Below are 115,343 nucleotides of genomic sequence, written 5' to 3' on the forward strand. Positions count from 1 at the left end.
CAAGAGTGGCTATATTGCAACGGTTTTGCGGCTGGTTGGGGGAGTATTCAAGAGTTTCCTGAGAGTTTTCTGAGAAAAATCTTTAAAAACCTTGAAATTGACATTTTTACGAAAAATAACGCATAATACTGTATTTTTTATTCTTGAAAATAGTTTGACTGAAATATTTTTATAAAAATATGAATGTTTTTTGTTAATGAGTTGTGTGTTGGCTCTTGACTTTTTCGAACGGGGGGGGGTATGTTAATAGCAAACGCCGGTCAGTCCTAGTTTGACGGGCGTGTGTGGCTCCGGTTGGAGTTACACAGCAAATTTTTCTTCGTGTACCTAGCACGAAGGAGAAGAAGAAAGGAAAAATATTATGTTGAATAAGAAGGCTATCGCCGCATTCGCTGCTGGCGCCACCCTCCTCTCCGGTTTCGCTTTTGCTGCACCAGCAATGGCTGATAGTGCGAATTTACCTCAAACAGCCATTGAGAATGCTAAGAAGCAGGAAAAGGCTGATGCAGCTGAGTTGGCTAAAAAAGTTGAAGAGAACAAAGCTAAGGAAAATAAGGCAGTTTTAGATAATCTCGATAAGTCCAAGGCTTTTGACAACTTCCTTAACGGTTCCGAAAAGGGAGACATTGTAAATGGTTCTTTGGGCACCTTGAATGGTCGTGGTGCTGCAGAGGTTTCAGCAGCTAGGTCCAAGGCTAATGAAGCTACTGCTGCTTTGAATGCTTTGAAGGCTAAGTGGGCTGATATGTTGGCTCAGGCTGATTATCTTGACGCTGAAGGTGAACATGAAGCTGCTGCTGCTTTGCGTAAGGCTTACTACACTAATGTTCCATTCTTAGATAGTATTTCTGCTGCTACTAAGAATGAGAAGGAAGCCAAGGATGAGCTTGCTAAAGCTGAGAAGGCTTACAAGGAAAGTAAGGAACGCTTTGCTAAGTTCTTGAACAATCTTGGTGGCAAGAAGGCTGATGTTAAGAAGTCTGATAAGAAGTCTGATAAGAAGGCTGCTGCTAAGACCCCAGTTGCTGCTGCTCCATTGGCTAAGACCGGTGCTGCTGTAGCTTTGGCTGCTGTTGCTGCTTCCGTGCTTGCTGGCATGGGTGCTGCTCTTCGCAAGATCCGTCACTAAGCTGTTAGCACATTAAGTGTGTTGATTGTTTAATGATTTGTGAGCGTGCTGTATGTAAGTATGGTGCGCTCACTTGTTAAATCTTTCACTCAACGTGCCGTAAATACTGTTCAGTGTTTTGCGGCGAGTTGCTTGTAGGCTGTTTCATAATTTTACTGTTTTGCCAGATCTCTTTCTTGACAGTGGGATTGTGGTATGGTTTGTGAGTGGGACTGTTGAGTGTAAGGCTGGTTTATTTTTAGGGAGATAGGCCAGTTTATTAAGGGCTTGGGTTTAGTGCTTTTATTTGGTACTTATTCTCCGAGCCCTTTTCTTTGTATTTACGTACTTATTTACTTACCTGCTTACCTACCTATCTACTTAGGCACTTACTCTTTTTGCTTTTCCTATTCTTTCTTATACTTGAATCATTAAAGGAAAATAAATAGTTTTCTTAGTTATTTAGATTATTTTGCTTATGGATAGGTGGTGTTTCATGTTACAGACAGAGCAACTTATAGATAAGCTAAAAGGTAAGGGTGTTACTTTTCAAAAATGTACAATTAAGGATGCTATTTCATTTTTGAATGAGCATAATTATTATGTTAAGGTCACTGCCTATAAAACCAATTTTCATAAGCATAATGGTAAATATGTGGGTCTTGATTTTATGGCTCTAAAAGATTTATCTACTATTGATATGTATTTACGACGTTGGATTATTAGTGCAAGTCTTAGCGTGGAACATTCTTTAAAAGTTAATATATTAAAAAATATACAAGAAAAAAATATTGATGAATTCAGTATAGTAAGTGAATATATCGCAAAGTATCCACGCATTATAACAGAGCTTAATAACAGACGTTCTACTGCGTATGTAAAGACTATATTGGGTAAATATACTCACCCCAAGTATCCTATATATGTTTTTCTGGAAGTGATTCCATTTGGAGAATTTGTTAATTTTTATAAGTATTACTGTTCAAAGTATGAATATAATGAATTTAATTGTACATTGTTGGATAGCATAAGGAATATACGAAATGCTGCCGCTCATAGCAATTGTGTTATTCATGATTTAACAAATAAAGATGGTTTTTACAATAGTTATTTAGCTTCTAGACTTGTTAAATTATTGCCTGATGTAAGAAAAAGGACTATTCAAAACCGATTAAAAAATAACTGTGTGCAAGATTTTATTTCGCTGCTTATTGCGGTGGATGATGTTATAAAAAGTGAGGATTTGAAGAATCATTGTTTACAGGAAATCAAAGAATTGTTTGACGGTAGGATGATTAGTAATAGGGACTTGTATAAGTCATCTACATCAGTGCAACAGATGTATACTTTTTGTAAAGAGATTGTATATAATGTACAGCCATCATAGTAATTTATTAGATACGATTTGAAAACGAAAGTTTTGCGGGCGATGCATTTATGCGTCGCCCGATTTTTTTATTTGCTGGGTTATAGGCCAAGAAGCGGTATTGTTTTTGTATGAACGTAGAGGAACTGCCGCGCGCGTCATGTAAAAGTGGGTTGTTGGCGTGTCGCACAAGAGTGGCTATATTGCAACGGTTTTGCGGCTGGTTGGGGGAGTATTCAAGAGTTTCCTGAGAGTTTTCTGAGAAAAATCTTTAAAAACCTTGAAATTGACATTTTTACGAAAAATAACGCATAATACTGTATTTTTTATTCTTGAAAATAGTTTGACTGAAATATTTTTATAAAAATATGAATGTTTTTTGTTAATGAGTTGTGTGTTGGCTCTTGACTTTTTCGAACGGGGGGGGGGTATGTTAATAGCAAACGCCGGTCAGTCCTAGTTTGACGGGCGTGTGTGGCTCCGGTTGGAGTTACACAGCAAATTTTTCTTCGTGTACCTAGCACGAAGGAGAAGAAGAAAGGAAAAATATTATGTTGAATAAGAAGGCTATCGCCGCATTCGCTGCTGGCGCCACCCTCCTCTCCGGTTTCGCTTTTGCTGCACCAGCAATGGCTGATGTTAACGTTCCAGATTGCCCAGCGAATAAGGCAGATTGGAATCTTAAGAGCAAGAATGAGTCTATCGCTGCTTTAGCTAAGAAGGCTTGGGATGATGCAAAGGCTGAAGTTCCAGCTGTTCCACAAGAGCCACAAGAGCCATCTAAGGCTGAAGTTAAGGCTTTGTATGTGGCTGATGGCAATGATGGCAAGCTTAAGATGGTGACTCCTCTTCCTAATGGCACCAAGCCAGAAGATGCTGCAGCTGCTCAGTCATATGTAAATCAGAAGAACAAGTATGTTGGAGACAAGGCAACCTACGATGCTAAGCTCGCTGCTGCTAATGATGCTCATGCCCAGTATCTCAAGGCTTTGGACAACGTTAATAACTGCTCTAACCCAGATCCAACTGAGGATCAGATTAAGAGGGCTCTTATTAACAAGGTTCGTCTTGCTAAGATGAACTTGGACAATAAGGATGATGAACTTGCTGTTGCTAAGAATAAGTTCAATGATGCTTATAAGGCTTTGGTTGCTGCTCTTGCTGAGTTCAATGCACGCGTGAATGCCTTCAATGATGCTCAGGAAAAGCTCAATGCATTCTTGACTTCTGGTACGAATGATTCTGCTACCGAGACTCGTTTGCGTGATGCTGTGGACCGCGCTAAGGCTCATCTTGTCCGTGCAATGAATGCTCTTGACAAGGCTACTGCCGACTATAATGCTGCTTTGGCTGCTGCCAAGGCTGCTGTAAAGGCTTATAATGAGGCTTTGGCTCTTTACAAGGCTGTTTACAATGAGGCTGTTGCTGCCGGTGTGAACCCATCTTTGTTGCCACCAGTTGTGACTTCTGATCCTTTGGCTCCAACATTCCCAGCTGTTCCTGGTTTGAAGCATGCTTATGCTTCTGCTATGAGCGGTAAGTTTGGTAAGGAAGTTCAGGCTGCTGCTAAGCAGGGTCAGAAGGGTAAGGATACCAAGGCTTCTGCTCAGCAGAACAACAATGCTAACGGTGCTGCCGCTGGTGCTAATGGTGCCGCTGCTGCTGGTTTAGCTAAGACTGGTGCTGCTGTAGCTATGGCTGCTGTTGCTGCTTCTGTGCTTGCTGGCATGGGTGCTGCTCTTCGCAAGATCCGTCACTAAGCTGAAATCTGATTCAGTGATGAATCATTTGGGCTTTAGCTTATTGGTTGATCGTTGAGTCGGTTTTACTGTGAATTACTTAGTCTAGTGTGCTAAAAGGTGCGCTAGACTAAGTGCTTTTATAAAAATTTTGTGCTTGGCACGCTGTGTAGATCTTTTAGTTTTATACAGCAATTACTTGGTTTGCGTTTGCTTGTTGATATGGTTTGCCAAATTTCCTTTTTTACTATTGATTCAGGCTTCGTTAGCCGATTAATGCTGAGCGCTTTGCGTTGTTGCTTTCCGCTAGGGACGGTTGGTAATATCGCAAGTTTCGAGGCTCGGGAGTTTCTTCCGAGCCTTTTGTTATTTTTATGCTTAAAATCAACAAATACTAGCGCAATATACACAAAGCATGACACAATAGTAAGTAGTATGTTTTTTGAAGGGAGCAGATCACGTGAGTGAGCGACAAACCGTGCAGCGCTGGATGATTACAGTTGGTGGTGTCGAGCAGGCACGTGTGGGTGCAGGTCAGTCTGTAGAGATTGGTCGAAAGCCTATACGCCCGTTGCGTGAAGATGGTTTCGCGCGCGTCGACATAGTAGATAACAAACGTTCTATGTCAAAGAGGCATGCGCTGCTAATTGTAGACATGCGAGGCGTGGCAACAATACGAGATTTGCATTCGACCAACGGTACGTATTTAGTCAGCGAAAATGGTGATTTGCTGCGTCTAGAGCCTGATGTTGATTTTCAACTTCCAGATAACTTAATGCGCATGCAATTCGGTGATGTTCCTGTTGATTTTGTGCGTGTAGAAGAAGAATCTGCTGAAGTTGAAAAAGATAACGCAGTGCGTAATCTGTTCTCTTATGCTACAGATGAATCGCATGATGAGCCTGCAGCTTCAGATTTATCGGTAGACCAAATTCTTGATTTGCGCGCTGGTGAGCCAACAGGTGTTTTCCATGCTCAATCAGTTTCGCATCCTGGGTTGTCTTGGAAACAAGGCATGCAAAATCAAACTCAGCTCAATGATGATTCGCAAACAGATGTTGCTCCAATCAATCATGATGTAACTTTGCCTGTTATGCGAGAGCAGCAGGAGGCTCCTGTAGAGCCGCGTAATTTATTTGCAGATGCGCAAGCAATTCAGCAAGAAAGTGCGACTAAAGAAGAACCTTCTCAACAAGATTCTGTGGTTTCTGCAGTTGATTCGGTTTCTGCAGTTGATCAAGCTGATTCGGTTGCTCAGGTTTCTTCGGTTACGCCAGTTAATTCGGAAACAAATGTATTGCAAAACGAAAGTTCTCAAGAATTTCCAGTATCTCCATTAAATTCAACTGAAACTTTTGCTGAAAATATTGTCAATACTTCAGCTTTTAATAGTGCAAATACAGGTTCTAATAATCTCGATATTAACAGTTTTGGCTCTACAAATCTCGGTACTACAAGTCTCGACTCTAATAATCTCGATATTAACAATTCTGATGCGGAGTACACACCTGCATTTGAGCCAGGCTCCGTATTTGAAAAAGTATCAAAAGGCGAATTTGACTCTCAAGAAAATGTAGTGGAAGCCGGCGGATTCACGTCAAAAGAAGCTGAAGAAAGTAGTGATTTTTCAAAGCAATTTGAGATGGCGCAATATTCGCAGTTGCTTCCGTTCTTGGCTGCAAACACTGGGTTATACGATGACTTGTACGCGTGGCTCGCAGCTCAAGGTAATTCTGAAGTAGATGCTGCACTAGCTAGAAACAGCGGTTATAGTGCATATCGCAAAGCTATTGAACAGTAAGCAAGTAGGGTGGGAATATGAGTGATACAAACAACGTGGAGCAGGATTCGTCAGAGCAAGTTTTTACTGATGCAGTAGTTGAAAATACTACGTCAGAGGATGGTTCTTTAGAAAAATCTGGCTCTAATAATACGAACAGCGCTCGTACTAACGCTTTACAACATATAGTTGAGTGGAAGCAGCAATATCAGGCTCAGCTATCTCCTTCTCCACTAGAAGATATAACGCAACTTGCTGCTCAATTAGAGTTGACGCATGCTCATCCTTCCGGAATTGCGCAACTTTTTGCAAGCGGAAAAGTAACATTAAAATCTTTATTCCGGGACGCTGGAATGTTGCGAGCTGCTGGGCGAAGGCTAGATCGAGTTTTTGAAGATAGAGACGCAAAAGCGCACGAAAGTGGTGTTTCCGAGCTTTCTTTAATAGTCGGTGTTGCATCGTGGAATGGCAACCATGTGCCTGTTCTTACGTATCCTGTGAAAGTTGTTCGTGACACTAATCAAGATGAAACCTCCGCCACTATTTATTTCTCTGGAAGTGTTGGGCTGAACAATTCGCTTGTGTCGCGTTTAAGTGAGCGTGGTGTTCAACTTAGGGAAGATGTTTTATTCGACGGATCTCAATATGAAAGTGGAACGCCAGAAACTTCTGTAGTGTTTGATGCTATTTGTAAGCAAGCTCGCTCAGCTTTTCCAGATTTTGATATTGAGCGCGATATTATACTTGGCTGCTTCACAGATGCTGGTTCGCGTTTCGTAGCAGAAAGTGAACAAATTATTAACGCTTTGCAATCTGGCAATGTTGGGAATGCAATGATTGACGCTATGGCTGGCGATGATCGAGCTATTCATAAGCTTCAGTCTGCAAATAAGCCAGAATATAGTCCTTTCGACGCAGATCCTCATAGCGAATGCGAAGTTGGTGAAGTAGATAACGTTGTGCGTTATGCAGCGGAGCTTGTTGCTTCTGGAAAATCTCTGTTCGTGGATATTGATTCGGGATCGGATTCAGCTGCGATTGCTGCTGCGATTGTTTCTCGTTCTGTGATTGCAGGACGTTCTGTGTTGTATGTGCCTAATGTTGTTGAACAGCAGAGGCGTTTCCGTTACACGTTGAATACGCATGAAATTTCCTCATTAGCATTAGACGTTGCGGATGGTCATATTGCTAAGCATGTCGATGCGCAGTTGATTGCAGCAGTTGGCGCTAGACATAGTATTGCGACTTCACGATTTGAGCAGGTTGCAGATGAGTTGGTTGGAGTGCGTTCTCGCCTTACTCGTTATTTAGGTGATCTTCATGGTATCAACGAAACTTGGGGAGTATCTGCATATCAAACAATCCAGAATCTTGCAGCAATTGCAATGTTCCCAACCCATCCGTCTACGCATGTGCGTTTAGATGTTGCCGCAGCGCACGCTATGACCGGTCATATTGAGGAGTGGTCGAAGAAATTCCACCAAGCCGATGAACTTGGAGAGTTTAGGATAAATCCTGAAGATACTCCTTGGTTTGGCGCGTCGATATTTGACGAAAATGAAGCTATATCTGTATATCAGCGTGTTGTAGACGTGCTTCTTAAGCTTCTTCCAGCAACTCGAGAACAAGTTAAAAGCACTGTGCAAAGCTGTGGTTTCCCTGTGCCAACAACAGCTCGTGAGTGGAGTCGTCAAGTTACAGTTCTCAAAAATTTGCGACGTGTACTTGACGTATTCCAGCCTGAAATTTTTGAGCGCGATTTAGATGCAATGATTGAAGCGAGTAAGCCGAAAGCTCAGCGTAAAGCCGAAGGCACAATTATGGGCTTCTGGGAACGTAGACATCATGTTCGTGAAGCGCGCAGCTTGCTAAGAGTTGGAGCTAAAGTCGATGATTTGCATGAAGCATTAAAGATTGTTGCGCAGCAAGCAGCTCAGTGGCGTACTTTCGTGCCTCACGGCGGATGGCCTGTTTTGCCGCCAAAATTGGATGATATTGTAAATACTCAAGAGTTATTAGCAAGGCATTTAGTTGCTCTTGATGCAGTGTTAGCAACAACTCTTAAGGGCGCAGATCTTGAAAATATTGAATTTGCGCAGCTCGAAGCTCGTTTGCAAGATTTACATGACGACAGAGCATCTCTAGATACTCTCCCTGGTCGTTGCAATTTGGAACGCGAGTTCAGCAAAGCGGGCTTATCTGATTTAGTCAGCGATTTGCGTCGTCGCAACGTTACAGGTAATGCAATTGACGGTGAGTTGCAATTAGCTTGGTGGACTACTGTTTTTGAAGATATCGTTAATTCTTCTGCAATTATTTCTCACCAAGATGGCTCAGCAATGCAAGATGCTTCTGATCGATTCGTGCAAGTTGATACAGAACATGTGCGTTCAATCGGTCCAATGGTTCAGCAAGAAGCTATGAGGCATTTGTGTGATTTGTTGTTCTCGCATACGCAAGAAGCTAATCAGTTACATACTATGCTTGCCGGAAACCGTTCTGGAATTACTTTTAATAAATTATTGCGCAATTATGCGGAACTTGTTTTGGCTGCGAAACCAATACTTGTAGCTATGCCATCTACTCTTACTATGATGACTCCATTGAGACCTATTGCAGATACTGTAATAATTGATTCGGCATCTCATATATCAAATATTGAGTTGCTATCTATTTTGTCTCGTGCTCATCAAGTAGTAGTTTTAGCACATAAGCAAACAATAAGTTCTGAAAGCTTGCGTTCGCTTATTTCATTACTCCCATCTGTAACAGTAGTTTCTAGAGCAACAAGGCGCTCGCTTCGTTTAGCGCGATTCTTGGAAGAACATGGTTACGGAAAGTTGCGTCATGACGTTCCTGTTGAGCGTTTGCAAGGTAAAGTTCGTTTGCATCAAATTGAAGCAACTGGAGTTCCAGTAATGTCTTCTGGGCTTATTGAAAGCAGCCAGCGTGAAATTGATGAAGTAGTTGAGCTTATTCGTCAGCGTGCGAATACGTTTACGGTTGTTCCTTCAAGCTATGTGCTTGTTGTAGTTACGTTGACAAACGTGTTCCGCAGTCGTTTGGGAGCTGAGTTGAAGTCTTTGTCTATTAAAGACGAAAACATGGCTAGATTCTTGCGACATGTGAGACTTTTGGGCGTTAATGAAGCTTCTGGAGCAATAGCAACAGATGTAATTATGTCGCTTTGCTATGCAAAAACATCTCATGGCAGACTTCTTCAGCAGTTTGGATTGCTTGAAGAAGAAGGTGGAAGCAGTATGCTTCTTGACGCTTTGGCTCTAGCTCGTCGTCATCTAGATATTGTTAGTGCGTTTACATCTAAAGATATGGAAGATGAGCGTTTGCACCAAGATGGTCCAAAGCTTTTGAAGAGTCTTTTGCAATGGGCTGAGAAGTTAAGTGATAAGCCGCTTCGTCCAGAAGATGCTAACGATGTTGAAGCGCAAATTGCTGCAGAAGCTGCGCAAAGGAATGTGCTATTTACTGATTTAGCTGAGCGTATTCGCTCGCGTGGATTAAAAGTTGCAGTCAACTATGGCTTCGATAATGGCGTTAGAATTCCTCTAGTAGTTGGACTTGCGGATAAGCCATTTGCTGTTGCTGTGCTTACGGATGATGCGCAATTTATGAGCGTGCAATCAACTCGTGAACGTCATCGCATGATTATTCAGGATTTGGAATCCTTGGGCTGGTCAGTTATGACAGTGTGGAGTGTTGGAGCTTTTGTCAATCCTGAAAAAGAGGTTGATCGTGTTGTTTCTCGTCTCGGGGAATTGTATGGTGACAACGAATGAGTAAATACGATCCCAATAGAAGATCTCCCCGCAGGTCGGTTAGGGTTGTTCGTGAAGGCTCAGAGCTTTTTGATGCAGATGGCGTTAAACTCGAGCCTTCTGACGAGCTTACTTTGCAACAGCGCAATCAAGACGACGATAATCGCATTTTAAGCGAATTGCCGCCTCACTGGGCGGTGTTTTCCGAGCGTATGAGTTGAGCTTGAAATACGCGAGAAGTAGCAGAATGATTTATTCTTGTTGCTGCTTGTTGCTGACTGGCTATTATCGCTAATTGCTAATAATTACCGCTGATTTCTACTAATCGTGTACGTATTCCATGACGGCAATCTCATTGTGACAATTTCATGGCAATAATTGCCAAAGAGGGGTTTGCAGACTGAGCTTGTAATAATCGCAACGCATCTGCAGCAGGCATAGCAAGAGTGGTAGTATTCTGCTGATTTTGTGAAGCTTGAGTGTTTTGACTTATTTGCATCACCATAACATTATGAACTACGCTAACATAGCGTTCGTCAATTTCTGCAATATTGTTTTCTTCAATATCGTGGTTTTTGTTTTTATCGTTATTTTCTGCAGTGCTACTTTTAGATTTTTCGCTGTTTCGGCTTTCTGCATTTTGAGAGTTAGAAATTTCTTCATCTTGCACAGGCTTGCTAAAAGCTAAATCGATTTTTTCGCCAGGAAGCAGTGTGTGATCTGCACTAGCTAAATGAATGGTAATAGAAGTGAATCCTTTTGGAATGCGCGGAATTTTACTTAATAGTGTTTGCAAAATTGGCATGCCTTTACGTATTTCACATGTTGCAACAATAGAAGCATTCGCGCTTATATTATTGGATAGCGCTTGATTAAATACTTTATGCTTAGGCACTCGAACGTATGCAATATCGTTTACGCTAACGCGTGAACCTTGCTGAATATTGTGTTTAGCTACTGCTATGACTTGAGTCTCTTGTGAATCAATAATAGTTGACACAACGAGTAAAGCCATCATTCCAGCACATAGCACAATAATGATTTTCCGCACGAAAGCGCGTTGCCTTCGCTGCAATAACGCACTATTTTTTGCGTTATTTTGAGATTTAAATAAAGAAAAATTTATGCTCATACTTGCATTTTGAAATATAAAAAATGCAAGAGCAAGAAAAATTGCGCACTGTGGATAAAACCTATTAGCGCGCAATATTTAAACAATAATTAATATTTATAATTTTACAAAATCATTTATCGGTTCGATAAAAGCCTTTGCCTTTAAAGTTGATTGGAGGAGCGGAGTACACTTTGTGCACTGCATCTTTCCCGCACTGAGGGCAAATGGTAATAGGGTCATCTGAAAATGATTGATGTTCTGAAAAATCGTATCCGCATTGCTTGCAACGATAATGATAAGTAGGCAAAAGTCCCTCCGAAGTTACACGAGCACGTAAGTAGAAACTTACTGTTCCTTCACATATCCTAGTACATACTATGACAGTTATTATAGGTGTTAAATTTGCTTAGTGAATGATTGCGGCACAGCATATTGTGTGATGGCGCGCGCAATAATCCCACATTTTGGCGACACGCCGAAATGTTTATGTTGCTACACATCCTATGACTTCCTTATATTAATAGTTATGGGTTATGAATCGGTGAGTGCGGTACTCGTATTAGTCATCCTCGTAGCCTTATGGTTCGGGTGGTTGCCTAAACGCACGGTTAACGGCATGAAGTCTATGCTTGAACATCGCGAGGATAGGTTTTCACCAACACTTCATCTTGTAGGTGAGTGGAGTACTACGCGTATTTGCGACGGTACTAGTATGTTGGCAAAAGGGGCTTGTATGCAACCGACACAACAAAAACGAACATTAACTCCTGAATATATTGCGCGCATTCGCGCTGCTAGGCGTGCTGCGATACGCCGTCGTTGTGTGTTGGTAGTTGCGCTTGCTGTCTTGACTTTTGTCGTATTCTTAGCAGGATGCTCTGGTATATTTTCTCCAGTTTTTGCTCTTATTCCTGGAGCTATGTTGGCAGTAGTGCTTTATTTTGGAGCTCGTGCTTCTAAGCATGCTCGTGCTTGGGAGGCGCGTATTGCAACAATGCGCGCTGCTTCGAAACGCAAAGCTGAGGATGAATTATGTGAACGCCGCAATAGTGCTGTTATACGTCAGTTGAAAGATTATTCTTCTGCATCTGATTCTGATTTTAATGGAGAAATCAACAGTAGTGATGCGATTTCCCAAAACGACAGTGCTGAGTATTCTGTATCTCAGACTGTAGTGCCTGTTCGAAATGGCGCATCTCGTGACAATACTGAAACTTCGGTTATGGAGCAGAGCGAAATTCGTGTTGCGTTACATCGTGCGGAGCAAGAGCGCAATGCAGCGTTGCGTGAGCGTTCGTATAAAGAAGAATCTGAATCTAAAGAATCTAATATCGTTGAAGCGGAAAATAAAGACGCATACGATTCTTCTAACGCTTCTGTGGCTTCGGGGCAAAACTATCAGTCTAATCAAGATTTAATTTCGTTCTCGCTTGATTCACAAACTAAGTCTGATTCAAGTAATGCTAATTTGGCATCTCGTACTCCAGAAAGTTTGGAAATTAAATCAACTAAGCAAGTAGTTAAAGCTGTACCAGTTGCTAACGCTGATAGTGCTGCTGCCGCTACTAATTTTGTTGCTGCAAACTCTTCTCAGTTCCACGAAAAAGAAAAAGTAAGCGAAGTGGATGCTCCAGAAAGTTCTGAAGACTCACTTGGTGTGGCAAATTTGCATGATGTTCTTGCTCGTCGCAATGCCTGATTTAAGAGTTTTCTAAAAATTTTCTTAAAAGATTAGCACTCGAGTTGTTAGAGTGCTAAATTCGCGCTATTATGAGGCACAGAGCGTAAGTGCGGTTGCGGACGTGATCGTCAGCCTCGTCGGATTGTTTCTTGCGTACGAAATTAATATCTCTTATGAAAGGGGTGGCAACAGTGTCGATTAAGCTCACACCGTTGGAGGATAAGATTATTGTTAAGCAAGCTCAAGCGGAAACTCAGACTGCTTCTGGCTTGTATATTCCAGATAATGCCAAGGAAAAGCCACAGCAGGGTGAAGTTCTTGCCGTAGGTCCTGGTCGTCGTGACGATAAGGGCGAGCGCATTCCTATGGATGTTAAGGTTGGAGACAAGGTTCTTTATTCCAAGTACGGTGGAACTGAAGTGCATTACGAAGGTGAGGACTACTTAATCGTGTCTTCTCGCGATGTGCTTGCGATTCTTGGCTAGTATTTAGCCGGTTGAAACAATAAAACTTACGCTGGAAATGACGGAAACGTTATTCCCAGCGTTTTTTATTGCGGTACGTAAGAATGTGCCGTGAAATATTTGGATAGCCGGCAGAAACTTTACGCGGTTGTAAGGTTTTGGTTGGATTTTGGCTTGGAAACGGCAGAAAGTTTACATGGCTGTAAAGTTTTGGTCGGATTAAGGCGATAAAGCGGCAGTTTCTTTACATGCGTGCGCAATTTTAGTCGGATTTTCGCTATTGCACAGTTAAGGTATGTGTAGAGTATGATGGAGAAGTATGACATACAAACACCGCAATATTGTAGATACAATTCCTAGCTACAAGCAGGGTAAGCCAGCTCCTAAATTGGACGGCATTCGTGCGTATAAGATTTCTAGTAACGAAAATCCTTATGAGCCTTTGCAAAGCGTAAAAGAAGCAATCTCAAATCGCGCGCTTAATGTAATAAACCGTTATCCTAATATGCGTGGCACAGAAGTTGTTGAAGAACTTGCTAAGCGTTTTGGTGTGACTGCAGACGAAGTAGTGCTTGGTTGCGGCTCTACGGAAGTTATTACGCAGCTTGTTGACTTGGTTGCAGGTCCGGGAGATGAGGTCATATATCCTTGGAGAAGCTTTGAAGCTTACCCGATTATTGTAACGGGAGCTGGTGCTACAAGCGTTCAGATTCCTAATCGTGCCGATGGTTCTCACGATGTTGACGCTATGATTGCAGCTATTAACGATCGCACGCGTTTGATTATTTTGAATAATCCTAATAATCCAACTTCTGCTTCACTTAGCGAGAAGGAAGCTCGCAAGGTGTTAGATGCTGTGCCAAGCGACGTTCTTGTACTTATTGACGAAGCTTATGTGCAGTTTAACACAGCAAAAGGCACTGCAAATGGCATAAAGCTGTACCATGAGTATCCAAATGTAGTTGTTGCTCAAACGTTCTCCAAGGCTTATGGATTGGCAGGTTTGCGCATTGGTTATGGTATTGCTCCGGCTGAAGTCGTAGACGGTATGCGTAAAGTTGCTGTGCCATTTGGAGTGTCTCAAATAGCGCAGGTCGCAGCTTTGGCTTCTTTGGAAGATGACGCAAGCAAGGAGATGAGTACTCGTGTTGCATCTCTCGTTGCTGAGCGCGAGCGCATTGTTGAAGCTTTACGCGAGCAAGGCTGGAATATTGAGGATGCGTACGCAAACTTCTTCTGGATGCCATTTGGGGCAGATACTGAGAAAGTAACAGAACATTTTATTGCTGCAGGATTGTCTGTTCGCGCTTTTGCTGGTGAAGGTATTCGCATTAGTATCGGCGAGCGCGAGGCTAATGACAGAGTTTTGACAGTTTGCGAAAATTTAAAAAAAGAGGGTTTTTCGCTAAATAACTAGCTTTTTGCATAAAAGTTTTGCTTTCGGCGTGTCTTAATCTTGCATTAGTCGCGATTTCGTGGCAAAATAACAAAGTTGCCGTTTGAAGTTCACTTCTTACGGAGACTGCTGGCGGGTTTCCCAAGTGGTCAAAGGGAGCTGACTGTAAATCAGCCGCTTCGTGCTTCAGTGGTTCGAATCCACTACCCGCCACGCCTCGATAGCTCAGTGGTAGAGCACTTCCTTGGTAAGGAAGAGGTCGTGAGTCCGATTCTCACTCGAGGCTCTCTGGCGGGGTAGCTCAGCTGGCTAGAGCGTACGACTCATAATCGTAAGGTCAAGAGTTCGAGTCTCTTCCTCGCTACAACGGCCAGTAGGAGACTGGCTGGCCAATAATGAATTGTAGAGGTGAACGAAATGGCAAGCAAGAGCGCCGACATCCGTCCGGGCATTACGATGGCATGCACGGAGTGCAAAGAGCGTAATTACATCACGACGAAGAATCGTCGCAATACGCCTGATCGTCTTGAGTTGAACAAGTTCTGCCCACGCTGCGGCAAGCATACGCTTCATCGCGAGACTCGCTGAATTTTCAGCTTACTGCGCTCACGGTTTTGGCTTGTTTAAGCTTGTTGCTAGTTGCGCAGATTTTATGCTTATTACCCCGCTTAATGCGGGGTTTTTGTTATTTATTGCTGTTAATATTTAAACCATGAGTATGCAAGCATCTTTAGTAAATAATCCATCATTTGCAGATATAACAACTGTTGGCGTAGGTGGCAAAATTGTGCGTTTTATAGAGCCCAAAAGTCGCGTTGCTGTTATTGAAGCGGTAGAAGATGCTGATGAGGCTGGTCTGCCTTTATGTGTTATCGGTGGCGGCTCTAATATGCTTGTTAGCGATGAGGATTTCAACGGCGTTGTTGTGCGAGATGCTAGACGTGATATTCATGTGCTTGATGAAGCAGCACCTTCAGAAGATGGCATTGATTTGCAAAGTGGTGCTCATTTAGTGCATATCAATGCTGAAGCTGGTTGTAATTGGGATGATTTTGTTTCACATACGATTTCTCTTGGCTTAGAGGGTGTAGAAGGTCTTTCTGGCATACCTGGCACTGTTGGGGCTTCTGTTGTACAAAATATTGGCGCTTATGGTCAAGAAGTATCTCAAAGTGTTACTTCCGTAGAAGTTTGGGATCGCGAAACAAAATCAACTATGGAGTTGCAAAAGGATGCTTTAAATTTTGGGTATCGCACTTCATTGCTTAAAAAAAGCATGTACTCTTCAGTAGGAGTCCCTGTGGACTCGTATTTTCCTACTCCTCGTTACGTTGTACTGTCTGTTACTTTTTGTTTGAAGCATAATTCAACCGGCGTTGTTTCTCATTCGCAATTAGCTAATGCTTTGCACGTAGAATTAGGCGAGCGCATGCAAACAGCAGCAATACGTCGTGAAGTTTTGCGCGTTCGTGCTTCTAAAGGCATGCTTGAGGATGCTTCTCGTTACGATAAGCTGTGGATGCGTGGTACAAAGTGTGCTGAAGGTGTTGAATTTGCTTTGCGATTGCAAAGTGAAGACTATGTTACTGGTGAATTTTTAGAGGGCGATAATATTTACAGTGATCGTCATAGTTGCGGTAGTTTCTTTATGAATCCAATACTTAGTACTAGTGAAGCCGATACTTTGCCAGAAGATGCTCCTAAATTTGATGCAATTATGCAAGATGGATCGCATGGTATAAAAACTTCTGCAGCTTGGCTTATTGACCATGCTGGATTCCATAAGGGTTTTAGGCTTATAGAAAATGGGAAACCTTCGCCTGCAGGTCTTTCTTCATTGCATACTTTGGCGCTTACCAATCGTAATAATGCTTCTTGTGACGACATTGCAAATTTGGCAAAAACTATTATCCGTGGTGTGCAAAGTAAGTTTGGTGTAACGCTTATTCCTGAACCTGTTGTAATAAATATTTCTATAAACTGAAAATTTTACGAATATAATATGTTTTATGCAGTAATATATAAGTTTATTGTTTAAATTTTCACAAATAATAAAGGAACACACGGTAAAACTACCGTGTAAGCAATGTTTTGTGTAATATTTACCTACATTATCTATATAAATTTTTTATTTAATTACATTTACAGGAATAAATAAAGAAAATTAAGTAGAAATTTTATATAGGTGAAGTCGCAACTGTTTCGCAAATTTATTAATTCGCTTCTGATTGCGGCATACCTTTATACCTATACCTCAACGAAAGTGCGTTTATTATGCAAATATGGAGAAAGAAGTCTGTTGAACAGACTATCGCTGAGACTATGGATGGTGAACGCCATCTTAAACGTACATTAAATGCTTGGGATTTGGCAGTTATGGGTGTTGCTGTCGCTGTTGGTGCCGGTATTTTCTCTGTCGGTGCTCAGGCTGCAGCATTCCATGCTGGTCCTGCTGTAATTATTAGCTTTATTATTGCAGGCATTGTATGCGGTTCTGCTGCAATGTGCTACGCAGAATTTGCTTCAATGATCCCAGTTGCTGGATCTGCTTATACGTTTACATATACTACAGTTGGTGAGCTTATTGCTTGGATTATTGGCTGGGATATGATCCTAGAAATGCTGATGGCTGGCTCAGTAATTGCAAAGTATTGGGGCGTTTATCTTAACGATTTAATGAAGCTTTTCGGTTTGAATATGACCACCAGTTTTAACGTAGGTGGTTTCACTATTGATGTTGCTCCAATTATAATTGTTGCATTCTTTACAACTATGCTTGTCCTTGGAACTAAGCTTTCTGCACGCTTCGACGGCGCTTTAACAATCTTGAAGATTGGTATCGTTCTGTTCGTGGTTGTTGTGGGCTTCTTCTACATTAAAGCTTCCAACTTTACGCCATTTGTGCCACCTGCAACCGACGCTGCAAGTGTAAAGGGAATAGAAGTTTCTGGCGTTATGAGCCAGCCTCTGTGGCAGTGGATAACAGGCATGCAGCCAGCTGTTTATGGCGTTCCAGGTATTCTTTCCGGCGCGGCCCTCGTGTTCTTCGCGTTTATTGGTTTTGACGTTGTGGCAACCACAGCAGAAGAAACTAAGGATCCACACAAGAACATTCCACGAGGCATTGGTCTTGGATTGTTTATTGTTACTGTTCTTTACATCCTCGTCGCAGTCGTAACAACTGGTATGGTTTCCTATAAGGATTTGGCAAAGCAAGCCGCTCCTTCGCTTTCTACAAGCTTCGAACTTGTGGGTGCTACTTGGGCTGCAAAGATTATTTCCCTCGGTATTGTTATTGGTTTGACAACCGTTGTGATGGTGCTTTTGCTCGGTCTTACGCGCATTATCTTCGCTGTGAGCCGCGATGGCTTGCTTCCACGTAGCTTCTCTAAGGTAAGCAAGCGTGGTATTCCTGCAAGACTTCAGATTGTTGCTGGTATTGTTGTGGCAGTCGTTGCTTCCACTCTCGATATTGGCATTCTTTCCGACATGGTGAACATTGGTACGCTTTCTGCATTCCTGCTTGTTTCTGCTGGCGTGCCGATTATGCGTATGCGCAGACCAGATTTGCACCGTTCATTTAGCGTTCCTGGTAATCCATGGCTTCCGCTGTTTGCAGCACTTTCTACATTCTGGCTCATGCTTAACTTGTCTGTGCTTACGTGGATTCGTTTTGCAGTGTGGCTAGCAATTGGTTTTGCGGTGTACTTCGGTTACTCTTACCGCAATTCTTTGCTTGGCAGGCAGTTGCGTAAAGCTAAGCAGCTCGGTGTTCCGGTTGAAACTTTGTTTGCTCAAGATGCCGCTGCTGCAGCGAAGGTAGCTGAAGGAGAAACAGAGGAGCAGGCTCGTGCAGAAGTTCAAGCTGAGGCGTCTGCTGCGGCCTCGCAAAATAATCAAAATTAATAAATTATTTATTTAGCAAGAAGTCGGCATACGATTATATTCGCATGCCGACTTCTTGTGTTATAGACTTTTCAAAAATGTTCTATAATAGAAAAGTTGCATAAAAGCAGAAAGGAGGGCGTTATGCCATATGTAATCGCAGAGCCTTGCGTTGATGTAAAAGATAAAGCGTGTGTAGATGAATGCCCTGTAGACTGCATTTATGAAGGCGATCGAACGCTTTATATTAACCCGAACGAGTGTGTGGATTGTGGAGCTTGCGAACCGGCTTGCCCAGTAGAAGCTATTTTTTATGAAGATGATTTGCCAGAAGGCTGGGAGTGGTATCGCGATGCTGCGGTTGATTATTTCGACAAGCTCGGAGATTTGGGAGGAGCTACAGATGCTGGAGCTTCCGGATGGGATGAAGCTCGCGTTGCAGCCTTGCCTCCGCGTTCAGATAAAGCAAGTAATTAATCATTTGAAAAAGTATTGTTTAATGTGGCGCGAGTTCATAATCCAATATGAGCTGCGTTGTTGCCGTATTTTTTGCGAACGGCATCTAAAGCGTGTTCTGCGTGACGCAATCTAGTATTTTTATTCATTGCGGACATGCTGTTTTGTGTAGGATTTTTAGATTCGCGAGTATTTTCCTCCAGAATATCGTTTAGAGAAGGCTGAAGTGAAACCTTATTTGTTGGCACAAGATTATTCGCTGTAACACCAGCTAAACGAACTGGGCTTAAAAGCTTTGTATTATTGCCTCCAAGAATGTAATTATGCACAGTTGGATTAGCTTTAGAAAGCAAAACAACGACATGCTCGTAAAACTCGTGTGTTGAATCAGTTGCGTTTTGCAAAGTAGAAGATCTAGTAACATAATGCAAGTCGCCAAAGCGTAGTTTTAACGTTATAGTGCGTGCCATAAGTTTTCTGTTTCGCAACTGTTGAGTTACTTCGCTGCAGCATTGCTGTAGTAATTGTTTAACAGCATTCTCGTCCGTGGTATCTGTATCAAGAGTTCGCTCACTTCCAATGGATTTTTCAGGGGTATGTGCAGTCACAGTGCGCTCGTCTATGCCCCTAACTGATTGATATATCATTCTTGCTAAGATTTGCGAACCTGTTATGCGAGTAAGCGTTGCTTCGTCAACATTTTTAAGCGACGTAACAGTAGATAAGCCCCAATCCTCAAGCTTATGTATTAAAGATGAGCCAATTCCTGGTATTGCGCGCAATGGCATTATTGATACAAAATCTTCATTGCATTTTTGCGGAATAAGAAGCATTCCATTAGGTTTTGCATTAGTGGAAGCCATTTTTGCAATAAGTTTATTGTTAGCAATACCAACTGAACATGTGATATGATACTTTTCAAATACTTCTTTTCGTACCCAAGTTCCAATATTTACAGGCGATTTCCACTGTAATAAAGCCGATTTAACATTCATATAGCATTCGTCAACAGAAACTTTTTCAACTTGATTAGTAATATGCAAAAAAATATTTTCAAAAATACTTTTGGAAACGCTTGAATAATAAGGAATGTCAACTGGCAAGAAAACTCCTTGTGGACAAAGATTTCTAGCTTTAACAACGGGCATGGCGGAATTAACGCCGTAAGCGCGCGCTTCGTAGCTTGCTGCAGAAACAACAGCACGATTGCCTGTGCCAATAATAAGCGGCTTTCCTTTAAGCTCCGGATGTCTTGCAACTTCTAAAGAAGCATAAAATGCATCCATGTCGACGTGAAGTATGTTACAACCTGAGGTGTCGTGCCCCCAATCACGTTTCGCTGCTTGTACTCTCGGTGCTGTACTCATAAGTTTATAATAGAACAAACGTTCGATTTTATGGAAAAAATTTGTGGATTAAACTAATGTTTTTGTAAAAAAGCGTATGTCGGATCAATATTCATGTAGGGTTGTTGCTATGAAGCAATTTGTCGTCAATCTTTTACATCGCATGCCTGTGCTGCTTATTATCGTCATTGAGGCTTCAATGGTGTATACAGCAACTTCTGTTGCAAAAGTAGCTTTTAGCCAATTGGATCCTCTGTATGCAGTGTGGTATCGAGTAGGATTTATGGCATTGTTGCTTTTGGCTTGGAGAAGACCATTTTCTCGCAGCAAACGTAGTCTTTTACCAAAAACGCTACGAGAATGGGGGATTGTTGCAGCTGTTGGCGTGTCGTTAGTTGCTATGAACACTATGTTCTATGTTGCTATTAGTTGCATGGCTGTTGGCGTTGCGGTAACCATAGAATTCATAGGCCCCTTGCTTGTAGCTGTTATTACAGGTCATGAATGGCGAGAGCGTGTGGGAATTGTGATTGCTGTTTGTGGCATTATGCTGTTAGCTAGTGCTTCTATACATAGTTCAGTAAGCCCACATTTTCTAATTGGGTTATTCGCCATTCTTGTTGGCGGTTCAATGTGGGGCCTATATATTGTTTCAGGTCGCATGTTGGCAAAAAGTTCACACGCTATTGATCGTGTAAGTGTTGCAGCTCTTATTGGTTGGCTGCTGCAGTCTGTTGTTCTTGCTGTTCCTGCAGTGCAGCATGTTATTTCGCCTAAACCAGAAGCTACTTGGGCTGCTCGCCCTGGTGGTTCTTTTGCTTTACTTGCGTTAATGTTGGTTATTGCAATATGCGCTTCTTTCTTCCCAACTTTGCTTGATCAGGTTTTATTGAAACGTGTTACTTCTGCAAAATACTCTGTTATGCAAGCGTTGTATCCTGCGATCGCGGTTATTATTGGAATGGGATTTGGTGAAATTCCAACATTGACTGATATTGCAGGAATAATTCTTGTTATGTTTGCTGTAGTCGTAACGTTTTCTGGAGATCATAATCCTGTGTAGCACTGGATATTGTTATATTAATGTTATCTTAAAGTGTGTCGCCAAGCTTGTTTACAGTCCTTAAGAGGTGCTATAGTGTCAATCTGTTGCTGTTATGTACAGTAAACAAGTGGAGTCATGCCTGAGTGGCCGATAGGGGCACCCTGCTAAGGTGTTAGTCGTGTAAGCGGCTCGAGAGTTCGAATCTCTCTGACTCCGCGGGTTACTCCGGATTGCTTTTCGCGGTCCGGAGTTTTTGTTTTTGTTTTATCAATTACGTATAGAAAACGTGCAGTATGCAATTAAAATACGCTTATTTTACACTTTAGAAATAAAAAATAATATATCAAAAGAAGAAATTGTGGATTTGTGAATAGCTCCGTAATTTTACTCAAGCTTTTAACCACAATAGTAAAAAAATATTTACTCATACTTTCTTTAAGCTCATAGTTGACTCATGAATGCTTATTAAAAGTGTTCAAAATAATATTTAAAGGGTTGGGCTAAAGGAGATTTTTATGAAAAAGTATGGAGGGAAGCATAATAGTGCTCGTAGCGATAACAATATGCGCGCTAGTATGAAACGTAAAACTATTCGTAGTCTGTCAGCATTTTTTGCTTCTATTTTTGTAATTCCTGCTATATTCTGCACGCAGTCAGCTTTAGGTTATTATGATGAACCTGGTGTATTTTATAAGGTTTCAGACAAAATAGAATGGCTTAAAGATCATACTCTTCGCACAAAGCTTGGTCCTACACCAAGTTATTGGGGCAAGAAACATATATCTTATTGTATTGAATCAAGTGTAGATTTTGGTCGCTCATCAGGTGATTGGAAGCAAGAACTCGACAAAGATTATCGCATTGCTGCAGAAATGATAAAAACTTCTAGTAATAATGACGATTTGCTTACTCAAACATCTATAGCTTTCGCAATGCACGATCATTTTGATCTTAAAAAAGATGAGTGGAAAAGAGCTGTAGATAATGGTTTTGAAAAAATCTCTACTGAGGATTTGAAAAAAACATCTAAGAAATTGTGGGAAGAAGCCGAAAATAATACTCCTATGAACTTAGAAGTTAATCAAGAGTATACTTCAGGAAAGCATGCTGGAGTTGTGCATGTAAGGGTGAAAAATATCAAGGGCTATGCTCTTAAAGATGTTCCTATTAGGCTTGAATCTGAAGATGCTTTAGTTGAGTTTAATGATGGTAAACAATCTGTTGAATTAAAGTCCAAAGATGAAGTAGTGAATATTCCTTGGAGTTCTAAGAGAAATGGTACTGCCATCGTTAAAATTGGATTTTTAGCTCCTAAAGCTGAAAGATATTATTCACCTGAATATCAAGACGAGATACGTTCCATAAACGATGCTGAATATAGTGAAAAACTTGCTTTCGGAGTAAAAGACAGTTTCCAGCCGACTCTTACTTCAAAAGTTGCAAAACATGAGCTGCATGTGGGCGAGAAGGTTGATAGCACAGTAACCAGTGGAGTGTTGGCAAAAGATAGTTGGTTAAATGGAGTTACTTTGCGTGCCCAAGGATATTATTTCGTTGGATCTGCTAAAGATATTTTGCAAATTAGGCAACGTAACAATGGCGAATCTGCAGTTCAATACCTGAAACGTATTAGAGCTTTGCCAGATTTGCGACAGGTTGCTGCAGCAAAAGCTGACTTTTCTAAAGCTAACGAAAGTGTGAATGCTAAGGCTAAACGCGCAAATGGCGATATTAGTGCATCAGATTTGAAGGAAGCTGAAGATTACAAAGTCGCTGATAATGAAGCTGGTCTTTTTGGCACATGGGTTTGGATTATTTCTCGTGATGCGCAGAAAAAAGAAGATGCAGATAAATTAGATGATGAAGTTGTGAAAGTATTTGGTTCTGCAGATTCTACTTCTGTATACCAAGCAACTATAAGTTCTGATGTTGTTACAAAGCAGAAAATTGTTGGTATTGGCACAGAAATTGTTAGTGAAATCACTGTAAGAGGTCTTCCGGAAACATATGGATCGTTTAAAGGTAATGAAACATATGGTTTTAATGCCGACAAGAAGGCACACATTCGCGTTTGGTGGGCTGGAGAAGGCAGTGAAAAAAGCACTAAAAAAGATAATGAAAAATATATGCCGGGATCTAAAGGTGAAGCAGCCGAGCAAGAGCCAAAAGAAGATGCGCATCATCATTTAATTGATAATTGGGAGGTTCCAGCAGTAAATGGAGTTTATAAGGTTGGTAATGGAAGCATTACAATGCGCCCTATTGCTGGAGTCAATAAATCTTCTTCGGATCCGAAAGTTTTGAAAGATAATGTGCATATTCGCGCTAACAAAAATAGTGAGTCAGGATGGTATGTGTTTGTTTATGATTTTCCTGGTTCTTCGCGCGCTTTAGCTCATAAATCTGCGTATAACGGATTGTGGAGTCGTGCCTTAGTTGAACCGAATGTTTTAACTACTCCTGTATCTGTTACAACTAGAGTAAGCGATGAAAAGGTTAAGGCTGGTGAAAAGTTCCACGATAATGCTCGTATTACTGGCACGTTGCCAAAAGGCAGTTACGTAGTGTTTAGTGCATACGAGTATGAAGATGGTAAGGAAAATAAGAGCGATTGTGACGGAGCTAAATGTAACGATGCTAAGAATGGCGACGCTAAGAATAGTGAAACTAAAAATAGCGGTACAAAAAACAGTAATTCTGAAACTAAGGAAACTAAGGAAGCTAAGGAAACTAAGGAAGCTAAAGAAACTAAAGAAACTAAGGAAACTGCAATATCTGTTGAAATTGAGAAAAAAATGCCTCAATCTCGCGTAAATATTACAGATAAGCAGGCTGAAGAAAGTAAGAAGTCTTCTATTTCTGTAAGTTCTGCAGATATTACATTAGATCATGAAGGAACTATTTATTGGAAAGCTGAAGTTTACGATGCTCAGGGTAATCCTTTAGCAACTCATGTATTGGGTGTAGAAGGAGAGACTGTGCAAGTTTCCGGCGGCGAGGATCGTTCTAAGAATGATAAGAATGATGGAGATGATGAGCATGATGCAAATGATGAGAAAAATGAAGAAACTTTGAGTAATGAAACTGATGAAAAAAATAGTAATGAAAATAAGGAGAATGGTAAAGAAAGCAAAGAAAAAGTAGAAGAAAATCATAGTAAAACTGGTAGTGATGAAACGGTTAACAGTGATGATTTAACTGATTCAAAAAATGATGGGAACGATCATACTTCCAATCAACATGTCGGTACGAATAGCAACGAAAATGCTAGTAAGAATTATGCTAATCAAAGTAATACAATTCCAACATCGCTTGCTGTTACTGGCGCTTCTTCGGTAACTGTGATACTTCTTGCTGTTATTATGTTAACCTTTGCTTCAGGTTTATCGTTAGGTCGTTTTTCAGCTATAGTTCCTAAACATGGGAGAATGTCTACTGGGGCACGGCATAGCGAAATTCCTCCAATGAGGCGTAGATTAGTGCAATAATATGTTTTGATATAGAATATTTGACGCGTTAGTCTATTGAGATCTTTTTGAAGTAGATTAACGCGTCATTTTGCAATAAATAATACGATGATGCATAATATAGATACAACGATTTATTGTATTAATTTGTATATGATGTTATAACCTTTGTGTGGTTATGTAATTGATAAATCGGAGTAACGATGAAAAGTTATGATATTGATAAAGAAAAACTGATAGTACGCATGCATCGAGTACAAGGTCAGCTTGCAGCAGTCAATACTATGATTGAAAACGATGCGAAGTGTCAAGATGTTCTTATGCAGCTTTCCGCTGCAACTGCTGCTTTACATTCTTTAGCAGTGATAGTGGCAAGGGAACATGTCAATAAAGAAATACATGAATCTGTAAAAATTGGTACCGAAGGAGGTGCCGATGCAGCAATGGAAGATATTTCTGGTATCATTGACAGGTTATTGCGTTACGAAAAAGCGTAGTATTGGTAGTATCTAGTGATTAATTCGCATAATATTCTGCACACTGTTCGTCAATTGCAATCGCAGCCTTTCGAGGCTTCTTTCGTAGAGAAAAAATCAGAGTTTATTGGATGTATTTGTCATATTGACAATCTTGACGATGCTGTGGAATTTATGCAATCAGTGCGTTTTAAGAATCCTAAAGCTCGTCATGTTGCTTATGCTGCAATTTGTGGCTCATCGAAAGCTCAATTGCGTGAGCGCATGAGTGACGATGGTGAGCCAACTGGAACAGCAGGAAAACCAATATTAGATGTACTTAGATCGTCAAATTTAACAGATTGTGTAGTAACAGTAACGCGATATTTTGGCGGTATTTTGCTTGGAGCTGGTGGTCTAACCAGAGCTTATGCGCGTGCGGCAAGTATGGCAGTAGAATCTGCGCAAATAGTTGATATTATTACGTGCACTCGTTTTACTTGCAAGTTGCAATATCAACAATTGCGAATGTTGCAGCATATTGTAAGCCAAATGGAAGGCATAATTGACAACGAAATCTATGGTGCTGAAATTTCTCTTAATATTGCTATTCCAACTTTAAAATCACAAGAATTTCTTGATATGGTTCAGAATGCTTTTTCTGGAAGCGTTGTGCCGGAAGCAGATGGTACTCTAAGTAATAAGCTGATAGATACTAAGCGTTAAAGGTGATTTCATGGAAAAGACTAATGAAAAAACAAACACTACTGACGATTCATCTTATGAACCTTTAACTGCTGTATATGAGCATTTACGACATAGCGAAGATTCAGCTGAGCTTCATGAATTTGCTAGGAGAGAATTACCGGATCGATCAGATCAAGCGGCATTTTCTAGAGCCACTTCCTTGCTTGAAGCAGTTGCAGGTAATATCAATACTCCAGAAGAAGACCGTATTTATTTAGCTACAGAAATGCCTTTTCCAAACATATTAGTGAAACTTTCTGAAGATTCTGCTGATAAAGTGCGTTTGGCTGTTGCTGAAAATAAAAATGCTAAAAATTGGTTAGTTGGAAGACTTACTAAAGATTCATGTAATGCAGTTCGAAATGCTGCATTATGCAATCCAAAAGCTTCTTGGAAAATGCGTTTAGAGGGTGCGCAATCGGATGGCATAAGTGCTGAAACATTGAAATATTTGGCCTCCCTTGGTGTTAGTGCAGAAGAAAACGCTCCAACTGTATTAGCTTCCATGGTACGAAGAGCTGTTGCGTTAAATCCTGGTGTTCCACAAAATGTGCTGCAAGAATTATGTAACGATAAATCTGAAGATGTATCATCAGCGGCGCGCAGTCGTTGCTAACGCGAATAATGGAGCGTATGGATAATACAACAGATGAAGAAGTAGCAATGAAGCCATTACACCGTCTTGCTGAATTAATGGGCGTTGGCGTGAGTTTTATTGGTTCAGATAATCAAAAACACGAGATTCAAGATAACGTATTAGTTTCGGTTTTAGGCGCATTAGGCGTGGACGCTTCGACCAATGAGGCAATAGAAAAATCTACAAACGACGTTTTAGCGTATCGACATGGACGCATTATTGCGCCAACTATTTTGCACACTGTTGGCAAATGTGATGAAGTTACAGTTAATACGGGAATATTAGAATACCCAGTTGCAACATTGACATTGGAAAATGGTGAACAATATAAAGGCGATTTAACTATTGTTCCTAACGAAAATGATGTTGCATACCCTGTAAATGGAAAATTTGTTGCAACATCTCTTATAAAAATTCCTGAAGATGTGCCAATGGGTTATCACACATTGCGTGTGACGGTTGGTGAGCGTCAAGAAGAGGCAACACTTATTAGTGCTCCAGAAAGCATTGATACGCTTAATTCCTTGGAACCAAATGGAGAACAGCTTTGGGGATGGATGGCGCAACTTTACTCAATCCGTTCTTCAAAGTCTTGGGGCGTTGGTGATTTTGCTGATTTGGCGACTCTTCTTACTGAAGCTAAGCAAAAAACTGGTGCTGACTTTGTGCTAATAAACCCAATGCATGCAGGTGAGCCTATAACTCCGCTTACTCCATCTCCATACCTGCCGGTTGCTCGAGGAATGGTAAATGTAACGTATATTCGCCCAGAAAGTATTCCTGAGTACGAAACGTTAAACGATAAAACTCGCAAAGAAATTGAAAAGCTTCATGGACAGGTTGAGCCGCTTAACAATGACGCGCAAATAATAGACCGTGATTCCATGTGGCGTGTAAAAATGCGTGCATTGTGGCTGATTTTCAAGGCTGGTATGTCTGAAACTCGCGCTCGCGTTTTTAATGAGTTTAAGCAGGAGATGGATGACAGGCTTGAATCTTATGCTACTTGGTGCTTGTGCTATGACAAGTGGGGTGCTCCAAAGGGTGACGATTGCTGGGAGAGGACTCTTACTAAGGATTCTGATCAAGTTCGCGAATTAGCTAATCGTTTCCCAGATACTCTTGAGTTTTATCGTTGGCTTGAGTGGGTTGCTTTTACGCAATTGCATGATGCTCAAGTTGCTGCTCGTAACGCTGGTATGAAAATCGGCATTATGTCTGATATGGCTGTTGGCGTGCATCCTGCAGGATCTGAAGTTTGGTGGAATCCAGAGCGATTTGCTAACGGAGCTACTGTTGGTGCTCCGCCTGATTACTTCAATCAGCAAGGTCAAGATTGGTCTCAGCCACCTTTGCATCCATTTGAGCTTGAGCGTACTGGTTTTAAAACATACCGAGATATGGTTCATGGAATGTTTGCTTCAGCAGGCGCTGTTCGCATCGACCATATTCTTGGACTTTTCCGCTTATGGTGGATTCCAGAAGGTTCAGCTCCAAGTGGCGGTGCTTATGTTTACTACGATGCTGATATTATGCTTGGCATTTTGGCAATTGAAGCCGCTCGCGCTCACGGTGTAGTTGTTGGCGAAGATTTGGGTGTTTTGCCTGCAAATGCTTTGGAAGTGTTGCGCAAGAAGGCTGTGCTTGGTTGCACGGTTGAATGGTTCGAAGAGCGTGACGGCGAATTCCGCACTCCAGACAAGTGGCGCGAAATGACGCTTGCATCTGTAAATACGCATGATTTGCCTCCTGCTGCCGGCTATTTGCGCTATGAACAGGTTAATATTCGTGAGCGTTTGCACTTGCTTACTGGTTCTGTTGAAGAATTCCGCGCTGGCGCTGAGGCAGAGCATCGCGCTATGATGCGAATGTTGGTCAAAGGTGGTTATTTGGATGCTCAGTTGCTTGAAGATGAGGATGCTCATACTCAGGAGATTATTGAGGCATTGTATCGCGCTTTGAAGGATGCTCCTTCGCGTTTGCTTGCTGCTTCTTTGGTTGATGCAGTTGGAGAGTATCGTACGCAAAATCAGCCTGGAACGAATGACGAGTATCCAAATTGGCGTATTCCGTTAGCTGATGGTGAAGGCAATCCTGTGTCTTTGGACAATATGTTTGATTTGCCTAGAGTGCGGTCGCTTTCAGCAATTATGAACGCGTGACGTTTTGCGATTCGTTTTGCGATTCGTTTTGTAATTCGTTTTGTAATTCGTCGCAGCCTTATATAAAATATACATTTGCAAGTAGTCGCCACTTGGCGATATACTTGCAGATTGTTGTGTTTCCCTAAGGGGTCCTTCAAAGCGCTTTTCCCACTCGCCATCGAGGACTTTCAGGGAGCCCACGGATTATGAGTAAAATATTTTCTATAAACCAAGAAAATATACGCTCGAAACACAATAGAGAAAAGGTACGATTGTGAAGACTTTCACACCGAAACCAGCAGATTTAACTCATGACTGGTACATCATCGATGCCACTGACGTGGTACTTGGTCGTTTGGCCTCTCAGGTAGCAATCTTGCTGCGTGGTAAGAATAAGCCAACGTTTGCTCCTCATGCTGATTCTGGCAATCACGTTATTATTATTAACGCTGAAAAGATTGCTTTGACTGGCAATAAGTTGAGCAAGGAACTGTATTCCCACTCTGGTCGTCCAGGCGGCCTTCGTCGTGATAGCTATGCAGAGCTTTTGGAGAGGAATCCAAAGCGTATTATCATGACTGCCGTTAAGGGCATGCTTCCAAAGAATCGTCTTGCTAAGGTGCAGCTTGACCGTCTTCGTGTGTTCACCGGCGCTGAGCATCCGCACACTTCGCAGAAGCCACAGGTCTTCGAGATCGCTCAGGTCTCTCAGCAGGCTAAGTGAGATCAAGGAGAATAGATATGGCAGAAAATAACAACTCCGCGGTTCTTGAGAACGAAGAAGAACTGACTAGCTACACCACTGAAACCAATGCTGGTGCAGGCACTGGTACTTCCGCCATCGAGCCAGGCTATGGCACTGGTCGTCGTAAGGAAGCTGTTGCTCGCGTGCGCTTGGTTCCTGGCTCCGGCAAGTGGACTATCAATGGTCGCACTTTGGAGGAGTACTTCCCATCTCGTTTGTTGCAGCGCGAAGTGAATTCACCAATCGTGTTGCTCAAGCTTGAAGGCAAGTTTGATGTTGTAGTCCTCGTTGACGGTGGTGGTACCACTGGTCAAGCTGGTGCTATTCGTTTGGGTGTTGCTCGTGCATTGAATGCTATCGATCGCGATGCAAACCGTGTTGCTTTGAAGAAGGCTGGCTTCTTGACCCGCGACGCTCGCGTTGTGGAACGCAAGAAGGCTGGTTTGCACAAGGCACGTCGTGCACCTCAGTTCTCGAAGCGTTAAGTTTCGCGAATTTATATTTGCAAATGGCTCCTGGTTTTGCTGGGAGCCATTTTTTGTATTTTTTATTATTTATTAAATTAAATTAAATTTGTTGAGTAAATGTTATAAATAGTGTGCAACTAGCCGTTAAAATTGACATTCTAGAAAATTTATCTATTAATTGAACATAAATTATTACAAATAAGAACAAATAACGAACAATAGAGGATAAAGCTCGCTCATAAATAGCGCAACTCGCTTCAAAGATGCGAAAGTACAGCAAAGAGGCTAAATTGTGACTTGTATCACATATTTAGCGGTGAATACTAAATTAGTCTGCTCATAAGTCTATTGGTACCGCTGGTGGAACTATCGAGGAGGATACTCATGGTTGAGGCACAACACCAAGCCGAGACTGGCAAAACTGCTAGTGCTGATGACGTTGCGTTAGCTGCTCAAAATGAAGTTGATCAACTTGTTGAAAAAGCAACTGTCGCTTTGAATGAGTTTGAAAAGCTTAATCAGCAGCAAATCGATCATATTGTTGCTAAAGCTTCAGTGGCAGCGTTGAATAAACATTTGGTTCTTGCAAAGATGGCTGTCGACGAAACAGGTCGTGGCCTAGTAGAAGACAAAGCTACAAAAAATATCTTTGCATGCGAACATATTACGCATTATCTAGCAGGTCAAAAAACAGTTGGTATTATTCGCGAGGACGATGTTCTCGGAATTGACGAAATAGCTGAACCGGTTGGTATTGTTGCAGGCGTAACTCCAGTTACTAACCCAACTTCTACAGCTATTTTTAAGTCGCTTATTGCACTTAAGACTCGTTGTCCAATTATTTTTGGATTCCATCCTTTTGCGCAAAAGTGCTCTTCTGAAGCAGCTCGAATTGTTCGCGATGCTGCTGTGGCTGCTGGTGCGCCAAAAGATTGCATTCAGTGGATTGAGCATCCTTCAATTGAAGCTACCGGTGCATTGATGAAACATCCAAAGATCGCAACTATTCTTGCAACAGGCGGTCCTGGAATGGTTAAGGCAGCGTATTCTTCAGGAAAACCTGCTCTTGGTGTGGGTGCAGGAAATGCTCCTGCATATGTCGATAGTGACGTTGATATTGTGCGCGCTGCAAACGATTTGATTCTTTCAAAGCATTTTGATTACGGAATGATTTGTGCAACAGAGCAAGCAATTATTGCGCATAAGGATGTGTATGAGCCATTACTTCGCGAATTGAAGCGCAGGAAAGCATATTTTGTTAATGCTGACGAAAAAGCTAAGCTTGAACAATATATGTTTGGATGCACTGCATATTCTGGAAATACACCAAAACTTAATTCCGTTGTTCCTGGTAAGTCTCCGCAATATATTGCGCACGAAGCTGGATTTGAAATTCCAGATGATGCTGTGATTTTGGTTGCAGAGTGCAAAGAAGTTGGCGAAATGGAGCCGCTTACTATGGAAAAGCTCGCTCCTGTACACGCAATGCTTCGTGCAGAAAATAAGGAACAAGGCTTCAAGATGTGCGAGCAGATGCTTGTACATGGAGCTGGTCACACTGCTGTAATTCACACAAATAATCAAGATCTTGTGCGCGAATATGGTGTCCGCATGCATGCTTGCAGAATTGTTTGGAATTCTCCTGGATCTCTTGGTGGTGTTGGAGACATTTACAACGCGATTGCTCCTTCGCTTACTCTTGGATGCGGATCTTATGGTGGAAATTCCGTTTCCGGCAACGTACAAGCTATAAATCTTCTTAATATTAAGCGTATTGCACGAAGGAATAATAATATGCAATGGTTCAAGATTCCGGCTAAAACTTATTTTGAGCCGAATGCTATTCGTTATTTGAGGGATATGTACGGCGTTGAGCGCGCAGTTATTGTGTGCGATAAGGTTATGGAGCAACTTGGCGTAGTCGATAAGATTGTTGATCAGCTTCGTGCTCGAGATAATCGCGTTAGCTTCCGTATTATTGATTACGTTGAGCCTGAGCCAAGCGTTGAAACAGTTGAGCGTGGGGCTGCAATGATGCGTGACGAATTCCAGCCAGACACAATTATTGCTGTTGGTGGTGGTTCGCCAATGGATGCTTCTAAGATTATGTGGCTTATGTATGAGCATCCGGAGATTTCTTTCGCTGATTTGCGAGAAAAGTTCTTCGATATTCGTAAACGCGCATTTAAGATTCCGCCTCTTGGCAGCAAAGCTAAGCTTGTTTGCATTCCAACTTCTTCCGGAACTGGTTCTGAAGTTACGCCTTACGCTGTTATTACAGATCACAAGACTGGATACAAGTATCCTATTACGGACTACGCTTTGACTCCAACGGTCGCAATAGTCGATCCTGTTTTGGCTCGTACGCAGCCGCGTCGATTGGCATGCGATTCTGGTTTTGATGCCTTAACTCATGCTATGGAAGCTTATGTTTCTGTTTACGCAAATGATTTTACGGATGCTATGGCTTTGCATGCTTCGAAACTTATTTGGGAAAATCTCAACGATTCTGTGAATTGCGAAGATTCTCAGCGCAAGGTTGAAGCGCAAGAAAAAATGCATAATGCAGCTACTATGGCTGGAATGGCGTTTGGTTCTGCATTCTTAGGAATGTGCCACGCTATGGCTCATACTATTGGTGCTTTGTGCCACGTTGTACACGGTCATACAAACGCAATTTTGCTGCCTTACGTTATTCGCTATAACGGTCAAATTCCGCAAGAGCCAACTAGCTGGCCAAAGTACAACCGCTATATTGCTCTTGAGAGATATCAGGAGATCGCTAAGAATCTCGGTGTAGATCCTGGTAAAACCCCTGAAGAAGGCGTTGAAAATCTTGCTCGTGCTGTTGAAGAGTATCGAAATGAAAAGCTTGGAATGGACGCTTCGTTTAAGGCTTGTGGCGTAGACGAAGAGTACTACTGGTCGATACTTGACAATATTGGCATGCGTGCTTACGAAGATCAGTGTGCGCCTGCAAATCCTCGTATTCCGCAAATTGAGGATATGAAGGATATTGCTATTGCTGCATATTATGGTGTTTCTCAAGAAGAAGGCCATCGTATGCGTTTGGAGCGTGAAGCGGCGTAATTATTTGCGTATTTAGTTAATAATGGCAGAAGCTCAACTAATTGTAGTTTCTGCCATTTTTTGTTGGAAAATAGCCGACACGCCCGGTTTTTAATAATCGAAGGTTGATGGTTTAATTACTTAGTTGCCTGTTTTAAGGCTCGCATATTGTAATTAAAAAAAGCGAGCGCGGAAGCAAAAACTTTGAATCGAAATCTTTTTGTATGAATAGGTTTTTGATGCCGCGCACTGATGTGGAATTACCCTAGGGGTTTATTCTCGCCGGTGCCCTTGAATTCAGGTTGGTAAACAGTAAACGAATCGCTAGAAAGGGCGGACGGCAATGGCGGGACAGAAAATCCGCATCAGGCTTAAGTCCTATGACCATGAGGTCATCGACCAATCGGCGAAGAAAATCGTCGAGACGGTGACGAACGCGGGCGCCACAGTAGTGGGTCCGGTTCCTCTGCCGACCGAGAAGAACGTGTTTGTTGTTATCCGTTCTCCTCATAAATACAAGGATTCTCGCGAGCATTTCGAGATGCGCACTCATAAGCGCCTCATTGACATCGTAGATCCAACGCCAAAGGCTGTGGATTCTTTGATGCACATTGACCTGCCTGCGGATGTAAACATCGAGATCAAGCTGTAGGAAGGGGGAGAAAGTAATGTCGCAGAATAAGAATCGCACTGCATTGCTCGGCCGCAAGCTGGGTATGTCGCAGGTTTGGGATGAAAACGGCTTCTTCGTCCCCGTAACTCTGGTTGAAGTTGCTACTAACGTAGTTACCGCTGTAAAGACTGTAGAGTCTGACGGTTATTGCGCAGTACAGCTCGGTTATGGCCAGATTGATCCTACCAAGGTGACTAAGCCATTGGCTGGTCATTTTGCAAAGGCTGGTGTAACTCCTCGTCGTCACCTCGCTGAGGTGCGCACCGAGAACGCAGCAGATTATCAGCCAGGTCAGGAATTGACTGCTGAATTGTTCGCTGAGGGTTCTGAAGTAGATGTCACTGGCACTACCAAGGGTAAGGGCTTTGCTGGCACTATCAAGCGTTGGGGCTTCAAGTCCTATCGCCGTACTCACGGCTCGCACAAGAACGAACGTCGCCCAGGTTCTGTGGGCGCTTGCGCAACTCCAAGCCGCATTTTGAAGGGCAAGCGTATGGCTGGTCGCATGGGTCATGTGACTTCCACCGCGCTTAACCTCACAATCGTTTCTTCGGATGTCGAGAACGGCATTCTCGCTATTAAGGGCGCTGTTCCAGGTCCTAAGGGCGCAATCGTTCTCGTCCGTTCGGCAGTGAAGGGAGCCTGATAATTATGGCAAACGTAACTCTGAACGTCACTGATACTAAGGGCAATGCAAGCGGAACCGTTGAAGCTCCTGCTGAAATTTTCGGCATCTCCAACGAAGACGTTTTAGCTCACGGTCCACTGGTTCATCAGGTCGTAATCGCTCAGCTTGCTGCTGCTCGTCAGGGCACCCATGCTGTGAAGAATCGTGCTAATGTTTCCGGCGGCGGTAAGAAGCCATGGAAGCAGAAGGGCACCGGTCGTGCTCGCCAGGGTTCCATTCGTGCTCCTCAGTGGGTACATGGTGGCGTTGTTCACGGTCCAGTTCCTCGTAAGTACGATCAGCGCACCCCGAAGAAGATGAAGGCAGCTGCTCTTCGCTACGTTCTTTCGGATCGTGCAAATGCTGGACGTATTGCTGTAGTTGACTTTGGTATTAAGGATGTTCCATCCACCAAGACAGCTGTTGCAGCACTTACTCCTGTGACCAATAACCAATTCACTACTGTTGTTCTTTCTCGTGAGAACATCAATGAGTGGATGTCTGTACGCAACATTCCAACTGTTCACGTGATCTTCGCTGATCAGCTCAACACTTACGATGTTGTTACAGCTCAGTACGTCGTCTTCTCCAAGGAAGGCTTCGAAGCCTTCGTTGCTGCTAAGACCGAGCCTGTCGTTAAGGAGGCCTGATTTAAATGGTCGCAGTCCATAACCCAGCACATGACGTAATTCTTAAGCCAGTTGTTTCTGAAAAAAGTTACGCAGCTTCTGATCGTGGTCAGTACACTTTCGTAGTGGCTCCAGATGCTAACAAGGTTCAGATCAAGCAGGCTATCGAAGAAATCTTCAAGGTCAAGGTGACAAACGTTAACACTTTGAACCGCGCTGGCAAGTTGAAGCGCTCTCGCACCGGTTTCGGCCGTCGTGTGAACCAGAAGCGTGCTATTGTCACCGTGGCTGAAGGTCAAACGATTGACATCTTTGGTAACTGAAGGCTAGCCGAGAAAAGTAAAGGAATACTATATTATGGCTATCCGCGTTTATAAGCCGACGACTGCAGGCCGTCGTAACGCTTCGGTTTCGGATTTTGCCGAGATCACGCGTTCTACGCCTGAAAAGTCGCTGGTACGCAAACTCAGCAAGACTGGTGGTCGTAACTCTTACGGCCGCATGACTTCTCGCCATCGCGGCGGCGGTCACAAGCGTCAGTATCGTCTCATCGACTTCAAGCGTTGGGACAAGGATGGCGTGCCAGCAAAGGTCGCTCATATTGAGTATGACCCTAATCGTTCCGCTCGCATCGCTTTGTTGCATTACGCAGACGGTGAGAAGCGTTACATTATCGCTCCTGAAGGCGTTGCCCAGGGTGATGTTATTGAGACCGGCGCTCAGGCTGATATTAAGCCAGGCAACAACCTGCCTCTGAAGAATATCCCAACCGGTACCGTGGTTCACGCAATTGAACTTCGTCCACTTGGTGGTGCGAAGATTGCTCGTTCCGCTGGTGCCGCTGTTCAGCTCGTCGCTAAGGATGGTGCTTATGCGCAGTTGCGTATGCCGTCTGGCGAAATTCGTAACGTGGACGCTCGTTGCCGCGCTACTGTTGGCGAAGTAGGTAACTCCGATCACGCCAATATCGAGCTTGGTAAGGCAGGTCGCGCACGTTGGCTTGGTCGTAGACCAATCACCCGAGGCGAATCCATGAACCCTGTGGACCATCCACATGGTGGTCGCACCCGTGGTGGTAAGCCACCAGTTTCTCCATGGGGCAAGGGTGAGGTTCGTACACGTCGTCCAAAGAAGGCTTCGAACAAGATGATTGTTCGTCGTCGCCCGAATGGTAAGAACCGCAAGTAAGGGAGTGTCGAATAGATGACTCGTAGCATCAAGAAGGGCCCTTTCGTCGACGCCCACTTGCAGAAGAAAGTCGACGAGCAAAACGACAAGGGTACGCACAATGTCATTAAGACTTGGTCGCGTCGTTCGATGATCACTCCTGATTTCATTGGACACACCTTTGCCGTACATGATGGCCGCAAGCATGTGCCGGTATTCGTTACCGAAGCCATGGTTGGTCATAAGCTCGGTGAGTTCGCCCCGACCAAGACCTTTAAGGGTCACGTGAAGGACGACAAAAAGGCACGCCGCTAAAGGAGAGTTAGGACACATGGAAGCTAAAGCAATCGCTCGTCACGTCCGCGTGACGCCGCGCAAGGCTCGCCGCATGGTCGACCTCATCCGAGGCAAGCGTGCAAGCGAAGCTATTACCATTTTGAAGTTTGCTCCTCAGGACGCATCATTGCCGGTGCGCAAGGTTCTTGAAAGCGCGATCGCTAACGCTCGCGTTAAGGCTGAAAAAGCCGGTGAACCATTCCGTGAGCAGGACTTGGTCATCAAGGAAACCTATGTGGACGAGGGTGTAACGCTTAAGCGTTTCCGTGCTCGTGCACAGGGTCGCGCTGCGCGCATTAACAAGCGCACAAGCCATATCACTGTTATCGTCTCGCTTAAGGAAGGAGCCCGCTAAAGATGGGTCAGAAGATCAATCCTTTCGGCTATCGCCTGGGCATCACCGAGAATCATCGCTCTAAGTGGTTCTCTGACTCCAACAAAGCTGGCGAGCGTTATCGTGACTTCGTCCTTGAGGATGACAAGATTCGCAAGGAAATGAGCCATGACCTCGAGCGTGCTGGCGTATCTCGTATCGTTATCGAGCGCACTCGTGATCGCGTTCGTGTAGATATTCACACTGCTCGTCCGGGTATTATCATCGGTCGTCGTGGCGCTGAAGCTGAGCGCGTTCGCGCAAAGCTCGAGAAGCTCACAGGCAAGCAAGTACAGCTCAACATCTTCGAAGTGAAGAATGCTGCACTTGACGCTCAGTTGGTTGCTCAGGGAATTGCGGAGCAGTTGACAAACCGTGTTACATTCCGTCGTGCTATGCGTAAGGCACAGCAAGATGCAATGCGTGCAGGTGCCAAGGGTATCCGTATCAAGCTCTCCGGTCGCCTTGGTGGCGCCGAAATGAGCCGCTCTGAGTTCTATCGCGAGGGTCGCGTTCCACTGCAGACTCTTCGTGCCTTGATTGATTACGGCTTCTTTGAAGCTAAGACCACATACGGCCGTATCGGCGTAAAGGTCTGGATCTACAAGGGTGATATGACCGAGCGTGAGTTCGAAGAGCAGCAGGCTCAGCAGGGTAAGCGTGAAGGTCGTCGTGGTGGCGATCGTCGTCCACGTCGTGGCGCACGTCCTGCTAACCAGCAGAAGGCTGCTGAAGCACAGGCTGAAAAGCCAGCTGAAGCTGCAGCTGCTGAAGCTCCTGCCGCAACGGAAACGAAGGAGTGAGCAGATGCTTATCCCAAAGAGGACTAAATATCGTAAGCAGCACCGTCCTACCCGTAGCGGCATGTCTAAGGGTGGCACCGAGATCGCTTTCGGCGATTTTGGTATTCAGGCGCTGGCTCCGGCTTACATCACTAACCGACAGATCGAGGCAGCTCGTATCGCAATGACTCGCTACATTAAGCGTGGCGGTCGTGTGTGGATTACGATCTTCCCAGATCGTCCATTAACCAAGCACCCGCTTGGTGCGCGAATGGGTTCCGGTAAGGGTGCTCCAGAATTCTGGATTGCCAACATCCACCCAGGACGCGTAATGTTCGAGATCGGTGGTGTTTCTGAGGACATCGCTCGCGAGGCCTTGCGCCGCGCTATCGATAAGCTCCCAATGAAATGCCGTGTTATTGCGCGTGAAGGCGGTGACATCTGATGCCAGTCGGAACTGCAGACTACACCATCAAGAATTTGAACGAGAAGACAAATGCTGAGATCGAAGGCTTCTTGAAGAAGTCTAAGGAAGAGCTATTTAACTTGCGCTTCCAGGCAGCAACTGGTCAACTCGAAAACAGCGCTCGCCTCAAGGCGGTCAAGCACGACATTGCCAGGATGTATACTATCCTGCGTGAGCGTGAACTCGGCATCAGCCAAGAGCCTGGCGCCACTGAGGTCAAGGAGAAGTAAGCATGGCTGAGAACCAAGAGCGCAACTTCCGCAAGGTTCGTCGCGGCTACGTCGTGTCCGAGGCCATGGACAAGACAATCGCCGTTGAGCTGGAGCAGCGTTCGACACACCCGCTTTACGGTAAAGTCGTTCGCTCCACCCGCAAGGTCAAAGCCCATGATGAACACAATGAGGCACATATTGGCGACCTCGTGAGTATTATGGAAACTCGGCCACTGAGCAAGACCAAGCGTTGGCGTCTCGACTCGATTATCGAGCGCGCCAAGTAAACAAGTTCGGCAAGGCTCCGCGCTTCACCTGTGTCTGCTACTGTGGTAGACACAGGTGAGTGGGGAGAACCAGCTCGGCTAAGGAGAATCAATGATTCAGCAGGAAACGCGGCTTCATGTCGCCGACAACACGGGTGCTAAGGAGTTACTTGCCATCCGCGTGCTCGGTGGATCGAAGCGACGCTATGCCGGCATCGGCGACATCATCGTCGCCTCCGTCAAGGACGCGATCCCTGGCGGGTCGGTCAAGAAAGGCGACGTAGTTAAGGCTGTCGTCGTCCGTACTGTCAAGGAACATCGCCGTGTCGATGGTTCCTATATTAAGTTCGATGAGAACGCCGCCGTAATTCTCGGCTCCGGTCGTGAACCAAAAGGCACTCGTATCTTCGGACCAGTCGGTCGTGAATTGCGCGATCAGCGCTTCATGAAGATTGTGTCCCTTGCTCCGGAGGTGATCTGATATGGTAGCCAAGATTAAGTCCGGCGACCAGGTGAAGGTCATTCGCGGCAAGGATCGCGGTAAGGAAGGCAAAGTAGTTCGTGTACTAGCCGATGACCGTTTGATCGTAGAAGGCGTTCAGGTCGTTAAGAAGCACGTTCGCGCCACCCAGCAGGGTCAGCAGGCGGGCATTGTTTCGGTTGAGGCTCCAATCCATCGCTCTAATGTGATGGTTATTGATCCAGAGACCAAGCAGCCTACACGCGTTGGCGTGATTGTTAAGCAAGAGGCTCGTGACGGCAAGGTTAAGACCGTGCGCGTGCGTGTCGCCAAGAAGTCCGGAAAGGAGCTGGCATGACCGATACTACAGTTGAGTTGCCGGCAACTCCGCGCTTAAAGCAACAATACAAGGATGAAATCGTACCAGCCTTGGAGAAAGAATTCGGCCACACTAATCCTATGCAGGTGGCTCGCGTGCAGAAGGTTGTCGTCTCTATGGGCGTCGGCGCTGCAGCTCGTGATTCTAAGCTCATCGAAGGTGCGATTAAGGATCTCACTTTGATTGCCGGCCAGAAGCCAAAGGTAACTAAGGCAAAGAAGTCTGTCGCTCAGTTCCATTTGCGCGAAGGTCAGGCTATCGGTGCTTACGTAACTCTTCGTGGCGATCGTATGTGGGAATTCTTGGATCGTTTGCTCACTCTGGCTTTGCCTCGTATCCGCGATTTCCGTGGTATCAATGGCAACCAGTTTGACGGTCAGGGTAATTACAACTTTGGTCTTACGGAACAGTCTATGTTCCATGAGATCGATCCTGACTCGATTGATCATCAGCGTGGTATGGACATCACCGTGGTGACTACCACCAAGGACGATGTGGAGGCCAAGTCTTTGCTTAAGCACCTCGGTTTCCCATTCAAGGAGAACTGAAATGGCAAAAACCGCTCTGAAAAACAAGGCGGCCGCCAAGCCGAAGTTCAAGGTACGCGCTTATACGCGTTGCCAGGTTTGTGGTCGTCCTCACTCCGTGTATCGCAAGTTCGGTCTGTGCCGCATCTGCCTTCGTGAGAAGGCTCATCGCGGTGAGTTGCCGGGTGTTACGAAGTCCAGTTGGTAAATATCGACGCTGAAGGTCCACTGCTTGAAGACAAAGTTCTCATATAGAGGCGGTGGAAACCACGGCGAGAAAGGGCGTTAGCCCACATGACAATGACAGATCCAATCGCAGACATGTTGACACGTCTGCGTAATGCGAGCGCGGCAAAGCACGATACCGTGGAAATGCCGTACTCCAAATTCAAGGCGAATATCGCCGAGATTCTGAAGCACGAAGGCTATATTAAGGACTTCGCTGCTAAGGAAGCTAAGGTTGGACAGACGTTGGAAATTACGTTGAAGTATGGCTCCAATGGCCAGCGTTCTATCCAAGGCATCAAGCGCATTTCTAAGCCAGGCTTGCGTCGTTACGCAAAGTCTGATGCTTTGCCAATGCCTCTTGGTGGCCTCGGTATTGCTATTATCTCGACCAGCTCGGGATTGTTGACTCAGAAGGAATGCCTCGATCGAGGCATTGGCGGCGAAATCGTCGCCTACGTATGGTGAGAAAGGAGAGCTGAAGATGGCATCGCATATTGGTAAGCTCCCCGTCGACATTCCTGCAGGCGTGGAAGTAAAGATTGAAGGTCAGTCCTTCAGCGTCAAAGGCGCTAAGGGTTCTGATTCTTATGAAATTCCAGAGGGAATCACCGCAGCAGTCGCTGACAATCAGATTGTTCTGACTCCAGTTGACGATTTGCGCCCAACTCGTGCAAAGCATGGTTTGGCTCGCGCAATTGTTGCTTCTATGGTGAAGGGTGTGCATGACGGCTACACCAAGACTTTGGATATTGTCGGTACCGGTTATCGTGCAGTGATGAAGGGCAAGGGCATTGAGTTCTCGCTCGGTTATTCTCACACTATTACCGTTCAACCACCGGCAGGTATTGAGTTCGAGTTGCCAAATCCTAACCAGGTAATCGTAAAGGGCACCGATAAGCAGACTGTTGGCCAGGTTGCTGCTAACATTCGTAAGCTTCGTGCTCCAGAACCTTACAAGGGTAAGGGTATTAAGTACACCGATGAACGTATCCTGCGCAAGGCTGGAAAGGCTGGTAAGTGATATGAGCGTTAAGATTTTCGGTAAGGGTACCAAAGTCGCACGTTTGCGTCGTCACGCCCGTCTTCGTAAGCACATTGCCGGCACAGCTGAACGTCCTCGTTTAGTTGTTTCCCGTTCTAACCGTCATATGGTTGCTCAGATTGTGGATGATACCAAGGGAATTACTTTGGTAAGCGCTTCCACTTTGACTGCTGACTTCGCTGGTTTCACTGGCACGAAGACTGAAGCTGCAACCAAGGTTGGCGAATTAGTAGCGGCTAAGGCGAAGGAAGCGGGTATCACCGCTGTAGTCTTCGACCGTGGCGGTAACAAATATCATGGTCGCGTCGCAGCAGTGGCTGAAGGCGCCCGTCAGGGAGGTCTGGCACTGTGAGCGACAACGAAAAGGAAACCCAAGTGGCTGAAGAAACTCAGAACACTCAGGCATCCGCTGAGGAGCGTAACGATGATCGTCGTTCTCGCCGTAACAAGGGCGAGGGTAAACGCGGCGAACGTCGTAATCGTCGTGAAGAAAACCGTGGCGAAGAGCTTCTGGATCGCGTAGTTACTATTAACCGTGTTTCCAAGACCCACAAGGGTGGTCGTACCTTTAGCTTTGCAGCACTTGTTGTTGTTGGCGACGGTAAGGGCACTGTTGGTGTTGGTTACGGCAAGTCTCGCGAAGTTCCAGCTGCTATTGCTAAGGGTCAGCTTGACGCTAAGAAGCATATGTTCACTGTTCCACGCATTCGTGGTACCGTCACTCATCCAGTGCTCGGTCACGATGCTGCTGGTACTGTGTTGCTCCGTCCAGCTGCTCCAGGTACTGGTGTAATTGCTGGTGGTGCTGTGCGCGCTGTTATGGAATGCGCCGGCATTACGGACATCCTCACCAAGTCCATGGGCTCTGCAACTGCTGTAAACGTAGTGCGTGCTACTGTGGACGCTTTGAAGAAGCTCGAAGAGCCAGAAGAGATTTCTGCTCGTCGTGGTCTTTCTCTTGAGGAAGTCGCTCCTGATGCTTTGCTCCGTGAGCGTGCTGCCGGCATTGCCGAAGCTCGCAAGGCTCGCGAAGAAGCTCAGGCCGCCAAGGCATCTGAAGCAAAGGATGGTGAGTGATGTCAAATTTGAAGATCACTCTGGTGCATGGTTTAGTTCATACAACTGAGCGCCAGCGCGCGAATGTTCATACGCTCGGCCTTCATAAGATTGGTCACAGCGTAGTTCGCGAGGACACCCCCGTCAATCGTGGCTTGGTTATGGCCGTTCGCCACTTGGTGAGCGTCGAGGAGGTCGACTGATTATGGCTAACGAAGAACCAATGCTGCATATGCACACGTTGCGTCCAGCTCCAGGAGCTAAGAAGGATCGCATCCGTGTAGGTCGTGGTGAAGGCTCTAAGGGTAAGACCTCAGGTCGTGGTGATAAGGGCACAAAGAAGCGTTATCAGGTTCGTCCTGGCTTCGAAGGTGGCCAGCTCCCACTGTACATGCGCTTGCCTAAGTTGCGTGGCTTCAAGAGTCCTTTCAAGAAGGAATTCCAAGTCGTCAACGTTGCAGATCTTGCTGAACTTTTCCCAAAGGGTGGCGAGGTTACTGTAGCTGACCTTATTACTAAGGGCGCTGTACGTGATGGCTATCCTGTGAAGGTTCTTGGTGATGGTGAATTAACTGTTGCCTTGACTCTTAAGGGTATGAAAGCTTCTGCTTCTGCTAAGGCAAAGGTTGAGGCTGCCGGCGGCTCCATCAGCGAAGAGTAGTTAAAGGCTACTTAAAGCTTGATGCAGTTATAAATCTGTGATAGTCCCTCTAGCATTGTCTAGAGGGACTATTTTTATCACCAAAACTCACCAATAACCTATTTCAGTAGGTACCGTGGGTTAAACTATTGCCTCAGAGTTTGTTTTTTGCACTGTTGCGCCTAGGAGTGCGCGAAAAAAGGGAGGAAGACCCAGGTGAAAACGTTAATCCAGGCCTTCAGGACGAAGGAGTTGAGGAACAAGATCCTCTTCGTCTTCGCTATGATAATTATTTATCGTATTGGTTCATTTATTCCGATTCCGGGTGTGGACTATAAAGTTGTGCATGCTTGCACTGTTAAATTAGCTTCATCGAGCGAGAACTTTATTGGGTTAGTTAACTTGTTCTCAGGTGGCTCGCTGTTGCAGCTTTCTATTTTTGCTTTGGGTGTTATGCCTTACATCACTGCTTCCATTGTGATTCAGCTTTTGCGCGTGGTTATTCCTCGCTTTGAAGCTCTTCATAAGGAAGGTCAGTCTGGAGAAACAAAGCTTACGCAGTACACGCGTTATCTAACTATTGGATTGGCAATTTTGCAATCTACTACGATTTTGGTAACAGCACGTACGGGTGCTTTGTTTAATTATCAGTGCGGAAATAATATTATTCCAGACGGAAGCATGTGGAGCCTTATTGTCATGGTTTTGATCATGACTGGCGGTACTGGTCTTATTATGTGGATGGCAGAACTCATCACCGATAAGGGTATCGGTCAAGGCATGTCTGTCTTAATCTTTATGTCTATTTGCTCTGGCTTCTTGCCAAAGCTTTGGGAAATTGGTTGGGGCACCAACGGTTCTAATGGCGATTGGAATAAGTTCGCTATTGTTGGTGGCGTTTTGATTGTTATCCTCATATTTGTTGACTTTGTTGAGCTTGCTCAACGTCGTATTCCTGTGCAGTATACGCGCCGCATGATTGGCCGAAAAATGTATGGTGGCTCTTCGACTTATTTGCCATTAAAGGTGAATATGAGTGGTGTTATCCCACCAATCTTTGCTTCGTCAATTCTTGCTGTTCCTACTCTTATTGCCCAGTTTGGAGATAAGAGCAAGGCTTGGGTGAATTGGATTGAAGCTAATTTGGCTAATTCCACTTCTGCTTGGTATATTGCGTTTTACACAGTAATGATTGTGTTCTTCTGCTTCTTCTACACAGAGATTACTTTTAATCCTGATGAGACTGCAGATAACATGAAAGAGTATGGTGGCTTCATACCAGGCATTCGCGCTGGTAGTGCTACAAGTCATTATCTTAGCTATGTTATGAACAGGTTGAATACTGTCGGTGCTATTTATTTGCTCTTTGTTGCATTGATTCCTACCGTTTTGATTATGGCTTTGCATTTGAATACAAAATTGCCATTCGGTGGTACAACAATTTTGATTATTGCTGGCGTTGGTTTGGATACGTTGCGTCAAGCAAAGGCTCAGACTGAACAATTCCAGTATGCTGGTTTCTTGTTCAAGCATGATGAGCAAAAGCAAGTATCTAAGTAACTACAGTTAGCGAGCCAAGGAGATGAATATGCGATTACTAATTATGGGTCCACAGGGCGTTGGAAAAGGCACTCAGGCCGCTTTGTTAAGTGAGCATTATGGCATTCCAGCGATTTCTACTGGTGATATTTTCCGCTATAACCTTAAGAATCATACTGAGCTTGGAAAACAGGTTCAGGGATATCTTGACAAGGGCGAGTTGGTTCCAGATGAGCTGACTAACAACATTGTTAAGGATCGTCTTGCTCAAGATGATGCAAAGAGTGGTTGGATTCTCGACGGTTATCCTCGCAACGCTTCTCAGGTTCAAGCTTTAGATCGTATGTTGGAAGAGCTTGGCACTCCTCTTGATCACGTTGTGGCTCTCGAGGCTGAGCGCGATGTTTTGCTCGAACGCATGCAAAAGCGTGCAGTGGAGCAAGGCCGTTCTGACGATACTCCAGAAGTAATTGCTAAGCGTTTGGAAACGTATGAGAAAGAAACAGCTCCATTGCTTGATATTTATGATAGCCGCGGTCAGTTGGTTGAAGTAGATGGCGTTGGAGATATTAAGGAAATCAATAATCGCATTGTTGAATCACTTAATTAAGTAGTGCGTTTTTAAATTTAAAAAGTAAGATGCGTTCTGTTCGACACGCCGAGTGTTGAATGGGACGCATTTACTGTATTATAGAAGATTGGCGTGTCTTCGGATGCGCAAAGTAGTATGCCCAAGGAACGGAACGAGGCTCATGGCAAAAGACGGTGTGATTGAAGTCGAAGGCACGGTAGTAGAAGCACTACCAAATGCGATGTTTCGCGTTCAGCTTGAGAATGAGCACATTGTTTTAGCTACGATCTCTGGTAAGATGCGTAAAAATTATATTCGCATTCTTCCTCAAGATCGTGTAGTGCTAGAGATGAGCCCTTACGATCTGAATCGTGGGCGTATTACGTACCGTTATAAGTAAGGTACAAGCAAAGGAAAACCATGAAGGTCAGCCCTAGCGTGAAGAGGATCTGCGAAAACTGCCGCGTGATCCGCCGTCACGGCCGCGTCATGGTGATCTGCATTAACCCACGTCATAAGCAGCGTCAGGGCTGAGCAGATTTCCATCGCGGAATACAAAGAATAAGGCGCTAAGTCACAGCAGAAGCTGAACCCTGGGTGCGCAGGCCCAGGCCGCATTTAATTTCTATTAATGCGGAAGACTTGGTGCACGACCTGCGTAACAGTAAAGGAATTACAATGGCACGTCTTGCCGGAGTAGATATTCCCAATGAGAAGCGCATTGAGATTGCCCTCACCTACATTTTTGGTGTTGGTCGTACTCGCGCTAAGGAAACGCTTGCCGCGACCGGTGTTAATCCGGACACTCGCGTCAAGGATCTTACGGATGAACAGCTGATCACCTTGCGTGATTATCTTGAGGCCAATTACAAGATTGAAGGCGATTTGCGTCGTGAGATCGACGCTGACATCCGTCGTAAGATTCAGATCAACTGCTATCAAGGCCAGCGTCATCGCAAGGGTCTTCCTGTGCGTGGTCAGCGTACCAAGACTAATGCTCGTACTCGCAAGGGTCCGAAGCGTACTGTCGCCGGGAAGAAGAAGGCCACCCGATAGTAGTCGGTGGTCGGCTCTAGGCCACGGATATATTTCCATCGTCTAGACATACCAACTCATTCGTCATTAGGAAACGAGGGTCAATGGCAGCTGCAAAGCAAGCCTCGCGCAAGCCGCGTCGCCGGGACCGCAAGTCGGTGCCGGTTGGGCAGGCGCATATTAAATCAACATTCAATAACACGATTATCTCCATTACCGATCCATCCGGTGCAGTCCTTTCTTGGGCTTCCGGCGGTGATGTCGGCTTTAAGGGTTCCCGTAAGTCGACTCCTTACGCTGCAGGTATGGCTGCTGAGTCTGCCGCACGCAAGGCAATGGAGCATGGCCTCAAGAAGGTCGACGTGTTTGTTAAGGGTCCAGGTTCCGGTCGTGAAACCGCTATCCGTTCCCTCCAGTCCGCGGGTCTCGAAGTTGGTTCTATTACCGACGTTACCCCGCAAGCGCATAACGGCGTACGCCCACCAAAGCGTCGCCGCGTCTGAGCACTCTTACGAATCCATCCATCCAACCCGCTTATGGGCGGCGAGTGCACCACCGACCAGAAGCTGAAAGGATACCAAAGTGCTTATCGCACAGCGTCCGACACTTACCGAGGAATCACTGAATCCCCAGCGTTCTCGCTTTACTATTGAGCCGCTGGAACCAGGTTTTGGCTACACTCTCGGCAATTCGCTGCGTCGTACCTTGTTAAGCTCTATTCCAGGTGCTGCCGTTACTTCGGTTCGCATCTCTGGAGCTCTGCATGAGTTTACGACTCTGCCAGGTGTTGAAGAAGATGTCACTGAAATTCTGCTGAACATCAAGGGCATCGTGCTCACGAGTGAGTACGACGAGCCTGTAGTGATGTATTTGCGCAAGAATGGTAAAGGTGAAGCCACTGCTGGAGATATTACTCCTCCAGCCGGTGTTACTATTGCTAACCCTGACTTGCATATTGCTACACTCGCAGAAGATGGTGAACTTGAAATTGAGTTTACTGTTGAACGCGGTCGCGGCTACGTGCCAGCTCAGATGAACAAGCAGGAGAACAGCGAAATCGGCCGCATTCCTGTGGATTCGATCTACTCACCAGTTTTGAAGGTGAGCTATAAGGTCGAAGCTACCCGCGTGGAACAGCGCACGGACTTCGATAAGCTCATCCTGGATGTGGAAACCAAGCCAGCTATTACACCGCGTGATGCAGTTGCATCTGCAGGCTCGACTTTAGTTGAGCTTTTCGGTCTTTGCCGTGAGCTTAACGTTGATGCTGAAGGTGTTGAAGTTGGTCCAGCGCCAACTCATGATGAAGCTGATTCTCAGTTGGCTATACCGATTGAAGATATGAATTTTACTCAGCGTAGCTATAATTGCTTGAAGCGTGAGGGTATTCATACAGTCGGCGAACTGGTAGTTCACACTGAGCAGGATTTGCTCGATATTCGTAATTTCGGCATGAAATCCATCGATGAAGTTAAAGAGAAGTTGCAGGCAATGGGTCTGTCTTTGAAGGCTTCACCGATTGGCTTCGACGCCAATAATCTCGAAGGTGGCACTTTCTTCTCGCCTGAAGACGAGTAAGTTCCGCCTGCAATCGTCGTAACGTTCGGATGTTCGGGTTGATGCCCACCTGAGCGATGCGACAATAAGGAGTAATAATGCCTACACCGAAACAAGGCCCTCGTCTGGCTTCTAGCCCGGCTCATGAGCGCCTGATGCTGGCCAATATGGCGACCAGCCTCTTCCAGCACGGTCGTATCGTAACGACGTTGCCAAAGGCAAAGCGTCTTCGTCCGCTTGCTGAGCGTTTGATTTCATTCGCTAAGCGTGGCGATTTACATTCGCGTCGTCGTGTGTTGCGTGTAATTCGCAACAAGTCCGTGGTTCACGTGCTTTTCACTCAGATTGCTGAGCAGATGAAGCAGCGTGAAGGTGGTTACACCCGCATCGTGAAGATTGCTCCACGTCGTGGTGATACCGCTCCTCAGGCAATTATTGAGCTCGTGACTGAGCCAGTAAGCCCAAAGAAGGCTGTTGTGAAGGAAGCTGAAGCAGCTACTAAGGTTGCAGCTAAAGAAGAAGCTGCCGAGTAGTTTATATTCCAGCTTTACGCATCGGTAAAGTGAATCTTAAAGCAAGCGTTTAATCGCTTCTTAAAGAATTGCTAAGACGAGTCGAGGTTAGTTCCTCGGCTCGTTTTTTATTTGTATTATTATTAAGTTATGCCGAATATTATTGATTTGTTGCGCAACGATTTCTCTACCTTCGCTCAGCGCAAGTTTAATGCCGTGGATGCGCTGATTTTGTGCGAGCTATCTTATATAAATATGCCAACTTCCGTGCCAAAATATTGCGATAATCCAAAGAATATTTCGACTGTATCTATTAACGAATTGCTTAGAATAGAAGACTATTCGTCAATGTTTGCTTCTGGGGCTCCTAAAGTAGATAAATTCCGTAGGAAGCTGCTTCTTGCTGTCGCTTCCAGCCCTAGGTATAGGGGAATTCGCGTAGGGGAGTATCTTGAGAGGTTTGATGAATCAAATATTGACGAATCATTAGAACAGCAGTTTGCTGGAGTTACTTTTGATCTTAGCAATTGCGAGGGGATTGATAATCCTCATACTCTTGTTGTTGCGTATCGTGGCACTGATAATACGCTTGTTGGGTGGAAAGAAGATTTCAACATGGCTTTCCGCTGCCCAGTGCCAGCGCAAGAATCTGCTGCTGAATATTTGACTTCTGTAGCGCAAAGATATAGCAAACGTTATTCTAATAAAAACTTCTTTAATAAACTTTTTGCGAACAAACTTTTTGCCCGCTTTTCAAAATCTTCCGTAGACTTGCAAAATAATAATTCAAATATTATTGTTGTCGGTCATTCAAAAGGTGGGAACATGGCTGCTTATGCGGCTATGCGCTTAGATGCTACAAGTCAAAAACTAGGTGACCTTGTATCAAAAATTTATTCTATGGACGGCCCTGGTTTTGCGTCTGATGTAGTGGATACAAGCGTTTTTGCGAATGTTTCAAGTCGTATTGAAAAAGTAGTTCCGCAGTCTGCTTTTATTGGACTGATTATGGATACTGGGGTGCCGTATAAAGTCACGACTGCCGATTCTATTGGCTTAATGCAACATTTTGGCATGTATTGGCAAGTTAAGAATGGCGATTTTGATTACTGCGATTGCGTAACGCTGCGCGCGCTGGCAGTTTCTAAGGCAGCGAACGAGTGGATGATGAATTTGCCGTTTGAAGAGCGCAAGCGCAGGATTGACGCTGTTTATAAGATTTTTAGTAATTTGGGTTACCCAACTTTTGATGAAATGTCTTTGCATTGGTCGGAAGTTGTTCCTAAATTATTGAAGGTTGCGATGCATATGGATTCAAAGACTCATGAGCTGATTCGTAGTGTTATGAGCGCTTTTGCGCTTGTGGGCGGTTCGGATAAGAAAAGCTAGTGTAAAGTCTGTTTGGAAAGGTTTTTAAATGCGACTTCGCTTGGATTTGGCTTATGACGGCGGCGGATTTTATGGTTGGGCTAAGCAGCCTACTTTGCGCACTGTTCAAGGTGATATTGAAGCAGCATTGCATATGGTTTTGCGCGTCCCGGAAAATGATCCTACTGAATCGTTGCGTCTTACTGTTGCTGGTCGTACGGATACTGGCGTTCATGCATCTCATCAAGTGTGTCATTTAGATATTTCAGATGAAACATTGCAGCGTTGCATAGGGCATACTGGTTTAGATGGTGTTAGTGCGCTGGAGTATAGGCTGAGGCATGTGCTTCCGCAGGATATTGTTATACACAAGGTTAGTGTTGCGCCTTATGGCTTTGATGCTAGATTTTCTGCGCTAGAGCGCACATATGTGTATCGTATTGCTGATGGGTATTGCAAAGCTAAATATGATCCTCGTATGCGCGGCTTTGTTTTGCGTTTTGATTCAGAGCTTGATATTGATGCTATGAATCAGGCTGCGCGTCTTATGGTTGGTTTGCATGATTTTGGCTCATTTGCTAAGCCGAATCCTGGCGGAACTACTATTCGCGAAGTTAAGCAGGCTCGATGGCACAGAGTTGGGTCAAAGGATGCGCAGAATAGTACTGGATTTGTTCTTCCTATTGAACAAAGTTTGCTTGAATTTACTATTGTCGCTGATGCTTTTGCGCACAATATGGTGCGTTCTCTTGTGCAAGCTTGTGTGCAAATTGGTTGTGGAAAGCGTTCTCTTGATTGGTTTGAGGAAAAGATTAATGTTCCTCTTCGTGAAGGCTCGACGGGTCCAATTGATCCTCATGGATTGACATTGGAATATGTAGCTTATCCTCCTGATGAGGAGCTTGCTTCTCGCGCTGAAAAAATTCGCGCTCGCCGTGATTCGTCTGAGTTATAACGTTTCAACGCACCATGGATTTTATATTCGCGGCATGGTTTACAATTGAAAAGTTGCGTTTGTGCGCGCTTGCAGTGCGACAAATCGCAAGTGGATGAATGTCCGAGCGGTCTAAGGAGCACGCCTCGAAAGCGTGTGAGGGTAAACTCCTCCGCGAGTTCGAATCTCGCTTCATCCGCGAATTAACCAAGCCTAAAGCTGTAAATTGCTTTAGGCTTTTTTAATTCGCCGAGCTTGCGTCAATAAAGACGCAGGCAGGGCAGACTAGTGTATTTCCGCGCAAGCTCAGCAGCAAGCGCGTAATCCGCGCGAACTTTCTCTCGCGTTTGGAGCGTTTTGTTTTGGAAATTGCTCCAAACGTGCGCAACTTATCTCGCGTTTGAAGTCAAGTCCTGTTTTGTGTGTAAAGGGGAATGCCGTATAGGCTAAAAGCACTAAGTTTAAGTTTTACTTCAAAATAAGTTTTGCATCAGTAGGATACCCAAGCTCATAAGCTCTTAACAGTCTAGATGTGATTAATTGCACAATTGCATTTTTAAGAGTTTGTTGGGCGCGCATTACAGAATCGTTATCATCGCTTTTTGCAGTAACGTTATTCTCGGATGCATTATTATTTTTTGACGTAATCGTTATTATTTGATTAAAAGCAGCTAGTTCTTCTCTAGCGCAATCCATGTAAGCTATAGCGGTAATCGGCAGATCTTTTCCGTTTACTGAATCATGTGTTTTTCCGCTTTCTAACGTCTCTTGAGGAATATCGTAAACTTTTTTGCGCAAGTCTGTTCCTTCTCCTGCAGCTCGCATAAGAGTTTGAGCATTTGTCGACGCCATATCGCTGTATTCCAATGCAATATTTTGCTCTTTTCGCGCTGCTAGTGTCTGTAAAATAAAAGCAAGTTTGTCTTCAGCTTCTGCAGCTTGAGCCAAGGGCTGATGTGTCCATTTGAAGTTTTTGTAATGATTTATTACTTCTATAAGATTCGCGTATGAATCATGCTCCATTTGTTGCGCTGTTGTAGTTTTTGTATTTTCTGAGCTTTCGTTTCCGCTTTTATTGCTTACATTATTTGAATTTTCGTCACTATTTTTCTTTGAAAGCATTTCCCATTGAGCTTGCGTGCTGTATACAATACTTTCGCTTAATCTTCCTGGGCATTGCTGAGCGACAGTTTTCCAATATTTCGCTGCAGTTTCAAAATCCTTAAGGGATGTGTTATTCTGGTTCTTCTTGATTTCGCGCTGCCTTTTTTGCGCAAGCCTGTATGCTTTAGCACATGCATTTTCTGGAGCTGCTGTGTGAACTGTATGCTCGACATGAATGTTTTGCAATGTTCCGCAAGCTGTTAGAAGTGGAGATATTAAAACGCATATAAGAAGCACGAGTGCTCTGGCAATACTGCGTTTTACTTGTTTGTGCATATCATTTAACAAAACATAAAGTGTCTGCATAATCTACTAAAATAGCCACTGACTGTGACCAATATCGATTTATTAATTTGGTATTTGTTCTAAGTCTGTAACAATTAAAGCTAACTGTTGTTAGAAGAAAAAAATAAGTGTGCTCTAATAGTTACAATTAATAATCATAAATTAATGCGTTATAACGAGAGGACGTGCGCGATGGAATTGGATTTGGCGGGAATGCATCAGCTTGCGGCACAGCAGGGGATTAATGCCGAGGAGCTGGACGAGGCGCTCGCCGAGGCCTTGCGTCTTGCGTATATGAAAACCGCTCATCCTGCAAAGCATGTGCGAGTTGAATTGGACGAACGTGCAGGTTCGTTCACTGTGTGGGCTAGGGATGAAATTCCTGGTAAACCTACTGAAGATAACCCGTATCCAGCCCCAACGCTGGGAGAGGAGTATGACGATACTCCGCGTGATTTTGGTCGTTTAGCTGCTGCGACGGCTCGTCAAGTTATTAGTCAAATTTTCCGTAAAGCTGAAGATGACCGCGTATTTGGTGCGTTTTCTGGTCAAAAAGGCAAGCTTATTAACGGCATCATTCAACAAGACGCAAAAGATAACACTAACATCCACGTTGCTGTTGGAGACGTTGAAGCTATTTTGCCGCGTCGCGAGCAGGTTCCAGGTGAACGTTACCGCCATGGCGAGCGTATTCGCGTATATGTTGTAAATGTTGCTCGCGGTCTGCGTGGTCCAGAAATTGTTGTTTCACGTTCACATCCTGAATTAGTTCGTCGTCTTTTTGAGCGAGAAGTGCCGGAACTTGTTTCTGGAGCAGTTTCTATTATGTCGATTGCGCGCGAAGCCGGTGCTCGCACAAAGATTGCTGTTAGAGCTAATACTGAAGGTGTGAATCCAAAGGGTGCTTTAATTGGTCCTGGCGGTTCACGCGTGCGTGCTGTAATGGAAAACTTGGGTCAAGAGAAGATTGATATTGTGGATTGGTCGTCTGATCCAGCAAAGTTTGTTGCTGCTGCTCTTTCGCCTGCTACTGCTACACAAGTGCAAGTAGTGAGTGAAAAGAATCAAACTGCAGTTGCTTTTATTCATGATGCTCAGCTTTCTCTTGCTATTGGTAAAGAAGGTCAGAACGCTCGTTTGGCTGCAAAGTTGACTGGTTGGAAGATTGGTATTGAGTCTGCGGAAGAGCATGCTAAGAAGGTTGCTGCAGCTCAAGCACAAAATGCTCAGCCTGCTTCAGTTGATTTGAATAATAACGCATCTGCTGCTGAATAGATTGTTAATTGAGAAGTGCTAAATATTTTTTAGGTTGATATTTCCGCAATGTTTAGCACTTCTTGATTGTTTATTTTGCTAGTGGTGTGCAAATAAAGTAGTCTCTCGCGTGGCATTTAGCGACACTCGAGCCAATCCAACGTTTCGAGTATGCTAAAAGCTGGAATCTGGGCGAAAGGCAATCGCCATCGTCCGGCGGGAGACGAGGTATAAGATCATGGTCGCACGATGATATATCGCACGATAATAAATAATAAGCTCGCAATAATGTAAAGTGGTCGCGTGTACTAGCGCTGCCACAGACAGAGGAGAACACTGAGTGGTTAAAAAGCGCGTGTATGAACTGGCCAAAGAATTTGGTGTAGACAGTAAAACCGTGTTGGAGCGTTTGAAGAGCATGGGCGAATTTGTTAAGTCTGCTTCTTCAACAGTTGAGGCTCCAGTAGTCCGTCGTTTGCAAACAGCGTTAGCATCTGACGGAAATAAGTCCGAAAAGGCATCTAGTGCAAGTAAGCCTGCTGCGCCAAAAGCTAAGCCTCAAGCTAAGCCGCAGGCTAAACCTCAAGCTAAAGATTCGTCACACAGTGATTCTGTAGCTGGCTCTTCTGCTAACCAGCCTGTGCATAACACAGCTTCTCATTTTGCTCCAAAGCCGGGTGCAAATCATACTCGTTCAAACAATACTTCGCGTTCTAATGCGTCTGCCGGCGAAAATAGAAAAAATGATCGCCGCAATGATAATCGCGGCGAATCGCGACAGCAAGCTCAAGGTCAATCTCACTCAGATCGTTCACAGATGCCTCCTCGCCCTCGTCCGCACCAGAATGCACAAGGTGCAGGCGCATCTGCTCCACGTCCTGGTAATAATCCGTTTAGCCGTAAGCAAGGTATGCGTGCTCCTACACCTGGAGATATTCCACGTCCTCATCCGATGTCTCGTCCTGGCGCTGAAAATGGCCGCGGTGGTCGTCCGGGTCAAGGTGGCTCTGGAGCTCAAGGTTCGCGTGGTGAACGTGCAGAACGCGGTGGTCGCTCACGTGGCGGTCGCTCTGGTCAAGGTGGCGCACGCTCATCGCAGTGGTCGGGTCAGCGTCGCGGTCAAGGTGGCGCAGGTGCAGGCTCTGGTGCATCTTCTCGCCCATCTGCAGAATCTCGTTTTGCGTCTCAAGGAGCTAGCTTCCAGGCTGCTGCAGCGGGCGCACCTAATGGTGGTCCATCGCGTGGTGGCGGTCGCGGTCGTGCAGGAGCTGCAGGTGCATTCGGTCGTCAAGGTGGTAAATCTTCTAAGGCTCGTAAGAATCGCTTGGCGAAACGTCGTGAATACGAAGAGCTTAAAGCACCAGTGATTGGCGGTGTGCGTATTCCTTCTGGTAACGGTGCTACGATTCGCTTGCGTCAAGGCGCAACTCTTTCTGATTTGGCAGAAAAGATCGATGTAAATCCAGCAGCTTTGGTAACTGTTCTCTTCCACTTGGGTGAGATGGCAACAGCTACACAATCTTTGGATGAGTCGACATTCCAAATTTTGGGTGAAGAAATCGGCTGGAATATCAGCATTGTTTCTGCTGAAGAAGAAGATAAAGAGCTTTTGCAGCAGTTTGACATCGATTTGGACGAAGAAGAGCTGCAAGAAGATGACGATTTGCAGTCTCGTCCGCCTGTAGTAACAGTTATGGGTCACGTCGATCACGGTAAAACTCGCTTGCTTGATACCATTCGTAAGTCGAATGTTATCGATCGCGAAGCAGGTGGCATTACTCAGCGCATCGGTGCTTATCAAGTAACTGTAAATCTTGAAGGAAAGCCTCGTAAGATTACGTTCCTCGATACTCCAGGCCACGAAGCGTTTACTGCTATGCGTGCTCGCGGTGCTGAGCTTACAGACGTTGCAATTCTTGTTGTTGCAGCAGACGACGGCGTGATGCCTCAGACTGTTGAAGCTATTAACCACGCTCAAGCTGCTCATGTGCCAATTGTTGTGGCTGTGAACAAGATTGATGTTGAAGGTGCTAACCCAGATAAGGTTCGCGGTCAGCTTACAGAATACGGTTTAGTTGCTGAAGATTACGGTGGAGACACCATGTTCGTGGATATTTCTGCAAAGCAGGGCACGAACGTCGATAAGCTTCTTGAAGCTGTGTTGTTGACTGCTGACGCTGAGCTTGATCCTAAAGCAAATCCAAATATGGATGCTCGCGGTGCAACTATCGAAGCTCGACTCGATAAGGGTCGTGGTGCTGTTGCTACTGTTCTTGTGCAGCAAGGTACTCTTCACGTCGGTGATTCTATTGTTGCTGGCACTTCTTATGGTCGTGTGCGCGCTATGCTCGACGAGAACGGCAAGCATTTGCAGGATGCGGCTCCTTCCACTCCTGTTCAGGTGCTTGGTTTGACTTCTGTTCCAACCGCTGGCGACTTGTTCTTGGTTACTTCGGACGATCGTTCTGCTCGTCAAATTGCTGAAAAGCGCGCAGCTACAGAGCGTGCAGCTCAGCTTGCTAAGCGCCGCAAGGTTGTGTCTCTTGAAAGCCTTAAGGAACAGTTCGCTAAGTCTGAAGTTGACATGCTGAACATCGTTATTAAGGGCGATTCTTCTGGTTCTGTTGAAGCTTTGGAAGATTCCTTGATGAAGATTGAGGTCTCTGAGGAAGTTGGCATCCAGGTTATTCACCGCGGTGTTGGTGCAATTACTCAGAATGATGTGAACTTGGCAACTGTCGATAAGGCTGTGATTATTGGATTCAACGTGCGTCCAAACCGTCAGGTTGCTGATTTGGCTGAGCGCGAAGGCGTGGAAGTTAAGTACTACTCGGTTATTTACAAGGCAATCGAAGATATCGAAGCTGCTTTGAAGGGTATGCTTAAGCCAGAATTTGAAGAGGTTGTCACTTCTCACTCTGAGATTCGCGAAATCTTCCGTTCTTCCAAGTTCGGCAATATTGCTGGTGTTATGGTCCAAGATGGCGAAGTCAAGCGCGGTACGAAGTGCCGTATTTTGCGCGACGGCGTTGCTACAGTCAACGACTTGGAGATTTCCAGCTTGCGTAGGTTTAAGGATGACGTGCAATCCGTTAGCGAAGGTTACGAAGCTGGTATTAATCTCGGCAGCTTTAATGACATTGAGCTTGGCGATATAATCGAAACCTTTGAAATGAAGCAGATTGAGCGCAAGTAATTATGGCAGGAACGAATCCTAGAGCTGCACGTATTGCAGCATTAATTCAGCGCGTAATCGCTTCCAATATGGAATCGCATTTGCATGATAAGCGTTTGGCGAGTGTGACTATTACGGAAGTGCGTGTTACGAACGATTTGCAAATTGCAAAGGTTTACTGGACTCAACTTGGTCACGAAGGCAAAGAGCAGGGCGAGCGTCAGCGTGCAGCACAAGCTTTGCAGCAGGCTCACGGTCGACTGCGCTCTTTGGTCGGTGCAAAAGCTGGATTGCGTTTGACTCCTCAATTGCAATTTATTTATGACGAAGTGCCGTCTGAAGCGCACGAAATTGAGGATATTCTTGTTGCAGCTCGTCATCGTGATGAAGAATTAGCTAAGTTGCGTGAAAATGCTAAGTATGCTGGTGATGTCGATCCGTATAAGAAGCCACGCGAAGTTGAAGAATCTGACGATGATTTCGATGACGACGACGATTTTGACGACGACGATTTTGAAGAGGACGACTTTGAAGACATGTCTGAATCGTCTGACAACAATTAAATCTCAAAGCAAACTCAATGTGAATCGTATAGTAGCTAGATTTAACTTATGTGCATACCAGATTCAGGATTACTGCTTGTAGATAAGCCTCAGGGCGTTACAAGTCACGATATTGTTGCATGCGCTCGTCATTTGTTGCATACAAAACGAGTTGGGCACGCAGGAACGCTTGATCCTATGGCAACAGGATTGCTAATCATAGGTTTTGGCAACGCAACGCGACTTTTAAATTACATGTTGGGGCATGATAAAACCTATGAAGCAGTAATCCGCTTAGGAGAAGCAACTACTACTGATGATGCAGAAGGTGAAATTCTTCCGGATGACGCATTAAATATAGGTCCGGGGGTTCACGTCGCTAATAAAGACATGTCTTTTGAAAAGTCACTGTCTTTTGAGCGAATTAAGCAAGTTGTTAGCGAAAATTTAGTAGGCAAAATTATGCAAGCTCCTACTGCTTTTTCTGCTATTAAAATTAATGGTCAACGCGCTTATGATTTAGCGCGCGAAGGAAAATCAGTAGAGATTGCTCCTAGAGAGATATTTGTTAGTGATTTTTCAGTGAGTAATCCTCGAATTGCTAGGGGAGTGAGTGGGAAACTCGTATGCGATATATCTGCAAAAGTTTCTTGCAGTAGTGGAACATATATTCGCGCTTTAGCTCGTGATTTAGGTCGCTTACTAGGAGTTGGTGGACATCTTACTCAGCTTCGTCGCACTAGCATTGGTGATTTTTCGGTTGCTGATTCGCGAGTTCTTAAACTTCGCGCTCAAATGCGAGAATTTACTGATCGCAATGGAGTATTGCAGCATCGCTCAAAAGCAGTTCCTAGTGACGATTTTGACGCAAATAATATGCTTCCTAAAATTTGCTTAAATATGATGGATGCAGCTTCGCATTCGCTTCCAACTTTAAGCATTGATGAGAATCAAGCTAAAGACTTACGTTTTGGGCGCTGGATTGAGCTTAAATCTGGCATAAATTACGAAAATTATCCTGCAATAGCGTACGTTTCAAACGCAAATACTGAGGAATGTGACGTTGTTGCAGTAGTTGAATTGACAAAAAATATAAAAAGTAATCAAATCAAACCAATTGTGGTATTTCCGGCAAGCGAGAAGACTGGTAAACTAGATAAGTATTTAAAATAACGAATTGCGTATTTTGCGTAGTTTGCTTGAGTAATGCTTGAACGCGGATAGTAAGGATATCATGAAGGTCATCGACATTCGACCAGATGCCAACGGCATGATTAATTGGCCAACGTTAAGTGCAGAGCGTAAAGCGGTTGTTACCATTGGCGTATTCGACGGTATGCACAAAGGTCATCGCGAGGTTATTCGTCGTACTGTGGATCTTGCGCATCGTCATGGAGCGTTTTCAGTAGTGATTATGTTTGATCCGCGTCCAAGCGTAGTGCATGCTAATCCTGATTTATACGATGATTTTGGTGACGTTAATTCTAAACTTCCGGACGATCCGGATGCTCTTACAAGCGTGCGTCAACGTTTGCGCGTGATGTCACAGTTGGATGTTGATCATGTTGTGATTGTGCGCTACAGCCTTGCTTTTGCTGCAAAATCGTACCGTTTCTTCTTAGGTCAGCTCGTTGGAAAGCTTGGTATGCGAGCATTAGTTCTTGGCTCTGATGCTGCGCTTGGTGCTCGTCGTGCTGGTGATATCAAAGCAATTCGTGAGTTGTCTCAAGCAACTGGAGTTTTTGAGCTTATTGAAGTAGAGGATTTGGGTCCAGATGACGTTCGCGTGCCTGATCCTATTGTTCGTGAAGTTCCACAGGAGCCTGGAGATCCTAAAGATCCTTCTGAGGGCATGAATAAAGCTGAATATCGTGCTTGGAGTAAGAGCATGCCAAATAAGAAAGTGCGTGCTTGGAGTTCTACAAATGTGCGCTGGATGTTGGCTACTGGTCGAGTCAAAGAAGCGCGTGAAATTTTGGATCAGCCGCATCGCGTTGAAGGAACAGTAGTTCATGGAGACGAGCGTGGGCGCGAGATTGGATTCCCAACAGTAAATCTTGGCGAAAAAATTGAAGGCTATGTGCCAGTTGATGGCGTGTATGCAGGTTGGGTTGTTGATTTAGATGCTGACAATAAGAACGATGTCAGACCATCGAAAAATGCTGTTCCAGATGTGAGTGTTTTGCGTCGTGATGAGCTTCATTTAGGCGTTCATTCTCCGTGGCGTTGGCCTGCTGCGATTTCTATTGGAACTAAGCCAACATTTAATAAAGATGGCGAAGAAGATGCAGAGCGCACTGTTGAAGCTTACGGATTGTTCGACGATTGGAAAGACTTGTACGGGCACCGCGTTTGCATTGAGTTTGCTAGTTTCTTGCGTCCGCAACAGGCTTTTGATTCAGTTGACGCGCTAAAAGATATGCTCAAAGCTAATGTTGAGCAAGTGCGCGAGATTACAGATGCTGAAGCTGAAGTCTGATTTTGATATTTGCGCTTAGTGGTTTTTAGTTGCGATTATTTTTGCTAGCTGCGTTTAGCTTATAGTCCAAGTGCTTTTAACGCTTCTCGCACTGTGCTAACTTCAATAATTTCTAATCCTGGAATACTAACGCTTTTCCGCATATGGCAAACTATTGCGCGCTTATATCCTATTCGCGCAGCCTCGCGCAATCGCGGCTCTATTCTTGGCACTGGGCGAACTTGACCGGTTAAGCTCATCTCGCCAATTGCGCAAGTTTTAGGAGTTACTGCTTTCCCGGCAGCAGCGCTAGCTAAAGCTGCTACGATTGCCAAGTCGCAAGACGGCTCCTTTGCCAACGCTCCTGCAATAGTAGATACGTACAAATCTTTTGCAAGCAAATTAACGCGTCCGTGACGATACAAAACTGCTGTAAGCATTGCAAGACGGTTAGAATCAACACCAGAAACTGCACGGCGAGGAGTGGGCAGAGCCGATTGTGTTACAAGTGCTTGTATTTCAATCGGCAGGCTTCTGTGTCCTTCAAGTGTAAAAGTGACGCAAGTTCCGTCGTTTGTGCCATCTTGCGCATTTTTACCTTGATTATTGTTTTCTGTAGAAGACAAAAACAGTCCGGAAGGATCCGGCACTTCCTCAATTCCTTCACCGCTCATATCGAAGCAGCCAACTTCGTCTGTAGGTCCAAAGCGATTCTTTACAGCTCTTAGCATGCGTAGCGCTGTTTGTGTATCGCCCTCAAATTGACATACTGTGTCTACTAAATGTTCAAGCGTACGCGGCCCTGCTATTGAACCATCTTTTGTAACGTGCCCAACTAAAAGTATCGGAATATTGTTAGTTTTAGCAACGTCGATAAGTGCGCTCGCAACTTCTCTAACTTGTGTAGAACCGCCTGTAATACCATCTACTTCTTGTGCGGAAATCGTTTGTGCAGAATCGACAATAGCAAGCGTAGGGTGATGTGTTTCAATAAGATCTAGTACAGTGTCAAGATCGCCTGTTGTTGCAAGTAATAAATAATCGTTTACAGCGTTAATTCTAGACGCGCGCAATTTAACTTGTGCTGCTGATTCCTCGCCGGAAATATACAATACAGGGGGAGTGTTGCTTTCTTTTGATTGTTTAGATACGTAAGCTGCAGTTTTTAGAAGTAGTGTTGATTTTCCGATACCTGGCTCTCCTGCTATAAGAGTTACGGAGCCTGGCACAAGTCCTCCGCCTAATACGCGATCGAATTCGCTAAAACCAGTGTGAATGCGCATTGCGTCGTCTGCTTGAATTTCATTAATTGGTTGCGCAGATGTTGCTGAATCGAGAGTTGAATGTGCGATATTGCGATTAGAAGTAGTTATGCCATCCGGTGAATAGGTGCGCGATGCTGTTGTTGCGCGTGATGCACGTGTTGTACGAGATAATCCGCTAACTCGCGCCTCTCTAAACTCGTTCACTGTGCCCCATTCGCCACATTCAGGGCAGCGACCGTACCATTTTGAGCCGCTCCAACCGCATTCGGAGCATAAATAGTGAAGAGTAGATTTACTAGCCATATCTCGACGCTATACGCTTTATTAGACAATCATATTTTGTATTTGTTTTTGATTGTAAAGCGCTTTTGCGTACTAAAAGCGTCATCGCGATGTGACATAATGCAAGTATGTCGAAATCGAATGCTTCAAGTATGAATGCTTCAAAGATGGGTGCGTTGAATATGAATTCCTCAAGTGTCAATAATTCATCACACAGCAAGTTATTAGTTGTGTTGACTTCAGCTGCAGTAATTGTGGTTTTGGCTCTAATTTCAGCATTTATGTGGCCAGGTTGGGCATTGAATCACGAAAATGTTGCGAGCAAAAATCATATGGTAATGCCTAAAACGCCTTCTATACCATCGAAACCTTTGCCAGCATCTTCTACGGCATTGCTTAAGGCTATGCCTGATAGCGTACTTGATTTCGCTCGTGTTGACGCTATACCTAGTGCAACTTGGACTGAATCGTCGCCTTTGGAGGAATATTCTGTTAAGTACTCAACTGGTCAGCCAGATGGGGAAGTGTCTGTAACTGTTGCTCAATGGTCGAATCGCGATTCTGCGAACAAGCAGTATGAAGCGTTAGTTGATGGACTTAAGGGTTCTGATATCGCAAGTGGAAAAATTCAAGTTTCTGGTAAGACTTCCGGTAGCTATGTGTTGCGAAATGATGAAAATGATAAATCACAGGCTAGTGCATTGTGGCAGAACGATACCGCTGTTTTTGAAGTGAACGGCGCAAAGCAAGCAGTAGAGCGTTTTTATCACAGATTCCCAATGTAAATGTTGTAAAAAATGATGTTCTTTGTAATATCACTCCACAAAGTCGTTAAAACGGTGTAACATTAGGCAAGTTGCACACTTTACATAGGAATGGAGGCTTCAGATGGGTTCTGTCATCAAGAAGCGCCGCAAGCGGATGAGCAAGAAGAAGCACCGCAAACTGCTGCGTAAGACTCGTCACCAGCGCAAGTAATTTTCTTACTATGCGTTGATGCGTGTCTGAACGTTTAGGCACGTAAGACTTTTTTGAAGCGTCGGTTTTTCCGGCGCTTTTTATATACAAAAAAGTAGAGCCCGCGTTTGCGGACTCTACTTTTCGATTAGTTTCGCTACTTATTTGGGTTTGTAAGCGTGCGAGGACCGTTTGGATCGCCAACAATCACCGTGTCAACCATATTCAAGAACAAGCCGTGTTCCACAACGCCAACAGTTTCAATCAAATCTTTCGCCAACTCCTGCGGATGCTCAATGCGCTCCATATGCAAATCAACCACGAAGTTGTTCTCGTCGGTGCGCACTTCCTTGCCGTCTGCATCAAGACGCAAAACTGGCTTATATCCGCGCTTTTCGAACTTACGAATCACCTGCGCGGAGCCAAACGGAATCACCTCAACAGGAAGTGGGAACTTGCCAATCGTGTCGACTACTTTGCTTGCGTCAACAATCCACACAATGCGGTCGGAATTAATAGCTACAATCTTTTCCCAAAGAAGAGCTGCGCCGCCGCCTTTAATTCCGTTGAAATTCTTGTCAACTTCGTCAGAACCATCGATTGTAACGTCAATGTGATCCACTTCGTTAATGTCGAGAATCTTAATGCCGTAGCCCTCTGCCTGCTCTTGTGTGCGACGAGAAGTGGTGACTCCTGTGAAGCTCAAGCCTTCTTCCTTAACTCTGCGGCCAAGCTCGTCAACTAAGAAACGCACTGTAGAGCCGGTGCCAAGACCAACCATCATTCCATTCTTTACAATCTTTGCGGCTTCAATGCCTGCTGCTTTTTTAAGCGCATCTTGTTGTGCTTTATCCATTATCCCTGCTTTCTTGTTTTTGTTATTCCCGAGTTCGCCGATGAACTTCCATCGCTATTTGCGGGAGAGGCTTTGTGTTTTTATGCGTGCCTCATTTTCGTACATTTCCATATTAACCTTTGCCAAGATTTTTAGGGCTATGTGCATCTTAGTTGCGTCGTCATTCATTCACGGGATATTCGTGTGGTAGAGATTTGAGATTTTTCGCACTGATTGGATGCTTGCATGTTTATGAAGTTTTGCAGTTGCGCTCTGCCGACGTTGAGTATTTATTGCTTAGAGAACACTAGCGTCATTGTTACTGCATGCGTCACGCCAGGCACTCCTACCACACCACAGAACACTAGCGGTTTTACTAGTAGTGAGGGGTGGGTGTTGCTTGGTCGAGCAATATAAAAGCGGAACGATAGTAATAATCGTGATGATGAATACTATTTTTGCAGAGAAAGTAAGTAAAAAACTAAACTTAACTACGCAACCGCTAAGTCTAAGTAAGGTATAAGAGCGGAGCGCTGCGAGACAAGTAACACCCACTACTCACAGCCACATATAGAAATCCGCCAGCCAAACACCACACTAAACGAATTGCAAAAATAGCTATGAAAGGTAGAAGGCAGTTGGAGATAAATGCAAGGTGCCGTCGGGTTCTACGTAGCCGCTTACGTTGATTGTGCCGGAAATAAAACGCGCCTCGCCGTTAAAGCTTGGGCTTGTGTTTGGTGGTGGAGTAAATTGTAATACGCCAGAAACACTTAATCCTTGAACAGCTTTAGATGTAGTTTGCGTAACATTTTGCTCTGTTTTTGGAACTTCTTGAACAATAGTTATAGCGTCTTGCTGGTGCATATCTTGTTTATTTTCTATTGATAGTGCATCTTTTTCGCTATTTTCTAACGTTTCACGCTTTGTTTCACGCGCTTGTTTACATATTTCTTCTTGCGCTTGTTTAGGCTTTGTTTCACATGCTGCTTCTTGCGTTTGTTCGCGCGCTGATTCATTTGCAGATTCAGTTAGATCACTAGCGTTTTTACTATTTTGTGCAGAAAAATCAGGATTAATATCTTCACCAACTGTGCGTTCAAGATGATATTCTGCATTGGAAATTTTGCCATCTAAAAGCATTTTCGCATCACTTGGCACATTCGTACCTTTTGCATATTCAGAAGCAAGAAGCGACTTCCAGCCTTCTAAAGGCAAGTATCCGTCCTTCAAACCATTTCGGCAATCTTCCGCATATCCGCGCGCTAGTGTATCAACTTTTTCGTTTCCTTCGTTTCCTGCGTGACCCTTAACCCACACGAATTTTACGGCGCCTTCGCGCTTAGTAATTTCCGCGTCGATTGCTCGAATCAGCTCGGCATTTTTAACAGGTTCATTTTTAGAGTTTTTCCAACCGTTCTTTTTCCATCCGTGAATCCACGTAGTTGCGCAGTTTATAGCGTATTGTGAATCACTTTCGATTGTGAGCGGCTCACTTCCAGGATGTGCTCGTAAAGCTTCCAAAACTGCGCATAATTCGCCAATTTGATTTGTGCCATTAGTTGCGCCTCCAGCATCTGCATTGCCTGTGTGATGGTGTTCGTTAGAGCTACCAGACTCGTCAATGTGATCTGCCCACGCCCAACCCATTGAACCGTTTGGGTTTCCGAGCGCGGAACCATCTGTCGAAACAACAATCATGACAAAACCTTTCAAAAATGCGCCGGCTGCAGATTGCAACCAGCGCAATTAGTAGATTCTTTATTTACGCAAGATTATTACGTTACGCTAAAGCCTTGTCGACTACAGCAGTAGCTTCCTCAAGCACCTTGTCAAGTGCTTCTGGAGAAACGAAGGATTCTGCGTAAACCTTGTAAATATTCTCGGTACCAGATGGGCGAGCAGCGAACCAGTTGTTCTTAGTCGTCACCTTCAAGCCACCAATCTTTGCGCCGTTTCCAGGAGCTTCCGTAAGCTTTGCGGTAATATCCTCACCAGCAAGCTTAGTTGCTTCAACGTCGTCGCCGCTCAAAGCTGCAAACTTCTGCTTTTGCTCAAGTGTGGTTGGGGTATCGACGCGCTTATACCAGCTTTCGCCAAAACGAGCTACCTGATCCTGGTGAAGCTGAGCTGGGTTCTTGCCAGTCTTTGCAGTAATTTCCGCAGCGAGCAAATCAGGAATCAAGCCATCCTTATCGGTGGTCCACACGCGACCATCTTTGCGCAAGAAGCTCATGCCGGAGCTTTCCTCGCCGCCGAAAGCAACTTCGCCGCTAAAGAGTGGGTCAACGAACCACTTGAATCCAACTGGAACTTCCACAAGCTTTGCGTTAATAGAAGCAGCCACGCGGTCGATCAAGGAAGAAGACACAAGCGTCTTGCCGATAGCAGTATTCTTTGGCCAATCCGGGCGAGCACCGCCGAACAAGTACTCCACGCACACCGCGATGTAATGGTTCGGGTTCATAACGCCCCAGTTCGGGCACACAATACCGTGGCGGTCAGCATCTGGATCGGTGCCGCCAACCAAATCGTACTTATCCCAAGCGCCAGCGTTAAGCTGATCAACTAAGCCCTTCATTGCGTAAGGAGAGCTTGGATCCATACGAATCTTGCCATCGTGGTCAATAGTCATGAATCGCCAAGTTGGGTCAACTTCTGGACGCACAACGCCAATGTTCAAACCGTACTTTTCGTTCATAAGTGGCCAGTAGTTTACGCTTGCGCCGCCGAGTGGGTCAATTCCCAAACGCACGCCGCTAGAGCGAATCACATCGAAATCGATTACATTAGCCAAATCGCTAACGTAGTGTTCGCGGTAATCGAAGCCTTCAACCAAATCAGACTTGATTGCTTCCTCGAAAGGTACGCGCTTTACGGACTTGTAATTGTCGAGCAATTCGTTTGCGCGAGCTGCAATTGCGTTAGTTACTTCCGCAGGTGCAGGGCCGCCTGTTACAGGATCGTACTTAAAACCACCGTCGGTTGGTGGGTTGTGTGAAGGAGTGACGACAATGCCGTCAGCCAAGCCGTTGCCGCTAAAACGCTGAGTGCCGTCGGCTGCGCGATTATGAGTCAAAATAGCCTGAGAAACAACAGGAGTTGGCACGAAGTCGCCGCGAGAATCCACGCGAACGTGAACTCCGTTAGCAACCAAAACCTCAATAGCGGTTTTTTGAGCAGGCTCAGAAAGAGCGTGCGTATCGCGACCAATATAAAGAGGACCAGTTACGCCAGCTTTCTTGCGATATTCAGCAATAGCTTGCGTAATTGCCACAATATGAGCTTCGTTAAACGAAGTTTTCAAAGCAGAACCACGGTGACCGGACGTGCCGAAAATCACGCGCTGTTCTGGAATGTTGGAATTTGGAACTTCATCATAGTAAGCGCCAACCAAAGCGTCGACGTCGACTAGATCTTCTGGGGTGGCGGGCATTCCCGCATTTTTTGCTACCATAATTTTTTATTTTGCCACAGCGCTTGTATTTTATTTATTTTCTGGCACTCTTACGCACAATGCTTGCTTGTCAACAGTGAAGCGCAAATGTTTCGTATATCCCAAAATGTCGCCGTCTACTTGCACTGGAGCAGATTTTTCTAATTGCACTTCTGCGCTAAAACCTTGCGTTTGGTCAATTCTCGAGCCTGCAGAAAGCGAATCCTGCTGGAGTGCGCGCCCTGTTAGCGTTTGGTGTATTACTCCTCGGAACAAATTAGCCCAACCAATTAAACCGCCAGAAGTGTCAATAATCTCAAAATCAAGCACACCATCGTCGTATGCTGCTTCTGGCATAAGCGAAAACATAGGAATTTGACCGCAATTTCCAGCCATAAGTGTGCGGAAAGTCAATCCTTTTAGCACACTTTCGTCGCCATTTGAACGCTGTAAGGTAACGGTTGCGCGATATTTTGGCATAAACAAATGCTTTACACCAGAGACAAAATAAGCAAGCCAACTAATATTCTTTTTTAAGTTTGGATCAGTGTCGTCAATCATTAACGCGTCAAAACCAATGCCTGCAATAATTAAGAATGCGTGTCCATGATCTTCTTCTGGATTGTCGAGAATCGTTACGCGCCCAACGTCAACCTGCCTAGAACCGTGAGAAGTTGCAACACGCAACGCAGCATCCACGTCGTTTACTGGAATTCCCATATTTCTAGCAAAAAGATTGCCAGTTCCAATAGGAATAATTCCCATCGCATGACCTTTACCGCTTACTGCGCTCGCAACAGTACGAACCGTGCCATCTCCGCCGACTGCTACTACTACATTAGCTCCATTTGAAAGTGCTTCTAAAGCGCATTCGCGTCCATCTTTATCTAACTGTGTATCAATAATTTCGTAGGTTAAATTGCGTTCTTTGCAATAATTTTTAATACTTTCGCGATACGATTCCGCTTGTGGTTTTGAAGGATTAAGTATGAATGCGTAATGCACTGAGTCGCCGTGTCGTTGAGCAAGTTTTTCTGCCAAATGATGACGTTTTAAAGCGCGCGAAACAATCATGATGACGAATGGTGCGAGTACAAGCGCGAATACAATCATCATAAGAGCAATAGTCGCTTGAATAGGCATAGTTGGCATACCTCCTATTCTTGCACATTATTTTTTCTACAATACTAAATTTTGCGGCATATTGCGAATATTTACGTTTTTTACACATTTGTGTAGTATTTATTGTTTTTATAAATATCGTTTATTGCTTGTATTAGATATTTATTAGTTACTCATTAGGTGTCGGCTAGTTGCTAGTTAATTGTGCATTTTGCTGCTTTTGCTTGTTCTTTGCTCGTTTTTTAACGTGTATTATTCGCATTAATTCTGTACTAAATATTTAGCTAGTTATATAGCTAGTTATGTAACCAGTTATGCTCTCATGTTTCGCTAATACTAATTTCGTGCGTCGCTAGTGGTAAACTGTGCAAGCGTGTCTGTCGCATACAATTATTGAGCAGAGGTTTTGAATATGGCTGAATTACAGCAAAATTTTGAGGGAGATGAATCCTTCAATATTACATCTAGTAATATGCCTGATGATGCTAGTGACGATACTGTTGCTTTTATGCAGGTTCCTCAAAGTCATGTAGAAGATCAAATGGCTGATAATTCTGTTAATTATGAGGGAACTCTTGCTGATAATTTAGGCGAAGTCGCCGATGAAGAAGATACTTCTGGAGACATTGTTGACGATATCGTTGAAGATATTGCCGGTAATAAGAAGAATGTGTTTGGCAATAATGCTACATCTTATGGCATGTATGCAAATGCAACTCCTGCCGATTCAACTGCAACCGATTCATTTAGAGTAGTAGAGCCGAAAGCAAAGAAACATCGTGCGAACCGTTCCGCATTGGCGTTGATGTATTCGCTTCTTATTTTTGTTATTTTGTTAGCTGCAGCATTTTTTGCACTTCATTTGTATTTCAACAATCGAGTTGCTCCAGGTGTTGATTTTGGTGATGCTTCTATTACGCGCAATCTCACTGGCTATCAGGAAGATTCTGTAAGCAAGACTGTTCAGAATGCTGTGGATCATAGCGAATTAGTAATTAGTGACGATCAAGGCAATAGTGTTGATGCAGATTTGAGTCAACTTGGTGTCAAGATTGATAAGAACGCAACTGTAAAAGCTATTATGAATGCTAAGCGAGATAATTTATTTACTCGTATTATGCCTTGGGTTCATCAAACCGTGAGCTTGAAAGCTGTACGTGATGATTCTGCTTTGGATTCGTACTTATTGCATAAGTTTATTCGTGAGAAGGATCGCGCTGTACCTTATAGTGCAGTTTTCGACAAGGATTCTGAATCTTACAAGGTAGAGGATGGTATACCTGGTCGCACTATAGAAACTATGTCTGTTCGTGAAGCAGTAAAAAAGTTAATTGCTCACCCTGGTAAAACAGTAAAAGTTTCTGTTACATCTCGACGCACTGACGCTCCTATTAAGCTTGATGCAGCGCAGAAACTTGTAGATGATTTAAATAAACTTCTTGAGAAAAAAATCACGTTTAATAACGGTGACGGTAAAGATTTTACGGTTCCAAAAGAAGCGATTGCGTCTTGGATCAGTATAAAAGCAGATACGACTCGCCGTAAGCTTTCTTACACAATTGATGCAGATAAAGCAGATTATTATTTGTCTCAAGTTCTTCCAAAAGAGCTTAATCAGCAAAAGATTAATCAGGAAGATGCAGTCAATAAAGAAGGCAAGTTTATTTTCACAACACTTAAAGGTTCTAATGGTGTTGAAATTAGCTATTCCGATAGTATTGCGAAAAAGGCTGTAGAATCTTTGCGCAATGGCAATGATTTCAAGATGTCTGTTCCTTCAAAAATCACTAAGTTTACCGTTGAAAAGAAGCTTGTTGAAATGCGCATTGTTGTTGACAAAACAACCCAAACGGCTTCTGTTTATAGGAATGATGAACTTGTAAAAACATTCCCTGTTTGCACAGGTAAGCGCGGTGCCGATGATTCAGCTTCTGGTACATTCTTTATTTACTTGCGTTATGCTTCACAAGATATGCGCGGTAGGAATGGCGATGGCTCTCCTTACTTCTCTCCTGGAGTGCGTTGGGTTAGCTATTACCATGGTGGAGAAGGTTTCCACACTGCTTCTTGGAATTATAAGGGTATTGCAACTGGCGATGCTGCAAATCACGGCTCTCATGGTTGCATAAACATGTATGAGCAGGATGCTCGCTGGATTTTTGAAAATTGCCCACGTGGCACTATTGTGCAAATTGTTGGCACGACTCCGGATGGTCCGGTACGCGAATGAGCGAATCTGTGGGTAACTCACTTAACAAAGATGAACGCGCCGAAGGACTTTCGCTTTCTGCGCGTTCTAATCTTGAGTATGTGCAAAGCCCACAATCTACTCCGCAATTAGTGGCGTCTAGACGGATTAGCAGTGCGCCAATTCCTGTGCATGTTACGGCAACATTGTTTGACGCTCCTTCTAAAGCTGAGCGTATTGACAATAAGCCATTGCTTGTGCGTTTTGGTCGCAGGCTCGTTACATCTATTGTCGGCATGTGGATGCGTCTTGCTGGTCGTGTTGCACGTCGTTTTGGCTGGTTTCCAAGTGTTGAGCCATATATTGGGTATGGAACGCATAGATATGCTCGCTTGATTTGCAGAACTGTGTATGCTCCAAAGCTTGGTCATCATTCTGCTCTAAAACGCGGAATTTATGCGATGCTTGTTGTTCCTGCTGTGCGTGTGCGCGTGGCTTTGTCTATTGACGGTATTCCTGTAGAAACAGCTCAAATTGGCGATTCTGAAATATACGATAAGCCTGAAGGTTCACGCGATGGTAGTGCAGAGTACTGTATTTCTGACCGTGCAGGGTATTTAGATTTAATTACCGAACGCGCTTTAGAGCCTGGTCGTCACGTTGTTTCGTATTCTGTTAGTGACCGTGAGCCTGTAAAAGCGAGTTTATTTGCTATTGATGCAAATGTTCCTGTTGGTGTTATTTCGGACGTTGACGACACTATTATGGTTACTCAAGCGCCTTCGCCAATTCGCGCTGCTTATAATTTGCTTATTATGAATCCTGCTCATCGTTCGCCAGTTGCTGGAATGTCTGAGTTTTTCCAGTCTTTAGAGCGTTTGCGTGACGATATTCCATTTTTCTATCTTTCTACTTCTCCGTGGAATGTTGAGGCTTCAATTCGTCACTTTATTGATCGCGAAAAGTTTCCTGAGGGTCCTCTTCTTCTTCGTGATTTGGATCCGCGTCCTAAAACTTTTATTCCAAACGGACCGCAGCATAAATTAGAATTTGCAACTCAACTTATGGATGATTTTCCTGGCATGCGTTTTGTGCTTATTGGCGATGATGGTCAAAAGGATCCTTTAACGTATGCGAATATTATTCGTAAGCATCCAGGTCGTGTGCTTGCAGTAGGTATTAGGCAATTGCGTAAGCGTGCTACTGTTGAGGATTTTCGTCGTAAATTATCTCGTGATTTTGCTGTTGCTTTAAGTGCATCTAAACGTGCGTATGTTTTTTCGGATGCTCTTGATACTACGTGTGAAGATGCGCAAGAAATTCCTACTATGGCGATCGAAAAATTAAATAATGCTAACGAGTTTTCTGGTGATATTGATGATTTTGATGATGCTCAAATGCGCATAATTGAAGCAGAAGGTGCTGCTGGTACTTTGCAAGGCGTGCCATTTTTTGCAGCTCCTCAAGGCAAAGATTTAGCTAAAGTAATGCTTCCGTTTATAGAGGAAGCGATTGCGAAATAGTATAAAATAATTGCAAAATAATTTTGTAATATTAAAGAATTGCAGAAAATATTTCGTTACTAATATATAAGAGCTGAAGAAAATACTTAATGAAAATTAAAAGAGGTGTAGCTATGAATAATCAAGATTTTGCAAAGCCAAAAGCGGCAGAACGCATACCGTCGGCACGTGAATTCCATGGCGACACTTATATAGACGAATATGCTTGGATGAAAGATCGCAATAATCCTAAGCTTATGGAATACGTCAATAGTCAAAATGCTTATACTGAACAGCGTGTAAAGCACTTAGCAAACTTGCGTTCTACATTATTTGACGAGTTGCGCTCAAGAGTTCAAGAAACAGACATGTCTGTTCCTATGCGCATGAATAATTACTGGTATTACGTGCGTACTGAAAAAGGCAAACAATACGCTGTGCAATGCCGTATGAAAGTCGAAAATAGTGACGATTGGAATCCGCCAACTATCGACAATTCTGCAAAGCCTGGCACAACTGATGGTGAAGAGATTTTATTTGATGCAAACTTTGAATCTGAGCACTCTGGTGGCAAGTTCTTTAGAGTCGGTGGAATGGATTTGAGCACCGACGGTTTGCGAATGCTGTACGGTGTCGACACTCAAGGCGATGAACGCTTTAACTATTTTATTCGTGACTTTTCTACAAAAACATGTTCTTGGTCGCAGTTAGAAGAATCGTGGGAAAATCTTGCTTCTGCTTCACTTTCTCCAGATGGAAAATGGGTGTTTTATGTAAAGCTTGATGATGCTTGGCGTCCTTATCAAGTTTGGAGGCATAAGGTCGGCACTAAAGTTTCCAGCGATGTAAAAGTTTTTGAAGAAACTGACGAGCGATTTTTTGTTGACGTGTATGAAAGTTTTGACGAACGATACATGATGATCAGTAGTAGTTCAAAGACTACATCGCGCGTGCTTATGCTTCCTTTGAGCAATCCTGAGGGCGAATTCCGTATGGTTATTGAGCCGGTTGAGGGAGTGGAATACGATATTTCTTTCGCTTGCTTCGAGAATGCTGGCGAAAATGGTGAAGATATTCCAATTGCGATTGTGTGCCATAACGCTAAAAATCCTAATTTTGAAATTGACATTATTGATATGAGAGGAAATTCCGGCAAGTTTGATGAGCATGTAACGTATAAGCTTTCGGATGGAGTATGTGTTGCTTCGGGTTCTCCTTATGGTTGCGAGCAAGGAGATGCTTGGCAAAAAGGTGCCGGAAGTGAGCCTATTACAAAGCCTTATAATTCGCCTCAAAATCCTGAAATATTGCAAAATGCAGTTGGATTGAGCATAAGCGGATTGTCAATGTACAAAAATTATGTGGCACTAGCTTACCGTTCTCAAGGTTTGCCGCATTTGGCTGTAATGAGCAAGAAGCGCGCTGTTGAAGATTTTTTGCAAGCAAAACCGTGGCGTTTTTGCGAAGTGCGACCGCTTTCTTCCCAGCTTGCGAATCAATTTACGGATCAACTTACGGATCAATTTTCTTCTCAACTTACGGATCAAGCGCAAGCCGAATCACGTGCTGCGCTCGCAAATATTTCACAAGAAGAAATCAACAATAATCGCTTATTTAGTATTTCTATGACTGGAAATCCTTCGTACGAAGCTCCGCATATGCGTTACGCTTTTGGCAGTTACGCAACTTTAGGTCAACTTCGCGAGTTGGATCCTTTAACAGGCGAAGATGTGTTGCTCAAGCAAGGTAAAATTTTAGGCGAATTTAATGAGCACAATTATGCTGAAAAGCGCGTTTGGATTACTGCTCGAGATGGTGAGCGTGTGCCAGTATCGCTTGTGTGGCGTCCGGATAAAATTTCTCAAACTGACTCAATGTTTATTACTGGTTATGGAGCGTATGAAGTTAGTTCAGACCCTACTTTTTCTGTCGGTCGCTTGAGTTTGCTGGATCGCGGCGTGTTATATGCGCAAGTGCATGTGCGAGGCGGTGGCGAAATGGGTCGCGCGTGGTATGAGCAGGGTAGGCGCGTTAATAAAAAGCATACTTTTGAAGATTTTGTTGATGCCACGCGTGCTTTGCAAAATGCTGGTTTTGCTTCTGCTTGCCATACTGTTGCAAACGGTGGTTCAGCAGGAGGCTTGCTTATGGGTGCTATAGCAAATATGGCTCCGGAATGTTATGCAGGAATTGAAGCAGACGTGCCTTTTGTAGATGCCCTTACGTCTATGCTCGACTCTTCTTTGCCGCTTACTGTAACAGAGTGGGATGAGTGGGGCAATCCGCTCGATGATTCTGAAGCTTATGCTTATATGAAATCGTATACTCCTTACGAAAATGTGCCTTGCGCAAAAACGGAAGATGGTCGCAAGAAGTTAGCTGATTTTCCGAAAATCTTAATCACATCGTCTATTCACGACACGCGCGTGCTTGTTACGGAACCTTTGAAATGGCTCGCTAAATTGCAAGCTTCTGGGGTTGATGCAATTGCTCGTATTGAAACTGACGGTGGTCACGGTGGCACTTCTGGCAGGTACAGGCAATGGCAGGAGTTAGCTTATGAAAACGCATGGTGCTTGCATGTTATGGGAGTAAATAGTTAGTCGGAAGCGGCAGAAACTTTACTGCGTTGTAAAGTAAATGTCGTTTGTGTGCTAAAAGGCGGCAGAAACTTTACTGCGTTGTAAAAAAACGGTCGTTTGCATGCTAAAAAGCGGCAGAAACTTTACAACGGCGTAAAGTAAATGTCGTTTCCTCGTCTTTCGTGATATCATAGGTCAGGTGATGTGCGTTTTTCGCTTACGCTTTTCGTTTGCGTTTGCGTTCATCCGCATACAGGTAGTTCAATGGAGATATCTACTTATTGCTTAATGAAGGGGTAGAGCAGCAATGGCAACACTCAGCGTTGACAGCGATGAATTTTCACTGCAACATACCGCATTGTTTAAGCAAGTTCCAGCTGATCAAGTAAAAGAATTGATGCAGTATTTGCAAGAATCGACATTTAAAAAAGGTTCGGCAATTTTTAATGAAGGCGATACTGACCATCGAATGTACTTGCTTGAGCGTGGAAGAGTAAAATTAGTTCGTCATTCAAACGACAATCGTGTGCAATTGTTAAGTATTCACACTCCTGGCGAAATTCTAGGCGAAATTCCCGTTTTTGATCCTAGCGGCGGTCCTCGTACAGCTTCAGCAATATCTATTACCAACAATACTAGAGTTTTATGGCTAGAAAATGACGTGTTATTCCATTGGCTAAACAATCACCCTAGCGTTGCAGTAGATATGCTTCAAGTGCTTGCAGCGCGCATGAGAGCAAATAATGAGCGAATTTCCGACTTAGTTTTTATGGATGTTCCTGCTCGTTTAGCGAAGACTTTGCTGAATTTAGCTTCAAGATTTGGCGAGCCTATGAGCGATGGCTTGCTTGTGCCGCATGATTTAACGCAAGAAGAGCTTGCGCAACTTGTTGGCTCTTCACGCGAAACAGTTAACAAAGCACTTATGGATTTTGCAAACAGAGGCTGGATTATGCGCCAAGGCAGGTCAATTATTATTTATAAGCCTGGCATGCTTATTCGTCGAGCTGAGCGTTAAAGTGCGAATGTTTATGATGCCAGTTTTCAAGTAGAGGCAAACCTTTAGAATAGTACGCATGCCGAAAAAGAATTCACTGACTGTTCGCCGTGTGCTAGCACTGTTCCTTACCTACATCACTTTGTGTGTTGCAGGAGGTGTTGCAGCAAGTATTATGTTTGTTCCTGGCGTAATGAGCGTGAATAGCATAGTGAAAACAGTAGTACCTTCACTTCGCGTTGACGGCATCGATTTTGATGTAACTGCTTTGCCGCAAAAATCGCGACTTTACGCTTCTGATGGCAAAACTATTATTGCAACTTTTTATGCTCAAAACCGCACTGTAGTGCCGCTTCGACGCATATCGCAATATATGCAGCGAGCAATGGTTGCTCGTGAAGACCGTCGATTCTTTGAGCATTCCGGCGTAGATATGCAAGGTGTTATTCGCGCATTCGTGCAAACATTCGTTAAAAAGGGAGATATGCAAGGTGGCTCTTCCTTAACTCAGCAATATGTAAAAAATGTGCTTATGATTAAAGCTCGCGAAAATAACGATCCTTTAGCTGAGTATCACGCTTCTGAAGGCACTATTGCTCGTAAATTGCGCGAAATGCTTATTGCAATTCAAATGGAGAAAAAATACTCCAAACTTGAGATTTTGCAGGGATATTTAAATATTGCGCAGTTTGGTAGCAATAATATTTACGGCGTAGAAACTGCAGCTCATCGATACTTCAATACGAGTGCTGCAAAGCTTAATCTTGTGCAATCGGCAACTATTGCTGCAATTACAAAGAATCCTTCGCGTTACGATCCTTCTATTGAAGCAAATCAACCTGAAGCGCAAAAGCAGCGCAATATTGTACTTGATTTAATGCTTCGTCAAGGTTTTATTACTAAGAGCGAGCATGATTCCGCTGTTGCTATTCCTCTTAAAAGCACTCTTAACATACAGAGGGAAGTTTCTAAGATTGGATGCCAAGCTGCAGGTGATGCAGCATTCTTCTGCGATTATGTAACGAAGAAAATTTTGCATTCTCGCGAGTTTGGTAAAACTGCTGCCATGCGCGAAAAGTTGCTTACTGAGGGTGGTCTTGATATCTACACAACTATGGATTTGCGCGCCAGCAAGGCTGCTATGAAAGCTGCTAGAGATACGATTCCTGTAAACGATAAGAGCGGTTTTGAAGTTTCAATTGCGGCAATTAAGCCTGGAACTGGTGAAGTTTTGGCATTTGGCAGCAATCGTATTTATGATGCTACGGATGCTGCAAAATCAGATCCTACGCATACGGCTTTGAACTATGCTGTAGATGAGCGCGATGGTGGCGGTCTTGGTTGGCAGATTGGTTCTACGTGGAAGCCAATTAATATGGTTGCATGGATGCTTGCTGGAAAGTCGATTAATCAGCCTCTTCGCACTTCTATGCTTTACAACAATGCTGATTTTAATTGCAGCAAATTCCGCGGAGTTGGTAGTTGGTCAGTTCAAAACTCTGGTGGTGGCACAACTAATCCGGAAACTCCTTTGCAAGGTCTTGTGCGCTCGCATAATACCACTCAGGCTTCTATGGCTCAGCAAATTAAGCTGTGTTCAATCGCGGATGCTGCTCGCATACTTGGTTACCATAATTCGCCTCTTGGTCAGGAAAGTGTGTATTCTTCTAACTCGCTTAATCCGCCTATGACGATTGGTTCTGTGCAAGCTTCGCCTTTAACTGTGGCGAATGTGTATGCAACTATTGGTGCTGATGGCGTGGCATGTGATCCTATTGCTATTAAGCGAGTTGTTGACAAAAATGGTAAGCGTTTGAAAGTTCCTAGTGCGCATTGCCATCAAGCAATTCCAAAGGGAATTGCTCAAACTGCTGCTTATGCGCTGAATCAGGGTGTTGTGCAACCTGGCGGCGAGGCTTCAACTACCCAACTTGATGGTGGTCGCAAGACTTTCGCAAAAACTGGTACTAACGAACAGTACTACATGACTACAGCTGGTTTTGTGCCGTATCAAGTTGCTTCGTTTGTGGCAGTTGGTAACGCCGAATCACAAAAAAGCTTTAATGGCATGACTATTAACGGTCGTACAATGGCAGCTTGGTATGGTATGTATATTGCAACGCCAGCGTGGAAACAGTTTATGAATGACTATTTGAAAGCTGCTAACATTCCTGTTGACAACGATTATGGCAAGCCTGATCCAAAGTACACTGCCGGTGGAACTCTGCCTGGCATGCCTAAAAATACTGTTAAAACTGATCAGCAGAAGCGAGATGAAGACGCTAGAAAGCAGGCAGCACAAGAACAGCAGGAAGAAGCTAAGAAACAAAAGAACACGCAAGATCAGTACGGCACTGCTCGTCGCGACGACTATAGTAATTCAGAAACTGATAATTACTAAATGGTATTTGTTAACTCGTAATTGCTAGTTAACTTACTAAATACTAAGTTGTTTTGTGCTGTTCCTTACAAATAGACCCTTACTTATGCTACTTGATTGTGAGCAAAGTAAGGGTCATTTTTAGCGCAAATACGCACTGTACTAGTTCAAATCCGCACCAACTGCGTCTGTAACATGCTCAAAGCCGTCGCGTTTCAAAAGATCCGCAAGTCCGCGTTTCAGCGTTGTGATTTGCTGCGGTCCTCTGTACATAAGTGACGTAATAAACATAACCAAATCAGCGCCTGAGCGAATCTTCTCATATGCTTGCTTTGGCGTAAATACTCCGCCAATGCCTGCAATAGCAAAACGTTTACCAAAAGCTTTGCGCGTGCGTCGAATAAGCTCGTTGCTTGCGCTGTAGGTAGGACCTCCAGAAAGTGCTCCTTGCCAATCTTCCGGAACATCAAGTCCTGCGCGATTCTTTTGCAAGTTCGCAATACTTACTCCGTCAACTTTATGTTCGGCAAGTACGTCAAGCAAAGATTTGAACTGTTCCCAACCACCGTGCAAATTAAGCGGCATCTTAACTAACGTTGGCTGAGGTCGCTTAATAGTGTCAAGATCGGTGAATAATTTGTCAAGTGCTTCCGGCTGACTAAATGGTTCACCCACACGCGTGTTCGGGCATGAAATATTTACTTCAATTATTGAGCTTTTTCCGGCTGCACGTTCCATAGAAATATGGTAGTCTTCAATTCCTTCTTCCAAGTCGCCAACTAAGTCGTCGTTTGTGCGCGCAATAGAAATAGACATATTCATAGACTTTGCATGCGTCCAGGCTTTCTCGGCTCGTGCAACAACGGCTTCGCTGCCATCGTTTGCTAGTCCTGCGTGTACAAGAATAGAGTCATATTCTGGAAGGCGATGATACCAAGGTTTTTGATTTCCTTCGCATGGTCGGCTTGTGGTAGAGCCAACTGTTTCAAAACCAAAGCCGGCGTTGTCTAGTACGGTCGCCATTTGGCAGTTTTTATCCAGTCCTGCACTTAAGCCAAACGGATTTGCAAAATCCACACCCATAACGTTAGTTTCTAGCACTGGGTCTGTGTAGTTAAGCATTTCGCGAAGAAGCCACATTAATCCAGGAGTGCGTTCGCTAAATTTGCAAAAATTAATCATGCGATCATGCGCTTCGTCTGGAGGAATGTTAAAAACAAAATGCGGTTTAATAATGTGTTTGTATGAGAATGTAAAAAGGTCGGTCGTTGCTTTATTGACGACATTGTGCAATGAGTGTTCAGAAACGTAATACATATTTATATAGTAGGGCATTATTGTTATATGCGCTATTACTTAGTGTATTTTGTGCGTTTTTTCTTGCCGTAGTTTGTGCGTTTTCTTCCTTAGTACGCGTTCGTTTTTGTGCGATTTTTCATAAAACTTGCTTTGCTTGACAACAAAATGTGCGTTCTTTTCGTTTTAATGCCCTGAAACGCTCAATTACGTTTGTTTTTTGCGTTTACGTGTGCGATAATGTTCGTATGATTTCTTCACAGCGTCAACATTTGATTTTAAGCCGTCTCCGTACGCGCGGTGCTGTTCGCATTACTGCGCTTTCTAAAGAACTGAACGTTTCTGCTATGACGGTTCGCAGGGATATCGCAGAGCTTTCGGATCGTGGGCTTTTAAAGCGCGTTCACGGCGGCGCAGTGACGACTAATACTCTGCTTTCGGAGCCGCTGTTTTCTGTAAAGTCGCAAATGGATATTGGTTTGAAGGATGCAATTGCGCGTTTGGCTGTGGATTATGTTTCTCCGGGGGATGTGATTGCTATTGGCGGCGGTACCACTGCTTATGTGTTTGCGCAACATTTGCTCGAGTCGCGCAGGGCTTCTGGTATTACGATTTTGACCAATTCGATTCCTGTTGCGGAGCTTGTGCAAGCTTTAGAGTCGAAGGATGTCGAGGTTATTGTTACCGGTGGCGTGATTACGCGTTCCAATTCGCTGGTTGGGCCTATTGCAGATAAAGTTGTTGCTTCTCTTCGTGTGAATACCGTTTTTCTTGGCACGCATTCTGTGTCTCTTCCTCGCGGATTCCTTATGCCAAATTCTTTGGAAGCTGCTACTGATATGGCGTTAATGGATATTGCGGATCGCACGATTATTTTGACGGATCATACTAAATGGAGTTGTACGTCGCTTTCGCTATTTGCTCGTTTTGATCAGGTTGATACTGTTATTACCGACGATGGTTTGGATGCTGATTCTCAGCTTCGTACGCGTGAGCTTGTGAAGGATTTGGTTTTGGCACCTGTTATTGATGAGCGAGATGTTCTTGATGCGTCTAATGCTGACGATTTAGTGAGTTCTGGAGATTCTGACGATTTGCTTGATTAGTATTTTTGCGAATATTTTTGCAAAGTTTAATTTTGCGCGCTGATGATTTTAATGCCCGAGTGAGTTGTTTACTCGGGCATTTTTGGTTTTTCTGTTTGGTTTTGCTTCAAGTGTGTCGATGTTTAAACAAATTTCGCCGATGGTTAAATATTGCGTTTTTCTTTGTTTTATAAGGCTGTTAAAGAAATCGCAAAACTCAAACCTTAAAGAAAGCTGAAAAAACGTTAAAAAAATCCAGTATATGGCGTGTCGCGTAATTTTTATTAAAAAATACAGAAAAATGTCGTAAATATTTCTGCTTTTTAATGAATATAACGAATATTTACTAAGATTTTTGTATTTTTGGCGCTTAGAAATCTGAATTTTAGTGTTGAGTTTTCTGAGAGCTTGCGGTAAGTTTTAACTCAGTTACCGGTTGAATCCCTAGTTCACTGGTACGAGCGGGAAACCGCAAATGGCAAATTTTTCTTCGCATACCCTAGTGCGAAGGAGAAGAAGAAAGGAAAATATTATGTTGAATAAGAAGGCTATCGCCGCATTCGCTGCCGGCGCCACCCTCCTCTCTGGTTTCGCTTTTGCTGCTCCAGCAATGGCTGCATGCCCAGATCCTGCTCCATTCAAGAGCGCTGCTAAGACGTCTGCTGATGCTGCTTACAAAGCTTATACTGATGCTAAGGCTGTTCTTGATGGTATGACAGTTTCTCCAGCTCCTGCAAAGGATTCTGAAGCTGAACATTATACTGTTACAATTTTGGCTACTGGCTTGTTGAAGAATAATGCTGATCCATCTGAAGTCTCACATGATCTGTACGTAAAGGTTCAGAAGTATGTGGATGCTTACAATGCTAACGTTACAGAGACTAGGGCTAAGGAAGCTCAGCAGACTAAGGTAAATGATCTTCTTGCTAAGTATCTCGATGCTAAGAACGTATTGGAGAACTGCGCAGTTCCAGATCCAACTGAGGATCAGGTTAAGAGGGCTCTTATTAACAAGGTTCGTCTTGCTAAGATGAACTTGGACAACAAGGATGATGAACTTGCTGTTGCTAAGAATAAGTTCAATGATGCTTATAAGGCTTTGGTTGCTGCTATTGCTGAGTACAATGCTCGCATGGATGCATTCAGTGCTGCTAATGGAAAGCTCAACGCATTCTTGGCTTCTGGCGTGAATGATTCTGCTACCGAGACTCGTTTGCGTGATGCTGCAGATCGTGCTGAGGCTCACCTTAAGCGTGCAACTCTTGCTCTTGCCAAGGCTAAGGCTGCTTATGATGATGCTCTGGCAAAGGATTTGGCTGCTGTAGCTGCTTATAATAAGGCTTTGCAGACTTACAAGGATGTTTACAATGAGGCTGTTGCTGCTGGTGTGAACCCAGCTTTGTTGCCACCAGTTGTGACTTCTGATCCTTTGGATCCAAAGGTTCCAGCTGTTCCTGGTTTGAAGCATGCTTATGCTTCTGCTATGAGCGGTAAGTTTGGTAAGGAAGCTAAGGCTGCTGAGGCTGCTGCTAAGCAGGGTAAGGATACCAAGGCTTCTGCTCAGCAGAACAACAATGCTAACGGTGCTGCCGCTGGTGCAAACGGTGCCGCTGCTGCTGGTTTAGCTAAGACTGGTGCTGCTGTAGCTATGGCTGCTGTTGCTGCTTCTGTGCTTGCTGGCATGGGTGCTGCTCTTCGCAAGATCCGTCACTAAGCTAAAAGCTGATTCAGCGATGAATCATTTGGGCTTTAGCTTACTGGTTGATCGTTGAGTCGATTTTACTGTGAATTACTTAGTCTAGTGTGCTAAAAGGTGCGCTAGACTAAGTTTTTTTTGACCTATAAACCTTTTTATAACAATTTTGTGCTCTTCGCCTCCTGTCTGCACATCCTGTCTGCGCTTTCTGCTGCACCCTTGTAAACTTTCTGCCGTTTTTTCGCTCTTTCGCGACTTTTCCTTTACGCAGCTGCACAGTTTTTGCCGTTTTATCGCCTTAATCCGACCGTTTCTTTACGCCGCTGTAAAGTTTTTGCCGTTTTATCGCGCGCATCCGACCTTTCCTTTACTCCCATGTAAACTTTCTGCCGCCACCTGCCAATTCCGCACCTTCTTTTCGCACCTTCTTTCCGTACCTTTTATCCACAATGCAAGAAATTTATTTACGCACGAATAAGGCTTTAATAACCTTGCATTATGAATAATTTTTATATAAACGATTTATTTTCGAATAGTGAACAGAATAAGCGTTGCTTCGCCCCGAAAACTAATGCTGAAAGAAAAGCAGTTCAAAGGTCATCGCAACGTGGAGAAGCTGTGCGCGTGTACAAAAATCTTTACATGCGTAAAGAATATTGGAATAGTCTTTACGAAGCTGAAAAAATACGTCATATTGCGTTATCTATTATTGAATCGCACCCCGATTGTAAATTAACAGCTTCGACTGCCTCGGCACTTCTTGGGTATCAAGTTTCGAAAGATTATGACAGCGAAAAAAATTGCTATGATAATGCTTTTCTTAGCAAAAAGAAAAATTGTGTGGACGCAAGAGATACTAAAATTTATATTCGAAGCAACAAGCGAAAATCAAACAAGTATAACAATCAACTAAAAGTTATTCCTTCCGTAGGTTACGAACAGAATGGTATGAGTGATGATGTCCGCATTTTAACGCGTGAGAATAACAGTACTGGACAATTAATAAAGCTTCCGCATGCAAGCGATTGCGTGACTGAAGAAATAAAAAGTCACTTGGTAGATAAAAGCACTATGTTGTTTGACGTTGCTAATAATTACTCATTTAGATTTGCTTTGCCTATTTTCGATTCAGCAGCGCGAGACAATGTGAATTTAAACAGAGTGATCGAAATTTGCAAAAGCCGATACTGCGATTGCAAGAATAACTTGAGTGGCGTCGATTGTAATAGTGAGATTGCAAATAATAAAACGTGTGCGAATAGCAGTTTACACAAAAACCAACGTCATTATACAAGGGATTACGCTTATTTGGATGACTTGCGAAACTATGCAAAAACGAATGGTGGGACTAATTTTTCATTGTCTTTTAAGCAAATTTTTGAGTGTGAACAAAAAAAGTTGGCTAAATTATGTAAGCTTTGCTTCTTTGCAAATGGTCTTAGCGAGAACGCTGGTGAATCCTTAGCTCGGGGAACAATGATTAATTTAGGATTTATGATACCAGAATTACAGCGTGAGTTTGAGATTCCACATGTAAATTTGAAGTATCGTTGCGACTTTTTGTGGAGCCTGAATAATGGGGAGTTGATTGTTGGGGAGTTTGACGGGTATTCGAAATACTACATTGATACAGATGATGCGCAATATAAGAATGTGAATCTTAATTCTTCAGGAGACAATAAAAATTTATTCGAATCGCGAAACCAGAGTGTTATTCATAAGAATATCGACAAACAAGCGGAACGTGAGGTATTGCTTATGAAGGAATGTGGCGTAAATAAAATCGTGCGCTTTAATTACTCGGATATCCTTGATCCTAGGAAGCTTGAGAAGAAACTTGCAGCTGTTGGAGTGCCTAGAATTATTGGGAAATAGCCGATGCGTGCGTGTGCTGCGGAACTTTGCGCTTGATTCCGACCAAAACTTTACTCCTGTGTAAAGTTTTTGCCGTTTTTTAGCACGAAAACGACCTTTTCTTGACAACGCTGTAAAGTTTTTGCCGTTTTTTGGCGCGTAGTTGACCGAAACTTTACGCCGCTGTAAAGTTTCTGCCGCCTGACACCATCGTTTAAGCGCGTAACTCTCGTCGTCACGAGCGTGCTGTAAAATAGCGAAGTTGTGTGCGGTTTTGGTGCTTATCATCAAACAATCGCGCATATTTTGCAAACACACTCCTGCTGTGGAAGGTCCACAGCCGATAGTCCGAAGGAGGTGGGTGATGTCTGCACATAAGTATGAACTGATGTTCATTGCAAATCCTGAGCTGGATGAGCACGGTCTTAAGAAGTTGACCGAGCAGTATCTTGAGCTTGTCACCAACGAGGGCGGTTCCGTTGACGGTACCGATTACTGGGGTCGCCGCAAGTTTGCCTACGAAATTGAAGGCAAAACCGAAGGTAACTACGTTGTGGTGAACTACACTGCCGAGCCATCTGTAAGTGACGAACTTGACCGTGTTTTGAACCTTAACGAATCTGTAATCCGCACGAAGATTCTTCGCAAGGACGCTAAGTAAAAACTAGCAAAACTAAGTAAGCTCTAGTGAATTAAATAAAAACTAGTTAAGCTAAATAAATACGTAAACAACCGCGCATAAGTTGCGCACAAAATTGCCAGTAATTGCTAACTAACATGCGATTACGAGTAAAGCGAGAAAGAAAAGGCACGATATGGCAGGTGAAACAATTATTACCGTCGTGGGAAATCTCACTTCGGATCCTGAATTAAGGGCACTTTCCAACGGTGCTTCTGTTGCGAGCTTTACCATTGCATCCACACCTAGAACGTTTAATCGTAATACGAATCAGTTCGAGGATGGGCCTGCATTATTTATGCGTTGCTCAGCGTGGAGAGACTTGGCAGAACATTGTGCAAACAGCCTTTCTAAAGGCATGCGCGTGATTGCTCAAGGCAGGTTGTCGCAGCGTTCGTATCAAGCGCAAGACGGCTCTAATCGCACAGTTGTTGAACTTACAGTTGACGAAATTGGTCCATCTTTGCGTTATGCAACTGCGCAAGTTAACCGCCAAAGCTCTTCAACAGGTTTTGCTGGTGGCTCGCGTGCAGCAAATGCTGCTGGTGCAGGTTATGCTGGCGGAGCAAATTATGCTGCTAGCCAGGCCGCTTCTCAGCATGCCGCAAGTTCTTCAGCGGCTGATCCGTGGAGTGCTGCTGCGCCAACAAACGATAGTTTTTCAACTTTCGGTGCCAATTCTGATTTTGGTGGCGATTCTGAAGAACCTGAGTTCTAGCGTTTTAGTTGAGCTATAGATAGCGTATTTATTTGTTTATTTATGCACTTATTTACGCGCTTACTTAATCCTTATAAATACATCATCAGTTAAATGTTATGCGAACAAAAAGCATAACGGATTTGAGAGAGGACATCTTATGTCACGCAAAAGGCCGCAACCACCGGTCAAGCCTTTCAAAAAGAAGCCAAATCCTTTGAAGGCTGCCAAGATTACTGAAATTGATTATAAAGACGTTGCTTTGCTGCGCAAGTTCGTTTCTGACCGCGGCAAGATTCGTTCCCGTCGTATCACCGGCGTAACCGTGCAGGAACAGCGCAAGATCGCGAAGGCAGTGAAGAATGCTCGCGAAATGGCTTTGCTTCCTTACGCCACTACCGGTCGCTGATTGAGAGGATAGGAATATGGCTGAAACCAAGGTTATTCTTACCAAGACTGTTGCCAACCTCGGTCACTCTGGTGACGTTGTTGAAGTTAAGGCTGGCTATGCACGCAACTACCTGATTCCTCAGGGTCTTGCTTTTGCATGGAACAAGGGTGCTGCTTCCCAGATTGAAGCAATGCGTCGCGCTCGTCTTGCCAAGGCTGTTGCCACTCGTGAAGAGGCAGTTGCAGCTAAGGCTCAGATTGAAGGCACCGTTGTGGAGCTTTCTGCTAAGGTTTCCGAATCCGGCAAGCTTTTCGGTGGCGTTTCTGCCGATAAGATTGCTGCTGCTTTGGCTTCCAAGGCTCAAGTTGAGGCTCGCGCAATTAAGGTTGCTACTATTAAGACCACTGGTGAGTTCCCAGCAACCGTAACGTTGCATCCGGAAATCACCGCTTCCTTCACTGTTAAGGTTGTGGCTGAGTAAGTAGCTTTGTGAATTTTACAAAACATGTTGCAGCAAGCAGATTCTTGCTTTTAGTGGTTTTCTGCTTGTAATACATGTGGATTGAACTTAAGCATTAACTCTGCGTTTGCGTTGTATTGAGTTTTCTCATTGCGATGCTGCGCAGAGTTTTTTTATTGCTGCGCGCTGGTCGGTTTTACATTTCTATTCCCCGCGCGACCTTTTCTTTACAAGCGTGTAAAGTTTCTGCCGTTTTATTGCCTTAATCCGACCGAAATTTTACACTCGTGTAAGGTTTCTGCCGTTTTTCTGCCATTTTGCGACTTTTTCTTTACAAGCGTGTAAAGTTTCTGCTGTTTTATTGCTTTAATCCGACCGAAACTTTACACTCGTGTAAAGTTTCTGCCGTTTTCCAAATGTGAATGTGTTGTAAGTGTCACGTGCGTAACGTAGTTTTTTAAGTTTTACTCGACTAAATTAGAACAGTTGGAAAATTGCGAAATTATAAAGGAGATGCAAACTGTGCTGGAAAGCAAATATGAACTGGCTGACGAGCTTAGTATGAACGCAAAAGCGCAAGATGCCAACATATCTGCTATTCGCAATGACGAAGAGTATGCTTGTAAAAATTCCGTAAGCGCAAATCTTGAAAACGCAATAAAATACAGCAATCACAAAGGTTATGGCGAAACTTGCGCGAAGGTTATTCTTTTTGGCGAACATTCCGTGGTTTATGGCCATTCTGCAATAGCTTTGCCGCTTAAAAACTTGCGTATGCGCGCTGTTGTAACTAGTTGCAATGAATCTTTAGCACCTGTTTCGTGTGAATCTTTATCTTCTACATCAAGCGAATCTTTAGCATCTACGACGAATCTCGATTCACATATAACTCTTTCATGCCTTGACTTTACTGGCAAACTTTCCGAAATTCCTACGCGCTTTAATAGCATACGAACAGCAATTCGCGCGTCGCTAGAGTTTGCAGGGTGGAGCGGTGAGAATTTGCACATTTTTACCGAGTCTGATTTTCCAGCAGAACGAGGTCTTGGTTCGTCTGCGGCAGCTGCCGGTGCTGTAATTCGTGCGATTCTTGACTATTATGGCGTTGCAGCTAGCAATGATGAGATTTTTAAGTTGACGCAGACTGCTGAGTGTGTGGCTCACGGATGTTCTTCAGGCTTGGATGCCACTGCAACTGCTGCTTCCTGGCCTGTGCGTTTTAGTCGTGGCTGTTTTGATCGCATGGAAATTAACATGCGTGCGTGGCTTGTTTTGGCGGATTCTGGATGCAAAGGAATGACTCGCGAAACAGTTGAAGCTTTACGTTCTCGTTTAGAATCGAATCCTGTTGAAGTTGGAGCGCAGCTCAATAAATTGGGGGAGATTGCGGCTGTTGCAGAAGATGATTTGGCGTTTGGCCGTATTGAAAATATGGGTAAGCAAATGACTTTCGCACACCGTATTTTGGCGGATTTGGGCGTAAGTACTGCAAAACTTGACGCCTTGGTAGATGCTGCTTGTCAGCATGGCGCGTTGGGTGCAAAACTTACCGGTGGAGGTGGTGGAGGATGTGTCATTGCGCTGGCTGATAGTGAGGATGCTGCTAAGCGAGTGAGTGAAGCTTTTAAAAATGCCGGTGCTTGCGATACGTGGGTTGTAAATATAGGTGATTCTGCAATAAATTGAATCTTATTTTTACTTGAAATGTAGCATAAACTTTACAGTTGTTTAAAGAAAAGAAGCTTGTGCGCACTGTTTTGCTAAAATATTGCTTAGCACATTAACAAACGAGAATTACTTATCTGCCGCAAGAGGAACAGCATGCAAAATGTTGAAATTCAGCCAAAAATAACGTTTGACGCTAGTCTTTCACCCAACTCAGCTTTTGCTAAAGCAAACGCGAATATTGCGCTGATTAAGTATTGGGGTAAGCGCGATGAAAAGCTGATTTTGCCTTATACTTCCTCGCTTTCGCTCACCCTTTCGGATTTGTCTACAACTACAAGCGTAAGTTTTGCGAATAATCTTGAACAAGATACTTTTACTTTAGATAATGAAAAGATTTCGCCGTCTGCCAAAACTTTTCGTCGCGTAGTCGCTATGCTCGATTTGGTGCGTGAAATTGCAGGAATTTCAATGAAAGCAAGCGTTATTTCGCATAATATTGTGCCAACTGCTGCTGGTCTTGCGTCGAGTGCGTCTGGTTTTGCAGCTCTTGCGTCTGCTGCCTCGTACGCTGCTGGATTAAACCTAACTCCACGAGAACTTTCTAGACTTGCAAGACGTGGTTCTGGTTCAGCTTGTCGTTCGATTTTTGGAGGACTTTCAATTTGGCATGCAGGTTGCGACGACGAAACGTCTTATGCAGAGCCTATTGAAAACGCACAAGTTGCGCTTAAAAATTTAAACCTTGCTATGATTGTCGTCACTTTGGACGATAGCAAAAAGCCGATTTCTAGCCGAGAAGCGATGCGCAGAACGGTTGAAACTTCGCCAACGTATATGCAATGGGTTGAGCAGTCGAAGGACGACCTTGAAATTGCTAAAAACGCAATTCAGCGAGCAGATATTGAGCAATTGGGTGAGGTTGTTGAACGCAATGCTTTTGGAATGCACGAAACTATGCATAATGCTGTTCCATCGGTGAATTATTTGACTAGTAGCACGCATATTGTGCTTGAAGCGGTTAAAAATATGCGAAAAGATGGTTGGCTGGTGTGGTCTACGATGGATGCTGGTCCGAATGTGAAGGTGCTTACTTCTGGAGATGATGCTTATCGTGCGATGTGTCAGTTGCGCTCGCGAGTTGAAGATGGTTTGCGTAATTCTAGCGTTTTTTGTAATACAGAATATTGCGAGCCGAAATTTGCGATTGCGCTGCCAGGTGACGCTGTGACGGTGAGTACGAGTTTAAAATAGGCGGATAATATGACTCAAGTGCGCTCTAGTGCCCCAGGAAAGCTTTATATTGCGGGCGAGTATGCTGTTGTTGACGGCTGTGCTGCAATTGTTGCTGCTGTTAATCGTTATGTGACGGTTAGTGTAAGTGATGAAACTTTAAACGAAGAGTTACGCGAAAATTTGCAGAAAAATGCGCCTAGTAGCAGAAATTATTGTGGTGTGATTACCTCAGATGGCGAAAAATATAAACCGCTTCTTTGGTCGCGTGCATCCGACGGAAGTATTGAAATACAAAACGACGGAAAATATGCTTATGTGCTCGCTGCAATGTGCGTAGTCGACGCTTATGCTAGTGAGGAATGTGCGCCAAATATTAACCGCAAAAGTTACAATGTGTATATTTCTAGCGAACTTGATGATGTAAAAACTGGTAGAAAATACGGTCTTGGATCTTCTGCTGCGGTAACTGTTGCGGTTATTCGCGCGTTGTGCAAATGGTATGATTTGAATCTTTCGACTCCAGAAATTTGCAAGTTAGCGTTAATTGCGTCGTCGAGTGTTAAAAAATCCGGAAGCGGTGGAGACGTTGCTGCCAGCTCTTATGGCGGTTGGATTATGTATCGCGCGTATAACCGCGAGTGGCTTGAAGCTGAGCTTACGCTAGTAAAATCCGGATGCTCTGATTTCAGTGAGTTGTTGCACAAAAAGTGGCCGCGACTGGAAGTTAAGCGTTTAAATGTAGATAAGTCGCTAAAACTTTTAGTCGGCTGGACTGGTTCTCCTGCGTCTAGCGCAAAGCTAGTAAGTAGCGTAGAAAGTAGCGTTAAAACTAGTACGGAAAGTAGCGTTGAAAGTAACGCTGAAAATAACGTTGAAAGTAACGTCGAAACTAGTGCTTTTGACAAAAAAATTAAATCTTTTACTTACGAAGATTTTTGCAAACAAAGTGAGATTTGCGTGCAAAAACTTGCGCGCGCAATTGAAAAGTTTGAAATAAGCGAAATCTATAGCGGTTTTGCTCAAAATCGTGCGTTGTTGCAAAAATTAAGTGCTCTTACTGGAACTGTTATCGAAACGCGTGAACTTACAAAATTTATTGAAATTGCGACTTGTGCCGGTATTCCTGCAAAAACTAGCGGTGCAGGCGGAGGAGATTGCGCAATTGCGCTGTCGACAATTTATGACAATAATGTAATTGAAACTATGAAATCTACTTGGGAAGCCAATGGAATAAAGCCATTGAATATTGATGTTACGGAAATTTTTGGAACTGGTAAGCCTTCTGAAAATATTGTATTAGACGCGTTTGCTAAGCGTAACGAGCTTAATATGCAATCTGCTCAATCTTGCATAATACAAAACCGAAAAGACGCGCATATTGCGCTTGCGGACAAGCAGTATAAAACTCGTGCAGATTCAGATTTTGACAAAGTGCGTTTTGTGCCGAATGCTTTGCCGCAAGTTGCGCTTGAAGAAATTGACGATAGCGTGAGCGTGCTAGGAAGTGAAGTATGCGATTCTGTGCGTTGGTGCTCGCCGATATATATTAACGCAATGACCGGCGGAAGTGATGCTGCTAAAAAAGTGAATGCAAGTCTTGCTAGAGTTGCTGCAAAAAATTCTGTTGCTATGGCGAGTGGATCTTTGAGTGCTGCTCTTCGAGACGAAACTTTACTCAGCACTTTCAGTGTCATAAGAAGCGAAAATCCACACGGATTTGTGATGGCAAATGTTAGCGCTGGAACTAGCGCGTCTGATGCATTGCGTGCTGTAAACATGATTCATGCGAATGCGTTACAAGTGCATTTAAATGCTGCACAAGAGTTGGTTATGCAAGAAGGAGATCGCGATTTTCGAAATTGGTTGCGCAATATTGAGTCTATTGTCAGTGCGTGCGAAGCTCTAAAAGTGCCTGTGATTGTGAAGGAAACTGGATGCGGAATTTCTGCTAAAGATGTTCAGCGTCTTAAAGATGTTGGAGTGCGCACTGTAGATGTTTCTGGTCGTGGTGGAACTAATTTTGTAACAATAGAGAATGCTCGCAGGAACTTAGGCGACTGTGATTATTTGGTTGATTGGGGTCTTACTACTGTTGAGTCGCTGGTTGACATACGCAAGTGTGATTCGTTAAAAAATATGGAAGTTTTCGCAAGTGGAGGAGTTCGCACGCCTTTGGATGTTGTGCGCGCGTTGGCTTTGGGTGCTTCTGCAGTTGGTGTCGCTGGCGAGTTTTTGCATACGCTTATGCATGAAGGTGAGGACGCGCTTTCTTTGCAAATTGATAACTGGAAGAAGCAAATTAGGGTGATTATGGCGCTTCTTGGATGCAAGACAGTTAAGGATTTACAAGAAAAGACTGAGTTTGTGCGTGCGGATTGTCTTGGTAAGTGATATACTTGTGTAGTTGTGCGTTCAAGCGTGCTTATTTGTTTATGCAATGTGCGTAAGTAATTTGCGTAAGTAGTTCGTGTGTTTGAATGACGCAAGACTTGCAAGTCAAAGAAAATAGGAGTCCATTATGGCAGCTCGTTGCGCAGTATGTGGCAAGGGACCGCAGACCGGTTTCAGCGTTTCACATTCGCACATTCGCAATAAGCGCACCTTCCGCCCGAACCTTCAGCCGGTTCGCACCACCATTGATGGCGAAAACGTTCGCCTTCGTGTGTGCGTAAAATGCATTAAGGCAGGCAAGGTTCAGCGCGTTGAGGCGTGAATCGCGTGTTAAATGTAAGGCCCTGAGCAGTGCTCGGGGCTTTTTTGTATTTGCATATTTTTTCGCGCGCACGTTATATTCCTGATTGCGGATGATTTATAATCGAAATATGCTAAATACGCCCACGAACTCAGCCAAAATGCATACTTCGCTTTCTGCGATAATCAGCAATAAGCGACGCGTTTCTGCATTAAAATCTTTGGGCATAGTCACAGTCGAAGACGCGTTAACTTACTACCCGTTTAGAGTTACAAATCCACTGAGAATTGCGAACTTAAAAGATGTAAAAATTGGCGAAGAAGTGGCTTTCTATGCGCAAGTTCAGTCAATTAACGTTGTGCCTATGAACGCTCGTCGCGGTTTTAGAATCGAAATTAACGTTTTGCAAGATATGCAAGCAGTAGCTCAACTTATTTATTTTTCTAAAAATCGTCAATACGCTCAGTGGCTTTCTGCAAAGATGCATGTTGACGAAATGGTTGTTGTTGGCGGCACGTCTAGCGCTTTTAATGGTAAATTGCAATTTACGCATCCTCAAATTTTAACCGTATCTGCTGTAGAAGAAAGCGATAGCTTACATCAATCTCGCGATACTGTAAGAAGTGTGGAAGATGGTTTGGCGCGTATGAGTGCTCCTATGCCCGTGTATCATGCAAATTCGCGAATCTCTAGTGAGCATATTCACGAAACTATACTTTCTATACTTTCTGCACTTTCTAAAGATTCTGAAGATTTCGCAGCTTCCGCAGATTCTAAAGATTCCGCAACTTGCACTACTGAATCCCTGCAAATCCCAAACATTACGCCTGAATCAGTGCTAAAAAAACGTAACCTCATGACTAGAGCGTCAGCAATATACTCAATTCATAATCCGCAATCAGTTGACGAATTTTACAAAGCTGTTGACTCGTTGCGCTATGAAGAAGCTTTTATTTCCCAAGTAGCTGTATTGCGATCTCGTGAAGATTCTAAAGACAATCAAGCAAAATCCTGTAATAATTCTCTTATAAGAAATGAATTTGTGGAAAGTTTGCCGTTTGAGCTTACTGCAGGTCAAAAAGATGTAATTGATGAGATTGTACGTGACATGCGTGAGCGCCATCCGATGCGTCGCTTGCTTCAAGGTGAAGTTGGTTCCGGAAAAACAGTTGTTGCGCTCGCTGCAATGCTTGAGGCAGTTGGATCAGGATATCAGGCTGTGCTTGTGGCTCCTACTCAAGTTCTGGCGTCTCAACATGCCGAAAATTTGCGCCAAATGATTGCGCGCGCGAATCTAAAAGTGCCTGTAATCGTAGTAACTGGCGGCATGAGACTTGCGGATCGCAGACGTGCGCTAGCGAGTGTTGCAAGTGGGGAGCCTTCGCTTATTGTTGCAACTCATGCAGCGTTCTCGTCGACTTTTAAGCCGACTAATTTAGCTTTGGTAATTATTGATGAGCAACATCGTTTTGGTGTTGAGCAGCGCGATGTTTTGTTACGCAAAATGAGTGTAGATCCGCATGATAGTGCTGAAAAGTCTTTTACACCGCATCTTTTAGTAATGACTGCAACGCCTATTCCGCGCTCTGCTGCTATGACGTGGTTCGGTGATTTGGATGCTTCATATTTAACTGAATTGCCTGGAGGCAGAAAACCTATTCGCACTTTTGTTGTACAAGAATCGGATGCGAATACTATGGCGAGAATGTTTGCGCATATTCGTGCTCGCATTGATGCAGGTGAGCGTGCGTATGTTGTTTGCGCGCATATTGATGATGATTTTAATGAGGATTCTGGTAGGGATTCTGGTAGGGATTCTGGTAGGGATTCTGGTAGGGATTCTGGTAGTGCTTCTGCTAGGGATTTTGATAGCGATGAATCTGAAGGTTTTGAAGATGTTTCGCAATCTGTGCAATCTAATCAATCTGAAGAAAATAGCGCAGATTCTTTGCGTAAACTTCACACAGTTAACGGCATTTTGAAGCGGCTTTCAGCTTTGCCGCAATTTAAAGGCGTTACTTTTGCTAAGCTTACTGGTCGCGACGATGATGCTACAAAACGCGAAACGATGGAACATTTTGCACGCGGAGATGTGCAAGTTCTTGTTGCTACAACGGTTATTGAGGTCGGTGTTGATGTGCCTCAAGCGAGTTGCATTGTGATTTTTGACGCGGATCGTTTTGGCCTTGCACAATTGCATCAGTTGCGTGGACGTGTTGGGCGTGGTGGCACGAATTCTTGGGCATTTTTGGTTGCGCAAACTGAGGATGGAAGTCTTGCTCAAGAACGTTTGCAAGTTGTTGAAAATTCGCTAGATGGTGCCGTAATTGCTAAAAAAGATTTGGAATTGCGCAATGTTGGCGATGTTCTTGGCGATAAGCAGTCGGGTGGTCGCTCGAGTTTGAAGATTTTGCGAGTTGTTAAGGATGCAAAGATTATCGCTATGGCTCGTGAAGATGCGTTGGAGACTTTGCAAAAAGACGCTCATCTTGTTTCGTTGCCGTATCTTGCAGGTGCAGTGCTTGATTTTACGAGAGGCGGAAGTACGCAAATCGTAAGCAATTAAAATTCTAAAGTTCTGAATTTGCTCGCAAAATATCTTATAAAATTAAAATATTGTATGAATAAAATATCCTATAAAGAAAAGTATAAAGAAAAAATTATTGCATATTTATGCACTTAATTTAGTAAAAAATACTGTAAGAAACTATTTTTAATTGATAATTAATATCAACTTTTGTTAGATATAATATAAAAAAACAACAAAATTACATAAATTTACGTGCATATTATGAGAATTGTGAATATCCTAGATAGTAGGCATCATTTGTAATCACAATAGAGATGAGGCGACAATGACTGAACGCGAACAACAAATCTTGACTTGGATTCAACAAAACCCGATGATTAGCCAGCAGGAACTTGCAAATCTCGCAGGAATTACTCGTTCAGGTGTGGCCGCTCATATTTCCAATTTAATTCGCAAAGGCTATTTACGAGGTAAGGGATATATTGTTACTCCTCCAAGTTATGTGACTGTTGTTGGCGGAATTAGCATGGATGTTCTTGGCATTGCTTGCGGAGATTTGATGGATTATACGTCTAATGCCTCCCACGTGCGCTACATGCTAGGCGGTGTTGGAAGGAATATTGCAGTCGCGTTGGAGCGTCTTAATATTCGCACAAGCATGGTTTCTGTGTACGGTGGCGATCACAACGGAGAGCTTTTCCGCATTGATGCTGCTGCAAACGGCTTAGATATCGGTTATGCGAAGCAACTTCCTGAGTCGATGACTGCTTCGTACATGTATGTTGGTGACGCTTCTGGTCAGCGTTTGCTTGCTTTAGACGATATGAGTATTTACGATCACATGACTCCCGATTTTTTGCGTGAGCGCATGTCTATTATTGAAAATGCTGATATTTTGGTGTTGGATACTAATATTCCGCAAAAGTCAATTGAGTGGCTATGTGACCGTTATCGCCGTCCTATTGTTGTTCGTGCAGTTACGGATGCAAAAGCTCCTCGAGTGCTTTCTAGATTGTCTCGTATTGACACTCTTATTTTAGATACTGCTGAATCGCAGGCTCTAACTGGCATTAATGCTGTTGACGAGCGTTCTGCAATTCGCTGTGCGAATGTGCTTTTAAAGCGTGGAGTAAAACGTGTATTTGTAAATGCCGGTCGCGCAGGAGTTGCTTATGGTGTTGCAGATGAGGGAGTGTCGTTCTATCCTGTCCCAGTTAAGCGAGTCCAGAGAATGATGCTAACTCGCGGAAATAGCAATGCTGGTGTTAAAGCAGTTGGCAACGACAACGGTTCTAGCGATGCTGCTACTGCGGCGCTTATTTACGCGCGATATAACGAATTTGATTCTTCAAAAACTGGCAGATTTGCGGTTGCTGCTGCAGCTTTGAATACTGAATCTATGCAGCCTGTACATGAGTCGTTTAATCCAGAACTTATTTCTCAACGCATGACGAATATTCATGAGCATGCTTAATTTTGCGTTCTTATGCGAAGTGCATTCGTCACGATTTGCTTCCAAAATACATGTGCTTATGAAGGAGTTAGTATGACTTCCATCATCCTAGATTGTGACCCTGGTCATGACGATGCGATGGCAATTTTATTAGCTGTTGGCAATCCTAGTATCGATTTGCTCGGCGTAACTACGGTTGGTGGAAATCAAAGCCTAGAAAAAGTAACATACAATGCTCGAGCAACTCTAGAAATAGCTCATGCAACTAATATTCCAGTTCATGCCGGATGCGACCGTCCTATGGTTCGTCCTCTAAAAGTTGCTGCTGCTGTTCATGGAGAAACAGGATTAGACGGAGCAAATATTCCAGTGCCAACTAAACCTTTGGATAAAGGGCATGCTGTTAACTGGATTATTGACACAATTATGAGCCATGAGCCTGGCACAATTACGCTTGTACCAACTGGACCTCTTACGAATATTGCTATGGCTGTGCGAATGGAGCCTAGAATTGTCAGCCGCGTTAAAGAAGTAGTTCTTATGGGTGGCGGCTATCATAGTGGCAATTGTAGTGCTGTTGCTGAGTTTAATATTAAGACGGATCCTGAAGCTGCGCATGTTGTGATTAATGAAAATTGGCGAGTTACGATGGTCGGCTTAGATTTAACTCACCAAGCTTTGTGCACTTTAGAAATACAGAAGAAAATTAATTCTATTGGAACGCCTGTTTCTAAATTTGCTTGCGATCTTATGGATTACTTCCGTAAAGCTTATAAGAATAATCAAGATTTTGTTGATCCTCCAGTGCATGATCCTTGCACAGTCGCTTATTTGATCGATAAAAGTGTTATTAGCACAAGGCGTTGCCCACTTGATGTTGAAATAAACAGTGACTTAACTCTTGGCATGACCGTTGCAGATTTGCGTGGTACTGAACCTTCTGAAGAAGAATGCCATACGCAAGTTGCTACAAAACTTGATTTCGATAAATTCTGGAATTTGATTATAGATGCGATTAAGCGCATTGGATGATTGTTGGTGACTTTTGAATGACGTTTGAATGACTTTACGTAATTAAGCGGAGGTTAGATTATGGCTGAGGTTGAATCTCCAACATTTTCTACGCGTATGCTAGATAAGGGTGGACGTTCCGTTTTGGCGTTAATGGTGGCGTTTCTTGCTGCTATCTTTGCGTTCCAGCTAAACGTTTCTATGCTTTCGCCAGTATTGACGACGATGTCAAAAGAACTTCATACTACAGATACTCAAATCGCTTTAACGCAAACAATATTCTTTACTGCTGCAGCATTATTTTCGCTATTTTTGCCGCGATTGTCTGATCTAATTGGGCGTAAAAAAGTACTTTCCGGAATTCTTATCTCAACTCTTTTTGGAAGCATTATTTCTGCGCTAGCTCAAGACGTTAATATGCTTATGCTTGGGCGTATTTTGCAAGGTGCTTCCGGTCCTGTATTGCCAATGTGCTTAATTATGTTGCGCGTGCGCGTACAGCAAGAAAAAAGTTACGCAAAGTTGATGGCAATATTAAGTTCCGTAAATGGCGGTATTGCTGGATTTGATGCTTTATTAGGTGGTTGGCTTGCCAGTAAATACGGATTCCGTTCTGTTTTCTGGATTATGGCTTCAATCGCAGCTATTGCTGTTATTATGATTATTGTTTTAGCTGATGAATCTCGCTCGGATGCTACTAGCAGAATGGATTGGCTAGGAGTTGTAACGCTCGGAATTGCGTTTCTTGCAATATATCTTTCTATTAATGAACTTAGTAATAAACTAGCTAAATCTAACTGGCTTATGGTGCTTATTCTTGTGCTTGTTGCTGTGCTGTTTTTCGCAATATTCTGGAAAATCGAAGTTTTAAGCGCGGCTCCGCTGGTTTCTACAACATATATGAAGCAGCGTCGTACATGGGGTTTGCTTTTGTGCACTTTATTGACAATGACTGGCGTGTTTGCTTTGATAAATGGCGTTGTGATAAAGCTTGCTAACGATAGTAAGTTTGGTGCAAATATTGGCACAAATATGGTAAGTTTCGTAACTCTTACTCCTTACGCAATTATTGGGCTATTGTTTGGCACTATTTCGGGCGTGCTTGCTGCAAATTACGGGTACAGGCTTGTGTTGCGTATTGGAATTGCGTTTAGCATGATTTGTGTTGCTTTTGGTGTGTATGTTGCTTATATGCCGTCTGCTTGGGCTTTGGTGCTGTTTTCAGTGTGGGTAGGTGTGAGCTATTCTGGCATGGCAAATATTATGCTTAATGGCTTAGGTATTGTGCTTTCTCCAAAAGATAATCCGGGATACTTGCCGGGTATGAATGCTGGAGCTTTTAATTTGGGAGCCGGCTTAAGTTTTGCAATTTTGTATGCTGTGATGACGAATGTTGCGTCTTTGAGTGGCGTAACATGCGGATACGCTGCTGCGATGGTTGCCGGCGTCGTTTTGCTCGCTTTTGCGCTCGCTTGCTCGTTCTTAATTCCGGATCCTAAGGCGGCGGATAAGTAATATTGTAAAGTTTCTGCCGTTTTTTGGCGCGTAGCCGACCGAAACTTTACACGTACGTAAAGTTTCTGCCGCCACGTGCGTGTCTGCAGGTTCCAGCTAAGCTATAAGTATGCACATTATTGCTGGACGTTTTAAATCTTTGCCGCTTACTTCAGCGCAGTCGTGTACAAGACCTACTACAGATCGCACAAAAGAAGCGATATTTTCTAGGCTCGATTCGTGGGATGTTATGCACAATGCGCGCGTACTTGATCTATTTGCTGGCACGGGAGCACTCGGAGTTGAAGCGCTATCTCGTGGCGCGCGTGAGCTTGTTTCTGTTGAAGCAAATTCGCAAGCAGCTGCGCTTATACTTCGTACGTCGAAAGCGTTGCAGAGTTCAAAGGCTTGGGATTCTGCGCTTTCTATGAGGGTTCTTCGAAAGCGCGCGGAGCAGTTCGTTGCGGATTATAGTGGGGAAGCGTTTGACTTGGTTTTTATTGATCCGCCTTATGCTTACGAAACTGCGGATTGCGAAAGTTTATTGGCTTCGATGATTGCGAGCGGAGTTGTGAGCGTTTCTGCAGATACGTTGATTGTGTTGGAGCGTAGCGTGCGAAGTGTTTTGCCGACTATGCCTGAGGGCTGGGAGCTGTTTGATACGCGTAATTACGGAGAAACTTCCGTGTTGTTTATTCAGCCTTCTCGCGACTAATTTATTTTTCGGCTTCGTTACAATCTGTTTTCGCACTCAGGCTGTGGCGCGAGTTTTGGGGGATTTCTCTCCTCGCAGGCGCGACGACCTGCTTTCGCGCAGCATTGTGCGTGCGGCAGCAATACTGTTGCCGGAGTATTTCTGGCTTTTGTTGCTAGAGTAAGTTTTTGCGCGGATGATCGCCAGAAACTTCCCATCCGAGCGACATAAGTGTTTTTCGATCCGCCTTATCTATCTTGTGGCAGTCCAATTTTTCAATCAAATCAGGTCGAATTTCGCTTGTGCGAGATATAGCTTCATCTCGACGAAAACGATCAACTTTGGCGTGATTTCCGGAAGTGAGTATTTCCGGAACGCTTATACCTCGCCAAGTAGTTGGACGCGTGTATTGATGGTGTTCCAAGAGTGCGTCCGATCCTGTGTACGACTCTTCAACAATCGACTCAGGGTTTCCCATAAACCCAGGGATTAAGCGTGTAATTGCCTCAAGCATAACGCTTACTGCAACTTCTCCGCCATTTAGCACGTAATCGCCAATTGAATACTCGCGTACGTCAATTCCTTGCGCGCGGTAATATTCTGGAATCCTAGCGTCGTAGCCTTCGTATCTGCCGCATCCAAACACCAAATGATTTGCGTTGCTTAATTCCGTTGCGTCTTTTTGCGTAAATAGTGGGGCAGAAGGGTTCGGGAATATAAGGATTGGTTTAGTTGAGTCTATTTTATTAGGCGCGATTTTTGCTTCTTCGCAACTATCACACGTATCGCAACTATCGCACGTATCACACGTATTTTTTACTTCAGATTTTGGCAAGTTAAGCAGCTCGTCTAAGCATTCCGCCCAAACTTCAGGCTTCATAACCATGCCAGCGCCACCGCCAACCGGCGTGTCATCAACCGATTGATGCACATCGTGAGTCCATTTGCGTAAATTGTATGCGCGAATTTGCAATAAACCATTATTTTGCGCTTTGCCTAACAAACTTAGGTCTAGCATGCGAAAATATTCTGGGAATACGGAAATAATATCGATGTCCATCATAAGGCACTCTACTACGAAAACTACAAAACTACGAAAACTACAAAAGCCCCGGAATTAAACCGCCAGGAGGATCAATAGTCAAATACCCGTTTGCAACATCAACTTCCGGCACAATAGCTTCAACAAATGGCACGAGCGCTGTTTTATTCTCTTCGTCAATCGGATGATCTAAACGGATTTTCAGTAACGATTGCGCGCCGTCGAGCACATCCACGACTTTTCCAATAACTTTAGGAGTAAGCCCAAGCTGATTTTCTTCGCACAAACGCGCTTGCAAACCGACCAAATCCTTAATATACCAAGCATTTTCAGCAGCAAGCTCTTGCGCATCTTCTGCATGCACATACAATTCAGTGCCATTAAGTGCTTCCGCATCGTTGCGATTTTGTGATTCTTCGAATAGTAAAATCCAACGATTTTTGAACGTTCTTGCGTTCTCAATAACGAACTCGCGCTCGCCGTTTGCAGTGCACAATACATTTCCAGGCTCAAAACGTTCATAAGGCTCATCTGTAAAAATTTGTACAGTGACTTCACCTTTTAAACCTTGGGCTTTACCGATACGACAAACCCTCAGCAGGTCATTACGACTTTGCTGAGGGTTGTCAAAAGATTGTTGGTCTAATGCCACGTTCATCTCACTTACGTACGTCCATAATGTCAACGCGCACATTGTGGTTGCTCAAAGCTTGCACAACAATACGAATTGCATTAGCGGTACGACCATTGCGTCCAATAACGCGACCGATATCTTCAGGATTCACGCGTACTCGAAGCAATTCGCCGCGAGCATTTTCGTGAGAACGTACCGATACGTCATCTGGAAAATCCACGATGTTCTTAATGAGATGTTCAACAGCTTGAGCCAGCATGATTACTCAGCCTTTTCCTCGGCTTCGGCAGCTTCTGCAGCTTCAGCTGGGGTTTCTTCGGCTTCGTTTGCAGCGGCTTCAGCTGCAGCCTTAGCCTTAGCAGCGGCTTCAGACTTAGCGGCCTTCAGCTTCTGAGCTTCAGCTTCAACAGCTTCAACGCGAGCCTGTGCGTCTGGGCCAGCTTCAGAAGTCTTCAACGTGCCTTCGGCGCCGTCGAGACCCTTGAACTTCTGCCAGTCGCCAGTGATCTTCAAGAGCTTCAACACTGGTTCGGTTGGCTGTGCGCCAACGCCAAGCCAGTACTGTGCGCGCTCAGAATCAATCTGAATCATAGATGGCTGCTTGTTTGGATCGTAAACGCCGATCTCTTCGATGGACTGACCGTTGCGCTTGTTGCGTGAATCAGAAATGACTACACGGTAGAAGGCATAGAACTTCTTGCCCAATCGCTTAAGACGAATCTTGGTTGCCAAAATGGCTCTCCTTATAACTAGAGTCGTGGAATTTCGTTCGGGTGTGGGGCACTCCTTGCGAGCTTCCACATGTTCCTCACGTGATCGGGAAGAGGGCGCCGATTCACGCGAATAACTTATCTATTATGCCTGCGCGCTTGGACGTTTTTATCTAGTGATTGTAGGTCGATTGCTGCGATGTAGGCTAGGTGATCAGTGCCGTCAACAACTATATTCTTTTGCCATAGTGCATTAGATTTACAGTTTTTTGCGCAAAATAGCACATGGTCAAGTGTAAGATTTGGCCACTTAAGCCATGTAGGCCATGTGCGTAGACGCTTTCCAATTGAAATTGCAACATCTGTAAATCCGTATTTCAAAAGAGATCGAAAGCTTGGGTGGTCGACTGTTGAATTAAGATCGCCAGTAACAATAGTAAGAGTTGCTAAATCGCAAGTTTTCGAAGTGGATTCGTCAACGCATTTGTTAGTGCATTTGTTAGCGGAATCAGCGGAAGAATCAGTAGCGAAATCGTTAGAACAATAAGTAGCGGAATCAGTAGCAGAATCAGCAGTCGCAAGTGCGCGAATTCCATTACTCCAAGCAGCACACCCACGCATCGGTGACTTTGGATGTGCAGAAGCAAATTTCACTACAACTTTTTCAGTTGCACCAAAATCTAAGCAAGTTGTAACGCGTGGCACGCTTGCAGCTTCAATTTTTACGGAATTATTGCAAGTAGAAATCGCGGAATATTGCGTAAAAATAGCGTTGAATCCGCCGTTATTATGCTCACTTTGCGCACCTACGCACGAAGTTGGAAAAATCTTGTATATTCCAAGTTTTTCAAGATTTTTTACTAAAGACTCGCTTAATTCTTGTAAAAGTAACGTATTTACGTGATATTTTTTCGTTATTTCTATTATTTCGGATGCGCTCGCTTTTCCGTATCTGCAGTTAAGAGTCATCACGCGTATTTCTTGATGCTGTTCCTTGCAGCTTTTGCGCGACGACCTGCTTTCGTGCAACCTACGTAATTTTGCAAACCAGTACGGCGTATGCGACTTAAGCGAAATCAAAAATAGCACAGCGTACGCAATACATAAATATCCGTAAGATTTCGCGTAAGATTGCGCTAAATTAAGCGAGTGCGCTACTTTCTCTGCGCAGCATGTATACAGCAAAAAACCGCCAAAATTACACAAAAACAGTGCTCCCACAACGTAAGTTGCAAGTGGAAGCAGCGCAATAATATACGGAAGTGGGTTATATTTATCCGCACCTGCTGGCAGCCAACGCAGCAGCTGCCACAAAAGAAGCGGCACAAATATAACCCACAAAAACGCCAATACTAAAATCATCGACCGAATAAGCCAGCTAATCCGCCGCCAAAGTTAGGTGGCAGTTGATTATCTTGATTTGCATCTTCGGAATTCATAAGTTCCTTAAGTCCTTCAGGAAGATTCTGAAGATTTGGTTGCTGCGGCTTTGCAAAAGCAGAACCTGCAACATCGTTGCTAGTAGATTCGCCAGAAAGACGCTCACGCAACGCGCGCTCTTCAGCTTCCCTGCGCATTGGATTTCCGGACTTTCCGCCTTTCTTCTTGCCTTTCTTATCTTTGCGCTTCGACTTACTGCCGGCTCCACCGAATCCAGGAATTCCGCCCATGCCAGGCATTCCAGCGCCTCCGCTCATTCGCTTCATCATTTTTGCAGCCTGCTCGAAACGTTGCAAAAGTGCATTAACTTGCGAAACGCTCACACCTGAACCAGCAGCAATTCTCGCGCGGCGAGATCCGTCAATAATCTTTGTATTTCTACGCTCTTGAGGAGTCATAGAGCGAATAATTGCCTCAGTTCGGTCAATTTCCTTATCGTCAAACTGCTCAAGCTCCTGACGGTGAGCTGCCATTCCAGGCATCATGCCCAAAAGCTTCTTCATTGAGCCAAGCTTACGAACTTGCTGAAGCTGCTCCAAAAAATCATCCAAACCAAAGCTGCCTTCAGCTATTTTTGCAGCAGCCTTGCGCGATTCTTCTTCGTCGAACTGCTTCTGTGCGTGCTCAATAAGCGTCAAAATATCGCCCATATCGAGTATGCGTGAAGCCATTCGATCAGGATGGAAGATTTCAAAATCCTTCAAACCTTCACCTGTAGAAGCAAACAAAATCGGCTTTCCAGTAACGCTTGCAACCGAAAGTGCAGCACCGCCTCGAGCGTCGCCATCAAGCTTAGAAAGCACAACGCCAGTAAAGTTCACGCCATCGTTAAAAGCTTGAGCAGTGCGAACAGCATCCTGACCAATCATTGCATCAATAACAAACAGCACTTCTTGCGGTTGCACGGCATCGCGAATATTGCGTGCCTGCTTCATAAGCTCTTCGTCAACACCCAAACGACCTGCGGTATCAATAATCACAGTGTCATACATTTTTTCGCGCGCATAATTAATAGAATCGCGCGCAACTTTAACAGGGTCGCCTTTAGTGAACCATGGCAAAGAAATCGCGCTTCCACCTGTTTGCACACCCTTTTCTGGAGCAAATACAGGAACTCCTGCGCGCTCGCCAACAACTTGCAGCTGTGTGACTGCATTAGGTCGTTGCAAATCTGCTGCTACAAGCAAAGGAGTATGACCTGCATCCTTTAGCCAGTAGCCTAGCTTTCCAGCAAGCGTAGTTTTACCTGCACCTTGCAAACCTGCAAGCATAATTACAGTTGGAGGGTACTTCGCAAAATTAAGCTGCCTATCTACACCTGCGCCCAATACTTGCGTAAGCTCGTCGTTTACAATTTTCACAACTTGCTGAGCTGGATTTAAAGCGTGCGAAACTTCCTCACCAAGAGCGCGCTCGCGAATTCGAGCAGTGAATGAGCGTACTACTTCCAACGCAACGTCTGCATCGAGAAGTGCGCGACGAATCTCGCGAATTGTGCCGTCAATATCGGATTCTGATAGCTTGCCTTTGCTGCGCAAATGCTTAAAAGCATTGGAAAGGCGGTCTGTTAACGAACTAAATGCTGCCATAGTTTTCCATTCTACCTGTTGTTGCTAACGTAACTTTAGTGCAATTGCTAACTAATACTTTTGCGTTACTTTCGTTTATTGCAAATGCCAAGATGATCCTTGCGAAGTATCGACAATTACAATTCCTGCGTTATTTAACGCGTCGCGAATAGCATCTGCAGTAGCAAAATCCTTTGCTTTTCTAGCATCTGCTCTAGCTTTAAGTTGCAAAGTAATTAAAGAGTCCAAAGCTGAGTATTCTTTGCTTTCCTTGCCATTTGAGCCTTCTGCAGACGATTGATTATCGTTCGAAGCCCACGTTTTTGCGTAAGGATCCAAGCCCAAAGTATCTAACATAGCTCGCACTTGCAAAACAGCGAGATATATGAGCTTTTGTACGCTTTCGCTTTGTGCTTGTGAAGAATCTTTTCTGCAGTCGTCAATAAGAGCATTTCCTTGACGAATTGTAGTAAATATTTCTGCGATTGCGCCAGAAACGTTAATGTCATCGTTCATAGCGCGAGTAAAATCTTCTGGAAGCTCGTCTGCGTTAACAGAGTGCACTTCTTCGCAAGTTGGCTTCTTGTCAAGCAATCTGCCAGCTCTCTCAAGGAAGTTCATAATGCGATCGTAAGCCGATTTTGACTCCACCAAAGCTTGGTCGGACCACTCCAGCATTGCACGATATTGCACTGCTCCCAAAGCATAACGCACAACCCAAGCCGAATTATTTGCCAAAACTACTGGTACGGAAAGTCCATTTCCTAAGGATTTGGACATTTTTTCACCTTTTGCGGTAACCCATGCTGAATGCATCCACACATCAGCGCTTTCCCAGCCAGCAGCACGCGTTTGTGCCATTTCGTTTTCGTGGTGAGGGAAACGCAAATCCAGGCCGCCTCCGTGAATATCGAAATCGTCTCCAAGATATCGATGGCTCATAGCAGAGCATTCAATATGCCAACCAGGGCGTCCTTCACCAAAAGGAGTTTTCCAGCGCGCATCCGGCTGATCGAAATCGCAAGGTGCTTTCCAAAGTGCGAAATCCCTAGGATCATGTTTGTCTGGTGAAGCATCTGCAGGATCTGTTGGATTGTAAATATCGTTTTCAGCAGCGTCTACGCTTGGACCCTTTGCGTCTGCAATAGCTGCGGCTTCGTCTGCGCAAGTTTCATTTTGGTTCTGATTTTGGTGTGTTAATTCGCCGTAATGCTCCCAACTTGGCACGTCAAAATAAACATTTCCAGTAGGATTTCCGTCGCTGTCATTAATAACATATGCGTGACCGCGCTCAATCAAACGCTCAATCAGCTCAACCATGTCTGTAATATGACCTGTTGCGCGCGGCTCAACTGTTGGCGCAAGTACCCCTAAAGTATTGTAGGATTTTGTAAATTCGCGCTCGTAAATATATGCTCGTTCCCACCAATTTTGCCCTGATTCATTGGCTTTTTTCATAATTTTGTCGTCAATATCTGTGACGTTTCTAACAAACGTGACTTTGTAGCCTAAACGTAGCATCCAGCGACGGATTATATCGAATGCGATCGCTGCGCGAATATGACCAATATGCGGAGAACTTTGCACTGTGGCGCCGCACACGTACATGCCTACTTGACCAGGCTTTTTAGGTACGAAAGTGTTCGTTGAATGTGAAGCCGTGTTGTATAAGTGCAGGTTTTCTGCGGCTTTAGTAACTTTTGCAGTCTCTTCGTTCAAACTCTTATTAAGCATAATTGCTATTATAAATGCTTCTTTATACTCAGAGTGACTTTGAGAAGTTGCATTTCGTGCGTCGGCTCTTTAGTTAGCGATACAATTATTGCGATTTGGTTTTAGATTTAGCTTTAGTAATCCAATTAGATTCATATCTATTACTTATCTATTACCTAGCTGTTTTTATTTTGTTCGTTACGAAAGGAATATCATGGCTGAGATTTCATCTGCTCTTATGACGGACATGTATGAATACACTATGCTCGACGCTGCTCTTAAAGACGGCACCGCAAATCGCAAGTGCGTTTTTGAAATTTTTACGCGCCACTTGCCTCAAGGCCGTCGTTACGGAGTTGTTGCTGGCATGGGCCGCATTTTGGAAGAGTTGCAAAAATTCCATCTTTCGGAAGATGATTTACGTTTCTTAAGTGATCGCAAAATTGTTAGTACAGAAACCATTGAATGGCTGAAAAATTTCCGATTCCGCGGTAAAATTTCCGGTTATCGCGAGGGTGAGATGTTCTTCCCTAACTCGCCAATTTTGCAAGTAGAAGGCACTTTCGGCGAGTGCACTTTGCTCGAAACTCTTCTGCTTTCCGTTCTCAATTACGATTGTGCTGTGGCGTCTGCTGCAGCTCGCATGGTTTCTGCTTCCGCAGGACGTCCTTGCATGGATATGGGCGGCCGCCGCACGAACGAATATTCTGCAGTTGCCGCATCTCGTGCAGCAGTAATTGGCGGTTTTAAAGGTACTGCAAATCTGTTAGCTGCAAAACTTTACGGTTTAAAGGCAATCGGAACTGCAGCTCACTGCTTCACTCTTGTTCACGACACTGAGCGTGACGCTTTCACTTCTCAAATTGCAGCTCTTGGCAAAGGCACTACGCTTCTTGTTGACACTTATAATATTGAGGAAGCTGTAAAGACAGCCGTGGAAGTTGCAGGTCCAGATCTTGGCGGAATTCGTATTGATTCTGGAGATTTGTGCGCTCTGGCTCGTCGCGTTAGGAATCAGCTCGACGAGTTGGGTGCTAAAAACACAAAGATTACAGTTACGAACGATTTGGACGAGTATGCTCTTGCTTCCTTACAAAATGCGCCTGTGGATTCTTACGGCATCGGCACAATGCTTGTAACCGGCTCCGGCGCTCCAACTTGCGCAATGGTTTATAAGCTTACTGAGCGTGAGGGTGCAGATGGTGTAATGCAGCCTGTTGCTAAGCGTTCTAAGAATAAAGCGACTGTGCCTGGACGTAAATTGGCGTATCGTTCATACGATTACAGCAACGATTCTTGCGGTGTAGCTGATTGCGAACGCGTGATTTCCGGTTCGGAAGTTGCGCTCGCTCAGTTTAAGCCTAAGGATTCGTGGGAGAATCTGCTAGTTGATTACATGGTCGACGGTGAAGCTGACGAACAGTTTATGGGTCACGATGCGATTATGCGTGCCCAGGATTATTGCGCTTCTGCTTTGCGTCGACTGCCTTTGGCTGCGCAAAGTTTGATGCGCGGAGACCCTGCAATACCAACAGAAATTCAAGTACTGTAGAAGTACTGTAAATTGATTTTTTTAAAACTAAACTTTACTAAATAACTAAATAAGATTCGCAAAAGGATCGCAAATAATTTTCGCAAATAATTCATGCGTAAAGATTAGCGTTTCCGACAGCTTTTTGAGTGTTTGTTGCGATAATGCTTTATGCTTGGTTTTGCGAATAAAATTCAATTAAATTTTAGTGCGCTACGAAATTCGTTACACAATGCGTTACGAAAGGATGCGAGATGTTTTCATCTTTAGAAGCAGATAATGCGTTAGATGCTGTTATGGAATCTGGTTCGCAATCCACAGATCCAGACTCTGGTTCCGGCACAAGCACTTCTGTTCTAGAACGTCCAGAAGTTGACGAAGATGCTCGTCTAGATGATGGTGGTAATGCAGATCGTTTTGCGCACTATGTGTCAAAAGACAAAATTGAAGAGTCGCGCTTAACTGGTCGACCAGTAGTAGCTTTGTGCGGTAAAGTGTGGATTCCTCGACACGAAGCAAATGACTACCCAGTTTGCCCTGAATGCAAGCGCATATACGAGGAATTAGGAAAGTTTAATTTTTAAGTAATTATGTTGCGTATTTAAGCAATTTATATTAAATATCAGCGTTACTTCTATCTTTAACGATAAAAGTAACGCTATTTTATTAATATATTTTTGTTCTGAGCGCAATGGGTGATAATCTAAAAGCATGACTATAGCTGTGTGCCCCGGCTCGTATGATCCAGTCACTGCCGGCCATTTAGACGTAATACAACGTTGTACGCATCTATTTGATGAAGTACATGTGCTAGTTGCGGTAAATGCTGCAAAGACTCCGTTATTTCCTGAATCTGAGCGCGTAAAAATTATTCAAGAAGCAATAAATAATTTGCCGCAAGCTCAGAATAGTTTCAATCGCAATTGCAAAATAGTAGTAACTTCAACAGCTGGTTTGATTACTGATTACTGTACAAAAGTTGGTGCTACAGTAATCGTAAAAGGCTTACGTCAAAACGGTGATTATGAGGCAGAACTTGGAATGGCGCTAGTGAACCGCAAATTAGCAGGTATCGAAACGCTTTTTCTGCCTGCTGATCCTGTGCTTGAGCATGTTTCAAGCTCTGTGGTTAAAGATGTTGCTCGTCATGGGGGAAATGTTACTGGCATGGTTCCAGATAACGTAATACCCTTATTAAAAAAGCTTTTTAATGAACAATCATTAGGCGTAGATAATAATTCATCTATGCTGAACAATTGAACAGGAGAGTAGAAGATGACAAATAAAAATGAACTTACTGACGCAACTTCTGGATTATCTAGTGAAGGAGACGACACAATGGAGCGCGAAGTGCAAGTTGATCGCAATCAAAAGCTTCCATTGCATCCGGTTCTTGCAGATGAAGAAGATGCTCAAGACGGCGTTGTAAATACAACGCAATCCGACGTGCGAAGTGCGCGTGAAGGCGACCTATTACTTGATGCAGATGCTGATAATACAGAAACGTCATCTGTTGCGGCAGTTGGAAGTGTTTCTGCTGCGGAAGATGTGCGAGATAATGGCGCTGATAGTGCAAATAAGAACAATAAAAATAGCAAAGCAGCTTCTTCGCCAGCATCATTTTCTCCTTTCCCTCTTCCAGATTTACGAGAAAGAGAAGACGGTGGCGTTATTGACTTTGAAGAAAATGAATCTGAAACTTCAAAAGTAGCTGCAGAAGCAGTAAGCGATGAAGTGCGCTCAAAGAGTCGCGCTGAATTTACAACAGTTTACGACATTATTGATGCAATGGAAGCAGCCCTTTCGGAAGCAAAGAATGTTCTGTTTGCTGCAGGAATGGTAAAAATTGATCGCGATGAGTTCGTTGACCAGTTAGCGCGTTTGAAAGATATGCTTCCTGTGCAATTGGAGCGAGCTTCTGCATTAATGCGAGAAGCAGAGCGACGTTTGCGTACAGCGCAAGCACAAGCAAGCTCTATTGTTTCCTCAGCGCAATCTCAATCTGCAGAAATAATTGAAGAAGCGCAAGAGCGTGCTCAATTCTTAGCAGGTCAAGAAAACGTAACGGCTTTAGCAAAACAGAAAGCTCGCGATATTCTCGCTATTGCGCAAGCAAAATCAGACAAGCTTACGCAAGGTGCGGATCAGTATTGCGCAACTGTTATGGAAGGCTTAAAGCAGCAGCTAGATAAATTAGAGCAAGACGTGCAAGCGGGTCAGCGAGTGTTAGAAGATCGTCGCCGAGCTGCAGCGCACGTACAAAACGACATTAGCTCATCATTGTATGACGATGATGAAGAGGAAAGGAATTAGTAATGGCTTCGCATCCATCCCAATCACCATGGGCTGTTCCAGTAGCGCAAATGGCTGCGCGCGCTGGTAGTAGCATGTCGTTGCATCGCGTATTTCCGGCGCCGGAAGGCATTGGAGATTACGTTATTGGCGTAAAGCCAGGCAGCGATGTTATGGTTGATGGCGATTTTGATGCTGTGGTTGACGGCTTAATGTTTCAGGGCAGTATTACTGCTCCGGTGCATGCAGAATGTACTCGATGCTTGATGCCGCTTCGTCGCGATTGGAAAGTGGATGTGTGTGTATTCTTCCCATATGCTGACTCGCGTTCTAATCGTTCTGATAATCGCAATACTCGTGGCGATGCGGATGAAGCTGAATCGCAAATTTGGGATGAAAATGACGAGTCAGGCAATGTGTATCCGCTAGTTGCGGGTGGCGATTTTGCGGATATTGAGGCTCTTATTCGCGACACGATGGTAAGTGAGTTGCCGTTGCAGCCGTTGTGCGAGCCGGATTGCCGCGGACTTTGCTCTCAGTGTGGCGAAAACTTAAACGAGCATCCAGATCATCATCACGACGTTACGGATATTCGTTTTGCTGCTTTAGAGGATTTGAAAGCTCAGCTTGAGCAGAATGAAGAGCGGCATTAATTTTAGCGAGTTGTAAAGTTTCTGCCGTTTTTGAGCTGATTCCCGACCGAAACTTTACAGTAGTGTAAAGAAAAGGTCGTTTGCGCGCCTTATTTCGACCGAAACTTTACAGTAGTGTAAAGAAAAGGTCGTTTTTGGGCTGAAAAGCGGCATAAACTGCGCACGTTTGTAAAGTTTCTGTCGCACTAAAGAGAAATTAGGTTGCGCAATTTGTACGGCGCTTGCTGTAATATACAGAACGCTTAAGCTCAATCGATTGAACGAAATAGAGGAAAGAATTATGGCACTGCCTAAGTACAAGACCTCGCGTGCTAATACGCATTCGCGTCGCGCTAATTGGAAGGCGTCTGCCGTGCAGACTGTGACTTGCCCGAACTGCGGTTCTCAGGCATTCCCACACATGGCTTGCCCATCTTGCGGAACCTTCCGTGGTCGTGTTTACCGTGAAGCTATTCGCTCCGAGCACACCAAGTAGGTTTTATTAACAGAAACCCTGCCATCGACGGGTGGCAGGGTTTTTCTTTTTCTTGCGTATTGTGGCTGTGAGGGGTGGGTGTTACTTACGCGCGTCGAGTGCGTGCCAAGCGATTTCGGCGGCTGCGAGTTGCGCTTTTCGTTTGCTAGAGCCACTTCCGACTCCCAGCACTTCGTCGCCATCCTTATGCGCCAAAACCGCGCGAGCCTCAAATACTGGTGCGTATTCTGGCCCAGAAACAGCCATTCGATACTCTGGATCTTCCAAACCCATATCGTGAGCTTTGACTGTAAGCGAAGTCTTCCAATCGAGAGCTGGTCCTTCAGTTAGCACTTCCGCCAAAGTGTCGTCAATCAAACGATGCACAACTCTGCGAGCTTCATCAATTCCATGCTCAACAAAAGTTGCGCCAATAAGCGCTTCAACAATATCGCACAAAATTGAATCTTTATTATTTCCGCCCTGCTCCATTTCTCCGCGACCGAGAAGAATATACGCGCCAACATGCAGCTTTTCGCGCGCAACAGCAGAAAGCGCCCATTCAGACACAGCTTTCGCTCGCATCTTTGCAAGCTGACCTTCAGTCATGTCTGGATGTGCAGAAAACAGCGTTTCCGTAGAAACTAACTCAAGCACAGCATCGCCCAAAAACTCAAGTCGCTCATAATTTCGTGTGCCAGGATGCTCGTGCGAGAACGAGCGGTGGGTGAGTGCTTCTACCAAAAGATCCGGCGAAATAGTTGTGCCTAAAGCGTTCAAAAGTTCCTGCGTTGGGTCTCCAGGACGTGTTTCATCGCCATCTAATCTCAAAACTCCATCTTCGTTGTGTTGCGCATGTGAGTTGTTTTGATTATTTTGATTGTGTTTGCTCTGCATATTTTGTTGATTGTTCTGAGTTTTCATAGCACGTATTATTATAGTCCTACTACCAACACAAGCGCTTTTAAGCTTCGTGTTCGCATTTGCGATCGCATTTTTCCATATTCCTTCTATATCCTTTCGTATAAGTGTTCAGCTATATTTGTGGATTATGCCTACGTATGATTTGGGATTAGAACGAGTTTCGCTAGAATTTGCTACAAAAACGATTTTTACAGACGTAACTCAAGGTGTTTTTGAAGGCGACAGAATAGGTATTGTTGGAAAAAATGGTGACGGAAAGTCAACGCTACTTCGGCTACTTGCCGGTACAATGCAGCCTGATTCTGGTCGCGTTACAAAGCGCGGAGGGCTTACTTTTGGCATGTTGGATCAGCGTGATCCATTGGACGATAACGCAACTGTGCGCGAGGCTGCTCTTGAAAATCGCGAAGATTACGAGTGGGCTGCAGATCAGCGTTCACGCGAAATTGTAGAAGCGCTTCTTGGTGGCATAAATTTGGAAGCAAAAGTAGGCACGCTTTCTGGAGGCCAGCGCAGGCGCGCAGATTTAGCAAGATTATTGTTGCACGATTGGGATATTTTGGCTTTGGATGAGCCTACGAATCATTTGGACGTTGTGACGATTCATTGGCTTGCGGAGCATCTTCTTCACCGTTGGCAGGACGGTCAAGGTGCGCTTTTGATTGTGACGCACGACCGTTGGTTCTTGGATGAGGTTTGCACTTCGATGTGGGAAGTGCACGACGGCGTAATTGATCCTTTCGAGGGTGGTTACAGCGCTTATATGATGCAACGCGTGGAGCGTGAACGCCAAGCGGATGTGCGCGAAGAGCGTCGCAGAAATTTGGCAAGAAAAGAGTTAGCTTGGCTTTCTAGGGGTGCTCGTGCGCGTTCTACTAAGCAAAAATTCCACGTAAAGCAAGCGCGTGAGCTTATTGCAGATGTGCCGCCGCTAAGAGACACTCTTGAATTGAAGAAAATGGCAACTTCGCGTCTTGGTAAGCAAGTTGTTGATTTAATTGACGTTACGCAAATTTTCGACAACGCTCAGCAGCTAAAAAATATCGATCCGGATATTGTAGAAAACGCATCTTTAGGTGAAGATAATGCAGAAAAATCAAATAAAGTCGATATCGTAGAATCTGCTTTTGCGCAACCAACTCACGTAGGAAGCGTTACTATTGCTGTTGACGAGAGTCAAGAAAATTCTTTTGAAAATACTGCGGAAAATACTTCTGAAAATACTGCTACGAGCGCAGAAAACATTGCAGAAACTTCAGCTGCATCGCGCAAAACTATTACTGGACGCATGATTTTAGACGATGCAACTTGGCTTATAGGCCCAGGCGATCGTTTTGGAATTGTGGGTGCGAATGGAGCAGGAAAATCAACATTATTAAGCATTATTGACGGGTCTCTAAAGCCTACGCTTGGACACGTAAATATCGGCAAGACTGTAAAATTTGCTGTGCTTTCGCAGCGGCTAGAAGAGCTTGAAAAGCTTGGAAAATATAAAGTAAAAGAAGTTTTAAGTCGCTATAAGCCTAGCTATATTATCGATGGCAAAGAAGTGACTCCAGGTCAGCTTATGGAAAGGCTTGGTTTTAAGCCCGAGCAGCTTATGACACCAATTGCGGATCTTTCGGGCGGTCAAAAGCGCCGTATGCAGTTGCTGCTGATTTTGCTAAACGAGCCAAACGTGCTGATTATGGATGAGCCTGGAAACGATCTTGACACTGACATGCTTGCAGTTATGGAGGATTTGCTCGATACTTGGCCCGGCACTTTGATTGTTGTTTCGCACGATCGCTACTTGCTTGAGCGCGTAACAGACCAGCAATTTGCGCTTATTGACGGCAAAATTCGTCATCTTCCAGGCGGTGTAGATGAGTATTTGCAAATTGTAGAAAAGTTGCAGCGTGATCACGAAAATAGCATTAGTACTGCGAGTACTGTGAATGCTTCAAGTACTGCAAATTCTACAACTAAAGAAAGTTCAGAAAGTACAGTAGCTGAGCCAAAACTTACAGGCAAAGCCTATCACGATGCTGCAAGGCGAGTTTCTGCAATCGAGCGAAAACTTACAAAGCTTGAAGAAGAAAAGTCGCAAATTGAAGCGCAAATGGCTGCGCATAACCCAAGTGACTTTGTTGGACTTCAATCTCTTAACGAAGATCTCCAAAAAAACGAGCAAGAAACCAGTGCTCTTGAGGATGAGTGGATGAAGCTTTCTGAGCAGCTTTAGTACAAAATTGCTGCGCGCTAAGAAGAAGAAATAGAAGATAACAGCCACGTGCTAAATTTGTGAGGTATGACTCAAATCAAGGATATGTTGGAATCTGTAAAACCAATTCGCGTTGACGGTCGTAATGTTGACGAGCTCCGACCTGTGCGCATAACACGTAAATTTACTGATGTTCCTGAAGGTTCTGTGCTTATTGAGTGTGGCAATACGCGCGTAATGTGCACTGCAACTTTTACGGTTGGTGTGCCTCGTTGGCGTAGAGATTCCGGTTTGGGTTGGGTAACTGCCGAATATTCTATGCTTCCTAGAGCAACAGCTGAGCGAACTGATCGCGAATCTGTGCGTGGAAAAATTGGTGGTCGCACTCACGAAATTAGTCGTCTTATTGGTCGCTGCTTGCGCGGTGTAGTCGATATGAAAGCAATGGGTGAGTGCCAGATTCAAATTGATTGCGACGTGTTGCAAGCGGATGGTGGAACTCGTACTGCTTCTGTAACTGGAGCTTATGTAGCTTTGGTAGATGCGCTTAATTGGGCAGAAAAGAATGGTCATATTCGCTCTGCTGCAAGTGTTATTAAGGATTCTATTTCCGCTGTTTCTGTAGGCGTTATTAACGGCACGCCTATGCTTGATTTGCCTTATGTTGAAGACAGTCAAGCTATGACAGATATGAACGTAGCTATGACAGGTTCCGGCACTTTCATTGAAATTCAAGGCACTGCAGAACATCGTCCATTTAATCGCGACGAATTAAATACGTTACTTGATTTGGCAACTAAAGGTAATCGCGAATTGCAAGCTGCTCAAAAAGCCGCTTTAGCAAAATAGAAGAGATTGAAGGAGAACGGGCGTGAAGCTTATTGTGGCAACACATAATGAGGGAAAACTCGTTGAAATTAAGCAAATTTTAGAGGAGCAATTGTCGAAGCTGGCAAACAGTTTCGAGTTAGTAACTGCAGGTTCTCTTGGCTTGCCTGATCCTGTGGAAACTGGCGTGACTTTTGAACAGAATGCTTTGCTCAAAGCGCGTGATGTTGCTGCAAGAACAGGTTATCCTGCTATTGCAGACGATTCGGGTCTTATTGTCGACGTGCTTGGTGCTGCCCCTGGTATTCTTTCTGCCAGGTGGAGTGGTGTGCATGGGGACGATAAAGCTAATAATGAGCTTCTTTTGCGCCAACTTTCTGATATTCCAGATCAATGTCGTACTGCTCGTTTTCGTTGTGCTGCAGCTCTTGCTATTCCGGATGGGTGCAGTGAGGTTCCTGAAGGCAGTGTTATGTCGCATTCTCACGGCTTTGAGACTGTTCGAGTCGGAGAAATGGTTGGTCACTTGTTGCGCGAGGTGCACGGAACTAACGGTTTCGGCTATGATCCGCTATTTGTGCCAGATCTTCAGCCTATTCGCGATGGTGTGCAAATGAAAGATTTGACTAGCGCGGAGCTGACTCAAGAAGAAAAGAATGCTATTTCGCACAGAGGTAATGCTTTGCGCGCGCTTTTGCCGGAGTTGCAGGCATTATTTATTACCGAATAAGCATTTATTACTGAATAAGCGAAAAATTTCGTGCGCGAGATGGGACTTGAACCCACACGTCGTAAGACACAGGAACCTAAATCCTGCGCGTCTACCATTCCGCCACTCGCGCATAGACTCATATAAATAATCGAGCGAATAAAAACAAATCAAAAGTATTAATACACTCGAGCGAGTCAGAGAGCCGCTTGACAGAATCGAACTGTCGACCTTCTCATTACGAGGGAGACGCTCTACCGACTGAGCTAAAGCGGCATGTTGCCCGAGACGCATTCGCGACTCGCGCACAAATCAATTACTATATATCATATTTTTAAATTTGTCCAATGGGCGCGCCGTACAAAATATAATAGTCATTAAGCAAGTATTGCATAGTTTGTATTGCAATTCGTTTAGTGTGGCGCGAGTTTTGTGGGATTTCTTTCCTCGCAGGCGCGACGACCTGCTTTCGCGCAGCACCAGTGTGATTGTGTTCATTTTTGTGTTAAGCTTCGCGTGTTTCTGTCTGCTTTTGTGAGTATCTTGTGAATTGGACTATAGTGACGATTGCTGTCACGTAAGTTGAAGAAATGAAAGGACCTAGAAATGGCCATCAATCCGCCAGTTGACGCCGTAAAAACCCCAGAGTGGGCTGCATTGCAGAAGCATTACGACGAGTTGCAATCAGAAGGTGTTTGCCTGAAGAAGTGGTTTGCTGAGGATGCAAATCGCGTGGATAAGTTGAGCTTCGAAGCTGGAGATCTCCACTTCGATCTTTCTAAGAATTTAATTAAGCCTGAAACTCTTAAGCTTTTCGCAGACCTTGCAAAGGCAGTTAAGCTTGACGAGCGCACTAAGGCAATGTACACTGGCGTGCACATTAATAATACAGAAGATCGTGCAGTTTTGCACACTGCTTTGCGTCGTCCTGCAGAGGATGCTGGCAAGTTCATTGTTGACGGTCAAGATACCGTTGCAG

107 protein-coding genes, 7 tRNA genes and 4 pseudogenes (1 of these 118 running past the window's edge) are annotated in these 115,343 nt (G+C 44.3%); 98 read left to right on the forward strand and 20 right to left on the reverse strand.

Features of this window, described 5'->3' with window-relative positions; translation table 11 throughout:
• Nucleotides 1-361: 361 nt before the first annotated feature.
• The 6 genes from DOD25_RS00005 (at nucleotide 362) to DOD25_RS00030 (ending at nucleotide 9,990) form a co-directional block, all read left to right on the forward strand.
• Complete coding sequence (locus DOD25_RS00005; protein WP_004105574.1) at nucleotides 362-1,129, forward strand: hypothetical protein; 768 nt, start codon at nucleotides 362-364, stop codon at nucleotides 1,127-1,129.
• Between the two features lie 475 nt (nucleotides 1,130-1,604).
• Nucleotides 1,605-2,495: an Abi family protein gene (locus tag DOD25_RS00010; protein ID WP_234025939.1), complete on the forward strand. Its 891-nt coding sequence runs from the start codon at nucleotides 1,605-1,607 to the stop codon at nucleotides 2,493-2,495.
• Between the two features lie 530 nt (nucleotides 2,496-3,025).
• Entirely contained in the window at nucleotides 3,026-4,234 is a 1,209-nt protein-coding gene (locus DOD25_RS00015; protein ID WP_112928487.1) for a hypothetical protein, read from the forward strand.
• A gap of 439 nt (nucleotides 4,235-4,673) precedes the next feature.
• Nucleotides 4,674-6,014 (forward strand): variant leucine-rich repeat-containing protein, encoded by a 1,341-nt coding sequence (locus tag DOD25_RS00020; RefSeq protein WP_004574107.1) that lies wholly within the window; start codon nucleotides 4,674-4,676, stop codon nucleotides 6,012-6,014.
• Between the two features lie 17 nt (nucleotides 6,015-6,031).
• Nucleotides 6,032-9,790, forward strand: a complete 3,759-nt coding sequence (locus DOD25_RS00025) for a helicase (protein WP_112928488.1) — start codon at nucleotides 6,032-6,034, stop codon at nucleotides 9,788-9,790.
• Nucleotides 9,787-9,990 (forward strand): hypothetical protein, encoded by a 204-nt coding sequence (locus DOD25_RS00030; RefSeq protein WP_004105564.1) that lies wholly within the window; start codon nucleotides 9,787-9,789, stop codon nucleotides 9,988-9,990. The genes DOD25_RS00025 and DOD25_RS00030 overlap by 4 nt, the downstream gene beginning before the upstream one ends.
• Before the next feature lie 131 nt (nucleotides 9,991-10,121).
• On the opposite strand, the gene DOD25_RS00035 is transcribed toward DOD25_RS00030, so the two are convergent.
• Nucleotides 10,122-10,901 carry a CpaB family protein gene (locus DOD25_RS00035; RefSeq protein ID WP_004574104.1) on the reverse strand — a complete coding sequence of 260 codons (780 nt, stop codon included), beginning with the start codon at nucleotides 10,899-10,901 and terminating at the stop codon, nucleotides 10,122-10,124.
• Between the two features lie 112 nt (nucleotides 10,902-11,013).
• Entirely contained in the window at nucleotides 11,014-11,190 is a 177-nt protein-coding gene (locus DOD25_RS00040) for an FmdB family zinc ribbon protein (RefSeq protein ID WP_004574103.1), read from the reverse strand.
• Between the two features lie 309 nt (nucleotides 11,191-11,499).
• On the opposite strand from DOD25_RS00040, the gene DOD25_RS00045 reads away from it, so the two are divergent.
• From DOD25_RS00045 to fdxA, 10 genes are all read left to right on the forward strand, one after another.
• Complete coding sequence (locus DOD25_RS00045; protein WP_032835317.1) at nucleotides 11,500-12,582, forward strand: hypothetical protein; 1,083 nt, start codon at nucleotides 11,500-11,502, stop codon at nucleotides 12,580-12,582.
• Between the two features lie 173 nt (nucleotides 12,583-12,755).
• Nucleotides 12,756-13,049 (forward strand): co-chaperone GroES, encoded by a 294-nt coding sequence (gene groES / locus DOD25_RS00050; protein WP_004114319.1) that lies wholly within the window; start codon nucleotides 12,756-12,758, stop codon nucleotides 13,047-13,049.
• Nucleotides 13,050-13,347: 298 nt separating this feature from the next.
• On the forward strand, nucleotides 13,348-14,445 hold the full coding sequence (hisC, locus tag DOD25_RS00055; protein WP_112928489.1) for a histidinol-phosphate transaminase: 1,098 nt from the start codon (nucleotides 13,348-13,350) through the stop codon (nucleotides 14,443-14,445).
• Between the two features lie 110 nt (nucleotides 14,446-14,555).
• Nucleotides 14,556-14,637: transfer RNA gene (locus DOD25_RS00060), tRNA-Tyr, on the forward strand.
• Between the two features lies 1 nt (nucleotide 14,638).
• Nucleotides 14,639-14,710 (forward strand) — tRNA-Thr (locus DOD25_RS00065).
• A 4-nt stretch (nucleotides 14,711-14,714) separates the two neighbouring features.
• A tRNA-Met gene (locus tag DOD25_RS00070) sits at nucleotides 14,715-14,788 on the forward strand.
• Between the two features lie 53 nt (nucleotides 14,789-14,841).
• The gene (rpmG, locus tag DOD25_RS00075) at nucleotides 14,842-15,012 is read left to right on the forward strand and encodes a 50S ribosomal protein L33 (RefSeq protein ID WP_004105548.1); all 171 of its coding nucleotides are present in this window, start codon (nucleotides 14,842-14,844) and stop codon (nucleotides 15,010-15,012) included.
• Between the two features lie 124 nt (nucleotides 15,013-15,136).
• A complete protein-coding gene (locus DOD25_RS00080) occupies nucleotides 15,137-16,408 on the forward strand; it encodes an FAD-binding protein (protein WP_004105545.1) in 1,272 nt (423 codons plus the stop codon).
• Between the two features lie 290 nt (nucleotides 16,409-16,698).
• Nucleotides 16,699-18,330 (forward strand): APC family permease, encoded by a 1,632-nt coding sequence (locus tag DOD25_RS00085; RefSeq protein ID WP_032842343.1) that lies wholly within the window; start codon nucleotides 16,699-16,701, stop codon nucleotides 18,328-18,330.
• 123 nt (nucleotides 18,331-18,453) lie between these two features.
• Entirely contained in the window at nucleotides 18,454-18,786 is a 333-nt protein-coding gene (gene fdxA / locus DOD25_RS00090; RefSeq protein ID WP_004105541.1) for a ferredoxin, read from the forward strand.
• Between the two features lie 35 nt (nucleotides 18,787-18,821).
• Here the strand turns inward: fdxA and dinB are convergent, their stop codons facing one another.
• Entirely contained in the window at nucleotides 18,822-20,132 is a 1,311-nt protein-coding gene (gene dinB, locus DOD25_RS00095) for a DNA polymerase IV (RefSeq protein WP_064340705.1), read from the reverse strand.
• A 109-nt stretch (nucleotides 20,133-20,241) separates the two neighbouring features.
• On the opposite strand from dinB, the gene DOD25_RS00100 reads away from it, so the two are divergent.
• The 42 genes from DOD25_RS00100 to DOD25_RS00315 all read left to right on the forward strand — a co-directional run bounded on the left by DOD25_RS00100 (nucleotide 20,242) and on the right by DOD25_RS00315 (nucleotide 50,505).
• The gene (locus DOD25_RS00100; protein ID WP_112928490.1) at nucleotides 20,242-21,174 is read left to right on the forward strand and encodes an EamA family transporter; all 933 of its coding nucleotides are present in this window, start codon (nucleotides 20,242-20,244) and stop codon (nucleotides 21,172-21,174) included.
• 111 nt (nucleotides 21,175-21,285) lie between these two features.
• A tRNA-Ser gene (locus DOD25_RS00105) sits at nucleotides 21,286-21,372 on the forward strand.
• Between the two features lie 299 nt (nucleotides 21,373-21,671).
• Complete coding sequence (locus DOD25_RS00110; RefSeq protein ID WP_112928491.1) at nucleotides 21,672-24,644, forward strand: peptidase; 2,973 nt, start codon at nucleotides 21,672-21,674, stop codon at nucleotides 24,642-24,644.
• A 182-nt stretch (nucleotides 24,645-24,826) separates the two neighbouring features.
• Nucleotides 24,827-25,120 (forward strand): metal-sensitive transcriptional regulator, encoded by a 294-nt coding sequence (locus DOD25_RS00115; RefSeq protein WP_004574096.1) that lies wholly within the window; start codon nucleotides 24,827-24,829, stop codon nucleotides 25,118-25,120.
• Nucleotides 25,121-25,135: 15 nt separating this feature from the next.
• A complete protein-coding gene (locus DOD25_RS00120; protein WP_004574095.1) occupies nucleotides 25,136-25,804 on the forward strand; it encodes a YigZ family protein in 669 nt (222 codons plus the stop codon).
• Nucleotides 25,805-25,814: 10 nt separating this feature from the next.
• Nucleotides 25,815-26,441: a hypothetical protein gene (locus DOD25_RS00125; protein ID WP_004105530.1), complete on the forward strand. Its 627-nt coding sequence runs from the start codon at nucleotides 25,815-25,817 to the stop codon at nucleotides 26,439-26,441.
• 8 nt (nucleotides 26,442-26,449) lie between these two features.
• Nucleotides 26,450-28,624, forward strand: coding sequence for a 4-alpha-glucanotransferase (malQ, locus tag DOD25_RS00130; RefSeq protein WP_112928492.1), 2,175 nt, complete (start codon nucleotides 26,450-26,452; stop codon nucleotides 28,622-28,624).
• A gap of 256 nt (nucleotides 28,625-28,880) precedes the next feature.
• Nucleotides 28,881-29,330 carry a 50S ribosomal protein L13 gene (gene rplM / locus DOD25_RS00140; protein ID WP_004574093.1) on the forward strand — a complete coding sequence of 150 codons (450 nt, stop codon included), beginning with the start codon at nucleotides 28,881-28,883 and terminating at the stop codon, nucleotides 29,328-29,330.
• Between the two features lie 17 nt (nucleotides 29,331-29,347).
• A complete protein-coding gene (rpsI, locus tag DOD25_RS00145) occupies nucleotides 29,348-29,836 on the forward strand; it encodes a 30S ribosomal protein S9 (RefSeq protein WP_004105525.1) in 489 nt (162 codons plus the stop codon).
• Between the two features lie 366 nt (nucleotides 29,837-30,202).
• Entirely contained in the window at nucleotides 30,203-32,908 is a 2,706-nt protein-coding gene (adhE, locus tag DOD25_RS00155) for a bifunctional acetaldehyde-CoA/alcohol dehydrogenase (RefSeq protein ID WP_004105523.1), read from the forward strand.
• A gap of 322 nt (nucleotides 32,909-33,230) precedes the next feature.
• On the forward strand, nucleotides 33,231-33,539 hold the full coding sequence (gene rpsJ, locus DOD25_RS00160; protein ID WP_003808013.1) for a 30S ribosomal protein S10: 309 nt from the start codon (nucleotides 33,231-33,233) through the stop codon (nucleotides 33,537-33,539).
• 16 nt (nucleotides 33,540-33,555) lie between these two features.
• Nucleotides 33,556-34,206 carry a 50S ribosomal protein L3 gene (gene rplC, locus DOD25_RS00165; protein ID WP_004105519.1) on the forward strand — a complete coding sequence of 217 codons (651 nt, stop codon included), beginning with the start codon at nucleotides 33,556-33,558 and terminating at the stop codon, nucleotides 34,204-34,206.
• 5 nt (nucleotides 34,207-34,211) lie between these two features.
• Nucleotides 34,212-34,877, forward strand: a complete 666-nt coding sequence (gene rplD, locus DOD25_RS00170; protein ID WP_004105517.1) for a 50S ribosomal protein L4 — start codon at nucleotides 34,212-34,214, stop codon at nucleotides 34,875-34,877.
• Nucleotides 34,878-34,882: 5 nt separating this feature from the next.
• Entirely contained in the window at nucleotides 34,883-35,179 is a 297-nt protein-coding gene (gene rplW / locus DOD25_RS00175) for a 50S ribosomal protein L23 (protein ID WP_004105515.1), read from the forward strand.
• Nucleotides 35,180-35,213: 34 nt separating this feature from the next.
• Nucleotides 35,214-36,044: a 50S ribosomal protein L2 gene (rplB, locus tag DOD25_RS00180; protein WP_004574091.1), complete on the forward strand. Its 831-nt coding sequence runs from the start codon at nucleotides 35,214-35,216 to the stop codon at nucleotides 36,042-36,044.
• A 15-nt stretch (nucleotides 36,045-36,059) separates the two neighbouring features.
• Nucleotides 36,060-36,338 (forward strand): 30S ribosomal protein S19, encoded by a 279-nt coding sequence (gene rpsS, locus DOD25_RS00185; RefSeq protein ID WP_004114357.1) that lies wholly within the window; start codon nucleotides 36,060-36,062, stop codon nucleotides 36,336-36,338.
• A gap of 16 nt (nucleotides 36,339-36,354) precedes the next feature.
• Nucleotides 36,355-36,714, forward strand: a complete 360-nt coding sequence (gene rplV, locus DOD25_RS00190) for a 50S ribosomal protein L22 (protein WP_004105510.1) — start codon at nucleotides 36,355-36,357, stop codon at nucleotides 36,712-36,714.
• A 2-nt stretch (nucleotides 36,715-36,716) separates the two neighbouring features.
• Nucleotides 36,717-37,535: a 30S ribosomal protein S3 gene (rpsC, locus tag DOD25_RS00195; RefSeq protein ID WP_004574090.1), complete on the forward strand. Its 819-nt coding sequence runs from the start codon at nucleotides 36,717-36,719 to the stop codon at nucleotides 37,533-37,535.
• A 4-nt stretch (nucleotides 37,536-37,539) separates the two neighbouring features.
• The gene (gene rplP / locus DOD25_RS00200) at nucleotides 37,540-37,959 is read left to right on the forward strand and encodes a 50S ribosomal protein L16 (protein WP_004109684.1); all 420 of its coding nucleotides are present in this window, start codon (nucleotides 37,540-37,542) and stop codon (nucleotides 37,957-37,959) included.
• A complete protein-coding gene (gene rpmC, locus DOD25_RS00205) occupies nucleotides 37,959-38,210 on the forward strand; it encodes a 50S ribosomal protein L29 (protein WP_004105502.1) in 252 nt (83 codons plus the stop codon). The genes rplP and rpmC overlap by 1 nt, the downstream gene beginning before the upstream one ends.
• Before the next feature lie 2 nt (nucleotides 38,211-38,212).
• Nucleotides 38,213-38,479 carry a 30S ribosomal protein S17 gene (rpsQ, locus tag DOD25_RS00210; protein WP_004114365.1) on the forward strand — a complete coding sequence of 89 codons (267 nt, stop codon included), beginning with the start codon at nucleotides 38,213-38,215 and terminating at the stop codon, nucleotides 38,477-38,479.
• Nucleotides 38,480-38,570: 91 nt separating this feature from the next.
• On the forward strand, nucleotides 38,571-38,939 hold the full coding sequence (gene rplN, locus DOD25_RS00215) for a 50S ribosomal protein L14 (RefSeq protein WP_004574089.1): 369 nt from the start codon (nucleotides 38,571-38,573) through the stop codon (nucleotides 38,937-38,939).
• A 1-nt stretch (nucleotide 38,940) separates the two neighbouring features.
• Entirely contained in the window at nucleotides 38,941-39,276 is a 336-nt protein-coding gene (gene rplX, locus DOD25_RS00220; RefSeq protein ID WP_004105501.1) for a 50S ribosomal protein L24, read from the forward strand.
• The gene (gene rplE, locus DOD25_RS00225; RefSeq protein ID WP_004109679.1) at nucleotides 39,273-39,845 is read left to right on the forward strand and encodes a 50S ribosomal protein L5; all 573 of its coding nucleotides are present in this window, start codon (nucleotides 39,273-39,275) and stop codon (nucleotides 39,843-39,845) included. Before rplX ends, rplE begins: the two co-directional genes overlap by 4 nt.
• A gap of 1 nt (nucleotide 39,846) precedes the next feature.
• Nucleotides 39,847-40,032 carry a type Z 30S ribosomal protein S14 gene (locus DOD25_RS00230; protein ID WP_003808046.1) on the forward strand — a complete coding sequence of 62 codons (186 nt, stop codon included), beginning with the start codon at nucleotides 39,847-39,849 and terminating at the stop codon, nucleotides 40,030-40,032.
• Between the two features lie 86 nt (nucleotides 40,033-40,118).
• Entirely contained in the window at nucleotides 40,119-40,517 is a 399-nt protein-coding gene (gene rpsH, locus DOD25_RS00235) for a 30S ribosomal protein S8 (protein ID WP_004105495.1), read from the forward strand.
• A 16-nt stretch (nucleotides 40,518-40,533) separates the two neighbouring features.
• Complete coding sequence (gene rplF / locus DOD25_RS00240) at nucleotides 40,534-41,073, forward strand: 50S ribosomal protein L6 (RefSeq protein ID WP_004105494.1); 540 nt, start codon at nucleotides 40,534-40,536, stop codon at nucleotides 41,071-41,073.
• Between the two features lies 1 nt (nucleotide 41,074).
• Entirely contained in the window at nucleotides 41,075-41,446 is a 372-nt protein-coding gene (gene rplR / locus DOD25_RS00245) for a 50S ribosomal protein L18 (RefSeq protein ID WP_064340476.1), read from the forward strand.
• Nucleotides 41,443-42,171 (forward strand): 30S ribosomal protein S5, encoded by a 729-nt coding sequence (rpsE, locus tag DOD25_RS00250; RefSeq protein WP_004574087.1) that lies wholly within the window; start codon nucleotides 41,443-41,445, stop codon nucleotides 42,169-42,171. Before rplR ends, rpsE begins: the two co-directional genes overlap by 4 nt.
• Nucleotides 42,171-42,353 carry a 50S ribosomal protein L30 gene (rpmD, locus tag DOD25_RS00255; protein ID WP_004105491.1) on the forward strand — a complete coding sequence of 61 codons (183 nt, stop codon included), beginning with the start codon at nucleotides 42,171-42,173 and terminating at the stop codon, nucleotides 42,351-42,353. Before rpsE ends, rpmD begins: the two co-directional genes overlap by 1 nt.
• A gap of 2 nt (nucleotides 42,354-42,355) precedes the next feature.
• Nucleotides 42,356-42,811: a 50S ribosomal protein L15 gene (rplO, locus tag DOD25_RS00260; RefSeq protein ID WP_004105490.1), complete on the forward strand. Its 456-nt coding sequence runs from the start codon at nucleotides 42,356-42,358 to the stop codon at nucleotides 42,809-42,811.
• A 195-nt stretch (nucleotides 42,812-43,006) separates the two neighbouring features.
• Entirely contained in the window at nucleotides 43,007-44,350 is a 1,344-nt protein-coding gene (gene secY, locus DOD25_RS00265; protein ID WP_004574086.1) for a preprotein translocase subunit SecY, read from the forward strand.
• Between the two features lie 28 nt (nucleotides 44,351-44,378).
• Nucleotides 44,379-44,939, forward strand: coding sequence for an adenylate kinase (locus DOD25_RS00270; RefSeq protein ID WP_004574085.1), 561 nt, complete (start codon nucleotides 44,379-44,381; stop codon nucleotides 44,937-44,939).
• 142 nt (nucleotides 44,940-45,081) lie between these two features.
• Nucleotides 45,082-45,300 carry a translation initiation factor IF-1 gene (gene infA / locus DOD25_RS00275; RefSeq protein ID WP_004105485.1) on the forward strand — a complete coding sequence of 73 codons (219 nt, stop codon included), beginning with the start codon at nucleotides 45,082-45,084 and terminating at the stop codon, nucleotides 45,298-45,300.
• Between the two features lie 20 nt (nucleotides 45,301-45,320).
• Nucleotides 45,321-45,434 (forward strand): 50S ribosomal protein L36, encoded by a 114-nt coding sequence (gene rpmJ, locus DOD25_RS00280; RefSeq protein WP_003842636.1) that lies wholly within the window; start codon nucleotides 45,321-45,323, stop codon nucleotides 45,432-45,434.
• 144 nt (nucleotides 45,435-45,578) lie between these two features.
• Nucleotides 45,579-45,956, forward strand: coding sequence for a 30S ribosomal protein S13 (rpsM, locus tag DOD25_RS00285; RefSeq protein ID WP_004105472.1), 378 nt, complete (start codon nucleotides 45,579-45,581; stop codon nucleotides 45,954-45,956).
• A gap of 83 nt (nucleotides 45,957-46,039) precedes the next feature.
• Nucleotides 46,040-46,438, forward strand: a complete 399-nt coding sequence (gene rpsK / locus DOD25_RS00290; protein ID WP_004105468.1) for a 30S ribosomal protein S11 — start codon at nucleotides 46,040-46,042, stop codon at nucleotides 46,436-46,438.
• A gap of 79 nt (nucleotides 46,439-46,517) precedes the next feature.
• The gene (locus tag DOD25_RS00295) at nucleotides 46,518-47,513 is read left to right on the forward strand and encodes a DNA-directed RNA polymerase subunit alpha (protein ID WP_004574084.1); all 996 of its coding nucleotides are present in this window, start codon (nucleotides 46,518-46,520) and stop codon (nucleotides 47,511-47,513) included.
• A 77-nt stretch (nucleotides 47,514-47,590) separates the two neighbouring features.
• On the forward strand, nucleotides 47,591-48,025 hold the full coding sequence (gene rplQ / locus DOD25_RS00300) for a 50S ribosomal protein L17 (RefSeq protein WP_004129014.1): 435 nt from the start codon (nucleotides 47,591-47,593) through the stop codon (nucleotides 48,023-48,025).
• Nucleotides 48,026-48,154: 129 nt separating this feature from the next.
• The gene (locus DOD25_RS00305) at nucleotides 48,155-49,393 is read left to right on the forward strand and encodes an Mbeg1-like protein (RefSeq protein WP_064340475.1); all 1,239 of its coding nucleotides are present in this window, start codon (nucleotides 48,155-48,157) and stop codon (nucleotides 49,391-49,393) included.
• Between the two features lie 28 nt (nucleotides 49,394-49,421).
• A complete protein-coding gene (truA, locus tag DOD25_RS00310) occupies nucleotides 49,422-50,327 on the forward strand; it encodes a tRNA pseudouridine(38-40) synthase TruA (protein ID WP_064340474.1) in 906 nt (301 codons plus the stop codon).
• Between the two features lie 92 nt (nucleotides 50,328-50,419).
• Nucleotides 50,420-50,505: transfer RNA gene (locus tag DOD25_RS00315), tRNA-Ser, on the forward strand.
• Nucleotides 50,506-50,774: 269 nt separating this feature from the next.
• On the opposite strand, the gene DOD25_RS00320 is transcribed toward DOD25_RS00315, so the two are convergent.
• The gene (locus DOD25_RS00320; protein WP_004105452.1) at nucleotides 50,775-51,776 is read right to left on the reverse strand and encodes a hypothetical protein; all 1,002 of its coding nucleotides are present in this window, start codon (nucleotides 51,774-51,776) and stop codon (nucleotides 50,775-50,777) included.
• 171 nt (nucleotides 51,777-51,947) lie between these two features.
• On the opposite strand from DOD25_RS00320, the gene nusA reads away from it, so the two are divergent.
• From nusA to ribF, 6 genes and pseudogenes are all read left to right on the forward strand, one after another.
• Complete coding sequence (gene nusA, locus DOD25_RS00325) at nucleotides 51,948-53,030, forward strand: transcription termination factor NusA (RefSeq protein WP_004105450.1); 1,083 nt, start codon at nucleotides 51,948-51,950, stop codon at nucleotides 53,028-53,030.
• 319 nt (nucleotides 53,031-53,349) lie between these two features.
• Nucleotides 53,350-53,497: pseudogene (locus tag DOD25_RS06525) on the forward strand (translation initiation factor IF-2 N-terminal domain-containing protein); the annotation flags it as partial.
• Between the two features lie 176 nt (nucleotides 53,498-53,673).
• Nucleotides 53,674-56,205, forward strand: a pseudogene (gene infB, locus DOD25_RS00335) (translation initiation factor IF-2); the annotation flags it as partial.
• 2 nt (nucleotides 56,206-56,207) lie between these two features.
• On the forward strand, nucleotides 56,208-56,747 hold the full coding sequence (gene rbfA, locus DOD25_RS00340) for a 30S ribosome-binding factor RbfA (RefSeq protein WP_112928494.1): 540 nt from the start codon (nucleotides 56,208-56,210) through the stop codon (nucleotides 56,745-56,747).
• Nucleotides 56,748-56,795: 48 nt separating this feature from the next.
• The gene (gene truB, locus DOD25_RS00345; protein ID WP_112928495.1) at nucleotides 56,796-57,899 is read left to right on the forward strand and encodes a tRNA pseudouridine(55) synthase TruB; all 1,104 of its coding nucleotides are present in this window, start codon (nucleotides 56,796-56,798) and stop codon (nucleotides 57,897-57,899) included.
• 61 nt (nucleotides 57,900-57,960) lie between these two features.
• A complete protein-coding gene (gene ribF / locus DOD25_RS00350) occupies nucleotides 57,961-59,205 on the forward strand; it encodes a bifunctional riboflavin kinase/FMN adenylyltransferase (RefSeq protein ID WP_004105442.1) in 1,245 nt (414 codons plus the stop codon).
• 59 nt (nucleotides 59,206-59,264) lie between these two features.
• On the opposite strand, the gene radA is transcribed toward ribF, so the two are convergent.
• Nucleotides 59,265-60,752 (reverse strand): DNA repair protein RadA, encoded by a 1,488-nt coding sequence (radA, locus tag DOD25_RS00355; protein ID WP_076002627.1) that lies wholly within the window; start codon nucleotides 60,750-60,752, stop codon nucleotides 59,265-59,267.
• Nucleotides 60,753-60,859: 107 nt separating this feature from the next.
• On the opposite strand from radA, the gene DOD25_RS00360 reads away from it, so the two are divergent.
• Nucleotides 60,860-61,516 carry a hypothetical protein gene (locus DOD25_RS00360; RefSeq protein WP_004109607.1) on the forward strand — a complete coding sequence of 219 codons (657 nt, stop codon included), beginning with the start codon at nucleotides 60,860-60,862 and terminating at the stop codon, nucleotides 61,514-61,516.
• A gap of 103 nt (nucleotides 61,517-61,619) precedes the next feature.
• Nucleotides 61,620-61,709, forward strand: coding sequence for a 30S ribosomal protein bS22 (locus DOD25_RS00365; protein WP_004268639.1), 90 nt, complete (start codon nucleotides 61,620-61,622; stop codon nucleotides 61,707-61,709).
• A 136-nt stretch (nucleotides 61,710-61,845) separates the two neighbouring features.
• Here DOD25_RS00365 and rpiA read toward each other — a convergent pair whose 3' ends face one another.
• The 4 genes from rpiA to DOD25_RS00385 form a co-directional block, all read right to left on the reverse strand.
• Entirely contained in the window at nucleotides 61,846-62,544 is a 699-nt protein-coding gene (gene rpiA, locus DOD25_RS00370; protein ID WP_004105437.1) for a ribose-5-phosphate isomerase RpiA, read from the reverse strand.
• A gap of 597 nt (nucleotides 62,545-63,141) precedes the next feature.
• A complete protein-coding gene (locus DOD25_RS00375; protein ID WP_064340472.1) occupies nucleotides 63,142-64,272 on the reverse strand; it encodes a ribonuclease H family protein in 1,131 nt (376 codons plus the stop codon).
• Nucleotides 64,273-64,306: 34 nt separating this feature from the next.
• Entirely contained in the window at nucleotides 64,307-65,980 is a 1,674-nt protein-coding gene (gene pgm / locus DOD25_RS00380) for a phosphoglucomutase (alpha-D-glucose-1,6-bisphosphate-dependent) (RefSeq protein ID WP_112928496.1), read from the reverse strand.
• Between the two features lie 30 nt (nucleotides 65,981-66,010).
• Entirely contained in the window at nucleotides 66,011-67,111 is a 1,101-nt protein-coding gene (locus tag DOD25_RS00385) for a diacylglycerol/lipid kinase family protein (protein WP_004105433.1), read from the reverse strand.
• Nucleotides 67,112-67,493: 382 nt separating this feature from the next.
• Here DOD25_RS00385 and DOD25_RS00390 point away from each other — a divergent pair, with 382 nt between their 5' ends.
• The 5 genes from DOD25_RS00390 (at nucleotide 67,494) to DOD25_RS00410 (ending at nucleotide 76,751) form a co-directional block, all read left to right on the forward strand.
• Complete coding sequence (locus DOD25_RS00390; protein ID WP_112928497.1) at nucleotides 67,494-69,311, forward strand: L,D-transpeptidase; 1,818 nt, start codon at nucleotides 67,494-67,496, stop codon at nucleotides 69,309-69,311.
• Nucleotides 69,308-70,792: an App1 family protein gene (locus DOD25_RS00395; RefSeq protein WP_004105429.1), complete on the forward strand. Its 1,485-nt coding sequence runs from the start codon at nucleotides 69,308-69,310 to the stop codon at nucleotides 70,790-70,792. The genes DOD25_RS00390 and DOD25_RS00395 overlap by 4 nt, the downstream gene beginning before the upstream one ends.
• 89 nt (nucleotides 70,793-70,881) lie before the next feature.
• Complete coding sequence (locus DOD25_RS00400; protein WP_112928498.1) at nucleotides 70,882-73,374, forward strand: S9 family peptidase; 2,493 nt, start codon at nucleotides 70,882-70,884, stop codon at nucleotides 73,372-73,374.
• A gap of 286 nt (nucleotides 73,375-73,660) precedes the next feature.
• On the forward strand, nucleotides 73,661-74,371 hold the full coding sequence (locus DOD25_RS00405) for a Crp/Fnr family transcriptional regulator (RefSeq protein WP_004105425.1): 711 nt from the start codon (nucleotides 73,661-73,663) through the stop codon (nucleotides 74,369-74,371).
• Nucleotides 74,372-74,429: 58 nt separating this feature from the next.
• Nucleotides 74,430-76,751 (forward strand): transglycosylase domain-containing protein, encoded by a 2,322-nt coding sequence (locus tag DOD25_RS00410; RefSeq protein WP_004574072.1) that lies wholly within the window; start codon nucleotides 74,430-74,432, stop codon nucleotides 76,749-76,751.
• A gap of 141 nt (nucleotides 76,752-76,892) precedes the next feature.
• Here DOD25_RS00410 and DOD25_RS00415 read toward each other — a convergent pair whose 3' ends face one another.
• Nucleotides 76,893-78,047 (reverse strand): quinone-dependent dihydroorotate dehydrogenase, encoded by a 1,155-nt coding sequence (locus DOD25_RS00415; RefSeq protein WP_004105417.1) that lies wholly within the window; start codon nucleotides 78,045-78,047, stop codon nucleotides 76,893-76,895.
• A gap of 227 nt (nucleotides 78,048-78,274) precedes the next feature.
• Between DOD25_RS00415 and DOD25_RS00420 the strand changes: the two genes are divergently transcribed.
• The 16 genes from DOD25_RS00420 (at nucleotide 78,275) to rsmD (ending at nucleotide 97,684) form a co-directional block, all read left to right on the forward strand.
• A complete protein-coding gene (locus DOD25_RS00420) occupies nucleotides 78,275-79,132 on the forward strand; it encodes a DeoR/GlpR family DNA-binding transcription regulator (RefSeq protein ID WP_004105415.1) in 858 nt (285 codons plus the stop codon).
• A gap of 511 nt (nucleotides 79,133-79,643) precedes the next feature.
• Nucleotides 79,644-80,825, forward strand: a complete 1,182-nt coding sequence (locus tag DOD25_RS00425; protein WP_112928499.1) for a hypothetical protein — start codon at nucleotides 79,644-79,646, stop codon at nucleotides 80,823-80,825.
• A gap of 480 nt (nucleotides 80,826-81,305) precedes the next feature.
• Entirely contained in the window at nucleotides 81,306-82,682 is a 1,377-nt protein-coding gene (locus DOD25_RS00430; RefSeq protein ID WP_112928500.1) for an AMP-dependent synthetase, read from the forward strand.
• Between the two features lie 343 nt (nucleotides 82,683-83,025).
• The gene (gene rpsF / locus DOD25_RS00435) at nucleotides 83,026-83,322 is read left to right on the forward strand and encodes a 30S ribosomal protein S6 (protein ID WP_004574062.1); all 297 of its coding nucleotides are present in this window, start codon (nucleotides 83,026-83,028) and stop codon (nucleotides 83,320-83,322) included.
• 154 nt (nucleotides 83,323-83,476) lie between these two features.
• Entirely contained in the window at nucleotides 83,477-84,058 is a 582-nt protein-coding gene (locus DOD25_RS00440) for a single-stranded DNA-binding protein (RefSeq protein ID WP_004105402.1), read from the forward strand.
• A gap of 139 nt (nucleotides 84,059-84,197) precedes the next feature.
• Nucleotides 84,198-84,446, forward strand: a complete 249-nt coding sequence (gene rpsR, locus DOD25_RS00445) for a 30S ribosomal protein S18 (protein ID WP_004105399.1) — start codon at nucleotides 84,198-84,200, stop codon at nucleotides 84,444-84,446.
• 16 nt (nucleotides 84,447-84,462) lie between these two features.
• A complete protein-coding gene (gene rplI, locus DOD25_RS00450) occupies nucleotides 84,463-84,909 on the forward strand; it encodes a 50S ribosomal protein L9 (RefSeq protein ID WP_004105397.1) in 447 nt (148 codons plus the stop codon).
• A 540-nt stretch (nucleotides 84,910-85,449) separates the two neighbouring features.
• Nucleotides 85,450-86,574: a mevalonate kinase gene (mvk, locus tag DOD25_RS00455; protein ID WP_064340625.1), complete on the forward strand. Its 1,125-nt coding sequence runs from the start codon at nucleotides 85,450-85,452 to the stop codon at nucleotides 86,572-86,574.
• Nucleotides 86,575-86,709: 135 nt separating this feature from the next.
• The gene (mvaD, locus tag DOD25_RS00460) at nucleotides 86,710-87,807 is read left to right on the forward strand and encodes a diphosphomevalonate decarboxylase (RefSeq protein ID WP_004574055.1); all 1,098 of its coding nucleotides are present in this window, start codon (nucleotides 86,710-86,712) and stop codon (nucleotides 87,805-87,807) included.
• Nucleotides 87,808-87,816: 9 nt separating this feature from the next.
• Nucleotides 87,817-90,180 (forward strand): type 2 isopentenyl-diphosphate Delta-isomerase, encoded by a 2,364-nt coding sequence (fni, locus tag DOD25_RS00465; protein WP_112928501.1) that lies wholly within the window; start codon nucleotides 87,817-87,819, stop codon nucleotides 90,178-90,180.
• 127 nt (nucleotides 90,181-90,307) lie between these two features.
• Nucleotides 90,308-90,502, forward strand: coding sequence for a 50S ribosomal protein L28 (gene rpmB, locus DOD25_RS00470; protein ID WP_004105392.1), 195 nt, complete (start codon nucleotides 90,308-90,310; stop codon nucleotides 90,500-90,502).
• 91 nt (nucleotides 90,503-90,593) lie between these two features.
• Nucleotides 90,594-93,047 (forward strand): ATP-dependent DNA helicase RecG, encoded by a 2,454-nt coding sequence (locus DOD25_RS00475; RefSeq protein WP_112928502.1) that lies wholly within the window; start codon nucleotides 90,594-90,596, stop codon nucleotides 93,045-93,047.
• A 289-nt stretch (nucleotides 93,048-93,336) separates the two neighbouring features.
• Nucleotides 93,337-94,485, forward strand: coding sequence for a PfkB family carbohydrate kinase (locus DOD25_RS00480; RefSeq protein ID WP_064340538.1), 1,149 nt, complete (start codon nucleotides 93,337-93,339; stop codon nucleotides 94,483-94,485).
• A 72-nt stretch (nucleotides 94,486-94,557) separates the two neighbouring features.
• Nucleotides 94,558-95,496 carry a uridine-preferring nucleoside hydrolase UriH gene (gene uriH, locus DOD25_RS00485; protein ID WP_112928503.1) on the forward strand — a complete coding sequence of 313 codons (939 nt, stop codon included), beginning with the start codon at nucleotides 94,558-94,560 and terminating at the stop codon, nucleotides 95,494-95,496.
• 60 nt (nucleotides 95,497-95,556) lie between these two features.
• Nucleotides 95,557-96,990 (forward strand): uridine transporter UriT, encoded by a 1,434-nt coding sequence (uriT, locus tag DOD25_RS00490; protein ID WP_112928504.1) that lies wholly within the window; start codon nucleotides 95,557-95,559, stop codon nucleotides 96,988-96,990.
• Between the two features lie 109 nt (nucleotides 96,991-97,099).
• Entirely contained in the window at nucleotides 97,100-97,684 is a 585-nt protein-coding gene (rsmD, locus tag DOD25_RS00495; protein WP_101885896.1) for a 16S rRNA (guanine(966)-N(2))-methyltransferase RsmD, read from the forward strand.
• 154 nt (nucleotides 97,685-97,838) lie between these two features.
• Here rsmD and trmD read toward each other — a convergent pair whose 3' ends face one another.
• From trmD to cysS, 7 genes are all read right to left on the reverse strand, one after another.
• Nucleotides 97,839-98,723 carry a tRNA (guanosine(37)-N1)-methyltransferase TrmD gene (gene trmD, locus DOD25_RS00500; protein WP_180946754.1) on the reverse strand — a complete coding sequence of 295 codons (885 nt, stop codon included), beginning with the start codon at nucleotides 98,721-98,723 and terminating at the stop codon, nucleotides 97,839-97,841.
• A gap of 40 nt (nucleotides 98,724-98,763) precedes the next feature.
• A complete protein-coding gene (gene rimM, locus DOD25_RS00505; protein WP_112928505.1) occupies nucleotides 98,764-99,363 on the reverse strand; it encodes a ribosome maturation factor RimM in 600 nt (199 codons plus the stop codon).
• A gap of 1 nt (nucleotide 99,364) precedes the next feature.
• The gene (locus DOD25_RS00510; protein WP_004105376.1) at nucleotides 99,365-99,598 is read right to left on the reverse strand and encodes an RNA-binding protein; all 234 of its coding nucleotides are present in this window, start codon (nucleotides 99,596-99,598) and stop codon (nucleotides 99,365-99,367) included.
• A gap of 2 nt (nucleotides 99,599-99,600) precedes the next feature.
• On the reverse strand, nucleotides 99,601-100,071 hold the full coding sequence (gene rpsP / locus DOD25_RS00515) for a 30S ribosomal protein S16 (protein WP_112928506.1): 471 nt from the start codon (nucleotides 100,069-100,071) through the stop codon (nucleotides 99,601-99,603).
• Between the two features lie 116 nt (nucleotides 100,072-100,187).
• Nucleotides 100,188-101,411, reverse strand: coding sequence for an endonuclease/exonuclease/phosphatase family protein (locus tag DOD25_RS00520; RefSeq protein WP_112928507.1), 1,224 nt, complete (start codon nucleotides 101,409-101,411; stop codon nucleotides 100,188-100,190).
• Nucleotides 101,408-103,078, reverse strand: a complete 1,671-nt coding sequence (gene ffh, locus DOD25_RS00525; protein ID WP_112928508.1) for a signal recognition particle protein — start codon at nucleotides 103,076-103,078, stop codon at nucleotides 101,408-101,410. Before ffh ends, DOD25_RS00520 begins: the two co-directional genes overlap by 4 nt.
• A gap of 75 nt (nucleotides 103,079-103,153) precedes the next feature.
• Complete coding sequence (cysS, locus tag DOD25_RS00530) at nucleotides 103,154-104,791, reverse strand: cysteine--tRNA ligase (RefSeq protein WP_112928509.1); 1,638 nt, start codon at nucleotides 104,789-104,791, stop codon at nucleotides 103,154-103,156.
• Between the two features lie 193 nt (nucleotides 104,792-104,984).
• On the opposite strand from cysS, the gene DOD25_RS00535 reads away from it, so the two are divergent.
• The 6 genes from DOD25_RS00535 to rpmF all read left to right on the forward strand — a co-directional run bounded on the left by DOD25_RS00535 (nucleotide 104,985) and on the right by rpmF (nucleotide 109,721).
• Nucleotides 104,985-106,322 (forward strand): nicotinate phosphoribosyltransferase, encoded by a 1,338-nt coding sequence (locus DOD25_RS00535; RefSeq protein WP_004105363.1) that lies wholly within the window; start codon nucleotides 104,985-104,987, stop codon nucleotides 106,320-106,322.
• Between the two features lie 233 nt (nucleotides 106,323-106,555).
• Nucleotides 106,556-106,885: a DUF3039 domain-containing protein gene (locus DOD25_RS00540; RefSeq protein ID WP_004105359.1), complete on the forward strand. Its 330-nt coding sequence runs from the start codon at nucleotides 106,556-106,558 to the stop codon at nucleotides 106,883-106,885.
• A 127-nt stretch (nucleotides 106,886-107,012) separates the two neighbouring features.
• Nucleotides 107,013-107,561, forward strand: coding sequence for a pantetheine-phosphate adenylyltransferase (gene coaD, locus DOD25_RS00545; RefSeq protein ID WP_032835291.1), 549 nt, complete (start codon nucleotides 107,013-107,015; stop codon nucleotides 107,559-107,561).
• 15 nt (nucleotides 107,562-107,576) lie between these two features.
• A complete protein-coding gene (locus DOD25_RS00550; protein WP_112928510.1) occupies nucleotides 107,577-108,614 on the forward strand; it encodes an ATP synthase subunit B family protein in 1,038 nt (345 codons plus the stop codon).
• A 2-nt stretch (nucleotides 108,615-108,616) separates the two neighbouring features.
• Nucleotides 108,617-109,246 carry a YceD family protein gene (locus DOD25_RS00555; protein WP_004574043.1) on the forward strand — a complete coding sequence of 210 codons (630 nt, stop codon included), beginning with the start codon at nucleotides 108,617-108,619 and terminating at the stop codon, nucleotides 109,244-109,246.
• A 280-nt stretch (nucleotides 109,247-109,526) separates the two neighbouring features.
• A complete protein-coding gene (rpmF, locus tag DOD25_RS00560) occupies nucleotides 109,527-109,721 on the forward strand; it encodes a 50S ribosomal protein L32 (RefSeq protein WP_004574042.1) in 195 nt (64 codons plus the stop codon).
• Nucleotides 109,722-109,802: 81 nt separating this feature from the next.
• Here the strand turns inward: rpmF and rnc are convergent, their stop codons facing one another.
• A complete protein-coding gene (gene rnc, locus DOD25_RS00565) occupies nucleotides 109,803-110,624 on the reverse strand; it encodes a ribonuclease III (protein WP_004105351.1) in 822 nt (273 codons plus the stop codon).
• A gap of 127 nt (nucleotides 110,625-110,751) precedes the next feature.
• On the opposite strand from rnc, the pseudogene DOD25_RS00570 reads away from it, so the two are divergent.
• From DOD25_RS00570 to DOD25_RS00580, 4 genes and pseudogenes are all read left to right on the forward strand, one after another.
• Nucleotides 110,752-112,513, forward strand: a pseudogene (locus tag DOD25_RS00570) (ABC-F family ATP-binding cassette domain-containing protein); the annotation flags it as partial.
• A 104-nt stretch (nucleotides 112,514-112,617) separates the two neighbouring features.
• Nucleotides 112,618-112,848, forward strand: a pseudogene (locus tag DOD25_RS06530) (ABC transporter C-terminal domain-containing protein); the annotation flags it as partial.
• Nucleotides 112,849-112,914: 66 nt separating this feature from the next.
• Nucleotides 112,915-113,676, forward strand: a complete 762-nt coding sequence (gene rph, locus DOD25_RS00575) for a ribonuclease PH (protein ID WP_004105347.1) — start codon at nucleotides 112,915-112,917, stop codon at nucleotides 113,674-113,676.
• A 22-nt stretch (nucleotides 113,677-113,698) separates the two neighbouring features.
• The gene (locus DOD25_RS00580; RefSeq protein ID WP_112928511.1) at nucleotides 113,699-114,385 is read left to right on the forward strand and encodes a non-canonical purine NTP pyrophosphatase; all 687 of its coding nucleotides are present in this window, start codon (nucleotides 113,699-113,701) and stop codon (nucleotides 114,383-114,385) included.
• 31 nt (nucleotides 114,386-114,416) lie between these two features.
• Here DOD25_RS00580 and DOD25_RS00585 read toward each other — a convergent pair.
• Nucleotides 114,417-114,497 (reverse strand) — tRNA-Leu (locus DOD25_RS00585).
• A 70-nt stretch (nucleotides 114,498-114,567) separates the two neighbouring features.
• A tRNA-Thr gene (locus DOD25_RS00590) sits at nucleotides 114,568-114,640 on the reverse strand.
• Nucleotides 114,641-114,970: 330 nt separating this feature from the next.
• On the opposite strand from DOD25_RS00590, the gene pgi reads away from it, so the two are divergent.
• On the forward strand, nucleotides 114,971-115,343 hold the 5' end (the start) of the coding sequence (pgi, locus tag DOD25_RS00595) for a glucose-6-phosphate isomerase (protein ID WP_004105339.1). The gene runs 1,322 nt beyond the window's last position; 373 of the gene's 1,695 nt are visible here — the first part of the coding sequence; its start codon is at nucleotides 114,971-114,973; its stop codon lies beyond the right edge, outside the window.

This window comes from Gardnerella leopoldii, assembly GCF_003293675.1.
Lineage (GTDB): Bacteria > Actinomycetota > Actinomycetes > Actinomycetales > Bifidobacteriaceae > Bifidobacterium > Bifidobacterium leopoldii.

Excerpts from the sequence above, each read along its gene's own strand:
- nusA (WP_004105450.1), top strand. The coding sequence starts at position 51,948 with ATGGAATTGGATTTGGCGGGAATGCATCAGCTTGCGGCACAGCAGGGG.
- rpsJ (WP_003808013.1), top strand. The coding sequence starts at position 33,231 with ATGGCGGGACAGAAAATCCGCATCAGGCTTAAGTCCTATGACCATGAG.
- rnc (WP_004105351.1), bottom strand. The coding sequence starts at position 110,624 with ATGAAAACTCAGAACAATCAACAAAATATGCAGAGCAAACACAATCAA.
- DOD25_RS00555 (WP_004574043.1), top strand. The coding sequence starts at position 108,617 with ATGGCTTCGCATCCATCCCAATCACCATGGGCTGTTCCAGTAGCGCAA.
- DOD25_RS00035 (WP_004574104.1), bottom strand. The coding sequence starts at position 10,901 with ATGAGCATAAATTTTTCTTTATTTAAATCTCAAAATAACGCAAAAAAT.
- DOD25_RS00420 (WP_004105415.1), top strand. The coding sequence starts at position 78,275 with ATGATTTCTTCACAGCGTCAACATTTGATTTTAAGCCGTCTCCGTACG.
- rplE (WP_004109679.1), top strand. The coding sequence starts at position 39,273 with ATGACCGATACTACAGTTGAGTTGCCGGCAACTCCGCGCTTAAAGCAA.
- hisC (WP_112928489.1), top strand. The coding sequence starts at position 13,348 with ATGACATACAAACACCGCAATATTGTAGATACAATTCCTAGCTACAAG.
- DOD25_RS00425 (WP_112928499.1), top strand. The coding sequence starts at position 79,644 with ATGTTGAATAAGAAGGCTATCGCCGCATTCGCTGCCGGCGCCACCCTC.
- DOD25_RS00510 (WP_004105376.1), bottom strand. The coding sequence starts at position 99,598 with ATGCTGGCTCAAGCTGTTGAACATCTCATTAAGAACATCGTGGATTTT.
- DOD25_RS00100 (WP_112928490.1), top strand. The coding sequence starts at position 20,242 with ATGAAGCAATTTGTCGTCAATCTTTTACATCGCATGCCTGTGCTGCTT.
- truA (WP_064340474.1), top strand. The coding sequence starts at position 49,422 with ATGCGACTTCGCTTGGATTTGGCTTATGACGGCGGCGGATTTTATGGT.
- rpsI (WP_004105525.1), top strand. The coding sequence starts at position 29,348 with ATGGCAGAAAATAACAACTCCGCGGTTCTTGAGAACGAAGAAGAACTG.
- DOD25_RS00115 (WP_004574096.1), top strand. The coding sequence starts at position 24,827 with ATGAAAAGTTATGATATTGATAAAGAAAAACTGATAGTACGCATGCAT.
- uriH (WP_112928503.1), top strand. The coding sequence starts at position 94,558 with ATGACTTCCATCATCCTAGATTGTGACCCTGGTCATGACGATGCGATG.
- rpsQ (WP_004114365.1), top strand. The coding sequence starts at position 38,213 with ATGGCTGAGAACCAAGAGCGCAACTTCCGCAAGGTTCGTCGCGGCTAC.
- rpmD (WP_004105491.1), top strand. The coding sequence starts at position 42,171 with ATGTCAAATTTGAAGATCACTCTGGTGCATGGTTTAGTTCATACAACT.
- ribF (WP_004105442.1), top strand. The coding sequence starts at position 57,961 with ATGAAGGTCATCGACATTCGACCAGATGCCAACGGCATGATTAATTGG.
- DOD25_RS00400 (WP_112928498.1), top strand. The coding sequence starts at position 70,882 with ATGAAAATTAAAAGAGGTGTAGCTATGAATAATCAAGATTTTGCAAAG.
- rpiA (WP_004105437.1), bottom strand. The coding sequence starts at position 62,544 with ATGGATAAAGCACAACAAGATGCGCTTAAAAAAGCAGCAGGCATTGAA.
- DOD25_RS00395 (WP_004105429.1), top strand. The coding sequence starts at position 69,308 with ATGAGCGAATCTGTGGGTAACTCACTTAACAAAGATGAACGCGCCGAA.
- DOD25_RS00390 (WP_112928497.1), top strand. The coding sequence starts at position 67,494 with ATGGCTGAATTACAGCAAAATTTTGAGGGAGATGAATCCTTCAATATT.
- DOD25_RS00025 (WP_112928488.1), top strand. The coding sequence starts at position 6,032 with ATGAGTGATACAAACAACGTGGAGCAGGATTCGTCAGAGCAAGTTTTT.
- rpsC (WP_004574090.1), top strand. The coding sequence starts at position 36,717 with ATGGGTCAGAAGATCAATCCTTTCGGCTATCGCCTGGGCATCACCGAG.
- DOD25_RS00005 (WP_004105574.1), top strand. The coding sequence starts at position 362 with ATGTTGAATAAGAAGGCTATCGCCGCATTCGCTGCTGGCGCCACCCTC.
- DOD25_RS00015 (WP_112928487.1), top strand. The coding sequence starts at position 3,026 with ATGTTGAATAAGAAGGCTATCGCCGCATTCGCTGCTGGCGCCACCCTC.
- radA (WP_076002627.1), bottom strand. The coding sequence starts at position 60,752 with ATGGCTAGTAAATCTACTCTTCACTATTTATGCTCCGAATGCGGTTGG.
- trmD (WP_180946754.1), bottom strand. The coding sequence starts at position 98,723 with ATGGACATCGATATTATTTCCGTATTCCCAGAATATTTTCGCATGCTA.
- adhE (WP_004105523.1), top strand. The coding sequence starts at position 30,203 with ATGGTTGAGGCACAACACCAAGCCGAGACTGGCAAAACTGCTAGTGCT.
- malQ (WP_112928492.1), top strand. The coding sequence starts at position 26,450 with ATGGAGCGTATGGATAATACAACAGATGAAGAAGTAGCAATGAAGCCA.
- rpsS (WP_004114357.1), top strand. The coding sequence starts at position 36,060 with ATGACTCGTAGCATCAAGAAGGGCCCTTTCGTCGACGCCCACTTGCAG.
- rimM (WP_112928505.1), bottom strand. The coding sequence starts at position 99,363 with ATGAACGTGGCATTAGACCAACAATCTTTTGACAACCCTCAGCAAAGT.
- DOD25_RS00030 (WP_004105564.1), top strand. The coding sequence starts at position 9,787 with ATGAGTAAATACGATCCCAATAGAAGATCTCCCCGCAGGTCGGTTAGG.
- rpsH (WP_004105495.1), top strand. The coding sequence starts at position 40,119 with ATGACAATGACAGATCCAATCGCAGACATGTTGACACGTCTGCGTAAT.
- DOD25_RS00320 (WP_004105452.1), bottom strand. The coding sequence starts at position 51,776 with ATGCAGACACTTTATGTTTTGTTAAATGATATGCACAAACAAGTAAAA.
- rplW (WP_004105515.1), top strand. The coding sequence starts at position 34,883 with ATGGTCGCAGTCCATAACCCAGCACATGACGTAATTCTTAAGCCAGTT.
- DOD25_RS00540 (WP_004105359.1), top strand. The coding sequence starts at position 106,556 with ATGTTTTCATCTTTAGAAGCAGATAATGCGTTAGATGCTGTTATGGAA.
- DOD25_RS00085 (WP_032842343.1), top strand. The coding sequence starts at position 16,699 with ATGCAAATATGGAGAAAGAAGTCTGTTGAACAGACTATCGCTGAGACT.
- DOD25_RS00125 (WP_004105530.1), top strand. The coding sequence starts at position 25,815 with ATGGAAAAGACTAATGAAAAAACAAACACTACTGACGATTCATCTTAT.
- rpmB (WP_004105392.1), top strand. The coding sequence starts at position 90,308 with ATGGCAGCTCGTTGCGCAGTATGTGGCAAGGGACCGCAGACCGGTTTC.
- DOD25_RS00010 (WP_234025939.1), top strand. The coding sequence starts at position 1,605 with ATGTTACAGACAGAGCAACTTATAGATAAGCTAAAAGGTAAGGGTGTT.
- DOD25_RS00080 (WP_004105545.1), top strand. The coding sequence starts at position 15,137 with ATGAGTATGCAAGCATCTTTAGTAAATAATCCATCATTTGCAGATATA.
- DOD25_RS00405 (WP_004105425.1), top strand. The coding sequence starts at position 73,661 with ATGGCAACACTCAGCGTTGACAGCGATGAATTTTCACTGCAACATACC.
- DOD25_RS00475 (WP_112928502.1), top strand. The coding sequence starts at position 90,594 with ATGATTTATAATCGAAATATGCTAAATACGCCCACGAACTCAGCCAAA.
- DOD25_RS00550 (WP_112928510.1), top strand. The coding sequence starts at position 107,577 with ATGACAAATAAAAATGAACTTACTGACGCAACTTCTGGATTATCTAGT.
- rplX (WP_004105501.1), top strand. The coding sequence starts at position 38,941 with ATGGTAGCCAAGATTAAGTCCGGCGACCAGGTGAAGGTCATTCGCGGC.
- rplR (WP_064340476.1), top strand. The coding sequence starts at position 41,075 with ATGAGCGTTAAGATTTTCGGTAAGGGTACCAAAGTCGCACGTTTGCGT.
- mvaD (WP_004574055.1), top strand. The coding sequence starts at position 86,710 with ATGCAAAATGTTGAAATTCAGCCAAAAATAACGTTTGACGCTAGTCTT.
- DOD25_RS00230 (WP_003808046.1), top strand. The coding sequence starts at position 39,847 with ATGGCAAAAACCGCTCTGAAAAACAAGGCGGCCGCCAAGCCGAAGTTC.
- fdxA (WP_004105541.1), top strand. The coding sequence starts at position 18,454 with ATGCCATATGTAATCGCAGAGCCTTGCGTTGATGTAAAAGATAAAGCG.
- rplF (WP_004105494.1), top strand. The coding sequence starts at position 40,534 with ATGGCATCGCATATTGGTAAGCTCCCCGTCGACATTCCTGCAGGCGTG.
- rplV (WP_004105510.1), top strand. The coding sequence starts at position 36,355 with ATGGAAGCTAAAGCAATCGCTCGTCACGTCCGCGTGACGCCGCGCAAG.
- truB (WP_112928495.1), top strand. The coding sequence starts at position 56,796 with ATGTGCATACCAGATTCAGGATTACTGCTTGTAGATAAGCCTCAGGGC.
- mvk (WP_064340625.1), top strand. The coding sequence starts at position 85,450 with ATGAACGCAAAAGCGCAAGATGCCAACATATCTGCTATTCGCAATGAC.
- DOD25_RS00430 (WP_112928500.1), top strand. The coding sequence starts at position 81,306 with ATGAATAATTTTTATATAAACGATTTATTTTCGAATAGTGAACAGAAT.
- DOD25_RS00365 (WP_004268639.1), top strand. The coding sequence starts at position 61,620 with ATGGGTTCTGTCATCAAGAAGCGCCGCAAGCGGATGAGCAAGAAGAAG.
- DOD25_RS00520 (WP_112928507.1), bottom strand. The coding sequence starts at position 101,411 with ATGATTTTAGTATTGGCGTTTTTGTGGGTTATATTTGTGCCGCTTCTT.
- DOD25_RS00305 (WP_064340475.1), top strand. The coding sequence starts at position 48,155 with ATGCCGAATATTATTGATTTGTTGCGCAACGATTTCTCTACCTTCGCT.
- rpsK (WP_004105468.1), top strand. The coding sequence starts at position 46,040 with ATGGCAGCTGCAAAGCAAGCCTCGCGCAAGCCGCGTCGCCGGGACCGC.
- DOD25_RS00415 (WP_004105417.1), bottom strand. The coding sequence starts at position 78,047 with ATGTATTACGTTTCTGAACACTCATTGCACAATGTCGTCAATAAAGCA.
- DOD25_RS00045 (WP_032835317.1), top strand. The coding sequence starts at position 11,500 with ATGAAGTCTATGCTTGAACATCGCGAGGATAGGTTTTCACCAACACTT.
- DOD25_RS00360 (WP_004109607.1), top strand. The coding sequence starts at position 60,860 with ATGTCGAAATCGAATGCTTCAAGTATGAATGCTTCAAAGATGGGTGCG.
- rplI (WP_004105397.1), top strand. The coding sequence starts at position 84,463 with ATGGCTGAAACCAAGGTTATTCTTACCAAGACTGTTGCCAACCTCGGT.
- DOD25_RS00410 (WP_004574072.1), top strand. The coding sequence starts at position 74,430 with ATGCCGAAAAAGAATTCACTGACTGTTCGCCGTGTGCTAGCACTGTTC.
- rpmG (WP_004105548.1), top strand. The coding sequence starts at position 14,842 with ATGGCAAGCAAGAGCGCCGACATCCGTCCGGGCATTACGATGGCATGC.
- rplB (WP_004574091.1), top strand. The coding sequence starts at position 35,214 with ATGGCTATCCGCGTTTATAAGCCGACGACTGCAGGCCGTCGTAACGCT.
- rplD (WP_004105517.1), top strand. The coding sequence starts at position 34,212 with ATGGCAAACGTAACTCTGAACGTCACTGATACTAAGGGCAATGCAAGC.
- rplP (WP_004109684.1), top strand. The coding sequence starts at position 37,540 with ATGCTTATCCCAAAGAGGACTAAATATCGTAAGCAGCACCGTCCTACC.
- rplC (WP_004105519.1), top strand. The coding sequence starts at position 33,556 with ATGTCGCAGAATAAGAATCGCACTGCATTGCTCGGCCGCAAGCTGGGT.
- rplQ (WP_004129014.1), top strand. The coding sequence starts at position 47,591 with ATGCCTACACCGAAACAAGGCCCTCGTCTGGCTTCTAGCCCGGCTCAT.
- fni (WP_112928501.1), top strand. The coding sequence starts at position 87,817 with ATGACTCAAGTGCGCTCTAGTGCCCCAGGAAAGCTTTATATTGCGGGC.
- rpsF (WP_004574062.1), top strand. The coding sequence starts at position 83,026 with ATGTCTGCACATAAGTATGAACTGATGTTCATTGCAAATCCTGAGCTG.
- rplN (WP_004574089.1), top strand. The coding sequence starts at position 38,571 with ATGATTCAGCAGGAAACGCGGCTTCATGTCGCCGACAACACGGGTGCT.
- DOD25_RS00385 (WP_004105433.1), bottom strand. The coding sequence starts at position 67,111 with ATGCCAACTATGCCTATTCAAGCGACTATTGCTCTTATGATGATTGTA.
- rpmF (WP_004574042.1), top strand. The coding sequence starts at position 109,527 with ATGGCACTGCCTAAGTACAAGACCTCGCGTGCTAATACGCATTCGCGT.
- DOD25_RS00480 (WP_064340538.1), top strand. The coding sequence starts at position 93,337 with ATGACTGAACGCGAACAACAAATCTTGACTTGGATTCAACAAAACCCG.
- DOD25_RS00440 (WP_004105402.1), top strand. The coding sequence starts at position 83,477 with ATGGCAGGTGAAACAATTATTACCGTCGTGGGAAATCTCACTTCGGAT.
- DOD25_RS00535 (WP_004105363.1), top strand. The coding sequence starts at position 104,985 with ATGGCTGAGATTTCATCTGCTCTTATGACGGACATGTATGAATACACT.
- DOD25_RS00270 (WP_004574085.1), top strand. The coding sequence starts at position 44,379 with ATGCGATTACTAATTATGGGTCCACAGGGCGTTGGAAAAGGCACTCAG.
- coaD (WP_032835291.1), top strand. The coding sequence starts at position 107,013 with ATGACTATAGCTGTGTGCCCCGGCTCGTATGATCCAGTCACTGCCGGC.
- rpsR (WP_004105399.1), top strand. The coding sequence starts at position 84,198 with ATGTCACGCAAAAGGCCGCAACCACCGGTCAAGCCTTTCAAAAAGAAG.
- ffh (WP_112928508.1), bottom strand. The coding sequence starts at position 103,078 with ATGGCAGCATTTAGTTCGTTAACAGACCGCCTTTCCAATGCTTTTAAG.
- rpsM (WP_004105472.1), top strand. The coding sequence starts at position 45,579 with ATGGCACGTCTTGCCGGAGTAGATATTCCCAATGAGAAGCGCATTGAG.
- rph (WP_004105347.1), top strand. The coding sequence starts at position 112,915 with ATGACTCAAATCAAGGATATGTTGGAATCTGTAAAACCAATTCGCGTT.
- rbfA (WP_112928494.1), top strand. The coding sequence starts at position 56,208 with ATGGCAGGAACGAATCCTAGAGCTGCACGTATTGCAGCATTAATTCAG.
- pgm (WP_112928496.1), bottom strand. The coding sequence starts at position 65,980 with ATGGTAGCAAAAAATGCGGGAATGCCCGCCACCCCAGAAGATCTAGTC.
- uriT (WP_112928504.1), top strand. The coding sequence starts at position 95,557 with ATGGCTGAGGTTGAATCTCCAACATTTTCTACGCGTATGCTAGATAAG.
- infA (WP_004105485.1), top strand. The coding sequence starts at position 45,082 with ATGGCAAAAGACGGTGTGATTGAAGTCGAAGGCACGGTAGTAGAAGCA.
- rplO (WP_004105490.1), top strand. The coding sequence starts at position 42,356 with ATGGCTAACGAAGAACCAATGCTGCATATGCACACGTTGCGTCCAGCT.
- DOD25_RS00110 (WP_112928491.1), top strand. The coding sequence starts at position 21,672 with ATGAAAAAGTATGGAGGGAAGCATAATAGTGCTCGTAGCGATAACAAT.
- rsmD (WP_101885896.1), top strand. The coding sequence starts at position 97,100 with ATGCACATTATTGCTGGACGTTTTAAATCTTTGCCGCTTACTTCAGCG.
- cysS (WP_112928509.1), bottom strand. The coding sequence starts at position 104,791 with ATGCTTAATAAGAGTTTGAACGAAGAGACTGCAAAAGTTACTAAAGCC.
- rpmC (WP_004105502.1), top strand. The coding sequence starts at position 37,959 with ATGCCAGTCGGAACTGCAGACTACACCATCAAGAATTTGAACGAGAAG.
- dinB (WP_064340705.1), bottom strand. The coding sequence starts at position 20,132 with ATGAGTACAGCACCGAGAGTACAAGCAGCGAAACGTGATTGGGGGCAC.
- rpmJ (WP_003842636.1), top strand. The coding sequence starts at position 45,321 with ATGAAGGTCAGCCCTAGCGTGAAGAGGATCTGCGAAAACTGCCGCGTG.